The 83,151-nt window shown below is 72.4% G+C and carries 74 protein-coding genes, 2 tRNA genes and 1 pseudogene (2 of these 77 running past the window's edge); 40 read left to right on the top strand and 37 right to left on the bottom strand.

The features are described 5' to 3' along the window. The 3 genes from L7N97_RS23585 to L7N97_RS23575 all read right to left on the bottom strand — a co-directional run. A protein-coding gene (locus tag L7N97_RS23585) for a molybdopterin cofactor-binding domain-containing protein (protein ID WP_309242872.1) crosses the window boundary here: on the bottom strand, nt 1-931 show its beginning. The gene continues 1,325 nt to the left of window position 1, outside the view; 931 of the gene's 2,256 nt are visible here — the first part of the coding sequence; the start codon lies at nt 929-931; its stop codon lies off the left edge, out of view. A gap of 127 nt (nt 932-1,058) precedes the next feature. Further along, nucleotides 1,059-2,042, bottom strand: coding sequence for an FAD binding domain-containing protein (locus L7N97_RS23580; protein ID WP_237480691.1), 984 nt, complete (start codon nt 2,040-2,042; stop codon nt 1,059-1,061). Next, on the bottom strand, nt 2,039-2,731 hold the full coding sequence (locus L7N97_RS23575) for a 2Fe-2S iron-sulfur cluster-binding protein (protein ID WP_237480690.1): 693 nt from the start codon (nt 2,729-2,731) through the stop codon (nt 2,039-2,041). Before L7N97_RS23575 ends, L7N97_RS23580 begins: the two co-directional genes overlap by 4 nt. Nucleotides 2,732-2,948: 217 nt before the next feature. On the opposite strand from L7N97_RS23575, the gene upp reads away from it, so the two are divergent. Next, nucleotides 2,949-3,578 (top strand): uracil phosphoribosyltransferase, encoded by a 630-nt coding sequence (gene upp, locus L7N97_RS23570; protein WP_237480689.1) that lies wholly within the window; start codon nt 2,949-2,951, stop codon nt 3,576-3,578. A 2-nt stretch (nt 3,579-3,580) separates the two neighbouring features. After that, nucleotides 3,581-4,780 (top strand): winged helix-turn-helix domain-containing protein, encoded by a 1,200-nt coding sequence (locus L7N97_RS23565; protein WP_237480688.1) that lies wholly within the window; start codon nt 3,581-3,583, stop codon nt 4,778-4,780. Between the two features lie 614 nt (nt 4,781-5,394). Here L7N97_RS23565 and L7N97_RS23560 read toward each other — a convergent pair. Further along, a complete protein-coding gene (locus L7N97_RS23560) occupies nt 5,395-5,844 on the bottom strand; it encodes a nucleoside deaminase (RefSeq protein ID WP_237480687.1) in 450 nt (149 codons plus the stop codon). An 87-nt stretch (nt 5,845-5,931) separates the two neighbouring features. On the opposite strand from L7N97_RS23560, the gene L7N97_RS23555 reads away from it, so the two are divergent. The 3 genes from L7N97_RS23555 to L7N97_RS23545 all read left to right on the top strand — a co-directional run bounded on the left by L7N97_RS23555 (nt 5,932) and on the right by L7N97_RS23545 (nt 9,278). Continuing rightward, entirely contained in the window at nt 5,932-7,698 is a 1,767-nt protein-coding gene (locus L7N97_RS23555) for a pseudouridine synthase (protein ID WP_237480686.1), read from the top strand. Further along, the gene (gene rsmD / locus L7N97_RS23550; protein ID WP_237480685.1) at nt 7,695-8,258 is read left to right on the top strand and encodes a 16S rRNA (guanine(966)-N(2))-methyltransferase RsmD; all 564 of its coding nucleotides are present in this window, start codon (nt 7,695-7,697) and stop codon (nt 8,256-8,258) included. Before L7N97_RS23555 ends, rsmD begins: the two co-directional genes overlap by 4 nt. A 93-nt stretch (nt 8,259-8,351) precedes the next feature. Next, nucleotides 8,352-9,278, top strand: a complete 927-nt coding sequence (locus L7N97_RS23545; RefSeq protein ID WP_237480684.1) for a polyprenyl synthetase family protein — start codon at nt 8,352-8,354, stop codon at nt 9,276-9,278. Nucleotides 9,279-9,375: 97 nt separating this feature from the next. Here the strand turns inward: L7N97_RS23545 and L7N97_RS23540 are convergent, their stop codons facing one another. Continuing rightward, a complete protein-coding gene (locus L7N97_RS23540) occupies nt 9,376-9,750 on the bottom strand; it encodes a GIY-YIG nuclease family protein (protein ID WP_237480683.1) in 375 nt (124 codons plus the stop codon). Between the two features lies 1 nt (nt 9,751). After that, a complete protein-coding gene (locus tag L7N97_RS23535) occupies nt 9,752-11,227 on the bottom strand; it encodes a Do family serine endopeptidase (RefSeq protein ID WP_237480682.1) in 1,476 nt (491 codons plus the stop codon). A gap of 160 nt (nt 11,228-11,387) precedes the next feature. Between L7N97_RS23535 and L7N97_RS23530 the strand changes: the two genes are divergently transcribed. The 3 genes from L7N97_RS23530 to L7N97_RS23520 all read left to right on the top strand — a co-directional run bounded on the left by L7N97_RS23530 (nt 11,388) and on the right by L7N97_RS23520 (nt 15,613). Beyond that, on the top strand, nt 11,388-12,188 hold the full coding sequence (locus L7N97_RS23530; RefSeq protein ID WP_237480681.1) for an RNA methyltransferase: 801 nt from the start codon (nt 11,388-11,390) through the stop codon (nt 12,186-12,188). Nucleotides 12,189-12,591: 403 nt separating this feature from the next. Further along, complete coding sequence (locus tag L7N97_RS23525; RefSeq protein WP_237480680.1) at nt 12,592-14,613, top strand: AI-2E family transporter; 2,022 nt, start codon at nt 12,592-12,594, stop codon at nt 14,611-14,613. Nucleotides 14,614-14,818: 205 nt separating this feature from the next. After that, nucleotides 14,819-15,613 (top strand): endonuclease III domain-containing protein, encoded by a 795-nt coding sequence (locus L7N97_RS23520; RefSeq protein ID WP_237480679.1) that lies wholly within the window; start codon nt 14,819-14,821, stop codon nt 15,611-15,613. Here L7N97_RS23520 and L7N97_RS23515 read toward each other — a convergent pair. Further along, entirely contained in the window at nt 15,603-16,475 is an 873-nt protein-coding gene (locus L7N97_RS23515) for a lytic transglycosylase domain-containing protein (protein ID WP_237480678.1), read from the bottom strand. The two genes, L7N97_RS23520 and L7N97_RS23515, sit on opposite strands and share 11 nt — an antisense overlap. A 205-nt stretch (nt 16,476-16,680) precedes the next feature. Between L7N97_RS23515 and L7N97_RS23510 the strand changes: the two genes are divergently transcribed. Continuing rightward, on the top strand, nt 16,681-17,487 hold the full coding sequence (locus L7N97_RS23510) for an HAD-IIB family hydrolase (protein WP_237480677.1): 807 nt from the start codon (nt 16,681-16,683) through the stop codon (nt 17,485-17,487). Between the two features lie 20 nt (nt 17,488-17,507). Here the strand turns inward: L7N97_RS23510 and L7N97_RS23505 are convergent, their stop codons facing one another. Continuing rightward, nucleotides 17,508-18,992, bottom strand: a complete 1,485-nt coding sequence (locus tag L7N97_RS23505) for an FGGY-family carbohydrate kinase (RefSeq protein WP_237480676.1) — start codon at nt 18,990-18,992, stop codon at nt 17,508-17,510. A gap of 117 nt (nt 18,993-19,109) precedes the next feature. Between L7N97_RS23505 and L7N97_RS23500 the strand changes: the two genes are divergently transcribed. After that, nucleotides 19,110-20,057, top strand: coding sequence for a sugar-binding transcriptional regulator (locus tag L7N97_RS23500; protein WP_237480675.1), 948 nt, complete (start codon nt 19,110-19,112; stop codon nt 20,055-20,057). A gap of 14 nt (nt 20,058-20,071) precedes the next feature. Here the strand turns inward: L7N97_RS23500 and L7N97_RS23495 are convergent, their stop codons facing one another. From L7N97_RS23495 to L7N97_RS23445, 11 genes are all read right to left on the bottom strand, one after another. Next, the gene (locus tag L7N97_RS23495) at nt 20,072-21,604 is read right to left on the bottom strand and encodes a xylulokinase (RefSeq protein ID WP_237480674.1); all 1,533 of its coding nucleotides are present in this window, start codon (nt 21,602-21,604) and stop codon (nt 20,072-20,074) included. Next, the gene (locus L7N97_RS23490) at nt 21,601-23,076 is read right to left on the bottom strand and encodes an iron-containing alcohol dehydrogenase (protein ID WP_237480673.1); all 1,476 of its coding nucleotides are present in this window, start codon (nt 23,074-23,076) and stop codon (nt 21,601-21,603) included. Before L7N97_RS23490 ends, L7N97_RS23495 begins: the two co-directional genes overlap by 4 nt. Nucleotides 23,077-23,135: 59 nt before the next feature. Next, nucleotides 23,136-24,128, bottom strand: a complete 993-nt coding sequence (locus tag L7N97_RS23485; RefSeq protein WP_237480672.1) for an ABC transporter permease — start codon at nt 24,126-24,128, stop codon at nt 23,136-23,138. 57 nt (nt 24,129-24,185) lie between these two features. Next, entirely contained in the window at nt 24,186-25,673 is a 1,488-nt protein-coding gene (locus tag L7N97_RS23480) for a sugar ABC transporter ATP-binding protein (RefSeq protein ID WP_237480671.1), read from the bottom strand. 193 nt (nt 25,674-25,866) lie between these two features. Further along, nucleotides 25,867-26,853, bottom strand: coding sequence for a substrate-binding domain-containing protein (locus tag L7N97_RS23475; RefSeq protein ID WP_237480670.1), 987 nt, complete (start codon nt 26,851-26,853; stop codon nt 25,867-25,869). Between the two features lie 100 nt (nt 26,854-26,953). Continuing rightward, a complete protein-coding gene (locus L7N97_RS23470; RefSeq protein WP_237480669.1) occupies nt 26,954-27,640 on the bottom strand; it encodes a 2-oxo acid dehydrogenase subunit E2 in 687 nt (228 codons plus the stop codon). Between the two features lie 16 nt (nt 27,641-27,656). After that, nucleotides 27,657-28,526, bottom strand: a complete 870-nt coding sequence (locus tag L7N97_RS23465) for a class II fructose-bisphosphate aldolase (protein WP_237480668.1) — start codon at nt 28,524-28,526, stop codon at nt 27,657-27,659. A 60-nt stretch (nt 28,527-28,586) separates the two neighbouring features. Continuing rightward, nucleotides 28,587-30,260: a glycerol-3-phosphate dehydrogenase/oxidase gene (locus L7N97_RS23460; protein ID WP_237480667.1), complete on the bottom strand. Its 1,674-nt coding sequence runs from the start codon at nt 30,258-30,260 to the stop codon at nt 28,587-28,589. A gap of 158 nt (nt 30,261-30,418) precedes the next feature. Further along, a complete protein-coding gene (locus L7N97_RS23455) occupies nt 30,419-30,661 on the bottom strand; it encodes a biotin/lipoyl-containing protein (RefSeq protein WP_237480666.1) in 243 nt (80 codons plus the stop codon). Between the two features lie 25 nt (nt 30,662-30,686). After that, entirely contained in the window at nt 30,687-31,694 is a 1,008-nt protein-coding gene (locus tag L7N97_RS23450; RefSeq protein ID WP_237482372.1) for an alpha-ketoacid dehydrogenase subunit beta, read from the bottom strand. A 5-nt stretch (nt 31,695-31,699) separates the two neighbouring features. Next, complete coding sequence (locus L7N97_RS23445) at nt 31,700-32,692, bottom strand: thiamine pyrophosphate-dependent dehydrogenase E1 component subunit alpha (protein ID WP_237480665.1); 993 nt, start codon at nt 32,690-32,692, stop codon at nt 31,700-31,702. A 283-nt stretch (nt 32,693-32,975) separates the two neighbouring features. Here L7N97_RS23445 and L7N97_RS30605 point away from each other — a divergent pair, with 283 nt between their 5' ends. The 6 genes from L7N97_RS30605 (at nt 32,976) to L7N97_RS23410 (ending at nt 37,563) form a co-directional block, all read left to right on the top strand. Further along, complete coding sequence (locus L7N97_RS30605; protein ID WP_428981023.1) at nt 32,976-34,178, top strand: sensor histidine kinase; 1,203 nt, start codon at nt 32,976-32,978, stop codon at nt 34,176-34,178. Nucleotides 34,179-34,227: 49 nt separating this feature from the next. Continuing rightward, the gene (locus L7N97_RS23430) at nt 34,228-34,578 is read left to right on the top strand and encodes a hypothetical protein (RefSeq protein ID WP_237480664.1); all 351 of its coding nucleotides are present in this window, start codon (nt 34,228-34,230) and stop codon (nt 34,576-34,578) included. Further along, the gene (locus L7N97_RS23425; protein WP_237480663.1) at nt 34,575-36,071 is read left to right on the top strand and encodes a helix-turn-helix transcriptional regulator; all 1,497 of its coding nucleotides are present in this window, start codon (nt 34,575-34,577) and stop codon (nt 36,069-36,071) included. Before L7N97_RS23430 ends, L7N97_RS23425 begins: the two co-directional genes overlap by 4 nt. A gap of 121 nt (nt 36,072-36,192) precedes the next feature. Further along, nucleotides 36,193-36,360: a CsbD family protein gene (locus L7N97_RS23420; RefSeq protein WP_237480662.1), complete on the top strand. Its 168-nt coding sequence runs from the start codon at nt 36,193-36,195 to the stop codon at nt 36,358-36,360. Continuing rightward, nucleotides 36,357-36,722: a response regulator gene (locus L7N97_RS23415; RefSeq protein WP_237480661.1), complete on the top strand. Its 366-nt coding sequence runs from the start codon at nt 36,357-36,359 to the stop codon at nt 36,720-36,722. The genes L7N97_RS23420 and L7N97_RS23415 overlap by 4 nt, the downstream gene beginning before the upstream one ends. A gap of 4 nt (nt 36,723-36,726) precedes the next feature. Beyond that, entirely contained in the window at nt 36,727-37,563 is an 837-nt protein-coding gene (locus tag L7N97_RS23410; RefSeq protein WP_237480660.1) for a phosphate/phosphite/phosphonate ABC transporter substrate-binding protein, read from the top strand. A 16-nt stretch (nt 37,564-37,579) separates the two neighbouring features. Here L7N97_RS23410 and L7N97_RS23405 read toward each other — a convergent pair whose 3' ends face one another. Then, nucleotides 37,580-38,494 carry a LysR family transcriptional regulator gene (locus tag L7N97_RS23405; RefSeq protein WP_237480659.1) on the bottom strand — a complete coding sequence of 305 codons (915 nt, stop codon included), beginning with the start codon at nt 38,492-38,494 and terminating at the stop codon, nt 37,580-37,582. Nucleotides 38,495-38,620: 126 nt separating this feature from the next. Here L7N97_RS23405 and L7N97_RS23400 point away from each other — a divergent pair, with 126 nt between their 5' ends. Both L7N97_RS23400 and L7N97_RS23395 read left to right on the top strand, forming a co-directional pair. Next, the gene (locus L7N97_RS23400; protein ID WP_237480658.1) at nt 38,621-39,454 is read left to right on the top strand and encodes an aldo/keto reductase; all 834 of its coding nucleotides are present in this window, start codon (nt 38,621-38,623) and stop codon (nt 39,452-39,454) included. A gap of 187 nt (nt 39,455-39,641) precedes the next feature. Beyond that, nucleotides 39,642-41,198 (top strand): HAL/PAL/TAL family ammonia-lyase, encoded by a 1,557-nt coding sequence (locus L7N97_RS23395; RefSeq protein ID WP_237480657.1) that lies wholly within the window; start codon nt 39,642-39,644, stop codon nt 41,196-41,198. Between the two features lie 12 nt (nt 41,199-41,210). Here the strand turns inward: L7N97_RS23395 and L7N97_RS23390 are convergent, their stop codons facing one another. Then, nucleotides 41,211-42,089 (bottom strand): helix-turn-helix domain-containing protein, encoded by an 879-nt coding sequence (locus L7N97_RS23390; protein ID WP_237480656.1) that lies wholly within the window; start codon nt 42,087-42,089, stop codon nt 41,211-41,213. A 129-nt stretch (nt 42,090-42,218) separates the two neighbouring features. Here L7N97_RS23390 and L7N97_RS23385 point away from each other — a divergent pair, with 129 nt between their 5' ends. Then, the gene (locus L7N97_RS23385) at nt 42,219-43,184 is read left to right on the top strand and encodes a fatty acid desaturase (protein ID WP_237480655.1); all 966 of its coding nucleotides are present in this window, start codon (nt 42,219-42,221) and stop codon (nt 43,182-43,184) included. Here the strand turns inward: L7N97_RS23385 and L7N97_RS23380 are convergent. After that, entirely contained in the window at nt 43,164-44,522 is a 1,359-nt protein-coding gene (locus L7N97_RS23380) for a formimidoylglutamate deiminase (protein WP_237480654.1), read from the bottom strand. The two genes, L7N97_RS23385 and L7N97_RS23380, sit on opposite strands and share 21 nt — an antisense overlap. 126 nt (nt 44,523-44,648) lie before the next feature. Between L7N97_RS23380 and hutI the strand changes: the two genes are divergently transcribed. From hutI to L7N97_RS23345, 7 genes are all read left to right on the top strand, one after another. Next, nucleotides 44,649-45,863, top strand: a complete 1,215-nt coding sequence (hutI, locus tag L7N97_RS23375) for an imidazolonepropionase (RefSeq protein ID WP_237480653.1) — start codon at nt 44,649-44,651, stop codon at nt 45,861-45,863. Further along, nucleotides 45,860-47,404 (top strand): histidine ammonia-lyase, encoded by a 1,545-nt coding sequence (gene hutH, locus L7N97_RS23370; protein ID WP_237480652.1) that lies wholly within the window; start codon nt 45,860-45,862, stop codon nt 47,402-47,404. The genes hutI and hutH overlap by 4 nt, the downstream gene beginning before the upstream one ends. Then, on the top strand, nt 47,401-49,068 hold the full coding sequence (gene hutU, locus L7N97_RS23365) for a urocanate hydratase (RefSeq protein WP_237480651.1): 1,668 nt from the start codon (nt 47,401-47,403) through the stop codon (nt 49,066-49,068). Before hutH ends, hutU begins: the two co-directional genes overlap by 4 nt. 379 nt (nt 49,069-49,447) lie before the next feature. After that, the gene (locus L7N97_RS23360) at nt 49,448-51,016 is read left to right on the top strand and encodes an ABC transporter substrate-binding protein (RefSeq protein WP_237480650.1); all 1,569 of its coding nucleotides are present in this window, start codon (nt 49,448-49,450) and stop codon (nt 51,014-51,016) included. Nucleotides 51,017-51,080: 64 nt separating this feature from the next. Then, complete coding sequence (locus L7N97_RS23355) at nt 51,081-52,028, top strand: ABC transporter permease (RefSeq protein ID WP_237480649.1); 948 nt, start codon at nt 51,081-51,083, stop codon at nt 52,026-52,028. 12 nt (nt 52,029-52,040) lie between these two features. Continuing rightward, on the top strand, nt 52,041-52,874 hold the full coding sequence (locus L7N97_RS23350) for an ABC transporter permease (RefSeq protein ID WP_237480648.1): 834 nt from the start codon (nt 52,041-52,043) through the stop codon (nt 52,872-52,874). A 10-nt stretch (nt 52,875-52,884) separates the two neighbouring features. After that, the gene (locus L7N97_RS23345; protein WP_237480647.1) at nt 52,885-54,705 is read left to right on the top strand and encodes an ABC transporter ATP-binding protein; all 1,821 of its coding nucleotides are present in this window, start codon (nt 52,885-52,887) and stop codon (nt 54,703-54,705) included. Nucleotides 54,706-55,101: 396 nt separating this feature from the next. Here L7N97_RS23345 and L7N97_RS23340 read toward each other — a convergent pair whose 3' ends face one another. From L7N97_RS23340 to L7N97_RS23320, 5 genes are all read right to left on the bottom strand, one after another. Continuing rightward, entirely contained in the window at nt 55,102-55,419 is a 318-nt protein-coding gene (locus tag L7N97_RS23340) for a DUF2934 domain-containing protein (RefSeq protein ID WP_237480646.1), read from the bottom strand. A 343-nt stretch (nt 55,420-55,762) separates the two neighbouring features. Then, nucleotides 55,763-55,966, bottom strand: a complete 204-nt coding sequence (locus L7N97_RS23335) for a hypothetical protein (RefSeq protein WP_237480645.1) — start codon at nt 55,964-55,966, stop codon at nt 55,763-55,765. A 486-nt stretch (nt 55,967-56,452) separates the two neighbouring features. Next, nucleotides 56,453-57,901, bottom strand: coding sequence for a carnitine 3-dehydrogenase (locus tag L7N97_RS23330; protein ID WP_237480644.1), 1,449 nt, complete (start codon nt 57,899-57,901; stop codon nt 56,453-56,455). Beyond that, on the bottom strand, nt 57,898-58,791 hold the full coding sequence (locus tag L7N97_RS23325) for a beta-keto acid cleavage family enzyme (protein ID WP_237480643.1): 894 nt from the start codon (nt 58,789-58,791) through the stop codon (nt 57,898-57,900). The genes L7N97_RS23330 and L7N97_RS23325 overlap by 4 nt, the downstream gene beginning before the upstream one ends. Nucleotides 58,792-59,016: 225 nt before the next feature. Further along, entirely contained in the window at nt 59,017-59,514 is a 498-nt protein-coding gene (locus L7N97_RS23320; protein WP_237480642.1) for a hypothetical protein, read from the bottom strand. Nucleotides 59,515-59,672: 158 nt separating this feature from the next. Between L7N97_RS23320 and L7N97_RS23315 the strand changes: the two genes are divergently transcribed. From L7N97_RS23315 to L7N97_RS23295, 5 genes and pseudogenes are all read left to right on the top strand, one after another. Beyond that, a complete protein-coding gene (locus L7N97_RS23315) occupies nt 59,673-61,655 on the top strand; it encodes a CocE/NonD family hydrolase (RefSeq protein WP_237480641.1) in 1,983 nt (660 codons plus the stop codon). Between the two features lie 69 nt (nt 61,656-61,724). Then, nucleotides 61,725-63,761: an NADH:flavin oxidoreductase gene (locus L7N97_RS23310; protein ID WP_237480640.1), complete on the top strand. Its 2,037-nt coding sequence runs from the start codon at nt 61,725-61,727 to the stop codon at nt 63,759-63,761. A 195-nt stretch (nt 63,762-63,956) separates the two neighbouring features. Beyond that, nucleotides 63,957-64,688: pseudogene (locus tag L7N97_RS30675) on the top strand (DMT family transporter); the annotation flags it as partial. 381 nt (nt 64,689-65,069) lie between these two features. Next, a tRNA-Gln gene (locus L7N97_RS23300) sits at nt 65,070-65,144 on the top strand. A gap of 25 nt (nt 65,145-65,169) precedes the next feature. Next, complete coding sequence (locus L7N97_RS23295) at nt 65,170-65,361, top strand: hypothetical protein (protein WP_237480638.1); 192 nt, start codon at nt 65,170-65,172, stop codon at nt 65,359-65,361. 7 nt (nt 65,362-65,368) lie between these two features. Here L7N97_RS23295 and L7N97_RS23290 read toward each other — a convergent pair whose 3' ends face one another. Next, nucleotides 65,369-66,592: an MFS transporter gene (locus L7N97_RS23290; RefSeq protein ID WP_428981022.1), complete on the bottom strand. Its 1,224-nt coding sequence runs from the start codon at nt 66,590-66,592 to the stop codon at nt 65,369-65,371. A 278-nt stretch (nt 66,593-66,870) separates the two neighbouring features. Here L7N97_RS23290 and shc point away from each other — a divergent pair, with 278 nt between their 5' ends. The 3 genes from shc to L7N97_RS23275 all read left to right on the top strand — a co-directional run bounded on the left by shc (nt 66,871) and on the right by L7N97_RS23275 (nt 69,858). Next, nucleotides 66,871-68,844: a squalene--hopene cyclase gene (gene shc / locus L7N97_RS23285; protein WP_237480637.1), complete on the top strand. Its 1,974-nt coding sequence runs from the start codon at nt 66,871-66,873 to the stop codon at nt 68,842-68,844. Next, complete coding sequence (locus L7N97_RS23280) at nt 68,841-69,590, top strand: phosphorylase (RefSeq protein WP_237480636.1); 750 nt, start codon at nt 68,841-68,843, stop codon at nt 69,588-69,590. The genes shc and L7N97_RS23280 overlap by 4 nt, the downstream gene beginning before the upstream one ends. 100 nt (nt 69,591-69,690) lie before the next feature. Continuing rightward, nucleotides 69,691-69,858 carry a hypothetical protein gene (locus L7N97_RS23275; protein ID WP_237480635.1) on the top strand — a complete coding sequence of 56 codons (168 nt, stop codon included), beginning with the start codon at nt 69,691-69,693 and terminating at the stop codon, nt 69,856-69,858. Between the two features lie 4 nt (nt 69,859-69,862). On the opposite strand, the gene L7N97_RS23270 is transcribed toward L7N97_RS23275, so the two are convergent. Then, on the bottom strand, nt 69,863-70,075 hold the full coding sequence (locus L7N97_RS23270; protein WP_237480634.1) for a hypothetical protein: 213 nt from the start codon (nt 70,073-70,075) through the stop codon (nt 69,863-69,865). 169 nt (nt 70,076-70,244) lie between these two features. Here L7N97_RS23270 and L7N97_RS23265 point away from each other — a divergent pair, with 169 nt between their 5' ends. Next, nucleotides 70,245-70,421, top strand: a complete 177-nt coding sequence (locus L7N97_RS23265; RefSeq protein ID WP_237480633.1) for a hypothetical protein — start codon at nt 70,245-70,247, stop codon at nt 70,419-70,421. 39 nt (nt 70,422-70,460) lie between these two features. Here the strand turns inward: L7N97_RS23265 and L7N97_RS23260 are convergent, their stop codons facing one another. Beyond that, on the bottom strand, nt 70,461-71,867 hold the full coding sequence (locus tag L7N97_RS23260) for a glycoside hydrolase 5 family protein (protein WP_237480632.1): 1,407 nt from the start codon (nt 71,865-71,867) through the stop codon (nt 70,461-70,463). A 252-nt stretch (nt 71,868-72,119) separates the two neighbouring features. Between L7N97_RS23260 and L7N97_RS23255 the strand changes: the two genes are divergently transcribed. From L7N97_RS23255 to uppP, 4 genes are all read left to right on the top strand, one after another. Then, nucleotides 72,120-73,013, top strand: coding sequence for a polyprenyl synthetase family protein (locus tag L7N97_RS23255; RefSeq protein ID WP_237480631.1), 894 nt, complete (start codon nt 72,120-72,122; stop codon nt 73,011-73,013). Nucleotides 73,014-73,027: 14 nt separating this feature from the next. Then, nucleotides 73,028-73,780 (top strand): fatty acid desaturase, encoded by a 753-nt coding sequence (locus tag L7N97_RS23250; RefSeq protein ID WP_237480630.1) that lies wholly within the window; start codon nt 73,028-73,030, stop codon nt 73,778-73,780. 2 nt (nt 73,781-73,782) lie between these two features. Further along, nucleotides 73,783-74,259, top strand: coding sequence for a sterol desaturase family protein (locus tag L7N97_RS23245; RefSeq protein WP_237482369.1), 477 nt, complete (start codon nt 73,783-73,785; stop codon nt 74,257-74,259). Nucleotides 74,260-74,365: 106 nt separating this feature from the next. Beyond that, on the top strand, nt 74,366-75,238 hold the full coding sequence (gene uppP, locus L7N97_RS23240) for an undecaprenyl-diphosphatase UppP (protein WP_237480629.1): 873 nt from the start codon (nt 74,366-74,368) through the stop codon (nt 75,236-75,238). Here the strand turns inward: uppP and L7N97_RS23235 are convergent. Together L7N97_RS23235 and L7N97_RS23230 are read right to left on the bottom strand one after the other, a co-directional pair. Beyond that, nucleotides 75,208-76,971, bottom strand: coding sequence for a hypothetical protein (locus tag L7N97_RS23235; protein ID WP_237480628.1), 1,764 nt, complete (start codon nt 76,969-76,971; stop codon nt 75,208-75,210). The genes uppP and L7N97_RS23235 overlap by 31 nt on opposite strands. Before the next feature lie 67 nt (nt 76,972-77,038). Continuing rightward, entirely contained in the window at nt 77,039-78,775 is a 1,737-nt protein-coding gene (locus L7N97_RS23230) for an ATP-binding protein (RefSeq protein ID WP_237480627.1), read from the bottom strand. A gap of 690 nt (nt 78,776-79,465) precedes the next feature. Here L7N97_RS23230 and L7N97_RS23225 point away from each other — a divergent pair. After that, nucleotides 79,466-79,542 (top strand) — tRNA-Pro (locus tag L7N97_RS23225). Nucleotides 79,543-79,620: 78 nt separating this feature from the next. Here the strand turns inward: L7N97_RS23225 and L7N97_RS23220 are convergent. From L7N97_RS23220 to L7N97_RS23200, 5 genes are all read right to left on the bottom strand, one after another. After that, the gene (locus L7N97_RS23220) at nt 79,621-80,022 is read right to left on the bottom strand and encodes a DUF6538 domain-containing protein (RefSeq protein ID WP_237480626.1); all 402 of its coding nucleotides are present in this window, start codon (nt 80,020-80,022) and stop codon (nt 79,621-79,623) included. 303 nt (nt 80,023-80,325) lie between these two features. Beyond that, entirely contained in the window at nt 80,326-80,646 is a 321-nt protein-coding gene (locus L7N97_RS23215) for a hypothetical protein (RefSeq protein ID WP_237480625.1), read from the bottom strand. 101 nt (nt 80,647-80,747) lie between these two features. After that, nucleotides 80,748-81,559, bottom strand: a protein-coding gene (locus L7N97_RS23210; RefSeq protein WP_428980972.1) for an IS5 family transposase whose coding sequence is annotated in 2 segments (ribosomal slippage) — nt 80,748-81,127 and nt 81,127-81,559 — 813 coding nt in all. Because the reading frame shifts where the segments join, the coding sequence is not laid out codon by codon here. 55 nt (nt 81,560-81,614) lie between these two features. Next, nucleotides 81,615-82,952, bottom strand: a complete 1,338-nt coding sequence (locus L7N97_RS23205) for a DUF927 domain-containing protein (protein ID WP_237480624.1) — start codon at nt 82,950-82,952, stop codon at nt 81,615-81,617. 143 nt (nt 82,953-83,095) lie between these two features. Further along, nucleotides 83,096-83,151: the 3' end of a hypothetical protein gene (locus tag L7N97_RS23200; protein ID WP_237480623.1), read on the bottom strand. It continues 478 nt past the right edge of the window; only the last 56 of its 534 coding nucleotides appear in the window; its start codon lies beyond the right edge, outside the window; its stop codon occupies nt 83,096-83,098.

Raw genomic sequence — 83,151 nt, 5'->3', positions numbered from 1 at the left:
AGGAATCGTGGGACACCGAAACGAGCTTGCCGTCCGGCGTCGCGCCGAGGCGGATGCGCTGGATCGTGTCCGAGCGGTGGAAGGTCGAGTGGAACACCTGCTGGCGCGTCAAGGCCAGCTTCACCGGCCGGTCCGCGACCTTGGAGGCGAGCGCGGCCAGCACGGCGTCCGAGTGGGGCGTCAGCTTGGCGCCGAAGCCGCCGCCGACGTAGCGGCTGACGAGGCGGATGTTGTCCTTCGGCATGTCGAGCACGGAGGCCAGGATGGCCTGCCCGCGGTTCAGCATCTGGTTGGCGGTGAACAGGATGAGCTGTCCGCGGCGCCAGTAGGCCAGCGTCGCGTGCGGCTCCATCATGGCGTGGGTCTGCAGCGGCGTCGTGTACTGCACCTCGACCTTCACGGGCGCCGTCGCGTAGGCGGCCCCGGCGTCGCCCGACGACGTGTCCGGCGGCGTGGTGCCGCGGTCCTTCGGCTTGACCGCGCGGTCGAGATTGCCGCCCAGCACGGCGTTGACCGGGTCCGGCGCGTAGCCGACCTCCACCGCATAGGCGGCGGCGCGGGCCTGCTCGAAGGTGTCCGCCACCACGCAGGCGACGGCCTGCCCGTAGTGGGTGATCCTGTCGTCGACGAGCTCGGGGCTGACCTGCTGGCTCTCCTTCCCCTGCTTCGGCGCGTTGCGGTAGGTCAGCACCGCCACGACGCCGGGCATGCTCGAAGCCACCGCGGTGTCGAGCGAGGCGATGCGGCCCTTGGCGATGGCGGAAGGCACGAGGTAGCCGTAGGCGATGCCGGTCGGCTCCTTGTACTCGTAGGCGTAGGTGGCGGTGCCGGTGACCTTCGGCGGGCCGTCGACGCGGTCGAGCGGCTGGCCGACGACGCCGTCCTGGATCGTGTCGAGCGGTGTGACCCCGATGGGGTGCGTCATGTCGATCATGGGATGTCCCCTCAGGCCTCGACGCGCTCCTCGATCGGGCGAGACCGCCCGATCGGGGACAAAGCGCGGAGGCGGATTGCCTTGAGCATGATCTGATCGGAGGAGCGCGGGCGCCTTCCGCGGATCATGCTCGGGTGACGTCGGCCACGACGGACCGCAGGGTGCGGCGCGTCAGCGGGATCTTGAAGTCGTTGGAACCGAAGCCGCGGGCGCCCCGCAGCACCTCGTCGGCCGCCTCCTCTGCGGCGGCCGGGCCGGAGCCCTGCACCAGCGCGGCTTCCGCGGCCGGCACGCGCCAGGGCTTCAGCGCGAGCCCGCCGAAGGCCATGCGGGCCTGCCGGACCTTGCCGCCCGGATCGGCGTGGACGATCGCGGCGACCGACACCAGCGCAAAGGCGTAGGAGGCGCGGTCGCGGACCTTGCGGTAGATCTGCGTGCCGCCGACGGGCTTCGGCAGCGTCACGGCCGTGATCAGCTCGCCCGGCTTGAGCACGGTCTCGACCTCGGGGGTCGAGCCCGGCAGGCGGTGGAAGTCCTCGATCGGGATCGCGCGGGTGGCGCCGTCGGGCTGCAGCGTCTCCACGGTGGCGTCGAGCGCCCGCATGGCGACGCACATGTCGGACGGGTTCGTCGCGATGCACTTGTCCGACGCGCCGAGGATCGCATGGATTCGGTTGAAGCCGCCCAGCGCCGAGCAGCCCGAGCCGGGCTCGCGCTTGTTGCAGGGCTTCGTCACGTCGTAGAAGTAGTAGCAGCGCGTGCGCTGCAGCAGGTTGCCCGCCGTGGTGGCCTTGTTGCGCAGCTGGCCGGTGGCGCCGGACAGCAACGCGCGGCTCAGCACCGCGTAGTCGCGGCGCACGCGCATGTCGGCCGCGAGGTCGCTGTTGCGCACGGAAGCGCCGATGCGCAGGCCCCCGTCGGCCGTGCCCTCGATCTTGTCGAGGCCGAGGCGGTTGACGTCGACGACGTGGCTCGGCGTCTCGACCTCGAGCTTGGCGAGGTCGAGCAGGTTGGTGCCGCCGCCGATGAAGGTGGCGCCAGGCTTGGCGGCCACCGCCCGCGCGGCCTCGGCCGGCGTCACGGCCCGCTGGAACGTGAAGGCCTTCACAGCGCGATCTCCCCGTCCGGGCCGACGCCGCCGCCGTCCTTGATGGCCGCGACGATGTTGGGATAGGCGGCGCAGCGGCAGATGTTGCCGCTCATGCGCTCGCGGATCTCGGCGTCGGTCAGCCTGGCGTCGGCCGTGAGGTCGGCGGTGACGAAGGACGGCGCGCCGCGCTTGGCTTCCGCCAGCATGCCGGCCGAGGAGCAGATCTGGCCCGAGGTGCAGTAGCCACACTGGTAGCCGTCGTGGTGCACGAAGGCGGCCTGGATCGGGTGGAGGTCGTGCCCGCCCGCCGCGTTCGGGGTGGCGAAGCCCTCGATGGTCTTCACCTGGTCGCCCTCGTGCATGGCGGCGAGGGACAGGCAGGCGTTGATGCGGCGGCCGTCGACCAGCACCGTGCAGGCGCCGCACTGGCCGTGGTCGCAGCCCTTCTTCGACCCCGTGAGGCCGATGTGCTCGCGCAGCGCGTCGAGCAGCGTCGTGCGCGGATCGAGCTGCAGGGGATAGGCCCGTCCGTTGACCGACAGGGTGACGGGGATGCGGACCGTCAGGCCTGCATCGGCGGCGGCCGGTGCCGGGGCGGCTTCGGCCCGCGCCAGCTCCGGAGCGACGCTGCCCAGAACGGCGAGTGCCGCGGTGCCTTCCAGCAGCGTGCGGCGCGAGACCCGGAAGGGCCTGTGTTCTTCGTCCATGTGATCCTTCCCGCGTGACGGCGGAGGGGCCGGACCCTGCGTGACGGCAGGCCGGAACTTGCATTCAACGCGGCCGACACACCTGCGGGTTCGCCCCTGCGGCATATCACCTTGGAACCTGTCCAAGTTTTTACCCGGCCGGGCGGCGCCGGGCCCCGGTTCCGGCGCCCCGCGGCGCGTGTTAGGCGGAAACGAACCGAAACCGCGGGGCCGCGCCATGGACAACGTCACGATCGTCAACCACCCGCTGGTGCAGCACAAGCTGACGCTGATGCGCGACGCGGAGCGGTCCACCAAGGGGTTCCGGCAGCTGCTGAACGAGATCGGCATGCTGCTCTGCTACGAGGTGACGCGCGACCTGCCGGTCGAGATGGTCGAGATCCGCACGCCGCTGCAGCCCATGATGGCCCCGCGGATCTCGGGCAAGAAGCTCGTCTTCGCGCCCATCCTGCGGGCGGGCGTCGGCTTCCTCGACGGCATGCTGGACCTCGTGCCCTCGGCCCGCGTCGCCCACATCGGCCTCTACCGCGACCCCGAAACGCTGCAGGCCGTCGAATACTATTTCAAGGCGCCGGCCGACATCGATGACCGGCTGACCATCGTCATGGACCCGATGCTGGCCACCGCCAACTCCGCCATCGCGGCCATCGACCTCCTGAAGAAACGCGGCGCCCGCGAGCTGCGCTTCGTGTGCCTGCTGGCCGCGCCCGAGGGCGTGGCGAAGCTGCGCGCCGCGCATCCGGACGTGTCGATCTGGACCGCGGCGGTCGACGAGAAGCTGAACGACCACGGCTACATCGTGCCGGGCCTCGGCGACGCCGGCGACCGGATGTTCGGGACCAAATAGGCATGGACGGCCTGTCGGCGGCGGAAGCGCGGCGGGTCGCGCTCCACGCACAGGGCTTCGGCCGCGCGCGGCCGGTCCCAGGCGCTGTGACCGCGCGGGCGCTCGCCGCCACGATCGAGCGGCTCCACCTCCACCAGGTCGACAGCGTCAACGTGCTGGTGCGGGCGCATTACCTGCCGGCCTTCTCGCGTCTCGGCCCTTATGACCGCGGCCTGCTCGAAGAGGCGGCGTGGGGGGCGCGGCGCGGCCGAAAGCTGTTCGAGTATTGGGCGCACGAATGCTCGCTACTTCCCCTCGCCCTGCAGCCCCTCTTCCGCTGGCGCATGGCGCGGGCCGACCGCGGGATCGGCTGCTACGGTCGGCTCAGGCCCTACGCGGGCGAGCTGCGGCCTGCCGCGATGGCGGTGCTGGAGCGGATCCGCGCCGAGGGGCCGATGTCGGCCGGCGACTTCGAGGACGGCCGGGGCAAGGGCGGCTGGTGGGGCTGGGGCGAGACCAAGGGCGCGCTCGAATGGCTGTTCTGGGCCGGGCACCTCACCACGGCGACCCGTCGTTTAACCTTCGAGCGCGTCTACGACCTGCCCGAGCGCGTGCTGCCCGCGGCGGTGCTGGCCCTGCCGACGCCGGACGAGGGCGAGGCGCACAGGGCGCTCGTCGATCTCTCGGCGCGCGCGATGGGGGTCGCGAGCGCCGGCGACCTGCGCGACTATTTCCGCCTCCGCCCCGAGGAGGCGCGGACCGCGGTCGCGGAGCTGGTCGAGGCCGGCCGGCTGCGCGAGGTGGCGGTCGAGGGATGGAGCAAGCCCGGCTACCTCCACGCCGAAGCTCGGGTGCCGCGGCGCGTGTCGGCGCGGGCGCTGCTCGCGCCCTTCGACCCGCTCGTGTGGGAGCGGTCCCGCGCCGAGCGGCTGTTCGGCTTCCGCTACCGCATCGAGATCTACGTGCCGGCCGAGCTGCGCCAGCACGGATACTACGTGCTGCCCTTCCTCAGTGGCGATCGGCTGGTGGCGCGGGTCGACCTCAAGGCCGACCGCGCGGCGGGACGGCTGGTGGTGAAGGGCGTGCACTGGGAGGCGGGCCCGAGGCCGGAGAACGCTGAGGCGCTGCGGGCGGAGCTGGAAAGCATGGCAGGGTGGCTCGGCCTTCGATGCGACGGTCCCTCTGCAATCGACGTCCCCCGGGTCGGCAACGGAGATTTGTGATCTTTCCAGGACGATGCCTGAACCGGCGCGATCCAAAGATGATCGGTCGAAGAGCTGCAACGAGCGTGGCCGTGCCCCGATCAACAAGTCGACAGACCGAGCGTCGGAAAAAGGCCCCTCCCCTCCGAGGTTGCTGTGTGACAGCCGTCCGGTGCGTCGAAGCTCTGGGTGACCAAAGCATGTCGGCCTTGGGCTCCTCCTCTCGCTCGGCACTCCCGCCGCAGTCGAGCCGCCCTGCGGGACAACCCCTACAGTCGGTCGAGCAGCGTCGGGAGAGATGGCCCATGTGGACGGGCTAACATCGAAGGCCGCATCGCAGAGCGGTCTGATGCGGACGACGAATAGAGGGCCTCGTGTCTCCGTCCTCGAAGCTCCTGCCCGAAAACGCGCTCGGCGTGATCACATCCTGCGCGAAGCGCTCAACGGCAGGCAGGATGCCGTGAAAACCGAGAACCCTGGCGCTGGATGCCGCACGACTCGTCGCCTCGGTCGCGCGTGGACCAGCAGGCCCGACTCTGGCCGTGTCGGCCGTCGTCCTGGCGGCGCTCCTGCTGCTCGGGGCCGTGTCGGCCGAATATCGGATCGCGGCCGTGCTCGGCCAGTGGTGACGCGCCCTACCCCGCCCGGCGCGCCCTGAAGAACGCGCGCAGCATGTCGGCGGCCTCGGTCTCGCGGATGCCGCCGTAGACCTCGGGCGCGTGGTGGCAGGTCGGCCTGGCATAGAAGCGCACACCGTTGTCGACGGCGCCGCCCTTGAGATCCTCGGCCGCGTAGTAGAGGCGCCGGAGCCGCGCGAAGGAGACCGCCCCCGCGCACATCGTGCAGGGCTCCAGCGTGACGTAGAGGTCGCATCCGGTCAGCCGTTCCGAGCCCAGCGCGCGGGCGGCGGCCCGGATCGCGAGGACCTCCGCATGGGCCGTCGGGTCCCGGTCCTCCAGCGTCCGGTTGCCGGCCGCGGCCAGTACAGCGCCGTCGCGCACGATGACGGCGCCCACCGGCACCTCGCCGCGCGCCGCGGCGGCCCGGGCCTCCGCGAAGGCGATGTCGAAGGGGTCGGGGCGCATCGACTCGGGGATCCTGCCTCGTCGGCTCGCGCCGAAATCAGCCGCGCGGGCGTGGCCGAGGCGGGCCGGCCCTGCTATCACGCCCGGATGACCGACACCACCAAGCCGCCGAAACGGCCCGCAGGGCAGCGGCCGCGCCCCTCCGGCCGCGACGAGAGTCGCCGCCGCGACGACCGACACGACGACGCGCGCCGACCCGGCGACAAGCCGCGCGGCGGCGCGGCGCTGACCCGCGGCGCCGAGCCCGCCCCGCCCAAGGACGACGCCCGCATCGCCAAGGTGATGGCCCGCGCGGGCCTCTGCTCGCGCCGCGACGCCGAGGGCTGGATCGCGGCCGGGCGCGTGGCCGTCAACGGCGCGGTGATCGACAGCCCGGCCCTCAACGTGATGCCGGGCGACCGCATCACGGTGGACGGCGAGCCCCTGCCCGAGCGCGACCAGACGCGGCTCTACCTGTTCCACAAGCCGCGCGGCCTCGTCACCACGGCGCGCGACCCGGAAGGGCGGCCGACGATCTTCGACAACCTTCCGGACGGGCTGCCGCGCGTCGTGTCGGTCGGGCGGCTCGACATCAACACCGAAGGCCTGATGCTGCTGACCAACGACGGCGGCCTCGCGCGCGTGCTGGAGCTGCCCGCGACGGGCTGGCTCCGCCGCTACCGCGTGCGCGCCAACGGCGAGGTCGACCAGGCGCGGCTCGACGCGCTCAAGGCCGGCGTGACGATCGACGGCGTCGACTATGCCGGCATCGAGGCGACGCTCGACCGCGTGCAGGGCGCCAACGCCTGGCTCACCATGGGGCTGCGCGAGGGCAAGAACCGCGAGATCAAGCGCGTGCTCGAATCGCTCGGCCTCGCCGTGACGCGCCTCATCCGCGTGTCCTTCGGGCCGTTCCAGCTCGGCGAGCTCGTGGAAGGCGCGGTCGAGGCCGTGCCGCTGCGCGTGCTGCGCGAGCAGCTCGGCCCGGCGCTCGCGGCCCAGGCCGGCGTCGACCTCGACGCGCGCGAGGAAGCGCCCCGACGCGGATACCGCGCCGACGAGGGCGTGGCCCCGCCGCGGCCGGGCCGCTCGACCCCTGGCGCGCCCCGCCCGCACGTCGGCGCGCTCCGCGCCGCGCGCGAGGAGGAGGCCGGTGAGGGCCGCAAGCGCACGGAGCGGAGCGCCACGGCGGACCGCCGCGGCCGCACCGTGGCGGTGGAGCGCGTGGTGCCGGTCGCCAAGGGCGCCGCCCGCGGCGACAGCCGCAACGCCCGCCGCTTCGCGGCCGAGAAGGGCGACTACGTGGCGGGCCGGCAGAAGACCCGCGCCGAGGCCGACGGCGCCCGTCCGGCGCGCGGCGGCTTCGGCTTCAAGCCCCGCCGCGACAGCTTCGGCGAGGAAGCGGCCGAGCGGCCCCGTGGCCCCCGCGCCGGGCGCTTCGACCCGAAGGCGCGCGGCGAGCGGGACGGCTTCGCGCCGCGCGGCGAACGCCCCGCTGGCGAGCGGTCCGGCGCGGACAGCCGACCCCGCGGCACGGGCTTCGCCGCCCGGCCCCGCAATCCCCGCGCGGACGATCCGCGCCGGGCCGAGGGCGCGGACAAGCCCCGCGGCGAGCGGGGCGACAAGCCCTTCCGCGACGGCGCGAACCGGCGCGACGAGCGGCCGCGCGCGGCCCGGCCCGGCGGCTCCGGCGCCGAGGCACGATCCGGAAGGCCGTCGTCCGGCAAGCCCAACGGGCGCCCCGGCGGCTTCGGCTCGGAGCGGCCCGCGACGGGCCGCAACAAGCCGACCGGCCGCCCTTCCGGCGGCAAGCCCCGCGGCTCCGCGCCCGGCAGCGGCAAGCCTTCCGGTAAGCCGCCCCGCGGCCGGCCGTGAGGGTCGTCGGCGGGCGCTTCCGGGGCCGGGCGCTGCGGGCGCCCTCCGGCGACGCGACGCGCCCGACCTCGGACCGCCTGCGCGAAACGCTATTCGACGTGCTGGCGCACCGCTACGGCGACCCCGTGGCTGGGGCGCGGGTGATCGACCTCTTCGCCGGCACGGGCGCGCTCGGCCTCGAAGCCCTGTCGCGCGGCGCCGCCCACGCGCTCTTCGTCGAGGACGGGACGGAAGCCCGCGCCTTGATCCGCGACAACGTCGAGGCGCTCGGCGTCGCGGGCCTGTGCCGCATCTTCCGGCGCGACGCGACCCGGCTCGGCGACGTGCAGGCCGCGCCCTTCGAGCTCGCCTTCCTGGACCCGCCCTACGGTCGGGGCCTCGGCGAAGCCGCGCTCGCGTCGCTCGCGGCCGGGCGCTGGCTCGCGCCAGGCGCCCTGCTGGTGCTGGAGGAGGCGGCCGGCGCCGCCGTGGCCGTCCCGGCGGGGTTCGAGGCGGTGGAGCGGCGCGAAGCCGGCATCGCCCAGCTCCTGTTCCTGCGGACCGTCCCGGCTCAACCCTGATCGGGCGTCGCGCTTGACCCTCCGGCGGTGAGCGGCCAAAAGCCCGGCACCCTCGTGCGGCGCCGCTGGACGCCCCCCTCTCGGAGTGACCCTATGCCGACCGACGCGACTTCGGATTTCGACGGACGCCTGAGGTCGGTCGCCGACGCGGTCGAGATGACGCTGGACCGGCTCCTGTCGCCCGAGGCGCTGCCCGGCGAGGTGGTGCGGCCCGACCGGCTGCTCGACGCCATGCGCTATTCCACGCTCGGCGGCGGCAAGCGGCTGCGGCCCTTCCTGGTGGTCGAGACCGCGCGGCTGTTCGGCGTCGAGGGGGAAGGCCCGCTGCGGGCCGGCGCCGCGCTGGAGATGATCCACTGCTATTCGCTGGTCCACGACGACCTGCCGGCGATGGACGACGACGACCTGCGCCGCGGGCGCCCGACCGCCCATAAGGCCTACGACGAGGCCACCGCCATCCTGTCCGGCGACGCGCTCTTGACCTACGCCTTCGACGTGATGGCCGGTGAGGCGACCCACTCCGACCCGACGGTGCGCGCCGCGCTCGTGCTCGGCCTCGCCCGCGCGTCGGGCCTCGGGGGCATGGTGGGCGGCCAAGCGCTCGACCTCGAAGCCGAGCGCGCGACCGCCCCGCACGAGGCGCCGTTCGTGATGCGCATGCAGTCGATGAAGACCGGCGCGCTGCTGCTGTTCGGCGTCGAGGCGGGCGCCATCCTCGGACAGGCCTCGCCGGCGGAGCGGGACGCGCTGAAGCGCTACGGCGTGGCGCTCGGCGCCGCCTTCCAGGTGGCGGACGACATCCTCGACACGGAGTCCGACGCGGCGACTCTCGGCAAGGCCGCCGGCAAGGACGCCGACCGCAACAAGGCCACGCTGGTGGCCGCGCTCGGCCTCGACGCCGCCAAGCGCCGCCGCGACGCGCTGGCCGAGGAAGCCGTCGCCGCGCTGGACATCTTCCCCCGCGACCGCGCCGCCAACCTCGCCGAGGCGGCGCGCTTCACCGCGCAGCGGCGGAGCTGAAGCGGCGGTCCAGGGATAGCAGCGGTCCGGTCGTGCGTCCTTCGACACGGCCGCTGCGCGGCCGGCTCAGGATGAGGGGCGTCGAGGAGATCGGCCATCAAGGCGGTCGACCTCTCCCATCTCCCTCATCCAGAGCCGGGCCCGAAGGGCCCGTGTCGAAGGACGCACCACCGTCCCGCTTCTTCCCGCGCCGGACAGCGAACTCCCGCAGGGCGTCGAACTTCCCCGCCATGTAGGCCACCTTCTTGGCGCGGGACCATCCCTTGATCCGCCGCTCGGCTGCGACGGCGTCGTCAACCCGTTCGTAATGCTCCGAGTGAAGCAGCACCACCGGCCGCCGCGCCTGCGTGTAGCCGATGGTCAGCCCGTCCTGGTGTTCGCCGACCCGCTCCTCGACGCTCCGCCGCGTGATGCCGACGTAGAGACTGCCGTCCGAACACCGCAGGATGTAGACCGACGCCCCCTCGCCCACATCAGTTCACCGACAGCGCCACGTAGCGCACGTCGCCGCCGGCGTTGGACACGAGGAGCAGCGCGGTCTTCTTGCCCGCGTCCTTCACGGCCCTGATCTTGGCGGCCGCGTCGGCGGGGTCGTCGACGCCCACCTGGTTGACCTCGACCACGACGTCGCCGGCCTTGAGCTTGTCGGCCGCCGGCGAGCCCGGATCGACCGTCGTCACGGCGACGCCCTTCACCGTGTCCTTCACGCCGTAGCGCTTGCGGAAGGCCTCGTCGAGCGGCACGAAGCCGAGCCCGAAGGCTTGGCTCACGGCGGGCTTGGGCGGCTCCACCGCGGCGCCGACGGCGGCATTGGCCTTCACCGGCGCGTCGAGCCGCCCGAGCTTCACCGTCAGGTCCTGCGGCTTGCCGTCCCTGAGGATCGACACCGTGACGTCCTTGCCGACCGGTGCGGAGGCCACGAACTTCGGCAGGTCGCGCGACTCGTGCACGTCGTGTCCGTCGAAGCGCACGATCACGTCGCCCTTCTTCAGCCCCGCGGGGCCGGCCGGGCCGTTCTCGTCGATGCCGGCGATCAGCGCGCCGTGCGGGGCGCCGAGGCTCAGCGCCTCGGCGATGTCGTCCGTGACGGGCTGGATGCGGACGCCGAGCCAGCCGCGCCGCGCCTCGTGGAACTCGCGGAGCTGGTCGATGATCGGCAGCACGGTGTCGGAGGGAGTCGCGAAGCCGAGGCCGATCGAGCCGCCGGTCGGCGACAGGATCGCGGTGTTGATGCCGATCACCTCGCCCTTCATGTCGAAGAGCGGGCCGCCCGAGTTGCCCTTGTTGATGGCCGCGTCGGTCTGGATGTAGTTGTCGTATGGGCCGTTGTCGATGTTGCGGTTGCGCGCCGACACGATGCCGGCCGTCACCGTACCGCCGAGCCCGAAGGGGTTGCCGACCGCCATCACGGGGTCGCCGACCCGCATCTTGTCGCTGTCGCCGAACGGCACGGCGGGCAGCGGGTGCGCGGGCTTCACCTTCAGCACCGCCACATCGACCTTGCTGTCCTTGCCCACCACCTCGGCCTTGAGCTTGGTGCCGTCGGTGAGGATGACCGTGATGTCGTTGGCGCCCTCGATGACGTGGTTGTTGGTGATGACGATGCCGGCCGGGTCGACGATGAAGCCGGACCCCAGCGAGTTGGCGCGCCGGCCGCGGGGCGCGTCGTCGTCCCCGCCCTTGTCGCCCTTCTTCTGGAGCTGGCGCTTGAAGAAGTCCTGGAACAGGTCGTCGAGCGGCGTGCCGGGCGCGGGCTTGGGCGCGGCGCTCGCCTGCCTCTCCTCCGTGACCTGCGCGGCCGAGATGTTGACCACCGCGTCCGTGACCGAGGCGGCGAGGTCGGCGAGGGAGTCGGTCCCCTTGGCCCGGGCCGGAGCCGTAGCGAGCGCGGCGAGGGCCAGGGCCACCGCGCCGAGGCGCCCGGCCGGGGACGAGAGGGCGAAGGGCATGGGACGGCTTCCGCGACTTGAGGACTGGGGGCGCTCGGGCCGGATCATACAGGTCTGCCGGGGGGCGTCCATGCATGCGGCCCGCGTCACGTTGGGAGCGCCTTGACAGCGCCCGCCCCTTCGCGAAACGACGTCGGCCGGGGTTCGGAGGTTCGCGATCGTGGTGGGCGCTGGGACGGACGGCACGAAGACGCCGGGGCGGGGCGGGCCCGCCATCGTGCTGGTGAGGCCGCAACTCGCCGTCAACGTCGGCATGGCGGCCCGCGCCATGGCGAACTTCGGCCTGTCCGACCTGCGCCTCGTCGCGCCCAAGAACGGCTGGCCCCGCACGGACGAGCACAGGGATACGGCGGTGGCCGCCGCCGCCGGCGCGATCCACGTCCTCGACGGCGCCCGCGTCTTCCCCACGGTGGGCGAAGCCGTCGCCGACCTCACCGCCGTCTACGCCACGACGGCGCGCGAGCGCGGCCAGGGCAAGCCCGTGCTGGCGCCCGACGAGGCCATGGCGGCCTGGGCGGGCCCGGTCGCGGCGGGCGAGGCGCGCGGCCTCCTGTTCGGGCCCGAGCGCACCGGGCTCGACAACGACGAGGTGGCGCTGGCGGACGCCGTGGTGACCTTCCCGGTCGACCCCGCCTACGGGTCGCTGAACCTCGCCCAGGCGGTGCTGCTCGTCGGCTACGAGTGGCGCCGGCAGAGCGCCGAGGCCGGCGCGGCCGCCCTGCCCTTCGGCGCGGTCGAACGCTCGCCGCCGGCCACGCGCGACGCCGTCCTGTCGTTCTTCGACTATCTGGAAGGCGAGTTGGAGGCTGCCGGCTTCTTCCGGCCGGACGGCAAGCAGCCGGTGATGCGGCGCAACCTGCGCAACATCTTCCACCGGATCGGGATGAGCGAGCAGGACGTCCGAACGCTGCGCGGGGCCGTGGTGCGTCTCGTCGAGGGACCGCGCCGCCGCGGGGGCTGACCGTTGCTGGAAAGCAACACACCGCGAGGATCGACGCCCGGACGCGGATCCCGCCTTGCCATCCGTCAGGATCGGCATAAATTGTCGGACGTGGCGCTGAGGCGTCACGTGCCCTTCTTGGGCGTTTCCTCCCTAGACTTCGGGCCGCCCGCTGGGCGGTCTTTTTTTGTCCGCGCGGCCGTCGAAGCCGCGGGATTGAGCGAAGTCGTGTCTTTGTTGACGCTGCTTTGAGCACGTTGCACGCGGATCCGCAAGGGTTCCATGCAAAAAAGCATCACTCGTCTGCGTTTTCCTGCTGGTTTGAGGCCGCAGCGGCCCCGGCCGGGTCAGGATCTTACGACGCGATGACGCGTTGCGGCCTCGGAGCCAGACCGTTTCTCCGGCCTTCGAGCAGTACCGACGTATGAGTGAACCTGATTCGACGACGCGCGCGCCCGCCGCCGTGGCGCCCGCCGAGACCCCCGGCCTCAGCGGCCTCCTGTCGCTCGCGGTCGCGGTGGTGGTCATCGCGGCGCTGTATTTCGCCCGCGAAGTGCTGCTGCCCATCACCGTGGCGGTGATCCTGTCCTTCATGCTGGCGCCGCTGGTGTCGCGCTTCCAGCGCTGGCACCTGCCGCACGTCGCGGCCGTGCTGCTGGCCGTGCTGATCGCCATCGGGGTCGTGGCCGGCATCGCCGGCGTCATCGGCACCCAGGTGGCCGGCATCGCGGCCGACATCCCGCAATACCAGGCCACCATCAAGCGCAAGGTGTCGGCCGTCGAGACCATGACGACGGGACGCCTGCGCGGCCTGACGCAGCGGCTCGACGCTCAGATGGGCCGCACGCCGGCCGCGGCCAACGAGGAATCCGCCCAGGCCGCGTCCAACGCGCCTAAGGCGCAGCTCGTCCAGGTGGAGCCTCCGCCGACCTCCGCGATGGAGCTGGCCAAGACCGTGCTGGAGCCGGTGCTGAGCCCGCTCGCCACGCTGTTCATCGTGCTGATCGTGACGATCTTCGTGCTGATGCAGCGCGAGGACCTGCGCGACCGCATGATCCGCCTGTTCGGCTCGAATGACCTCCAGCGCACCACGGTGGCGCTCGACGACGCCGGACACCGCCTCGGCCGCTACTACCTGTCGCAGCTCGCCATCAACGCCTCCTTCGGCGTGGTGGCGACGGTCGGCCTCTACTTCATCGGCGTGCCGTCGGCGGCGCTGTGGGGCGTCACCTCCGCGGTGCTGCGCTTCGTGCCCTACATCGGGCCCGTGATCGCCGCGGTCCTGCCGGCCGCGCTGGCCGCCGCGGTCGACCCGGGCTGGACGCAGGTCATCGAGGTGATCGGGCTCTACCTCGTCGTGGAAACGATCACGGGCCAGTTCCTCGAGCCCATGATCTTCGGCCACCTCACCGGCCTGTCGCCCGCCGCGGTGGTCATCGCGGCCATCTTCTGGACTTGGCTGTGGGGGCCCGTCGGCCTGCTGCTGTCGACGCCGCTGACGCTCTGCCTCGTCGTGCTGGGCCGGCACGTGCAGCGCCTGGAGTTCTTCGACGTCATGCTGGGCGACCGCCCTGCCTTGACGCCGGTCGAGAACTTCTACCAGCGCATGCTCGCCGACGACCCGGACGAGACGCAGGCCCAGGCCGAAACGCTGCTCAAGGACCGCTCGCTCACGGCCTATTACGACGAGGTGGCGCTGAAGGGCCTCCAACTCGCCGCCAACGACGCGCTGCGCGGAGCCCTGCCGGCCGACAAGGTTCACAAGATCAACGACAACGTGAAGGCGCTGATCGGCGACCTCGCGTCCCACGAGGACCGCGACCCCCATCCCAAGGACAAGGCCGCCGCGCGGGCCGAGGCGACGATCGCCGAGCGCGAGGTGCCGACCCCCTCCGCCCCCAAGCCCGACGCGCCGGAGGGCGACGCCCTGGCTGCGAGCTGGCGGGGCGAGCATCCCGTGCTCTGCATCGCCGGCAAGGGGCCGCTTGATGAGGCCGCTTCGGCCATGCTGGCGCAGCTGCTCGGCAAGCACGGGCTCGGCGCGCGCGTCGAGGGCTACGGCGCGGCCTCGCGCCAGTCGATCGGCGCGCTCGACACGTCCGGCGTGGCGATGGTTTGCATCTCCTACCTCGAGATCTCGGGCAGCCCGTCGGGCCTGCACTACCTCGTGCGGCGCCTTCGCACCCGCCTGCCGCAGGCCCGGATCCTCGTCGGCCTGTGGCCGGCCGACGGCGGCGACTTCGACGACGAGCGCATCCGCAACGTCGTCGGCGCGGACCTCTACGCGTCCAACCTGAAGGACGCCGTGACGGCCTGCGTGAAGGCCGCGCACGAGGACTCCGGCACCGTGCCGCGGGAGAAGGCGGACGACACCGGCAAGGGCGGCGCCGGCAAGCACGAGGCCCCGGCCGAGCCCCAGAACGAGGGCCTCAAGCTCACCGCCTGACGAGGGAGCCTTCGCCGGCCTTGACGTTCGGCGATACTGGCCCATCTCTGCTGAGAGCCGAACGGGACGACGCGTCGACCACGGATGTACTGGCGGCCGTCGTCCCTGCACTGAGCTGAGCAGCGCCTCATTCTGCGTTGTATGATCTCTGGCCCGAGCTCCGGCTCGGGTCTGTGCTGAAGGCCGGAGGCCCGCCACGGATGTAATGGCGGGCCTCTTCTCGTTTCAGGATGGCACGGCGCGCTGTCCCGCGGGGCTGGCCGTCGTCGCGCCCTGCCCCACATCGCCCGGCATGCCCCAGGATCTCGTCCACGGCCTGACGCCGGCCCTTCCGCCCTGCGAGCCGGCGACCGGGACGCTTGCGCCCCCCGACCGCGTCGCGGCCGTGATGGCGCGGCTCGCCGCCGCGGACCCCGACCCGAAGGCGGGGCTCGGCCGCGGGGATCCCTACCAGCTTCTGGTGACGGTGCTGATGAGCGCGCAGTCGACCGGCCCGACCGTGGGGCGCGTAGCGCGCGAGCTCTTCGCGGTGGCGCCGACGCCCGAGGCCGTGCTGGCGCTCGGGCGCGAGCGTGTGGCCGAGATCATCAAGCCGGTGGGCCTGGCGCTCAACAAGTCGCGCCACATCGTGGCGCTGTCGCGCATGCTGATCGACGAGTTCGGCGGCGCGGTGCCGCGCAGCTCGGTGGAACTGCAGCGCTTCCCCGGCATCGGCCGCAAGACGGCGGACGTCACGGCCAACTTCGCCTTCGACGAGCCCGTGATCGGTGTCGACACGCACGTGTTCCGCGTGTCGAACCGCATCCCGCTGGCCCCCGGCCGAACCCCGGACGCGGTGGCGGACGGGCTGCTCGCGGCCGTGCCGGACCGCTACAAGGATGGCGCCCACGTGTGGCTGTTCCGGCACGGGCGCGACACCTGCACGGCCCGCCGCCCGGCCTGCGGGCGCTGCGCGGTGGCGGACCTGTGCGAGTGGCCCGGCAAGGAGGTCAGCTCCTGAGCGTCACGCAGGCCCCCTGCGCCGCCTGGATGCGCCGGCACAGGTCGTCGGCGGCTTGGCGCGTCGGCGCCGGCACCCGCACGCGGTAGAACGCGCGGGTCCCCCGCGTCCTGAGCCGCGTCCCGATCACCATCGGGCGGGCATCGCCGATCACGCCGGCGAGCTTCGCCCGCGCGCGGGCGAAGGCCGCCAGGGCCAAGCTCTTCGAGAAATTGCCCGCGAGCTGGACGCCCCAGGGCGCGAAGGGCGCCTCGATGGCCGCGATGGTGCCGGCGCGCCTCGGGGCGGTGCGCAGGGTCGAGGCGAGCTGAAGGCACGTCTGCGGCTCGACCGCGAGGTCGTGCGTCTCGTGCGCCTTGGCGTCGGCGGCCCAGTCCTCGGCGGAGCGGCCGGTGATGCGCTCGACGTAGTTCCGCGTCTCGGACGGCAGGCCGCCGCGGCCGGCGAGCCAGTCCGACACGCGCCGGGCGCCGGCGTTGTAGGCCGCCGCGGCGAGGCCGAGGTTGCCGAACTCGGCCGCGAGGTCGCTGAGCAGGTGGGCCGAGGCCGGCACGGCCTGTTCGGGATCGAAGGGGTCGGCGAGGCCGCGCTCGGCGGCCGTGCCGGGCATGAACTGGGCGATGCCCTGCGCTCCGGCGGGCGAGGTGGCCTCGGCGCGGAAGGCCGATTCCTGCCAGATCAGGCGCGTGAGGAAGCCGACGGGGAGGTGCCGGCCGTCCGCCGCGCTCGTGATCAGACGGCACATGGCCTCGGCGACGGTTTCGCCGCCGGCCGGCGTGGGGACGGCGAGGGACGGCGCGGACGCGAGCGGCGCGGCGGCGAGCGAGGCCGCGAGGGCGAGGCGGAGGATGCGGGGCCGCATGGGGTCGTGTCACGTCCGTCGGAGGATGGCGACGAGGAGCCGCCTCTTTATCCCGCTTTCGCGCGGCCTGGATAGATCCGCCCTGCCCGCATCGCGGCCGCTTGAAGCAGATGTTCGACCGTGCCACATTTGCGTCAGCCCGAACACGGGCCCGACGGGCCGCTCGCAATCGCGGAGGTCCGACGTAAGACCGGGGAGGAACGCCATGCGTCCGCTTGAGGACATGCCGGAGCACGAGGCCGCGCGGGTGCGTCTCGTCCTCACCGACATCGACGACACGATGACCCACGAGGGGCGCCTGCCGGCGGAAGCCTACCGGGCCGTCGAGGACCTCTCGAACGCGGGCTTCGTCGTGGCGCCGATCACCGGCCGGCCCGCCGGCTGGTGCGACCTCATCGCCCGGATCTGGCCCGTGGCCGGCATCGTGGGCGAGAACGGCGCGCTCTACTTCGCCTACGACCGGGCGGCACGGACCATGCGCCGCGCCTTCGCGGCCACGGAGGCCGAGCGGGCCGCCAACCGCGCGCGGCTCGAAGCCGTGAAGGAGCGCGTGCTCGCCGAGGTTCCCGGCTCGGCGGTGTCGGCCGACCAGGCCTACCGCGAGGCGGACCTCGCCATCGACTTCTGCGAGGACGTGGCGCCGCTCGGGCCCGAAGCCGTCGCGCGCATCAAGGCCATCTTCGAGGAGATGGGGGCCGTGGCCAAGGTGTCGTCGATCCACGTCAACGGCTGGTTCGGCCAGTACGACAAGCTGTCGATGACGCGGCGCTTCGCGCGCGACGTCGCCGGCCTCGACGTGGACCGCGACCGCGACCGCATCATCTTCGTGGGCGACAGCCCCAACGACGCGCCGATGTTCGGCTTCTTCCCCAACGCCTGCGGGGTGGCGGGCGTGCGCGACTTCGCGGGGCGCATCGACGCCGAGCCCGCCTACGTGACGCGGGGCGGCGGCGGCCGCGGCTTCGTCGAGATCGCCAAGCGCCTGCTCGCGGCGCGGGCCGGGGCGGCGTGAGCCCCCGGGCCGCGGCCCCCTCAGGCCGCGGAGCGGGATGCGGCTTCGAGCCGACGCCGCGCGGGGCTGTGCCACAGCGCCCGCGCCGAGGCGACCGTCTCGAGGTAGTGCGCGAAGCCGTCCTCGTAATGCGCGGTGCCCTGGCGCGGCTCGACGACATACTCGGAGCGCGTCCAGGCCTCGCGGTCGTAGGCGATGCCGGTCACGTCCATCGCCGCCATGGCGGCGCCGCGCGCCCCCACCTCGGGCCGGCGCGCGATGTGCAACGGCTGCTGGAGCACGTCGGCCACCATCTGCACCCACACCCGCGAGCCGACGCCGCCGCCGCAGACCGAAAGGCGCCCGTCGAGGCCCGCCGCTTCGATGCAGTGGCGCGCCGCATAGGCCACGGATTCGCAGACCGCCATGACCAGGTCCGCGCGCCCCGTGCCCATCGTCAACCCGACGAGCTGGCCGCGCGCCGAAACGTCGCAGAACGGCGCCCGCTCGCCCGTGGCGGCGAAATAGGGCAGCGCCGTCACGCCCCGAGCTCCGGGGCGGCTCTCGGCCAGCAGCGCTTCCAGCTCCGGCGGCTTGGCGCCGACCAGGGCCAGGACCCAGTCGAGCGAGGCCGTGCCCACCATGGCCGGCACGGCGCGCAGCCAGCGTCCCTCCTCGGGCATGCAGAGCGTCATGCCCATCGGCTCGCCCGTGGTGTCCACGGCATCCCGCAGCACCTGGCAGGCCAGGGTGGTGCCGAGCGTGATGAGGCCGTCGCCGAGCCGGTCGACGCCCGCCCCGATGGCGCAGGCCGGCAGGTCGAACGGGCCCGCATGGACGGGCAGGCCCACGGGCAGCCCCGTCAGCGCGGCGCCGGCGGCGTTGAGCGGATGGGCCCGGGCCGGCGAGGGCGCCACGGGGGCGAGCAGGCGCGCGTGGCGCTCCAGCCCGAGCAGGCGCAGGATCTCGGGGTCGTACTGGCGCGTGCGCGTGTCGAGGAAGGGCAGCGACGCGTCCGAGGCTTCGGTCACGCGGACGCCGGTGAGGCGCTGCAGGATGCCGTCCTTGAGGTAGCTCGCGGTGGCGGCCCGGTCGAGCGCGGCGGGATCGCCGTCGGCGAGGGCCGCCATCAGCGGGGCGTGGCTGCCGGCGAACATGGCGTTGCCGTTGCGCCGGAACACGGCCTCGTAGGTGCCGTCGTCCATCCAGCGCTGGAGATAGGGGTTGCCGCGCCCGTCGAGCCAGGAGACCGCGGGGCGGACGGGATGGCCGTCGGCGTCGAGCAGCCACAGGCCGTCGCTCTGCCCCGTGATGCCGACCGCGGTCGGCTCGCGGGCCGCCGCGGCGCGCACCTCGGCCACGACCGTCCCCACCGCGGCGACGACCTCCTCGAAATCCTGCTCGATCCGGTCGTGGCTGAGATGCCGCAGGGTGGGCCGGCGCGACGCCACCGCCAGGCTCTCACCCTCGGGCGAGAAAGCGGCCGCCTTGATCATCGACGTCCCGAGATCGACTCCGATCAGCATGGGTCTGCCTCCTCCCGATGATGTCACGTCTGCTGACGCATATTTTTATGGCTTGCACATTTGTATCAGCGAAAAAAAGCGATTGCAACGCAGGCATGGGTCGATAAAGGCGGACCGATGAACGACTTCGACACCAGCGGAAGCGATGTGGCCCGCGCCGCCTGGCTGTACTACCATGAGGAGTTGACGCAAGGCGACATCGCGCGGCTGCTCGGCGTCAGCCGCAGCACCGTCACGCGCCTGCTCCGGCGCGCCAAGGACGAGGGGCTGGTCAAGGTCACCCTCAACGTGACCTCCGGCATGTTCCGCGCCGAGCGCGACCTGGAGCGCGCCTACGGGCTCGACAGCGTGCGCATCGTGCCGGTGGCGGACGACGGCGCGATCCAGAAGCGCTGGCTCGGCCGCGCCGCGGCCGAGCTGCTGGCCGCCCTGGTGGTCGAGGACGCCGTGCTGGCCGTGAGCTGGGGCAGCACCATGCAGGCCATGGCGGACGCGCTGGTGGGCCAGAACACGGTGCCCGGGGTCCAGGTGGTGGCCATGGTGGGCGGCCTCCACAACGCCGAACTCGGCACCAACACCAACGAGATCGCGACGCAGGTCGGGCAGCGCTTCGGCGCGACCGTGCGCCCGCTGCTGGCCCCGGTCTACGTCCAAGACGAGGCGACGGCGGCCGGGCTCGCCAACGACCCCGGCATCCGGGAGTCCCTCGAGCTGGCGCGCAACGCGTCCACGGTGGTCTACAGCATGGGGGCGATGCACGACGAGGCCACGCTCTTCAAGATCGGCCACATCACCCCCGAGCAGAGGCGGTTCCTGGCGGACCGCCGGGCCGTGGGCGACATCGTGTGCCGCTGGATCGACCGGGACGGCCAGCCCGTCGAGCTCCCCCCGTCGATCAACCCGATCAGCATCTCGCTCGAAGACTTCAGGGCGATCCCGCGGCGGATGGCCGTGGCGGGGGGCGAGCTCAAGCGGGACGCGCTGCTGGCCAGCCTGCGCGGCGGCTTCGTCACCGCGCTGGTCAGCGACGAGAACACCGCGGCCTTCCTGCTCGACCGCCGCTGACCCCGCCGGAGGGGTCAGCCCCCGGCCGCGCCGCGGCTCTTCAACACCTCCTGGAGATGCGCGAAGCTGTCCCGCAGGCGCGGGTAGAGCCCGCGGTACACCTCGTAGAGGTCGCCGTAGAAGGACGCGGTCGGCGCGTGCGGACGATAGACCTCGCGCGTCCCGCTCATCGCCGCGGCGGCATCGGCGATGCTCGCGTGGAGGCCCGCGCCCACGGCGGCCAGCATGCCGGCACCGAGGCAGGTCGTCTCCGTCTCGCGCGTGACCTCCACCGGGCGCCCGAGCACGTCGGCGACGATCTGGCACCAGAGCGGGCTGCGCGAGCCCCCGCCCATCACGCGCAGGCGTTCGATCGGCACGCCCAGCGCCGCCTCGGCGCCGGTGGTCGACAGCCGCTGCTCCATCGCCAGGCCCTCCAGAAGGGCCCGATACATGTGGGAGCGCCCGTGATGCGCGGACAGGCCGAGGAAGACGCCGCGGGCGTCGCTGTCCCAATACGGCGACAGCGCGCCCGACAGGTAGGGCAGGACCAGCAGCCCGTCCGACCCGGCCGGCACCTTCTCGGCCGCGATCTCGAGGATGCGCTCGGCCGAGTCCTGGAGGCCGAAGGGCCGCACGTCCGCGTCCGAGAACTGGTCCACGAACCAGCTGACGTTGAAGGTGCCGCCGCCGATGAAGGTTTCGGGCATGTATGTGCCGGGCGCGGCCCCGCACATGGTGCGGAACTCGCGTCCCCAGCGATAGTCCGCGCTGAACGTGCCCGACACGATGCCGGTGCCGAGGTTGAGGTAGGCGGCGCCGGGCGCCGTGATGCCCGCGCCGAGGCCGGCCGCCTGCCCGTCGCCGATGCCGGCGATGACCGGCAGGCCCGGCGTCAGGCCCGCGGCCGTTGCCACGCCGTCCGCGAGGCGGCCGAGCTCGACGCCCGAGGGGGACAGCTCGGGCACCTGTTCGGCCGCGAGGCCGACACGTCGGAGCAGCTCCGCGTCGAGCGCGAAGGCGCGCATGTCGAGCAGGCCCATGGGGTCGGCGCTGCCGAAGGAGGTCCGCCATCGCCCGGTCATGCGGTGGACGAGGTAGGCCTGCACGTCGACGACCCGGCGCGTGCGCGCCATGGCGTCGGGCTCGTGCCGCTGGAGCCAGAGCAGCTTGTACCAGCTCGTCGCCGTGTTGGGTGGTTTGCCTGTGACCTCGTGGACCCGCGCGTCGCCGTGGGCCACGATCTCCGCCGTGGCCCGCGTGTCGAGCCACAGGATAGCCGGGCGCACGGCCTCGCCCTCCGCGTCGAGGCACGCGAAGGACTCGCGCTGGTGGGCGATCGACAGGGCGGCGATCCGGTTCCCGTCGACCTGCGCGGTCGCGCGGCGCAGCGCCTCGACGGTGGCGCGCCACCAGTCGGCCGGATCCTGCTCGCCCCAGCCGGGATGGGAGCTCGCGCGCGGGATCGACAGCCGCCCTTCCGCGACCGCGTGGCCGCCCATGTCCCACACCACCGCTTTCGCGGCGGTGGTGGAAACGTCGAGCCCGACGACGAGGTCGCGCGTCATGCGGCCCTCGCCCCGGCTTCGGCCGCCGCGCAGGCGCGCTCGACGCGGTCGAACACGGCCGTCACGCCCTCCTCGTCCCACCAGCCCGCGAAGGTGAGGAGGTCCGCCACCGTGAAGCGCTCGCGCATGAACTGGCAGTTCAGGGCGGCCCAGCGGATCAGCCGCTCGGACGGGGCGGGGTCGAGATCGCCGAAGCGCTTGGGGGCGCGGCCGTCGTGGAGGCATGACGCCACGGCATCGGCCTTGAGCACGACCGCGTCGCGGGCGTCGCGGATGGCGGGCCAGTCGGCGAAGAAGCGCTCCACGGCGGGGCGGTTGGCGTGCCACTTGGCGAGCTTCAGCCGGTAGTGGCCCCAGCACTGCCCGCCGAGGCGCCCGGTCCGGTCGAGCCCGGCGAAGGCGGTGCGGACGCGGTCCTCCCAGACTCCGGCGTCGCCGAACAGGCGCGCGGGATCGATCGGCTCCGCCTCCATGCGGGCGCAGAAGTGCTCCCAGGCCGCGGAGGCGATGACCGAGGCCACGCCGACCTGCGCGCCGTGGAGCCCCGTCGGCTCGCCCGTCTCGGCGCCGTGCATGTCGAGCATGTGGCTGACGAGGTGCTCCATCCCGGACAGCGACGCGCTGGTGCCGCCGACGCCGGTGACGATGCCGCGCATGGCGAGGCCGGAGGCGAGGCGCCGCAGCCCGTCGACCTCGGCCCGGCCGACGCCCACCGACCAGTCCCGGATGCCCGCGCCGCAGACGGCCAGCATCTCGACCAGCACGGGCGTGTAGGAGTCGTCCTGCCCGAGCCTGAAGGCCAGCAGCCAGTCGCCGGGCGCCACGAACATGGACAGCATCTCGCCGAGGCCAGCGGCGCTCAGCGCCGGCGGGGCGCCGGCGACCACGCGGCCGTCCGTCAGCACCTCGTCGGGCCAGCGCGTCAGCAGCGTACGTTTCACGCCCTTCTGCAGCACCACGGAGAAGTTGTCCGTGAAGCCGTCGACCGAGGCTGCGGTCTGCACCACCACGTGCACGGGCACGCCGTTGCGCAGGGCGGCGATCTTGGCGATGTCCGTGATGGTGCCGCCCCCGACCGACACGATGCAGTCGGCGCCGACGCAGAGCTCGGCCGCGCGGTCCTGCATCGCCTCGTCGGCGTGGAGGGCCGGCTGGCCGTCGTCGAGGGTAACGCGCTCCGCGGCGAAGCGCTCGCTCAGCCGCGCGAAGACGTCCGCCTTGAGGTCGCGGCCGTCGCGCCGGATCGTGACGGCGTCGGCGACGAGGCGAACGCGGGTGTCGCGCGCCGCGGGCCGCCCGGCCCGCGCGAGCTGCCGCTCGACCGCTGCGATCAGCCCGTCGACCGCGTCGTCGGCGATGGTCAGCCTGTCCATGCTGAGCGCGGTGAACTGCCCGCGCGGATCGTTGCGGGACAGCGCGTCGCGGATCCTGTCGAGGTCGTTCAGGTCCGACAGTTCGAGGTCGAGCGGCATGGGGGTACTCCTGGGACGACCCCGCGCGCGGGCGGGGCTACGCGGGTGGCGGGCGCGCGTCAGTGGCGCGAGCGCCGGTCCGTCAGGACGGCGAGGATGATCGCGCCGCCGATCACGACGGGCTGGAGGTTCGGCGACACGTTGAGCAGGCCCATGCCGTTGCGCAGCACGCCGATGGTGAGGAGGCCGATGAAGGTGCCGAGCATGGAGCCGGCGCCGCCGGCCAGGGAGGCGCCGCCGATGACCACGACCGCGATGACGCTGAGCAGGTCGTTGACGCCTGCGGTGGGCTGGGCCGAGTCGAGCCGCGAGCCGACGATCATTCCGGCCAGGGCGGCGAGGAAGCCCGCGATCGCGTAGGTGCCGACGCGGATGCGCTGAACGTCGAGGCCGGACAGGCGCGCCACTTCCTCGTTGCCGCCCACCGCGTAGAGGGCGCGGCCGCTCGGCCGGTAGCGCAGCCAGAAGGCGGTGATGAGATAGATGGTGACCAGGATCACAGCCTCGAAGGGCACGCCGAGGACGTTGATCGCGGTGATGTTCGTGTACCAGTCCGGGAAGGTCGTGATGGGGCTGCCGTCGGTGATGAACAGCGCGAAGCCCGAGCAGGCCGACATGGTGGCGAGCGTCGCCACGAAGGGCTGGATGCGGGCGTAGGTCGAGAGGGCGCCGTTGACGAAGCCGACGGCGGTGCCGAACAGCAGGCCAGCCACCACGGCCAGCGGGAAGGGCACGCCGCCGTAGCGGTACAGCCACGCGTTCACCATCAGGCTCGACGCCAGCACGGCGCCCACCGACAGGTCGATGCCGCCGGTGATGATCACCAGGGCGGCGCCCACCGCCATGATGCCGATGTCCGACACCTGGCTGAAGATGTTGACGATGTTGCGCGTCGTCAGGAAGTAGGGCGACAGGTACGACAGGACGACGATCACGACCACGAGGCCGATCAGCGGCCCCGGCACGAGGCGGACCAGGCCGAGGGCGCGCTCCTTGGCGCTCTCCTGCGCGCCGGCGTGGGCCGCGTCTGTCGCGTTGGTGGATTGGAGCACGTCGGACCTCCCGGGGCTTCGCTTGTTCGTTCTATCGTCGCGGCGGCGGGCGGCGGGTCATGCCGCGACCGCCAGCGACATGACACGCTCGGGCGTCGCTTCCTCGCGCGACAGGATCCCGCGCTGCCGCCCGCCGGACATGACCAACACGCGGTGGGCGAGGCCCAGCACCTCTTCCAGCTCCGAGGACACCACGATCACGGCCACGCCGGCCGCCGCCAGCCCGCGGATGATCTCGTAGATCGCCATCTTGGCGCCGACGTCGACGCCGCGCGTCGGCTCGTCGATGATGAAGACCTTGGGGTTCTCCACGAGCCACTTGGCGATCAGCACCTTCTGCTGGTTGCCGCCGGACATGCGGCCGACCGGCGAGGCCATGCGGCCGCGGATGTCGAAGCGGCGCTTCTGGTCCTGCGCGACCCGGTCGATGCCGGCGGCCGTGACCATGCCGCCGCGCCCGATCTTGCTTTCCCAGGGCAGCGCGATGTTCTCGCCCACGGCGCGCTCCAGCAGCAGGCCCTGCCCCTTGCGGTCCTCCGGCACCATGAAGATGCCGGCCTTGATGGCGCCCCTGGGGCTCTTGAAGCTCACCGGGCGGCCGTCGACGTGGATGCTGCCGCGGTCGAGCCGGTCGGCGCCCGAGATGGCGCGCACCACTTCGGTGCGGCCGGCGCCGATCAGGCCGGCGAAGCCGAGGATCTCGCCCTCGGCGACGTCGAAGGACACGTCGCGGAAGGCCTTGCCGCGGCTCGCGCCCTCGACCTTGAGCACCACGTGCTCGCCGCGCGGCGGCGGCGCGTGGTGCTCGAAGGTGAAGTCGCGCCCCACCATGGCGTTGATCATGTCCTGCTTGGCGGGCGCGTGGTCCCAGTCGGCCACCTTCTCGCCGTCGCGCAGGCAGGCGACGCGGTCGGACACCTCGCGCACCTCGTCGAGGCGGTGGGACACGTAGACGATGCCGGCCCCGCCGGCCTTGAGGGCGCGGATCTGCGCGAAGATGCGCTCGGCCTCGGCCTCGCCGAGCGAGGCCGTGGGCTCGTCGAAGATGATGTACCGGGGCTTCCGGATCACCGCCTTGGCGATCTCGATGCCCTGCTGGACCGCCATGGACAGGCCGCCGACGGTGCGCCGCGCGTCGACCCGGACGCCGAGGGCGTCGAGGGCCGCCTGCGATTCCCGCACCATCCGGGCGCGGTCGATGGTGAGGCCTCCGGTCGGCTGCCGGCCGAGGAACATGTTCTCCGCGACCGTGAGGCCCGGCAGCAGGCGGATCTCCTGGTGGATCAACGCCACGCCCTGGTGCAGCGCGTCAGAAGGCGAGGCGGGGCGGTAGGGCGCGCCGTCGAGCGTCATCTCGCCGCCCGAGGCCGCCACCACCCCGGCGATGATGGAGTTGGTGGTCGACTTGCCGGCGCCGTTCTCGCCGATGAGCCCGAGCACGCTGCCCGGCATGAGCGACAGGTCGACGGAGCGGAGCACGAGGCGGCCGCCGTAGCGCTTCTCGAGGCCTCGGCAGCGGAGGCCGGTCGGGTGCGGGTCGGCCATGGCGCCTCGATCTCCGATGTTTTGGTCTGAGCGTGGCGTCGGCGGTACCCCCGACGTCCCCGGCACGTTGGACGCTGTCGTCCCGGGTCGGGCCCGGGACGACAGCGGAGGGACCGGCGCCGTCACTCCACGCGCCGCAGCCCGGGAGGTCGAGCCAGGACCGATGCCCGAGCGGCGCTTTGCCGGCTCGGCGTCACTGCATGCTGTCGGCGGACGGGCCGTAATAGGTCGACGGCTTCTCGGTGCCGGCGTTGTCCTTGGTGATCAGCGTGGTGTCGATGTACTGCTCGGGCTTGATGTCCTTGCCGCCGCCGGTGATGACCGCCACCGCGTCGTCCACCGCCATCACGCCCATCTTGTAGGGGTTCTGGGCCATGGTGGCCTGCGTCAGGCCGGACTTCACGGCCGTGAACATGGTCGGGAAGCCGTCGATGCCGAAGTAGATCAGCCCGTCGCGGCCCGCCTGCTTGGCCGCCTTGGCGGCGCCCATCGCCATGGCGTCGGACTCGCCGAACACGGCGTCGAGCTTCGGGTTGGCGGTCAGGATGTTCTGGGTCGCCTTGTAGGCCTCGGTCTCGTCCCAGTTGGCGGTCTGCTCGGCCACGACGTGGATGTCGGGGTACTCCTTCAGGGCCTCCTTGCAGCCCTGCGAGCGCTGCAGCTCGGCGGTGGCGCCCAGCACGCCGCGCAGGATGGCGATGTTGCCCTTGCCGCCCATCTGCTTGAACGCCCAGGTGCACAGGTCGCGGGCGGCCTTCACGCTGTCGGTCGCGATGTAGGTGACGAGCTTGCCGGCGCCGGCCTCCGGCTTCTCGTCGACGGCCACCACCGGCACGTCGGCCTTGTTGGCGGCCTTGACGCCGGCCTGGGCGGCCGTCGAGTCCTGCGAGATGAAGATCAGCGCCTTGACGTTCTGCACCAGCAGGTCCTGGACCTGCTTGATCTGCAGGCTCGAATTGTTGCTGGCCGAGGCGATGCGGAGGTCGTAGCCCAGCTTGGCGGCCTCGGCCTTCATGCCCTCGACGGCGGCGACGTAGAACAGCGACTTCTGGTCGGCGACCGAGACGCCGATGGAGCCCTTGTCGGCCGCGAAGGCGGGCAGCGCCGCCGACAGGGCCAGCGCGCAGGCCGCGGTGCCGAGGGTGAGGCGGGACAGGCGGCGGTTGGCGTGCTTGCTCACGTTTCGTTTCCTCCGTGGATATGTTCTTCGGTGATGCGGTCTTCGGGTGCCCGGCCGGTCGGCCGGGTCCGTCGCCTCGGAGCGGGACAGGGCGGCCGCGTCAGGCCGCGCCGTCCCCCGCTTCGAGATCCTTCTTCAGCGCCTGCAGGAAGCCCGCCGCCGCGGCCCCGTCGACCGCGCGGTGGTCGCTCGTCAGGGTGAACTCGGCGACCGGCCGCCACGCGGGCTCGCCGCCGTTCCACACCTGGCGATGGACCGTGCTGCCGACCGCCAGGATCGCCACCTGCGGCGGGTTGATGATCGCCGTGAAGCGCGTCACGTCGAACATGCCGAGGTTCGACACCGTGAAGGTGCCGCCCGTCACGTCCGGGACCTTGAGGCCGCCCGTGCGCGTCTTGCCGATCAGCTCGCGCCGCCGCGCCCCGATCTCGGACAGCGACAGCTCCTGCGCGCCGTGGATGACCGGCACGATCAGGCCCTTGTCGTTGGCGACCGCGAGGCCGACGTTGACGTCGTCGTAGAACACGACGGCGTCGTCGCGGAAATGTGCGTTGAGCTTGGGATGGGCCTTGATGGCCCTGACGCAGCTCTGCACGATCACGTCCGTCAGCGTGACGCCCTCGCCCTTCAGCTGCGCCCTGCGCGCGTTGGCGGCGGTCATGTCGACCTCGGCCGTGAGGCCGAACATCGGCGCCGTCCAGGCCTGGCTCATGTATTTGGCCATGGTGCGCGCCGTCTTGGACAGCGGCACCGCGCGCCCTTCGTCGATCGGGGCCGTAGCGGTCATCGCGGGGGCGCTCCCGTCAGGCCGCGGCGCGGCGGGTGACCCCGCCGGCCCGGCCCGCGCAGCCGTACTGGCGCATCTTCTCGATCGTGGCCGGGATCATCTGCTTGCGGCCTTCCCGCATCGCGTCCTCGAGCTGGCGGTCGCCCTGCGCCCAGACGGATTCGAAGCCGCGGCGGAAGGCGTGGCGCAGGTCCGTGTCGGCGTTGAACTTGCACACGCCGGCCGCCTTGGCGCCCTGTACCTCCTCGTTCGACAGGCCGGAGGCGCCGTGCAGCACCAGCGGGATGCCGACCGCTTCCTTGATCTCGCGGGTGCGCTCGATGCTGATCGGCTCCTGCGGCCGGCCCGGCACGACGCCGTGGACGATGCCCACCGAGATCGCCAGCGTGTCGACGCCGGTCTCCTTCACGAAGCGGCGGGCCTCCTCGACGTCCGTGTAGTAGTCGGACCAGTCGACCTTCTCGTCGGCGTCCGGGATCTTGCCGAGCTCGGCCTCGACCGGGATGCCGAAGGAGTGGCAGATCTCGACGATGCGCTTGGTCGAGGCGATGTTCTCGTCGAGCGGCAGGTGGGCGCCGTCGTACATGATGGAGTTGAAGCCGAGCTTGATGGCCTCGTGGACCTCGTCCCAGCTGCCGTGGTCGAGGTGGAAGATCACCTCGGCGCCGGACTTCTCGGCGAGGCGCTTCGTCATCTCGAAGGAGCGCGCGACGCCCCAGTGCGGGATGATGGCGCGGCCGACCTGCAGGATCACCGGCGAATCGGCCTCCTCGGCGGCCATCAGCAGCGCCTCGCAGGTCTCCTCGTTGTGCATGTTGTAGGCGCCGACCGCGTATCCGCCCTGGCGCGCGGCCTCGATGGTGGCGTGGGGATCGAGCAGCTTCATCGGTTCTTCCTTCCCTCGTGTTCTCGCTGTGGTGGTCGCCGGGCGCGCCCGGCGGGTCTGTCAGGCGGCGTGCGCGGCCGGGGCCGGCTCGGGCTTGGCGAAGCGCTCGATGTAGCGCTTGTAGTCCGCCACCTCGCTGTCGCGGCGGTTCGCGCCCCAGCCGAGGTGCCTAGCCAGGATGTCGGCCGCGCGGTCGACCACGCCCGCGCCGTTGTCGGCGGTGTGGACGATCATGGTGCGCCGGAGCAGCACGTCGTGCAGCGTGCGGCAGAACTCGTTGTCCCAGGTGAAGACCACCTCGGCGCCGATGCAGGTGCTGTCGGGGCCGAGCGGCTCCAGCAGCGAGGGATCGTCGCGCCCCACCGCGAGCACGTCGCCGGCGCGGGAGCCGTAGATGCCCACCAGCCGCTCGACCACGGGGCGGGCGACGCCGCTCGTGGCGACGAGGTCGTCCGTGAACCTCGCCCAGTTCTGCACGCGGGCGCCCGGGAAGGGCATGCCGGTCGTCAGGCAGCGCGGCGGCTTGGCGCCGAGCTGCTTAAACACCTCGTCGGTCGCCTCCTCGGCGAGCGAGCGGTAGGTGGTCAGCTTGCCGCCGATCAGGGACAGGAGGCCGCGGTGCTCGGGCGCGTGGTCCTTGATGACGTGGGAGCGCGACACGTTCCACTCGGACTTGTCGGGCACGAAGGGCAGCGGGCGCACGCCGGCGTAGGTGTAGAGGATGTCGTCCTCCGTGAGCTTGGCTCCGGGCACCAGCCGGTTCACCTCGCCGAACAGGTATTCGACCTCGCTCCGGTCCGCCCGCGCCTCGGACGGGTCGCCGTCGTAGCGGGAATCGGTCGTGCCGATCATGATCTGGTCGCCCCAGGGGATGACCAGCACGAGGCGGCCGTCCTTGTGGGACTCGTAGTAGACGACGTCGGTCGGCGCGCCCGGGAAGGGCCGGACGATGAGGTGGCTGCCCTTGGTGCCGCCGATGAAGCGCTGGGTGATGCGCTCGTCGCTGGCCAGCACGGCGTCGACCCATGGCCCCGCCGCGTTGACGACCACGCGGGCCCCGAGCGCGTGCCGCTCGCCGGTGATGCGGTCCGTGTAGCGGATGCCCTTCACGGTCTGGCCGTCGCTGATCAGCCCGTCGACCTCCGCGTGGGTGTAGATCTTCACGCCGTCGGCGCGGGCCGCGAGCGCGACCTCGACGCAGAGCCGCTCCGACCACACGACCTGCCCGTCCATGAAGATGGCCGAGCCTTCGAGGCCGTCCTGGTTGATGCCGGGGCTGCGCTTGATCGTCTCCTCGCGCGACAGCACGAAGTGCGAGTTCGTCGACTTGTCGAAGGACAGCGCGTCATAGGCCAGCATGGCGGCGCGGATGGCCCATTTCGAGCGCTTGTTGTGCCGGTAGAAAGGCATCATGAGCGGCACGGGCTTGACGAGGTGGGGCGCCAGCCGGAACAGGCGCTCGCGCTCGCGCAGGGACTCGCGCACGAGGCGCACGTCGCCCTGCTCCAGGTAGCGCAGCCCCCCGTGCACCAGCCGGCCCGAATAGTTGGAGGTGCCGGAGCCGACGTCCTCGCGCTCCACCAGGGCGACGCGCAGGCCGCGGGCCGCCGCGTCGCGCGCCGTGCCGGTGCCGTTGATGCCGGCCCCGACCACGATCACGTCGAAGATCTCGTTGGGCGCGGGCGGCGTCGACCCGCCGAGATCTCCCGTGCGCCCTTCCGTCGTCGCTGGCATCCGCGTCCCTCCCCCTCCGTTCGGTCGGGCCGGCACCCCGGCCGGGGTGCCGCCTGCGGCCGTTCGCCGGCCGTCTCGATCGTCCCGCGGCGCGAGGGCGGCCCTCGCTCGCGCGCCGCGCGGGTTCGCCCCCTCCGGCCCGTGCGGCCGGGCCGGGGTCAGTCGTCGGATTCGATGATCGCGAGCGCCGTGCGGACCTTGGCCTCCTGGCTTTCCTCGACCAGGATCTCCCTGATCGTGCCGCTGGCCGGCGACTCCAGCTCCTGGGTCACCTTCTCGGTCTCGATCTCGGCGAGCACGTCGCCCTCGTTGACCTTGTCGCCGACCTTGATCTTCCAGGCCGTGACGGTGCCCTCGCTCATGCCCATGCCCCACTGAGGCAGCAACACTTCGACTTTCATGGTCGGACTCCGTTGAAAGGGGTGATCACAGATCGGTGGGGGCGTTGTTGCCGCAGATGGTGCGGGTCACCGCCACGATCTTGTCGGCGGTCGGGTAGAACCCCGCCTCGAGCGCGGGGCTGAAGGGGATCTGCATGTCCGGCGCGGTGACGCGCCGGATCGGCGCGCGCAGGGCGTCGAAGGCCTGCTCGGCCACGATGGCCGAGATCTCGGCCGCGGCCCCGCAGGTGCGGTGCGCCGGTTCGGCGATGACGAGGCGCCCCGTCTTGCGGACGGATTCGAGGATGGTCCTGGTGTCGAGCGGCACCAGCGTGCGCGGGTCGATCACCTCGGCCGAGATGCCCTGCTCGGCCAGCGCCTCGGCCGCCTTGACGGCCTGCGGCACCGAGCCGGAGATGCCCACGATGGTGACGTCCGTGCCCTCGCGGCGCACGCGCGCGACCCCGAAGGGGATGCGGTACTCGCTCTCGTCGACCTCTTCCTTCGAGCCCCACAGCGGCACGGATTCGAAGATCAGCACGGGGTCGTCGCTGTCGACGGCCTGGCGCAGCAGCCCCTTGGCGTCGGCGGCGGAGGCGGGCACCAGGACCTTGAGGCCCGGCACATTCATGAACATCGGATAGGGGCGGTCCGAATGGTGCGCGCCGGTGTTCAGCCCGTAGAACATGGCCGAGCGGAACACGATCGGGATCGAGCCCTGGCCGCCGAACATGTAGCGGTTCTTGGCCGCCTGGTTCACGAGCTGGTCCATCGCCATGTACAGGAACGACGAGTAGGACAGGTCGACGATGGGGCGCAGCCCCGTCATGGCGGCGCCGATCGAGGCGCCCACGATAGCCTCCTCGGAGATCGGCGTGTTGCGCACGCGGTTGCGGCCGAACTCCTGCACGAAGTCGCCCTTCTCGGCGCGGGACTTCGAGCCGCCGGTCGTGCCGTAGACGTTGGCCTCGACGTCCTCGCCGATCACGATTACGCGCTTGTCGGCCACCATGGCCTCGCGCTGCGCCGCGCCGATCGCGGCGATGTAGGTCATCACGGTCACTGCAGCGCCTCCGTCTCGTAGGCATCCGTGTAGAGGTGCTCGAAGGCGACCTTGGCGTCCGGATAGGGGCTCGCGTCGGAGAACTTCACGCAGTCGTCGACCTCGCGGGCGATGTCGGCCTCCATGGCGTCCATGGCGGCCGCGTCGGCGACGCCGCGGTCGATCAGCACGGCACGGAACAGCGCGATGGGGTCGCGGCTCGTCCAGCGCTCGCGCTCGTCGGCGTTGCGGTAGTCGACGTTGAGGCGCAGCCCCTCGGCGTGCTCGCGGAAGCGGTAGGTCATCACCTCGACCAGGGTCGGCCCCTCGCCGGCCCGCGCGCGGTCCACGGCGGCCTTCACGGCCTCGTAGACCGCCAGCACGTCCTGCCCGTCCTCGACGCAGACCCCCGGCATGCCGAAGCCCGCGGCGCGCTCCCAGATGCGTCCGCCCGTCACCGTGTGAGCGGGGGTCGACAGGGCGTAGTGGTTGTTCTCGCAGAGGAAGATGACGGGCAGCTTGTAGGCCGAGGCCAGGTTCATGGACTCGTAGAGCACGCCCTGGTTGGCGGCGCCGTCGCCGAAGAAGCACAGCCCCACGCGGCCGTCGCCGAGCACCTGGGCGGACAGCGCCGCGCCGACCGCGATCGGGATGGAGGAGCCGGTGATGCCGGACTCGCCGAGGCTGCCCACCGCGAAGTCGGCGAGGTGGAGCGAGCCGCCCTTGCCCTTGCACACGCCGGTGCCCTTGCCGACCAGCTCTGCCATCAGCGGGCCCAGCGCCGAGCCCTTGCCGATCGGGTGGCCGTGGCTGCGGTGGTTGCCGGTCATGTTGTCGTGCTTGTCGAGCGCCATGCAGGCGCCGACCACCTGGGCCTCCTGGCCGATGCTCGTGTGGATCGTGCCGGGGATCTGGCCCCGCTTCAGCATCTTGGATGCCCGCTCGTCGAACAGGCGGATGCGCAGCATGCGCCGCTGCATCTCAAGCATCACGTCGTTGGACAACGACATCCGCGTCCCTCCCCGTGTCGCGTTCCGCCGAGTCGGCTGACGCAAATAATTATGACTTGGTTTTTTGTATCAGACGGTCCGGAGCCTTGCAAGCCCGGACCGCCGCGCGCGGGGCGGCACCGGGCCGCGGGGATCCATACACGCCCCGATACAACTCGTGGGTTCGTCACTCGGTTCGACGAGCGGCAGGCAGCGGGGCCACACCCGGTCGAAACGGTCGCGCTTCCTTCATCGTTCGGAGCGACCTATCGTCGGGCGACCTCGACCTGGGTGGCTGCGGACCTTGCACGCGTTTCTCGACTTCCTGTCCCGCCGCGAGACGACGGTGTGGTCGCGCTACGGTCTCACCGGCGTGGTCGTGGGGCTCATCAGCCTGCTGCGGCTGTTCGTGCCGCTCAACACGGCGCCGTTCCTGCTCTACATGCCGGTGATCTTCATCTTCGGGGTGGCGTTCGGGCGCGGCCCGGGCCTCCTCGGCCTGGCGATCTCGGCGGGTTGCGCCACCTACTTCTTCTGGAGCACCCCTCCGGTCGGCGAGCTGTCGCTCGACCAAGCCCTGGCGGTCGCGCAATATCTCGTCATCGGCGCCGGCATGGTGCTGGTGTGCGACGCGCTGCGCGAGCTCATGCGCCAGAACGAGGCCGCGGCCGCCGCGGCGCGGGCCGCGCAGGCCGAGGCGGAGGCCGCCAAGGACGCCGCCGAGGCGGCCAACCGCGCCAAGAGCGCCTTTCTGGCCAACATGAGCCACGAGCTCCGCACGCCGCTGTCCGCCGTGATCGGCTACAGCGAGATGCTGCAGGAGGAGCTGGCGGAGGGGGACCGGCGCGACATGTTGCCCGACCTCGGCCGCATCGAATCCAACGCCCGCCACCTGCTCGGCCTCATCAACGACGTGCTCGACCTGTCCAAGATCGAGGCCAACCGCATGGACGTCTTCGCCGAGGAGGTCGACGTCGCCCGCCTCGCCGCGGAGGCGGCGGAAGCCGTGGGCGCGCTGGTGGCGGCCAAGCGCAACCGGCTCACCCTGGAGGTCGCACCCGGCATCGGCACGATGCGGACCGACGCCGTGAAGCTGCGCCAGTGCCTGCTCAACCTGCTCGGCAACGCGGCGAAGTTCACCGAGGACGGGACGGTCGCGCTCCGCGTCGCTCGCGAGGGCACGGACGCGCTCGCCTTCAGCGTGTCCGACACCGGCATCGGCATGAGCGAGGAGCAGATGGCGCGCCTGTTCCGGCGCTTCGCCCAGGCGGACGAGTCCACCACGCGCCGCTTCGGCGGCACGGGGCTCGGCCTCGCCCTCACCCGCGCCTTCGCGCACCTGCTCGGCGGCGACGTCGCGGTCGAGAGCACCCCCGGCCGGGGGTCGTGCTTCACCCTGCGCCTTCCCGCGGAGCTGCCCGGGCCCAGCGTGCTCGAGCCCGTCCCGGTTCCGGCCGCGGCGGTCGCGATCCCGCTGGACGCCGCGCTGTCGCCCGCGCAAACCTGATGCGGGCGCGCGTGCCGCCCTGAATCCACGCGCCGAGGAGAACATCCCCATGGTCCGCCGCCGAGCCGCCCGCCTCGCCGTCCTGGCCCCCCTGTGCGGTTCGGCGATGCTCGTCGCGGGGTCCGGCACCGCGCGGGCGGACGCCAACTGCATGGCTCGCCTCCTCGCCGACGTGCCCGCCCTCGAAGCCCCCGAGCAGGTGAAGTCGAAGTCGAGCGGCACCTTCGGCCCGCTGTCGGCCGTCAAGGTCGACAAGCGGACGGGCAAGATGTTCTACTGCTCCGTCAACACCTACTGCTACGATTCCAATGCGTTCCAGCTGACGACGCCCTGCCGCTTCAAGCTCGACAAGAGCTTCGGCTCGTCCCTGAACCCCTACTTCGTCTACTCGGCCCGATGAGGTCCACCGCCCACGGCGGCACGGCGCCGCCCCGGCGCACGGTGGACGAGCGCCACCTGCGCCAGATCGTCGGCGGGATGTCGGACGGAGTGATCCTGGTCGGCACGGACCAGTCGATCGCGTGGGCCAACGCGCCGGCGCTGGCCATGCACGGCGTCGACGACGTCGCCGGGCTCGGCTCCGACGTGGTCGACTACCGCCGGCGCTTCGAGCTGCGCTACCGCAACCGCCACAAGCTGCCCGACGGCCAGTACCCGCTGGAGCGGGTGATGGCCGGCGAGGCCTTCGACGAGGTGGTGGTGGAGGTGGCCCCGGCCGGCTCCAACGACGTGCGCTGGGTCCACCGCATCCGCAGCCTCGTGCTCAACGGCGACGACGGCGTGCCGAACTGCCTCGTGCTGCTGCTCCACGACGAGACGGAGCGCTACTGCGCTGAGGAGCGCTTCGAGAAGGCCTTCGCGGCCAACCCGGCCCCGGCCCTGATCCTGCGGCTCGACGACCTGCGGCACCTGCGCGTCAACCGCGGCTTCCTGGAGATGACGGGCTACCGCGACGAAGACGTGGTGGGGCGCTCGATCTACGAGGTCGACGTGCTGGAAGGGGCGAGCCGGCGCGAACTCGCGATCGAGCGGCTGCGGGAAGGCCGCACCGTGCCGCAGATGGAGGCCGTGCTGCAGCTCCCCGGCGGCGGCGAGAAATACGTGATCGTGGCGGGCCAGCCCATCGAGGTCGACGGCGTGGGCTGCATGCTGTTCACCTTCGCCGACCTCGACGGGCGCCGCCACGCCGAGGCGGCGCTGCGCCAGAGCGAGGAGCGCTTCGAGACGGCGTTCCGCCTGTCTCCCGTGCCGACCCTGGTGGCCACGCGCGACAACCACCGCGTCCTGCTGGTCAACGACGCCTTCGCGCGCGAGACGGGCTTCGGCCAGGCCGAGGTGCTGGGGCGCGACGCCGTCGACCTGCAGCTCTGGTCCGACCCCAAGGCGGGCGCCACGATCGAGCGGCTGCTGCGCGAGGGCGGCCGCGTGCGCGACCTCGACCTCCGGCTCCGCACGGCCGACGGCGGCGCGGTGGACTGCCTCGTCGCGGCCGAGGCCGTGGAGATCCACGGCCAGCGCTGCATGCTGGTGACGGCGCAGAACGTGTCGGAGCGCAAGCGCACCCACGTCGAGGTGGCGGCCGCCATCGAGGCCGTGTTCCGCGACACGTCCTGGCTGACCGACGCCGTGCTGGAGAAGCTCGCCCGCGCGCGGGCCCCGGAGGCGGCGGGCGCGGTGGAGCTCGGCGGCTTGCCGCCCCGCGCCCGGGAGGTGCTCGGCCTCGTGTGCCGCGGCGAGGGGGACGATGCCATCGCGGCGGAGCTCGGCGTGTCGCGCAACACCGTGCGCAACCACGTGGCGGCGCTGTTCCGCAAGACCGGCGTGCGCAGCCGCGCCGCGCTGATCGTGTGGGGGCGCGAGCGCGGCGTCGTCGCCGCGCCGCGCGTCCCCTGATGGTCCCGCACCATCCGGATTAGTGCCGTCGCATCACCCGCCATGATCGTCCGGAGGTGCGGATCGCGCGGGGGATGCCATATGGACGGTGCGGCCGGAGCCGCGCGCCGGGGACCCCGCCATGCCCAAAGATCGGATCGGACTCCTCGCCAGGGCCGCGCTCAAGCAGGCGCTGGGCGTGGTGACGGGCGACCGCCGGCTCGAAGGCGAGGGCGCCGCCGAGAAGGCAGCCGCGCAGGCGGGCCGCGGCGGCGGCCGGAGCCCGGCCGTGAAGAGGGATGCGAGATGAAGATCCTGCTTGTCGAGGACCACGAGGAGATCTGGGATTTCCTGTCCCGGCGGCTGAAGCGCCGCGGCCACGAGGTGGCGGTCGCCACCGACGGGCAGGAGGGCGTCGACAAGGCGAAGAGCGAGGCGCCCGACGTCATCCTGCTCGACATGAACCTGCCCGTGCTCGACGGCTGGTCGGCCGCCGGGCTGATCCGCGCCGACCCGGCCACCGCCAAGGTGCCGATCATCGCGCTGACCGCCCACGCCATGTCGGGCGACCGGGACAAGGCGATCGCGGCGGGCTGCACCGATTATTGCTCGAAGCCGGTCGACTTCTCCGACCTGCTCGCCAAGATCGACAAGCACGGGCCGAAGGGCTGACGCGGTGCCGACCGGCCCCCTCGGCTCGGGACCCCTCGCCGCCAACGCCCGCATGTATGCGGCGACGCCCGACGCGGCCGCAGCCTGGGCCGCGCTTTTCGCCCGCGTCGCGGCGCGCAGCGGCGTCGCGCTCGACCTCCTGGCGCATCCCCCGCCGGCCCCGATGGCGGCGCTGTGGGCGAGGCCCGACCTCGGTGCGGCCTTCATGTGCGGCCGGCCCTGGACCCGCGCCGAGCCCCGGCCGATCGCCCTCGTCGCGCCCGTGCCCTCGCCCGCGCGCTACGGCGGCCTGCCGCGCTACTGCACCGACATCGCGGTGCGGGCGGACGGCCCGTTCCGCACGCTCGCGGACACGTTCGGCGGGCGGATCGGCTACGCGATCGAGGAATCGCACTCCGGCTACAACGCCCTGCGCCACCACCTGCTGCCCCATCGCACGGCGTTGCGTCCGCGCCTCTACGCGGGCAGCGTCGGCCCGCTGCTGACGCCGCGCGGCGTGGTCGAGGCGCTGCTCGACGGGCGGATCGACGCCGGCCCGATCGACGGCTACAGCCTCGACCTGATGCGGCGCGACCCGGCCGACCCGTCGCACCGGCTGCGCGTCGTCGCCTCGACGGACTTCGCCCCGATCCCGATGCTGGTGGCCTCGCCGGGGGTGCCGGCCGCCGCGGTCGCGCGGCTGCGCGAGGCGTTCCTGGCCGTCGCGACGGACACGGAGGCGGCAGGCCTCCGCGAGCGGCTGCTGCTTTCGGGCTTCGCGCCCGTCGACCCCGCCGCCTACGACGTCTTGACGGCGTGGGATCGGGACGCGGTCGCGGCAGGATATTCGGAGCCGGGGTGAGCGGGCGTCCGCCCGGTCACGCTTCCCCGCGCTCGTTCAGCACCTCGACGCAGAAGTCCACGAAGGCCCGCACCTTGGCGGCCCGGTGGTGGCGGGACGGGAACAGGGCGTAGAGGGGGAAGAGCTCGTCCGACCAGTCGGTGAGGACGGGCGTGAGCCGCCCCGCGTCGATCGACCCGCGCGTGCCAAGGCGCAGGATCTGGGCGATGCCCGCGCCCGCCTCGCAGGCCCCGAGCATGGCACCGACGTCGGACACCACGAGCCGCGGCCGCACCTCGACGGCGACCACCTCCGCGCCGCGGCGGAACTCCCAGTCGAAGGCGCGGGCGTTGGCGGCGTCGTAGAAGCCGATGCAGTCGTGTTCGCCGACCTCGTCCGGGCGGCGCGGCACGCCCCTCGTTGCCAGGTAGCCCGGCGCCGCGACGGTGAGCACGCGCGTCTCGACGAGCTTGCGGGCGACGAGGGAGCCGACCGGCGGATCGCCGAACCGCAGCGCGAGGTCGAAGCCGTCCGCGACGAGGTCGCCGACGGCGTCGCGCATGACGAGCTCGACCCGCACCTCGGGATGGCGGGACAGGAAGGTCGCGACCTGGCCCGCGAGGACCACGCGCGAGAAGAACGGGTCGACGTTGACGCGGAGCCGGCCCCGCACCGCGCCGGCCGAGCCCGCCGCGGTCTGGGCGGCCTGCGCGATGCCGTCGAGGTGGGGGCCGACCTCGTCGTGGAAGCGCCGGCCCTCGTCGGTCAGGGTCAGCGTCCGCGTGGTGCGCTCCAGCAGCCGCACGCCGACCCGCGCTTCGAGCCGCGCCACCGCCCGGCCGACGCCGGACGACGACAGGCCGAGCGCCTCGGCGGCCCGGGACATGGAGCCGGCCTCGACGACGGCCATCAACACCGTCACGCCGGACAGGAGGCGGCCGTCGTAGGGCATGGCTGGTCCTGACTGAGAGTCCGGAGTGTGCGGACATTTCGGCGCTGGATGCAAGCCCGCCGGCACCGCATCTTCCCCCCGCGAGGCCGACGATCCGCGGCCTGACACCATCGAGGACACAGCGGCATGCAGACCATCACCATGCAGGGCGTCAGCATCCCGCGCCTCGGCTTCGGGACCTTCCGGATGCCGGGCGGCGACTGCCAGCCGGTGGTCGAGAGCGCGCTCGCGCTCGGCTACCGCCACATCGACACGGCCGCGATGTACGAGAACGAGGCCGCGGTCGGGGCCGCGATCGCCGCCGCGGCGCTCCCGCGCGAGGACGTCTTCGTGACCACCAAGGTGTGGCACGACGGGCTCGGCAGCCGCGACGCGATCCTGCGCGCCTTCGACGCCAGCCTCGCCAAGCTCGCGCTCGATCACGTCGACCTCTACATGGTGCACTGGCCGTCGAAGGACATGGACATGGGGGTCGTCCTGGAGACCCTGACGGAGCTGCGCGAGCGGGGCCGGACGCGGGCGATCGGCGTGTGCAACTTCAACATGCCGACGATGCGCCGGGCGATCGAGGACGTCGGGGCGCCGATCGCCGCGCTCCAGGTCGAGTACCACCCCTTCCTCGACCAGTCGGCGATGCTGGCCTACCTGCGCGGGCGCGGCATCCCGCTCACCGCCTACGCGCCGCTGGCGCAGGGCCGCGCCGCCGAGGACGCGACGCTGAAGCAGATCGGCGACAAGCACGGCGTCAGCGCCGCGCAGGCCGCGATCGCCTGGCTGCTGGACCAGGACGGGGTGATCGCCATCCCGAAAGCGCAGCGCGCGGAAAGCCAGCGCGCCAACCTCGCGGCGTTGGAGGTGCGCCTCGACGACGAGGACCGCGCCGCCATCGCGGCGCTGCCCAAGGACCAGCGCTTCGTCCGGCCGCCCTTCGCGCCGGACTGGGACGCGCGGACGCTCTGACGCCGGCGGTCGAACCATGTGACCGCGGCGAGCGCGGATGCGCGCCGCTGCTCGTGCCCCGCGACCCGACGGGAAAACGACAGCGTCTCCGTCGGCCGTGGTGGCGGCCGCCGCCTCCGGGTCGGGGCTGCGCCGACGCGGCCGAGGTTGTAGCGTACCACCGCGGGCGCACAGCGGAGGGGTCGGGGTGACGGTGCATGTTCTGGGCGACGCGCCCCTCGGCCTCGGCGCGATCGAGGCCGCCGCGCGGCCGGGCGTACGCTTGGTGCTGTCCGAGGCCGCCCGGTCTCGGGTCGCCGCGGCCCGCGCCGTGGTGGAGCGCTACGCCGCGGGCGACGAACCAGTCTACGGCCTCAACACCGGGCTCGGCGGCAACCTCGGCTACCGGCTGACGCCGCAGGAGGTCGAGGCCTTCCAGGTCCAGATGGTGCGGGGCCGCTCGATCGGGGTCGGCGAGCCCTTCCCCGAGCCGGTCGCCCGGCTCATGCTGCTGTGCCGGATCGTCGGCCTCGCGCGCGGCGGCTCCGGCCTCAGCCCCGCGGTGCTCGACCTCCTCGTCGCGATGTTCGACGCCGGCATCACGCCCGTCATCCCCGGCCGCGGCTCGATCGGCGCCGCCGACCTCGGGCTCTGCGCGCATATCGGCCTCGCCGCGATCGGGCGCGGCGAGGTCTTCGTCGGCGGCAGCCGCCGCCCGGCCGCCGAGGCCCTCGCGGCCGCCGGGCTCGCGCCGGCCCGCCTCGGCCCGAAGGACGGGCTCGCGATCCTCAACTCCAGCGCCGTGTGCTGCGGCCACGCCGTCGCGGTGCTGCGCGACTGGGCCGATCTCGCGCTCCTGTCGGCGGCCGTCGCGGCCCTGTCCTGCGAGGGCTACGCCGCCAACCCGCGGATCTTCGACGCCCGCCTCGCCGCCGCGCGGCCCGCGCGCGGGCAGGAGGGCGCCGCCGCCCTGTTCCGCGCGCTGCTCGACGGCAGCGCGCTGCACCTCCCCGGCGCGGCGCGCTCGATCCAGGACGCGCTGAGCTTCCGCACGCTCGCCCCGGTGGTCGGCGCCGCGCTCGCCGCCTTCGCGGCGGCGGCCGAGAGCGTCGAGACGGAGGTCAACGCGGCGGCCGACAACCCGCTGGTGCTGGCCGACGACGGGCTGATCCTGTCGACGGCCAACTTCCACACGCCGGGTATCGCGCTCGCCTTCGACGCGCTGGCGATCGCGGGCGCGCACCTCGCCACCGGCACCGCCTGGCGCGCCGCCAAGCTGCTCGACCCGCGCCTGAGCGGGCTGCCGCGCTACCTGTCGCCGGTCGGGGGCGCCTCGACGGGCTTCAACTCGCTCGGCAAGACGGCCGCCGCGCTCCACGCCGAGGTGCGGCTGCGCGCGGCGCCGGCGAGCCTCGACGCGCTCCCCGTGTCGGACGGCGTCGAGGACCACGCGCCGCAGACGCCGCTCACGGTGCGCAAGCTCGCCGAGCAGGTGGAGGCGCTGCGGATGCTGGTGGCGATCGAGGCCCTGGTGGCCGCGCAGGCGGTCGACCTCCGCGCGCCGCCGCACCTCGCCCCCGTGGCGCGGGTGCTGCACGGGGCGATCCGCGCCGCGGTGCCGCGCCTCGACGAGGACCGCGAGACGGGCCCGGACGTCGACCGGATCACGGCCCTGCTGCGCGGGCCGGACCTCGTCGGCGCCCTGCGGGGAGCGCTGGGCGAGGTCGCCGCGCAGACCTTCGACCTGCGGGGCGAGCCGGCCTGAGATCCCGGACGCTCACCGCACCTCGTCGGCCAGCCTGGCGATGACCTCCCCGACCGCGTGCGGCTGCACGGCCGCGCGGCGGATGAGATCGTCGAACCGGCGGGCGAACATGCGGATGTGGTCGGAGCCGTTCAGCACCAGGTAGGACTGGCCCAGGAACAGCACCGCGCGCTTCGAGCCGAACACCGTGAAGGGCGAGGCGTAGACCTCGCGCCCGTCGTAGAGGTAGAGCCGCAGGCTCGGGTAGGCGCCCTCGTAGATCGCCGCCATGTGGAGCAGCTGGTCGCGCCGCGCCCCGGCCTCCATGCCGTGCCACGTGTCCTGCCCGGCCGCGAGCGCCCACAGCGACTGCAGCGCGACGCAGACCTCCACGTCCTGGTCGGGCCGGCGCATGAAGTCGAGCCGCGCCCGCACGGCGTCGAGCCGCGCCGGCGCGGCGTCGCGGAAGGCCGCCGCATATTCGAGGCGGAGCGCCGCCTCGGTCTTCAGGAAGTCGGGCAGCGCCAGCGGCACCGTGCGGATGCGGTAGCCCTCGGCCTCGTTCAACCACGCCATGAAGCGGTCGTCCGCCGGCAGGTGGTCCGAGGGGGCGATCTGCAGCATGGCCTCGATGATCTCCGCGCCGACCTCCTCGCGCTGGCTGAGGCCCAGGAGCCAGTCGACCGACACGTGCGCGGCCCGGGCGATCGCCACCAGCGTCTCGGCGCGGGGCAGGCGCGGGTTCGCGTCCGTCATCAGCTGAGACAGGGTCGAGCGGTCGAGGCCGGCCAGTCGCGCGAAGGCGGCCGGGCTCGCCGCCGCCCGCGCCATGGCGACGTCCAGGCGGCGCCGGAAAAGCTCGACGGTGTCGTCCCGCGCTTGGGAGGCTGAGTTGGTGACGGGAGGCCGCATGCGATGGGATGGTCAACGGATGGTGATCGCGGAAAACATCTACCGACTTTGTAGACAAGTCCAGCGTTGTGCGCCGCGGCGGGCCGCCTAGCCTGGGAGTCCTCCCGACTTCCTCGACGGACAGCCTCAATGGAGCCTCAGGCCCGCCTTCCCCATCCGCAGCGCGCCCGCGGCGTCGAATGGCCGTCGGTCGCGCTCTGCGCCGGCGTCTACGGCGGGTTCGGCGCGCTGACGTGGTGGCATGCGAGCCTGCCGGCGCCGCTCGTCGCGCTCGGCCTCGCCGCGCTCCTGACCCTGCAGGCCTCGATGCAGCACGAGTTCATCCATGGCCACCCGACGCGCTGGCGCCGGCTCAACCGCGCGCTGGCGGCCGTGCCGCTGTCGCTGTGGCTGCCCTTCGAGTCCTACCGGCGGACCCATCTCGTCCACCACCGCGACGAGTCGCTGACGGACCCGTTCGACGACCCCGAATCCTGGTACTGGTCGGCCGAGGCCTGGGCGCGGCTCGGGCCCGCCGGACGGGGCATCGTGCGCTTCCAGACGACGCTGCTCGGGCGCCTCGCCCTCGGCCCCGCCTGGATCGTGGCGCGCTACCTCGCGGGCGAGGCGCGGGCGGTGGCGGCGGGGGCGCGCGGCGCGCGGCGCATCTGGCTCGGCCACGCCGCGGCCGCGGGGGGCGTCGCCGCCTGGGTGTTCGGCTTCTGCGGCCTGAGCCCCGCCTTCTACCTCCTCGCCGTCGTGTATCCGTCGACGTCGCTGCTGCTGCTCCGCTCCTTCGCCGAGCACCGCGCCGCAGAGGGCGTCGGCGAGCGCACCGCGATCGTGGAGAACGCGCCCGTGCTGGGCTTCCTGTTCCTCTACAACAACCTCCACGCGGCCCACCACGAGCGCCCGCTCGTGCCCTGGTACGCGCTGCCGCGCCTGTACCGGGCCGAGCGCGCCCGGCTGGTGGAAGCGAACCGCGGCCTCGTCTACGACGGCTACGGCGACGTGGCACGGCGCTTCCTGCTCGTGCCGCACGACGCGGCGCTGCACCCCGACCATCGGGAAGACGCGATCCCGGAGGTCGAGACCCTACGCCGCGCCGCCGGCTAGGCGCGCCATCGCGGCGGCGTAGCGCCGCCGCACCGCCGCCCGCGCGACGTGCCGCCCGCCCTCGACGCGTTTTTCTCCGCGCACCCACACGCAATCGACGAGCGCCCGGCCGGCGCCGAAGATCCAGGCGTCGAGCACCGTGCCGGGCCCGTGGCCGGCGAGCGCCGGGTGGTCCGCGTCGAGCGAGACGAGATCGGCCGGCGCGCCGACCGCGACGCCGGAGGCGCCCTGCCCCAGCGCCGCGCCCCCGCCCGCCAGCGCGGCGTCGAACAGGGCGGCTCCGGTCGAACCGCCCGGCGGCGCCAGGACGTTGCGGGCCCGGCGCGCCAGCCGCTGCGAATATTCGAGCTGGCGCAGCTCGCCCGCCGGGTCGATCGCCACGTTGGAGTCGGTGCCGACGCCGAAGCGCCCGCCCGCCGCGAGGAAGTGCGTGGCGTCGAAGGTGCCGTCGCCGAGGTCGGCCTCCGTCACCGGGCAGAGCCCCGCCACGGCGCCCGACCGCGCCATCGCGCCGGACTCGGCGTCGGTCATGTGCGTCGCGTGGACGAGGCACCAGCGCCCGTCGACCGGGGCGTGGTCGAGCAGCCATTCGACCGGCCGCGCACCGCGCTGCGCGACGCAGTCAGCCACCTCCTGCTCCTGCTCGGCGACGTGGATGTGCACCGGGCGGCCCTCCGCCAGCCCCGCCACGGCGCGGAGTTCGTCCGGCGAAGCCGCGCGCAGGCTGTGGGGGGCGACGCCGAGGTTCGCGCCGTCGAGGCCGCGGAGCGCGCGCCCGCTCGCCTCCAGCAGCCGCGCGTAGCCGTCGAGCGTCGAGGCGAAGCGCCGCTGTTCGGGGCCGGCCGGCGCGCCGTCGAAACCCGCGCGGGCGTAGAACACGGGCAGCAGCGTGAGCCCGATCCCGGTCTCGGCCGCCGCCGCGGCGATCCTTTGCGCCATCTCGGCGGGGTCGGCGTAGGGCCGCCCGTCCCGGTCGTGGTGCAGGTAGTGGAACTCGCCGACGCGGGTGAAGCCCGATTCCAGCATCTCGGCGTAGCCCTGCGCCGCCACGGCCTCGGCGTCCTCGGGCGTCATCGCCAGGGCGAAGCGGTACATGGTGTCCCGCCAGCTCCAGAAGCTGTCCGCGCCGGGACCGCGGGTCTCGGCCAGGCCCGCCATGCCGCGCTGGAACGCGTGGGAATGGATATTTGGCAGGCCCGGCACGCCGATGCGGTGCGTCTCCGCGCCCGGCACGCGGCCGGGCTCCAGCGCCGCGACGCGCCCGCCCTCGACCGCCACGCTGACGTCGCGCCGCCAGCCCGCGGGGGTCAGCAGGAGGTCGAAGTGGATCGCGGCCATGTCGGTCCTCGCCGGAATCGCGCCCGTCGCGCGCCCCGCAGCGTCCGACTTGACGGCGGGCTTGTCCACGCCGCTTGATGACGGGTGAGCCCGCCGCCGGCCCGCGGCGGGGAGCGTCGAGGTGCCATGGCCGCCACCCTCTTCCGCCGCGCCCGCCTCGCCACCCTGGCCGACCCCGCGGGCGGCCTCGGCCTCGTCGACGACGGCGCCGTGCTGGTCCGGGGCGGGCGCATCGCCTTCGCCGGGCCGGCCGCGGACCTGCCGGCCGACGCCGCCTCCGGCGCCGAGCCGGTGGACTGTGGCGGCCGCCTCGTCACCCCCGGCCTGATCGACTGCCACACCCACCTGGTCCACGGCGGCGAGCGCTCGAACGAGTTCGAGATGCGCCTCGCCGGCGCCGCCTACGAGGACATCGCCCGCGCGGGCGGCGGCATCGTGTCCTCGGTCCGGGCGACGCGGGCCGCCTCCGACGACAGTCTGTTGCAGGGGGCCCTCGCGCGGCTCGACCGGCTGATCGCCGAGGGCGTCACGACGGTCGAGGTGAAGTCCGGCTACGGGCTCGACCTTCCTACCGAGGCGCGCATGCTCCGCGCCGCGCGCCGGCTCGGCGCCGAGCGGGACGTCGCGGTGGTCACGAGCTTCCTCGGCGCCCACGCCCTGCCCCCGGAGGCGCGCGGCGACCGGGGCGCCTACGTCGACCGCGTCGCCGGGGAGATGCTGCCGGCGCTCCACGCCGAGGGGCTCGTCGACGCGGTGGACGGGTTCTGCGAGGGCATCGCCTTCTCGCCCGCCGAGATCGGCCGAGTGTTCGACGCGGCGCGGCGGCTCGGCCTGCCGGTGAAGCTGCACGCCGACCAGCTTTCCGACCTCGGCGGCGCGGCGCTCGCGGCGCGCCACCGCGCCCTGTCGGCCGACCACCTCGAACACTGCTCGGAGGCGGGCGCCGCCGCGCTGGCGGAGGCCGGCACAGTGGCGGTGCTGCTGCCCGGCGCCTGCTATTTCCTGCGCGAGGAGCGCCGCCCGCCCGTCGGCGCCTTTCGCCGCCACGGCACCCGCATGGCGGTGGCGACAGACTACAACCCCGGCACCTCGCCGCTCACCTCGCTGCTGATGGCCGCCAACATGGCGGCGACGCTGTTCCGGCTGACCGTCGCGGAAAGCCTGGCCGGCATCACGCGCGAGGCCGCCCGGGCGCTGGGTCTCCTCGGCGACCGCGGCACGCTCGTGGCCGGAAAGTGGGCCGACCTCGCGATCTGGGATGTCGAGCACCCGGCCGAGCTCCTGTGCCGCATGGGCTTCAACCCGCTCCACCGCCGGGTCCGGCGCGGGGTGCCGTCATGAGCCCGCCCCTGCTCCTCGCGCCGGGCGCCGTGCCGCTCGCGGCGTGGCGCGACGTGTATTTCGGCCGCGCCGCCGCGCTCGACCCCGCCTGCCGCCCCGCCGTCGAGCGCTCGGCCGCCGTGGTGGACGCCATCGTGGCCGAGGGCGAGCCCGTCTACGGCATCAACACCGGCTTCGGGAAGCTGTCGACGGTGCGGATCGCGGCGGGCGACCTCGCCGCGCTCCAGCGCAACATCGTGCTGTCCCACGCGGCGGGCGTCGGCGCGCCCCTGCCCGCGCCCGTGGTGCGGCTCGTCATGGCGCTGAAGGTGGCGAGCCTCGGCCAGGGCGCCTCGGGCCTGCGGTGGGACACGCTGGCGCTGCTCGACGCCTGCCTCGGGCGCGGCCTCGTGCCGGTGATCCCGTCGAAGGGCTCGGTCGGCGCCTCGGGCGACCTCGCGCCCCTGGCCCACATGACGGCGGCGCTGATGGGCGTCGGCGCCTTTCTGATCGACGGCCGCGCCGTCGAGGCCGGCGCCGCCCTGGCGGCGGCCGATCTCGCCCCCGCCTCGCTCGGCCCCAAGGAGGGGCTGGCGCTGCTCAACGGCACGCAGGTGTCGACCGCGCTGGCGCTGGCGGGGCTGTTCGAGGCCGAGCGGGCGTTCCGGGCGGCGCTCGTCACCGGCGCGCTGGCGACCGACGCGGCCCGCGGCTCCGACGGCCCGTTCGACCCGCGCATCCACGCCCTGCGCCGCCACCGGGGCCAGACCGAGGTGGCGGCGGCGCTTCGCGGCCTGATGGCCGGCTCGGCCATCCGGGACTCGCACCTCGTCGACGACCCCCGCGTGCAGGACCCCTATTGCCTGCGCTGCCAGCCGCAGGTGATGGGCGCCTGCCTGGACGTGCTGCGCGGCGCGGCCGCCACGCTGGAGACCGAGGCCAACGGCGTGTCCGACAACCCGCTCGTCTTCGTCGACACGGGCGAGGTAATCTCCGGCGGCAACTTCCATGCCGAGCCGGTCGCCTTCGCGGCCGACGCGATCGCGCTCGCGATCTGCGAGATCGGCTCGGTCGCGGAGCGGCGGGTCGCCATGCTGGTCGACCCGGCGCTGTCCGGCCTGCCGGCCTTCCTCACGCCGCGGCCGGGGCTGAACTCCGGCTTCATGATCCCGCAGGTGACGGCGGCCGCGCTGGTGTCGGAGAACAAGCAGCGCGCCCATCCGGCCAGCGTCGACTCCATCCCGACCTCGGCCAACCAGGAGGACCACGTGTCCATGGCGACGCACGGCGCGCGGCGCCTGCTCGGCATGGCCCGCAACGCCGCGGACGTGGTCGGCATCGAGTTGCTGGCCGCCGCACAGGGCTGCGACTTCCACGCCCCGCTCCGCTCCAGCGCCCCCCTGGAGCGCGCCCGCGCCCTCCTCCGCGCCCGCGTCCCCGCCCTCGCCGACGACCGACACTTCGCCCCCGACATGGCGGAGGCGGGCGCGCTCGTGTCGTCGGGCGCGCTGGCCGAGGCCGCGGGCTCCAACCTCCTGCCCAGCGTGGAGCCCGCGCCGTGACCCGCCTCGACAACCTAAGGCGCATCCGCGCGCCCCGCGGCCCGCACATCACCGCCCGCTCCTGGCTGACGGAGGCGCCGATGCGGATGCTGATGAACAACCTCGACGCCGAGGTGGCCGAGCGCCCCGGCGAGCTCGTGGTCTACGGCGGCATCGGCCGCGCGGCGCGCGACTGGGACAGCTTCGACCGCATCGTCGCGGCCCTGAAGCGGCTCGACGGCGACGAGACGCTGCTGGTGCAGTCCGGCAAGCCGGTCGGCGTGTTCCGCACTCACGCGGACGCGCCGCGCGTGCTCATCGCCAACTCGAACCTCGTGCCGCGATGGGCCACCTGGGAGCACTTCAACGAGCTCGACCGGCGCGGCCTCATGATGTACGGCCAGATGACGGCCGGCTCCTGGATCTACATCGGCAGCCAGGGCATCGTTCAGGGCACCTACGAGACCTTCGTCGAGATGGGGCGGCGCCACTACGGCGGCTCGCTCGCGGGCCGCTGGATCCTCACCGCGGGCCTGGGTGGCATGGGCGGCGCCCAGCCGCTCGCCGCCACCCTGGCGGGGGCCTCCTGCCTCGCGGTGGAGTGCCGGCCGAGCGCGATCGAGTTCCGCCTGCGCACCGGCTACGTCGACGTCGCGGCGCGCGACCTCGACGAGGCGCTCCTCATGCTGGAGCGCGCCAAGGCGGACGGGCGCCCGGTGTCGGTGGCGCTGCTCGGCAACGCCGCCGACGTCTTCGCCGAGATCTTCCGCCGCGGTGTGCGGCCCGACGCCGTCACCGACCAGACCTCGGCGCACGACCCCGTCAACGGCTACCTGCCGCAGGGCTGGACGCTCGCCGAATGGGAGGACCGGCGCGCCGCCGACCCCGCCGGCGTCGCCGCGGCGGCCAAGCGCTCCATGGCGGGCCACGTGCGCGCCATGCTGGACTTCCACCGCGCCGGCGTGCCCACCGTCGACTACGGCAACAACATCCGCCAGATGGCGCTGGAGGAGGGCGTCGCGGACGCCTTCGCGTTCCCGGGCTTCGTGCCCGCCTACCTCCGCCCGCTGTTCTGCCGCGGCGTCGGTCCCTTCCGTTGGTGCGCGCTGTCGGGCGACCCCGAGGACATCTTCCGCACCGACGCGAAGGTGAAGGAGCTGATGCCGGGCGACGCGCACCTCCACCACTGGCTCGACATGGCGGGCAAGCGCATCCGCTTCCAGGGCCTGCCGGCGCGCATCTGCTGGGTCGGCCTCGGCGACCGGCACCGGCTCGGCCTCGCCTTCAACGCCATGGTGGCGAGCGGCGAGCTGGGGGCACCGGTGGTGATCGGCCGCGACCACCTCGACTCGGGGAGCGTCGCCTCCCCCAACCGCGAGACGGAGGGGCTGCGCGACGGCTCGGACGCCGTGTCGGACTGGCCGCTCCTCAACGCGCTGCTCAACTGCGCGTCCGGCGCCACCTGGGTGTCGCTGCACCACGGCGGCGGCGTCGGCATGGGCTTCTCGCAGCACGCCGGCATGGTGGTGGTGGCCGACGGCACCCCGGAAGCCGCGGCGCGCATCGGCCGCGTGCTGTGGAACGACCCCGCGAGCGGCGTGATGCGCCACGCCGACGCGGGCTACGCCGACGCGCTCGACTGCGCGCGCCGGCACGGCCTCGACCTGCCGGGCCTTCCGGGCTGAGGGTGCGCCTCACGGCTCATCGCGCGTCTTCCCTGCGCCGCCGCATGATGCCGCGAAGTCCATCGCCCCGCTCCACTGGCGGCCCTCTCCGGGGCACTTGGTAGAAACTCATTGACGGACGCGCAGCGGACCGCCGACACTCTCCCCGGCGGCTCGATTCGTCCTCGTCCCCGAGCATCGCGAGATGCCCGACAAGCTTCGGCCGAAGCGTCGTCGACGGCGGTTTCGCGAGGACGCAGCAGCGGGCGCCACAGGACGTGACCGGACTACGGGCCGATACTGGTCTGCTCGCCAGTTCGGGCACGGAGATTGCACAACGAGGTCACTGATTGCGTTGTCCTTCGGTTCTTCCCATCGCCATCCCGAGAAGAAAGTGCCCATGAAAGCTGCAGATCCGTCGTCGTCAGGTCCGTCGAGCCTCATCATCGACCGTCGGACGCTGTTGGCGGGCGCCAGCGCGCTCGGGTTGTCCTTCGGGCCGCTCGGCGGCCTCGCTCGGGCCGCGGACGCGCCCAAGAAGGGCGGCACGCTGCGCCTCGGCATGGAGGGCGGCAGCGCCTCCGACAGCTTCGACCCCCGCACCTTCGCGGACTCAGTTGCCATCAACTACGGCTACCAGGTCTACAACGGCATGGTGGAGATCGGCGACGACGGCGAGGCCGTGGGCGAGCTCCTCGAGTCCTGGGACACCAAACCCGGCGCGACCGAGTGGGTGTTCAACGTCCGCAAGGGCATCACCTTCCACTCCGGCAAGACGCTCGACGCTGACGACATCGTTTATTCCATCAACCTGCACCGCGGCGACACCAAGTCGGCCGCCAAAGACCTGCTCAGCGCCATCACGGACGTGAAGAAGCTCGGCCCTAACCAGGTCGGCATCACGCTCTCGACCGGCAATGCGGACCTGCCCTACAACCTGTCCGACTACCACGTGCTCGTGGTGCCGAACAACTTCACGGATTGGGCCCACCCCGACGGCACGGGCGCCTACAAGCTCGAGCACTTCGAGCCGGGCGTGCAGGTGGTGACCAAGAACACCGGCCATTACTGGAAGCCGAACCGCGCCTGGTACGACGGCGTCGAGCTGCGCTACATCCCAGACGCCTCTGCCCGCTCGCAGGCGCTGATCTCGGGGCAGGTCGACGCGGTGAACAGGCTCGACCCCAAGACGGTCGGCTTCGTGATGAAATCGCCGAAGGTCAACGTGGTGCAGACCAAGGGCACGGGCAACCGCTTCGCCTTCGTGGCGCTCTGCGACGACCCGGGCTACACCAGCAACGACGCCCGCATGGCGCTGAAATACGGCATCGACCGGCAGAAGATCATCGACACGGTGTTCAAGGGCTATGCCCAGGTCGGCAACGACACCACGATCAGCCCGGCGAACCGCTACTACGCCCAGAACGACCCGCCCCACACCTACGACCCCGACCGCGCCGCCTCGCTCTACAAGAAGGCGGGCAGCCCCAAGTTCAGGCTGCAGGTGTCCGAGGGCGCCTTCTCGGGCGCGACCGACGCCGGCGTGCTCTACCAGGAGGCCCTGAAGAAGGCCGGCATCGACCTCGAAGTCGTGCGCGTGTCGGGCGACGGCTACTGGAGCAACGTGTGGCTCAAGGCGCCGTTCTGCGCCGTCTACTGGGGCGGCCGGCCGACGGTCGACCTGCAGCTGTCGCAGACCTTCATCTCCACCGCCAACTGGAACGACACGCACTGGCGCGACCCGAAGTTCGACAAGATCGTCACCGAGGCGCGCGTCGAACTCGACGACGCCAAGCGCAAGCAGATGTACGCCGAAGCGCAGCACCTGATCGCCGACAACGCCGGCATGGTGTGCTTCGCGGTCGGCGACTACCTCGACGGCTATTCCAAGAAGGTCATGGGGGCGAAGCCGCACCCGCGCTACGACCTGTGCGACGAGCGCGTCGCCGAGAAGACCTGGTTCTCCTGAACCGGGCCCTCGCGGCCGGGCCCTCCGCCCGGCCGCTTCCGCCGCGCCGAGGAAGGGTCCCGCCGTGCTCCGTCTGATCCTGTCGCGCATCGGCCTCGGGCTCGCGACGCTGCTCGCCGTCTCGGTCGTGGTCTTCGTGCTCACGCAGATCCTGCCGGGCGACGTCGCCTCGGCCGTGCTGGGCCAGTCGGCGACGCCGGAAACTCTCGCCAACTACCGCCACGAGCTCGGGCTCGACCGGCCCGCGGTGATCCGCTACTTCGTGTGGCTGTTCGGCGTCCTGCACGGCAACTTCGGCGTCGCGCTGACGAACGGCCAGACCATCGTCGACGTGCTCGGCCCGCGCTTCAAGAACACGCTGTTCCTCGCCGGCTACGCGGCCCTGCTGGCCCTGCCGCTCGCGATCGGCTTCGGCATCCTGTCGGCCATCCGCGAGGGGCGTATCACCGACCGCCTCGCCAACATCGTGGCGCTGCTGGCCATCTCCATGCCGGAGTTCTTCGTCGGCTACGTGCTGATTCTGAACTTCGCGGTCAACCACGAATGGTTCCCGTCGCTGGCCACGGTGGACTCGTCCATGCCGTTCTGGGCCCGCGTGTGGACCGTGACGCTGCCGGCGATCACCCTCACCTTCCTGGTCACGGCCCACATGCTGCGCATGACGCGCAACTCGGTCCTGTCGACCATGTCGACCGCCTACGTCGAGATGGCCTTCCTGAAGGGCCTCAGCCGCGCCCGCGTGGTGACGCGCCACGCCCTGCCCAACGCCGCCTCGCCGGTGATCTCGGTGATCGCGCTGAACCTCGCCTACCTCGTGGTGGGCGTCGTGGTGGTCGAGAACGTGTTCACCTACCCCGGCGTCGGCCAGTACATGATCGACGCCGTGACCAAGCGCGACGTGCCGGTGATCGAGGCCTGCGGCATCGTCTTCGCCGGCGTGTTCATCTCGCTCAACACCGCCGCCGACGTCATGGCCATCGCGCTCAACCCGCGCCTGCGCCACCCCCGCTGAGGACCGCCACGGATGACCATCTTCGGCCACAAGGCGCCCCTGACCGCGATCGCCGGCCTGCTGATCATCGTGCTCAACATCGCCGTCGCGGTGGCGGGGCCCTGGCTGGCGCCCTACGGCGAGACGCAGGTCGTCGGGAGCGGGTGGGACCCGGCCTCCGCGGCCGCGTGGTTCGGCACGGACCAGATCGGCCGCGACATGCTCACCCGCCTGATCTACGGCGCCCGCATGACGATCGGCATCGCCTTCGTCACGACGCTCCTCTCGTTCGCGATCGGCATCACGCTCGGGCTGGTCGCGGCCGTGACGGGCCGTTGGGTCGACACGCTGATCTCGCGCGCGGTCGACGTGGTCCTGTCGATCCCGCTGCTGATCTGGGCGCTGATGATCCTCAACGTGCTCGGCCAGTCGCTGTTCTCGCTGGTCATCACCATCGGCTGCCTCGACTCCACCCGCGTGTTCCGCCTCGCCCGCGCGCTGGGGCTGAACCTCGTGTCGCTCGACTTCGTGGAAGTCGCGCGCATGCGCGGCGAGGGCCTGTGGTGGGTGGTGAGCCGCGAGATCCTGCCCAACGCCGCCGCGCCCTTGATGAGCGAGTTCGGCCTGCGCTTCTGCTTCAACTTCCTGTTCATCGCGGCGCTGAGCTTCCTCGGCCTCGGCGTGCCGCTGCCCTACGCCGACTGGGGCGGCATGGTGAAGGACAACGTGGGCGGCATCTCCTTCGGCCTGCCCGCCGCGCTCTATCCGGCCGCCGCCATCGCGCTGCTGACGGTGGGCATCAACCTCGTGGTCGACTGGTTCCTGTCGATCGACGCGCGCCCGTCCGGCGCCCAGGCCGAGATGTAGGGAGGCTGCGATGCCCGACGACCAGATCCTCCGGCTGGAGAAGCTCCGGGTCGAGACCATCACGGGCCGGCTGCTGGTCGACGACGTCGACGTCGAGCTGAAGCGCGGCGAGATCCTGGGGCTGATCGGCGAGTCGGGCGCCGGCAAGTCCACCATCGGCCTCGCCTCCATGGCCTACGCCCGCGCCGGCATGCGCATCACCGGCGGCAGCGTCACCCTGGCCGGCACGGAGCTGCGCGCCTCGACGGCGCTCTACCGCCGCCACGTGCGGGGCAAGAGCATCGCCTACATCGCCCAGAGCGCCGCCGCCTCCTTCAACCCCGGCATGACGCTGATGGACCAGGTGTGCGAGGCGCCGGTGATCCACGGCGTGATGGCCCGCGCCGAGGCGGAGGTCTACGCCAAGAAGCTGTTCCACACCCTGCAGCTGCCGAACCCCGACACGATCGGCGACCGCTACCCGCACCAGGTGTCGGGCGGCCAGCTCCAGCGCGTCATGGCCGCCATGGCGATGAGCTGCCGCCCCGACGTGATCGTGCTCGACGAGCCCACCACCGCGCTCGATGTGACGACGCAGATCGAGGTGCTGGCACTCCTGCGCGACCTCATCTCGGAGTTCGGCACAGCGGGCCTCTACATCACGCACGACCTCGCCGTGGTGGCCCAGATCGCCCACCGCATCATGGTGCTGCGCCACGGCAAGATGGTGGAATGCGGCGACACGGTGCAGATCCTGGAGCAGCCGCGCACCGAATACTGCCGCGCGCTGGTCAACGAGCGGCGCGAAGCCGAGCACCTGACGCTGTCGGTGCCCGACAAGGCCGCGCGGCCGATCCTGCGCGTGCGCGACGTCACGGCGGGCTACGGCGGGCAGGTGAAGGGCGCGCGCCCCGTGGTGAAGGGCGCCTCCTTCGACCTCGCGCGCGGCGAGACGCTGGCGGTGGTGGGCGAGTCGGGCTCGGGAAAGAGCACGGTGGCGCGCATCGTCACCGGGCTGCTGCCGCGCTGGAGCGGCGAGATCGAGCTCGAGGGCAAGAGCCTGCCGGCCGCGCTCGGGAGCCGCCCGAGCGACATCCTGCGCCGCCTGCAGATGGTGCACCAGATGCCCGACACGGCGCTGAACCCGCGCCAGACGCTGGCGCAGATCATCGGGCGGCCGGTGGCGCTGTTCTTCGGCAAGGGCCGCGCGGAGGTGCGGGCGCGGGTGCTGGAACTCCTGCGCCTCGTCGGCCTGCCGGAGGAGTTCGCGGACCGCAAGCCGGGCCAGCTGTCGGGCGGCCAGAAGCAGCGCGTCTGCATCGCCCGCGCGCTCGCGGCCGAGCCCGAGGTGATCATCTGCGACGAGCCGACCTCGGCGCTCGACCCGCTGGTGGCCGAGGAGGTGCTGAAGCTGCTGAAGGGCCTGCAGGACCGGCTAGGCCTCGCCTACGTGTTCATCACCCACGACCTCGGCACGGTGCGGCGCATCGCGCACCGCACGGCCGTGATGCTGAAGGGCGAGATCATCGCGCAGGGGCCGACGGAGGAGATCTTCTCCCCGCCCTACCACCCCTACACCGAGAAGCTGATACTGTCGGTGCCGGAGATGCACACGACCTGGCTCGACGAGATCCTGGCGAAGCGCGGCGGCGCCGCCGGCCTGATCGCGGGCGCGGCCGAGCGCCCGGCCGAGCCGGCTCTGGCGGCGCGTGCGGCGGCCGGGGATGCCGGTGCCGTGGCCGAGACGGAGCGGCTCGCCGCGCGCGAGGTGCTGGCCGAGGGGCGCGGCGCGGCCGGGCTGGACGCGCTGCAGACCGAGGTGCGCAACCTCAAGGGTATGCTGGAGACCTGAGGCCGGAGCGCGATCCCGGCGCAGCTGGCGACGCAGCGCCTGGACGGAGGCCGACGCGTTCAGGGGTGCGCGCCATCTCCGCGAGAGGCCGTACCTGTGCCGATCGGCGGCGCCTCTCGCCCGACGGCATCGGCGTCACGGCGCGAGGCCATCAGCCACTCCGTCCAGCGCCGGCATCGGGCGTCCATCTCCGCGACGGCGCCCGCCGGCGTCGCGTGGACGTGGACGACGGGCGTTCGGCGTGGGGTCGCCGCCGGAGCGGCGCCGAACGAGCTTCCGATGTCGTCCATGGATCCCTCCCGTTCCATCGCGACGGTCGCTCCGTCGCTCGCCCGTTCATCGCCGCGCGATCCGGCTCTTTTCTCGGACTGCCCCCTGAGCCGTGTCCGTTTCCCCTCAGACGTCGACGATGGGGGTGGGCCACCGCCGCGGTTTCGACTTCACGTCGATGAGCGGCCTGGAGATCTCGCCATCGATCCCGGAAGTCGCATCGGCGGGTTCGGCCGGCGGCGCGGCCTCGTCCGGGCCGGACAGGACGGCCGCACCGTCGCCGTCCAGGCCGGCGAGTGTCGTGGCTCCCGCTCCGTCGCCCTCGGCAGCGCACTCGGCCTCTGCGCGGCGCCAGTGCTCCTCGTGGCTCCCGTGCACGCACCCGCCCTCTTCCCAGAGCTGGTAAGCCCGAGCTCGGACAGCGTTCTGGTCGATCGTGGCCATGGGGTTCCTCCGCGCATCTCGGCTCGGGATCGGGCGCCGCGGGATGCGCGCCCCCTGGCCGGTCAGGTGTCGAGCGTCACGGTGCCGGCCGTGTGGTGCGAGCTGGCGTGCGAGCGGATCTTCTCGATCCGCTTGGCGACCTGCTCGGCTGTGAAGCTCGATGGAGCATCGCCGGACCGGGATCCGTCTGGGCGCAGCTGGAAGCGTGGGTCATCGCGGTCGGGTCGACGTCGTCGGCAGGTTTGCGCTGCAGCCCTCGGTGCTGGAGCATGGCTTTCTCCATGGAACGACATGCTTGCGGGCGGCGCGCGTGATCGCCGCGCCGCTCAGCGGAGCGCCATGGTCACAGCAGGACCTGCTGACGGCGCTGGTTCCACGATGCCTCTGGCATCGCGGCGGGAGGCTGCTGTCGCTCGCCGGTCGCCCTGGCCTCCGCCGCCCGGGCCCTCAGCCGGTCCGCAGCCTGGACGGTGGTGACGTCCCCGCGGTGGGGGGCGATGCCGCGACGCTCCCAGGCGGGGATGTCCTGGATGATGTGATTTCGCATGGTGAGATCGTCCCTCTTCTATCAAATCATCGAGCAACGAAGCGGTGATCTCAGCTCAGGTAAACCCTGTAATTCGGCATAAATGTGTCGCCAGAACGTTAGGCGTAGGAAGAATTGACGACCCCAATCTATATCGCATGTTATCGAACGTCGAAAGGCGGGGGGATCGGATACGGGAAACATCACCTTCATACTCAAGGTCAGGCATGGACTGCCGGATGAGTTCTGCCGATCACAAAAAGTCTGACAAATACCAGAAGCCGGGGTCGCATCGGATCCGACTCTGGTTCCACGATGTGGTGCGATGTCCGCATCGCATGCGCGAGAGATGCTTGGCGGCCCCGGCGTGTGTACGGCGAGGGGTCACAGCGCCGGATGGGCGCAAGGGAGCCGCGCCGCGCGCGTCCATCGAACGCGACCGTGAACCGGTGAGGTCGATGTGACCGCGGTGCCGACCCTGACGCTGCTGGCCGGCTCCGCCCCGGCCTATCGCGCTCCCACGCTCCGCCCCGCCGGCTCCGGCCATGCCAGACCGGCGTGGTCGCGGGCCAGCACCGCCATCGCGTCCCGCACCGCTCCCTCGGCCGCGACGCTGCGCCGGGCCTCGGTGTCGACGTGGAGCAGCATCTGCTCGGCGCTCGCCAGCTCCGCCCCGTCCGCCGCGCGGCGCAGGCGGTGGAAGACGTGCAGCCGCTTGCCGTCGGCGCCGAGCACCTGCGTGTCGACGGTCAGAGCCTCGCCCTGCCGCGCCTCGCCGCGGTGCATGATGTGCGTCTCGACCGTGTAGAAGCTTCGCCGGCCCGCGAGGTAGGCGGCATCGACGCCGATCCGCAGCAGCAGCGCGTCCGTGGCCTCGCCGAAGCACTGCAGGTATCGATGCTCCGTCATGTGGCCGTTGTAGTCGATCCAGTCCGGCAGCACGGCGCCGGTCCAGGTCTGCCGGGGCGTGCCCGCCGCCCCCCTGCCCCGCAGCGCCCGCTCGTGCGAGGCCACCACGGCGCCCGCGGCGTAGTCCTGCCCGCGTAGGCCGCTCAGCACCGCGACGAGGCAGTCGTCGCGCCGCCGCTCCAGCTCGCGGATCGACACGCCCGCGGCCTGGTCGTCGGACTGCGCGGCGACGCGGTCGACGAGCGCGTCGGTCAGCTCGGGCGCGACGAGTTTGGTCCAGGGCAGCTTCAGCGCCGGGCCGAACTGCGCGAGGAAGTGGCGCATCCCCGCCTCCCCGCCCGCGAGGCGGTAGATCAGAAAGGTGCCCATGAAGCTCCAGCGTAGGCCCGCGCCGTAGCGGATCGCGTCGTCGATCTCCTCCGTGGTCGCGATCCCGTCCTCGACGAGCCACAGCGCCTCGCGCCACAGGGCTTCGAGCAGCCGGTCGGCCACGAAGCCATCGACCTCCTTGCGCACGCGCAGCACCCTCATGCCGACGCTCTCGTAGAGCGCAGCGGCGCGGTCCTGCGCCGCCGGCGCGGTGCGCTCGCCGCCGCAAACCTCGACGAGCGGCAGCAGGTAGACGGGGTTGAACGGGTGGCCGACGACGAGCCGCTCAGGGTGCGCCATGCCGGCGGCGAGCCGCGTCGGCAGCAGCCCCGAGGTCGAGGAGGCGATCACCACCTCCGGCGCCGCGGCGGCGTCGATCTCGCCGAGCACCCGGACCTTGAGCGGCTCGACCTCCGGCAGGCTCTCGACGACGAAGCTCGCGCCCGCGACCGCGTCGGCCACCGAGGCCGCGATGCGCAGGGTTCCCTCCGCCAAGGCCAGGCCGGGCATCAGCCGCGCGCGCGCCCGGCGGGCGTTGCCCAGCACGGCGTCGAGCTTGCGGGCGAGTTCCGGGTCGGGGTCGAAGACCGCGCAGTCGTGCCCGTCGAGCAGGAAGCGCGCCGCCCAGCCGGCGCCGATGACGCCGCCGCCGACGAGGCCGATGCTTTCCTTCGTCATGCCGGGCTCCGCAGCTTCAGCTTCTCGCGCACAGCGGCCGGTCCCATCACGCTCCCGCCCATGGCGGTGAGGATCGTCGCGGCGCGCTCCACCAGCGCGCCGTTGGTGGCGAGCACGCCCCGGTCGAGCCACAGGTTGTCTTCCAGCCCGACGCGGACGTTGCCGCCCGCGATCGCCGCCATGGCGACGTAGGGCAGCTGCCGCCGCCCGATCGAGAAGGCGCTCCACACGGCGCCCGGCGGCAGGCGATGCACCAGCGACATCAACGTCAGGGGGTCGTCCGGCGCGCCGTAGGGGATGCCGAGGCAGAGCTGCACCATGGCCGGCCCGTCGATGAGGCCTTCCCTGACGAGGTCGTTGACGAAGACGAGGTGGCCCGAATCGAACACTTCCAGCTCGGGCCGCACGCCCAAGCTCTTCACCTGCTGCGCCATGGTGCGGAGCGTCGCCGGCGTGTTGGTCATCACGTAGTCGCCGAGCGCGAAGTTCATCGTGCCGCAGTCGAGCGTGCAGATCTCGGGGCGCAGCTCGGCCACGTGGGCGAGGCGCTCGGTCGGGCCCGCCATGTCGGTGCCCGCGGGATCGAGCGGCAGCGGGTGCTCGCCCGCCCCGAACACGACGTCGCCGCCCATGCCGGCGGTGAGGTTGAGGATCACGTCGGTGCCGGAATCGCGCACGCGCTCCACGACCTCGCGGTAGAGCGGCAGGGCGCGGGACGCGCGCCCGGTCTCGGGGTCGCGCACGTGGACGTGAGCGATGGCGGCGCCGGCCCGCGCGGCCTCGACGCAGGCCGCGGCGATCTGCTTCGGTGAGACGGGCACGTGCGGGCTGCGCCCCGCCGTGTCGCCCGCCCCCGTGACCGCGCAGGTGATGAAGACGGATGGGTTCATGCGGGGGCGTCGCTCCGGAAGCCGATGCGCGAGGATCACGCGCCACCCGCGGTTCAGCTCGACGGCTTGCGACACCCCTCTGTTCTCGATGCGACGCGGGGAGCTGTTCGGACGCCGTCGCGTGGCGACGGCGGCGAGTCCGGGGTGGCGGCCGGGGCATCGGGACGCGGCATCATGGTCGCGGGACAGGATGCCGAAGCGGCCGCGCAGGACGCGCTTCTCCGCTCAGTCGCAGTCGACATCCCGGAGCAGGACGCCCAGCCCCTTGTCGAAGCGCGTGGTCGATGCCACGAGGCGCCCCCACCGGAGTTGAAAGGTCCCCATGCCGGGATGGTCGGCCAGACCCTTCACCATGTCGTCCCTGATCTGACGCTCGGCGGCCTCCGCCATCGGTGCGGCCAGCGCCGCCGCGACGGTGGTGAACATCTCCTGATCCTTGGCCGACACCGGTGCCATCACGCCCGCGTCCACTTCGTCGACGACGTTGTTCTGTTGGATGATGCGGAAGCCGACGCCCCCCTGGAGGACGTTGCCGCTCCGGGGCACTGTCAGGAACACCATGTCGCCCTGCGTCCCGGTGAGGATCGGGGCAGGCAAACCGTCGGATGCCAACGCGGAGTGCAGCGCGGGCATGAAGGTTTCGAGCGCCTCGCCCGTGCTGCCGCTATGGCAACCCGCCGCGGCGACTCCGGGCATCAGAACCGCCACGACGGAAACGAGCATCGCCCTCATCGCGTTTCCCACCCTCGGTCGACTGGCGCAGTGTCGACCGGGCGTCAGAGGCCGTCAAGGCTCCGGCCGCGCGTCGGTCTCCCATACTTTGACGGGGGCCGCGAAGACAGCGATCCTGCGGAACGGCGCGCAGCGGTCGAGGAGGCGACGTGGACGAGCGTTACGAGGTCGAGATCACCGAGAACCTGTGGATCCCGCTCGCAGACGGGACGCGGCTCGCCGCGCGCATGTGGCGTCCCCGCGCCGCCGGCCCCGTGCCGGCCGTGCTCGAATACATCCCCTACCGCAAGCGCGACGGCACTCGCGGGCGCGACGACCCGATGCACGGCTTCTTCGCCGCCGCGGGCTACGCGGCGCTGCGCGTCGACATGCGCGGCTCGGGCGACTCCGACGGGCTGCTCGACGACGAATACCTCGCGCAGGAGCAGGACGACGCGCTGGAGGTGATCGCCTGGATCGCGGATCAGCCCTGGTGCTCGGGCGCGGTCGGCATGATGGGCAAGAGCTGGGGCGGCTTCAACGCGCTGCAGGTGGCGGCGCGGCGCCCGCCGGCCCTCGCGGCCATCGTCACGGTCTGCTCCACGGACGACCGCTTCGGCGACGACATCCATTACAAGGGCGGCTGCCTGCTCAACGACAATCTGTGGTGGGGCTCGATCATGCTGGCCTACCAGGGCCGGCCGCCTGACCCCGAGATCCGCGCCGACTGGCGCGAGCGCTGGATCGAGCGGCTCGACGCCATGCCGTTCTGGCCCGCCCTGTGGCTCGCCCACCAGACGCGCGACGGCTATTGGCGCCACGGCTCGGTCTGCGAGGATTGGGGAGCGATCCGGTGTCCCGTGCTGGCGGTGGGCGGCTGGACCGACGCCTACACGGACGCGGTACCGCGGCTGCTCGCCAACCTCGACGTGCCGCGCCTCGGCATCGTCGGTCCCTGGGCGCACGTCTACCCGCAGGACGGGAGCCCCGGCCCGGCGATCGACTTCCTCGGCGAGTGCACCCGCTGGTGGGACCACTGGCTGAAGGGCCGCGACACCGGCGCCATGGCCGAGCCTCGGCTGCGCGCCTTCGTCGAGGACTGGCAGGAGCCCTCGGCGACGCGCCGGCTCTCGGAAGGCCGCTTCGTGGGCGTCGAGACCGAGGCGGAACAGCTGCGGTTCGGGCTCGCGCCGGGTCGCCTCACCGCGGGCGCGGGCGAGCCCGCCCGGCTCGCGGTGAAGTCGCCGCCCTGGACCGGCACGGGCGGGGGCGAGTGGATGGGCACCGGCGTGGCGGGCGAGCGGCCGACCGATCAGCGACTCGACGACGGGCTGTCGCTCTGCTTCGACACGGAGCCGCTCCCCGAGCCGGTCGAGATCCTCGGCAACCCGTCCGTCGAATTCGTGCTCGCGTCGGACCGGCCGCAGGCGCAGCTCGCGGTGCGGCTTTGCGATGTCGCGCCGGACGGCTCGTCGCTGCGCGTCTCCTACGCGGTGCTCAACCTCGCGCACCGCGACGGCTCCGCCGATCCCCGGCCGATGGTGCCCGGCGCGCCCGTCCGCGTCTCCATCGCCCTCAAGATGTGCGGCCACCGCGTGCCGGCCGGCCACCGCCTGCGCCTCGCCGTCTCGACCGCCTGCTGGCCGCTGGTCTGGCCTGCGCGCGACGACGCGACCCTGACGATCGAGACCGGCGACAGCCGGCTCACGCTGCCGACGGCCGCCGGCGCCCGCGACGCGCGTTTTGAGCCGCCGCGCCACGGCCCCGCCGCGCCCGCCACCGTGCTGGCCGGGGGCCGGGCGGCGCGGCGCGTGACCTTCGACGTCCAGGACGGGACGGCCGCCTACGTGATCGAGGCCGAGGGCGGCCTCTTCGGGGAGGGCACGCTCCGCTTCGACGACATCGGCACGGAGCTGTCGCACGATCTCACACGCACCCTGACGGTCGGCCGCGACCCGCTCAGCGCCGAAACCCGCATCGTCCAGCGCTACGCCATGGGGCGCGAGGGCTGGCGCGTGCGGATCGAGACCGAGGCGGCGATGCGCGGCGACGCGGAATGCTTCACCATCGAGGGCGAGCTGCGCGCCTACGAGGGCGACGCGCTCGTCCGCACCCGCACGTGGCGCGAGCGCATCCCGCGGCGCGATCTGTGAGCCGCACCACCGCTCGTCCCCGCGCAGGCGTGCACGCGGGCGACGACCGCTGACGAGGAAGGCTCATCCATGTCCGCCGATCCCCTGCTCCAGCCCTTCCGGCTCAAGCACCTCGCCCTGCGCAACCGCCTGCTGTCCACCGCGCACGAGCCCGCCTACACCGAGGACGGGATGCCGAAGGACCGCTACCGGCTCTACCATTCCGAGAAGGCGCGCGGCGGCATCGCGCTCACCGTGATCGGCGGCTCGGCCGTGGTGGCGCCGGACAGCCCGCAGGCCTTCGGCAACATCCTGCTCTACCGCGACGAGGTGGTGCGCTGGCTTTCCGAGCTGGCCGACGACGTCCACGGCCACGGCGCCGCCGTGATGATCCAGATCACGCACCTCGGCCGCCGCACGACATGGGCCAAGGCCGACTGGCTGCCCGTGCTGGCGCCGTCCGGCGTCCGCGAGCCCGCCCACCGCGCGTCCCCGAAGGCCATGGAGGACTGGGACATCGCCCGCGTGGTGGCCGACTACGCCGACGCGGCCGAGCGCGCGAAGGCGGCCGGCCTCGACGGCATCGAGGTCGAAGCCTACGGCCACCTCGTCGACCAGTTCTGGTCGCCGCTCACCAACCACCGCGACGACCGCTACGGCGGGAGCCTCGACAACCGCCTGCGCTTCGGCCTGGAGGTGCTCGCCGCCATCCGCGAGCGCGTAGGGCCGGACTTCGTCGTCGGCGTGCGCGCCGTGGCGGACGAGGACCAGGAGGGCGGCCTCACCCGCGAGGAGGGCCTCGGCATCGCGGGGCGGCTCACGGCCTCGGGGCTGATCGACTTCGTCAACGTCATCCGCGGCCACATCGACACCGAGGAGGGGCTGAGCCACGTCATCCCCAACATGGGCGCGCGGTCGGCGCCGCACCTCGACTTCGCCGGCGAGGTCCGGGCGGCGACGCGCCTGCCGACCTTCCACGCCGCCCGCATCCAGGACGTCGCGACGGCGCGCCACGCGATTCGGAGCGGCAAGCTCGACATGGTGGGCATGACGCGCGCCCACCTCGCCGACCCGCACATCGCCCGCAAGATCGCGGAGGGGCGCGAGGGCGCGATCCGCCCCTGCGTCGGCATGGGCTACTGCATCGACTCGATCTATTCCGGCCAGGCGGTCTGCATCCACAACGCCGCCACGGGGCGCGAGGGCTCCGTGCCCCACGTCGTGCCGCGGTCGGCCGGCCCGCGCCGGCGCATCGTGGTGGTGGGCGCGGGGCCGGGCGGGCTGGAAGCCGCGCGGGTCGCGGGCGAGCGCGGCCACGCGGTGACCGTGCTCGAAGCCGCGGCGCAGCCCGGCGGGCAGGTGCGCCTCGCCGCCGCGCTGAAGCGCCGCCGCGAGATCCTCGGCATCGTCGACTGGCGCATGAGCGAATGCGAGCGCCACGGCGTCGCCTTTCGCTTCGACACCTACGCCGAGGCCGCGGACGTGCTCGCCGAGGAGCCGGACGTCGTGGTGGTGGCGACGGGCGGGCTGCCCGACACCGGCTTCCTCGGCGACGGGGCGGCGCTGGCCACCTCGGGCTGGGACCTGCTGTCCGGCGCCGTGCGGCCCGCCGCCTCGGTGATCGTCTACGACGGCGACGGCGCCCATCCCGGCATGACCGCGGCGGAGTTCGTGGCCGGCAGCGGCGCGGCCCTGGAGGTGGTGACGCCCGAGCGCACGCTCGCGCCCGACATCGGCGGCACGAGCTACCCGGCCTACTTCCGCGCGCTCAGCGAGGCCGGCGCCGCGGTGACGCTGAACCTGCGCCTGAAGGGCCTGGAGCGGCGCGGCAACCGCGTCGTGGCGCGGTTCTTCGACGACTACGGCCGGCGCTGGGTGGAGAAGGAGGCCGACCAGGTCGTGGTCGAGCACGGCACGGCGCCGCTCGACGAGCTGTATTTCGCGCTGAAGCCTGGCTCGGCCAACCTCGGCGAGGTCGATCACGCGGCGCTGCTTGCCGGCCGGCCCCAGAGCGTGGCGCGCAACCCGGAGGGGCGCTACCGGCTGTTCCGCGTCGGCGACGCCGTGGCGGGCCGCAACATCCACGCGGCGATCTACGACGCGATGCGCTTGATGAAGGACCTGTGATAGCGTCGGGCCTCGCTCCGCCGCCCATCTCCGCGCGGCCGGGGTGAACCGGGAAGGTCGGCCATGGCGGACGGGCGGGGCGCCGGCATCGCGTTGGTGCTGGTCGCGGGGCTGATCTACAGCACGGCGGGCCTGTTCACCCACGCGCTGCCGCTCGATCCCTGGACCATCCTGGCCTAGCGCGCCGTCTTCGGCACGGGCTTCATGCTGGCCTGGATGGGGGTCGAGAACGGCCGGGACGTCCTCGGCGCCTTCGCGGTGCCGCCGGGCGCGCTGGTCCTCACGGTGCCGACGGCGCTGTCGAGCGTCTGCTACCTCTTCGCCCTGAAGCTCACCACGGTCGCCGACGTCATGGTGGTCTACGCCACCATGCCCTTCGTCACCGCCCTCGTGGCCCGGGTCTGGCTGGGGGAAGTGCCGGACCGCCGCCTGATGGTCGCGGGCGGGGTGGCGCTCGCCGGCGTCGCCCTCATGGTGGCGGGCAGCGCCGGGCACGGCTCCCGCCTCGCCGGCATGGCCTTCGCGCTCGGCATGAACGTCGGCGTGGCGGTGATCCTGGTCCATGCCCGCCGGGGCGCGCGCGCCGGCAACGCCGTCTATACGCTCGGCACGGCGCTGAGCGCCGCGGTCGGCTTCGCGCTGGCGCCGCGGGTGGCGGTGAGCGGGCCGGAGCTCGCCCTCCTGGCGGCCTTCGGCGTGCTGACGATCGGCCTCGCCATGGCGCTCTACATGGCCGGCGCCCGCCGCATCCCCGCCGCCGAGGTCGGCCTGATCAGCATGCTCGACGTCGCGTCCGGCCCCGGGCTCGTGTGGCTGATCTTCGGCGAGGACCCCGGCCTGCCGACGGTGGCGGGCGGCGCCGTGGTAGTGTCCGCGCTGCTGTGGCACCTCGCGCCCGACGTGACGCGCCTGCTCCGCCCGGCCTGACCGCATCCGCGCCGGCTCGGTCGGCGTGGGGAATGTCGCGCGCGGACAGGGATCGACCCAGTCTCGTGCACGGGCGTCCTCGCCCCTCGAACACCGACACCACTTCCGGAGAGGCGGCCCAGCTGCGACTGGCCCGCTCCATCGAACCCGAACGCGTCGCTGCAGCAAAGCGTTGCCAGAAGGGTAAAACCCGCCGAGGGCTGCGCCCATGGCAGAACGGCTCGCGCCCATGTCATTACCACCCACGCCTTGGCGAAGGCAAAGCTAACACCCTGTAAGGGTTGTGATTCCACGCTCTGCTCGGTCCTAAACGAACGCTTGCTTACGCGGCTACCGCTCCGTATACCTACATCGAAGAGACCATGGGTCCCTTGGTCCAGTTGGGGCGTAGCCAAGTGGTAAGGCAGCGGATTTTGATTCCGCCATTCGGAGGTTCGAACCCTCCCGCCCCAGCCAAATCCGTAAGCGAATGGAGCCGCGCATGCGGCGCTCCCGAATCCCCCTCCTGGCCGCCTCGGCCCTCGGCCTGGCCTCCGCCCTCGGCGGCTGCGCGACGGGTCCGAACTATGTCACGCCCGACCGGCCGCCGCCGGTGGCGCTCAGCCGCACCAACGGCCAGCCCCGCTGGTGGCCCTGCATGATCGGCGACGCGCTCTGCAAGCCGCAGCTTTGACGGCAGGTCAGCGCTTCTCGCTGACGTTCGGCAGGAACCAGGTGAGCAGGCCCAGCACCGGCAGGAACGAGCAGATCCGGTAGACGGCGACGATGCCGAACTGGTCTGCGAAGAGGCCCAGCACCGCGGCGCCGAGCCCCGCCATGCCGAAGGCGAAGCCGAAGAACAGGCCCGAGATCATGCCCACCTTGGTCGGCATCATCTCCTGCGCGAAGACCAGGATGGCCGAGAAGGCCGAGGCCAGAACCACGCCGATCACCACGGACAGCACCGTGGTCCAGGTGAGGTCGGCGTAGGGGAGCAGCAGCGTGAAGGGCAGCACGCCCAGGATCGAGCACCAGATCACCGGCTTGCGGCCGATCCGGTCGCCGATGGGCCCGCCGACGGCCGTGCCGACCGCCACCGCGCCGAGGAAGATGAACAGGTGCACCAGCGCGTCCTGCTTGCTCAGGCCGAACTTGCTGATGAGGTAGAAGGTGTAGTAACTCGTCAGGCTCGACAGGTAGATGTACTTCGAGAAGACGAGCAGCATCAGCACGAAGACGGCGATCAGCACCTTGCGGCGGGGCAGGCCCTCGACGCTCGACGTCACGGCCTTCCGGCGCACCGCGCCGAGGTGCGCCGCGTACCAGCGGCTCATGCCGGTGAGAACGAAGATCGCCGCCAGCGCCACGAGCGCGAACCACGCGATGGAGCGCTGGCCGTCCGGTACTACAACGAAGGCGGCGAGCAGCGGGCCGAGCGCCGTGCCGCCGTTGCCGCCGACCTGGAACACCGACTGCGCGAAGCCGTAGCGCCCGCCGGACGCGAGCCGCGCCACGCGCGACGCCTCGGGGTGGAAGATCGAAGAGCCCACCCCGACCATGCCGGCCGCGAGCAGGATCAGGCCGAAGTTCGGCGCCGAGGCGAGCACCACCAGCCCGGCCATCGTCACGCACATGCCGAGCGGCAGCGAATAGGGCTTCGGGTTGCGGTCGGTGTAGGCGCCGACGAAGGGCTGCAGGAGCGACGCCGTGAGCTGGAACGTCAGCGTGATGAGGCCGATCTGGCCGAAGCTCAGGGCGAACTCCGACTTCAGCACCGGGTAGACGGCGGGGATCAGGCTCTGGAGCAGGTCGTTCATGCAGTGCGACGCGCCGGCCGCGCCGAGCACCGCCATCACGGGGCGCACCCTGGATGCCGTCGCCGGGCCGGACCCGGCCAGTGCCGGGTTTCCCACTCTGTCGTCCATGGCGCCCTCCCCGAAGGACGACACGGCGTCGTCCGACGATTCAGACGGGCGTTGTAGCGCCCCGGACCGCCGGTGAGCCAGCGCCGAAACTGCATGCACGGCAGCCATGCCGTCCTGCACGCATGGCGCGCGGGGCCGGGACGGCGCGTTGTCACCCACAGGACACGTGGGCCGCCCATCGGACTCGCGGCCCGCGTTTCGGCTTGTCGGTCCGAATCCGGCGTGGAATGCCTTTCCGACGCATTCTCGCGAGAACCGAAGCCGAGTTCCAGCCGTTCATGCCGCTTGCCGCCGTAGCCGTCCACGAGCCTGCCGTCCCGGCTTCGGTCATCGACGACCTCGACCTCGCCATAGACCGCGCCGCCGAGGCGCTCCGCCGCGAGCAGCGCGGGGACGGGCACTTCGCCTTCGACCTCGAGGCGGACGCCACCATCCCGGCCGAATACGTCATGCTGCGGCACTTCCTCGGCGAGGGGCACGACGCGATCGAGAACAAGATCGGCGCCTACCTGCGCCGCACCCAGGAAGCGCACGGCGGATGGCCGCTGCTGCGCGGCGGCGCCCTCAACGTGTCGGCCAGCGTCAAGGCCTACGCGGCGCTGCGCATGATCGGCGACGGTGCGGACGCGCCCCACATGCTGCGCGCGCGGGACGCCATCCTGGCGGCGGGCGGCGCGGCGCAGTCCAACGTCTTCACCCGCACGACCCTCGCGCTGTTCGGGATGGTGCCGTGGCGCGCGGTCCCGGCCATGCCGATCGAGATCATGAACGCGCCCTCGTGGTTCCCGTTCCACATCTATCGGATCTCGTACTGGGCGCGCGACACGCTCGTGCCGCTGCTGGTGCTGATGGCGCTGAAGCCCCGCGGCGCGAACCCGCGCGGCGTCGACATCCCGGAGCTCTTCGTCACGCCGCCGGAGCGCGTCCGCATCTGGCCCAAGGGCAACAACCAGGTCGGCGGCTGGGGCGTCATCTTCGGCGCGCTCGACAAGGTGCTGCAGGCGGCGGAGCCCTACTTCCCGCGCGGCACGCGCCAGAGCGCCATCGACAAGGCCGTGGCCTTCGTGCGGGCGCGGCTCAACGGCGAGGACGGGCTCGGCGCCATCTATCCCGCCATGGCCAACACGGTGATGATGTTCCGCGTGCTGGGCGTGCCGGACGACCATCCCGACGCCGTGCTGGCCCGCGCCGCCGTGGACAAGCTCCTCGCCGTCAAGGGCGAGGAAGCCTTCTGCCAACCCGCGCTGTCGCCCGTGTGGGACACGGCGCTCTCGGCCCACGCGCTGATCGAGGCCGGCGGCGGCCACGCCGCGGCGGCCGACCGCGGCCTCGCCTGGCTGAAGCCGCTGCAGGTGCTCGACGTGAAGGGCGACTGGGCCGAGCGGCGGCCCGACGTTCGCCCCGGCGGATGGGCCTTTCAGTACCGCAACGACCACTACCCCGACCTCGACGACACCGCCGTCGTCGTGATGGCGATGGACCGCGCGCGGTCGCAGTCGGGCGAGGCCGGCTTCGACGAGTCGATCGCCCGCGCCCGCGAGTGGGTCGTGGGCCTGCAGTCGAAGAACGGCGGCTGGGCCGCCTTCGACGCCGACAACACCTCCACCTACCTGAACTACATCCCCTTCGCGGACCACGGCGCCCTGCTCGACCCGCCGACCTCGGACGTGACGGCGCGCGTCGTGTCCATGCTGGCGCAGCTCGGCGAGACGCCGGCGGACAGCCCGGCGATGAAGCGCGGCATCGACTTCCTCCTGGCCGAGCAGCACCCCGAGGGTGGCTGGTATGGGCGCTGGGGCTTCAACTACGTCTACGGCACCTGGTCGGTGCTCTGCGCGCTGAACGCCGCCGGCGTCCCCGCCGAGGCCGCGCCGGTGCGGCGCGCCGTGGCGTGGCTCCTGAAGATCCAGAACACCGACGGCGGCTGGGGCGAGGACGACAAGGGCTACGAGCTCGACTACAAGGGCTACAGCCCCGCGCCCAGCACCGCGTCGCAGACCGCCTGGGCGGTGATCGCCCTGATGGCGGCCGGCGAGGTCGACCACCCCGCGGTCGAGCGCGGCGTCGCCTACCTGCGCGCCACGCAGATGCCGGACGGGTTCTGGCCCGAGGAGCTGTTCACCGGCACCGGCTTCCCGCGCGTCTTCTACCTCCGCTACCTCGGCTACCCGAAGTTCTTCCCGCTGTGGGCGATGGCGCGCTACCGCAATCTCAAGCACTCGAACTCGCGCACCGTCATGGTGGGCATGTGATCGGCCAGCCGCCGGCGATCCTCGTCACGGGGCTGCGCGCCGAGGCGCGCATCGCCTCCGGCACGGGCGTGGTCGCCCTGGCGGGGGGCGGCGACGCCGCGCGCCTGGCCTCGATGGTCGAGGCGGCGCTCCGGCGCGGCGCGCGCGCGGTGGTGTCCTTCGGCATCGCGGGCGGCCTCGAGCCCGGCCTCGCGCCCGGCACCGTGCTGATCGCGCGCGGCGTCCACGACGGGGCGGAGCGCCTGACGGCGGACGTGGACTGGTGCGACCGGCTGGCGGCCCTGCTGCCGGGCGCCCGGCGCGCGGACCTCGCCGGCGTGGACGTGCCCGCGGCCGGTGCCGGCGACAAGGCCGCGCTGCGCGGCCGCACGGGCGCCGCGGCGGTCGACATGGAATCCCACGTCGCCGCGCGCCTCGCCGCGCTGCACGGCGTGCCCTTCGCGGCGCTGCGCGTCGTGGCCGACCCCGCCGAGCGGTCGCTGCCGCCGGCGGCGCTGGTGGGCATGCGGCCGGACGGCACCGCGGACCTCGGCGCCGTGCTGCGCTCGCTCGCCGGGCGGCCGCGACAGCTTCCCGCGCTGCTCCGCACGGGGCTCGACGCGCGCGCGGCCTTCGCGGCGCTGCGGGCGAGCCGCGCCGCCCTGGCGCCGCTCTTCGAAGCCGGCGCGCAGAGCCAGGACGTCGCGGTCCAGCGGCCCGATCCCGCGCGGGCGGGCCCCGAGGCCGCGGAGCCCGGCGCCGCCTGAAGAGCGGACGAGCCCGGCTGTCCGCCGCCCCTTGCCTCCGCGCCGCCCCGGCCGCACTGTCGGAGACCGGGGCTGATCCCGGCATCGCGAGGACGCGTCGATGAGAGACTTGGCCGCCCTCATAGGGCTCGGCTGGTTCTGGCTCACCTTCTACGGCACCGGCCCGCTCACCAGTTGGACCGAGGTGGCGGTCGGAGGTCTGGCGCTCGCGGTCGGATGCTTCGTGTCCGCGATCTGGGGCGTCAGGATCGCGGCGCGGCGCCGCTGATCCTTCAGCCCCGGTCCGCCGGCGCCCGCAGGGAGCGCTGGGCCTCGTCGATGGCGCGGGCCACGTCCTCGGACCGGCCGGCGACGCGCTGCTCGAAGCCGCCCACGAGGTAGACCGTCGTCACGTCGGGCGTCTGGGTGTGGACGCCGGCGACCTGCTCCGGGTTGATCCAGGTCGCGGCGTCGGTGGCATGCGGGGTTTGGAACTTCAGCAGCATCGGACAGCCTCGCGGTGGTCGGGATCGTGCAGGCGCAGATAAGGCGTGCGGCCCCTGAAGCAACGGTGCGGATCGAACGGCGCGGAAGCGCGGCTGCCCAACATCCGCCACGGAGCGGGCCGAGCCTCCCCGTATGCCGCCGGAGAGGACGGCGGGACGGGAGGTTCACATGGCGCAGGTTCATGACACGACGGCGTCGAGGCACATCACTCGGCGCGCGCCCAACATCCACAGCGAAGCCGTCCAGGAGGCCAAGCGCCTGGAGAAGCTGCAGTCCCACGGCTCGTCGCACGGCGGGGCCGGCTCGCCCCAAAGGCCCGCGCCCGGCAAGGACGCCGCGAACTGACGCCCCCGTCCGGAGGCGGGGCGCGCCTCCGGCCCGGCCTCAGTCCCCGCACCGCGTGATCGCCACGGCGATGTCGGCCGCGAAGGGGGGAAGCGCGAAGGCGCCCTCGTCGTGCCGCTGTTCCGTCGCGCCGGTCGCGCGTCCGGACGCCGTGTCCCAAGCGGTCACGCGATAGCGTCCGGCCGCGAGATCCGGGACCGACACGGACAGGTCGAGCGGCGGCCCGTCGCGCCGCACCATGCCGCGCGCGTCGAGGCGGTCGCGCGCCAGCAGGTAGACCACGGCCTGGTCGGCGGAGGCGCAGGCGAAGCGCGCCACGGCGTCCTCCGCGGCCGGGCGGCCATCCGCATGCGTCACGGCGATCTCCGGCCCGACGCTGCGCCGGTCGAACCGCGACCACGCGATCAGGGGCAGGAAGGCCGAGAGTCCGGCCTGCGCGCGCCGCATGCCGGGCGTGAGCACGTGCGGCTTGCGGTTCGGCCATCGCATGCCGCCGCCGGCGCCGCCCGCCGCCAGATGCGCCCACTGCATGTGGCGGAAATACTCGTCGTCGAAGTCCTCCGGGATCTTGCGGTGCTTGTCCTTGAAGGCGTGGATCGGGCCGTGCTCGCTGTCGAAGAACGGCCGCCGGTCCGTGACCTCCAGCGTCGCCTCGCGCACGATGCGGCCCATGCCGGCCGCGGCGTCCACCGTGTTGCGGGGATCGTCGATCGTGCCCTGCTCGTAGACGTGGATCGTCGCGGCATCGAGCGCAGGGTGGCGGAAGATGGCGCCCTCCATGGCGAGGTGGGGACGCCACACGAACTCGGGGCCGAAGATCGACACCGTCTGCGGATGAGCGCGGCCGTGCAGCCGCATCTCCTCGGCGCGGAGGTGGCCGCCGACGTCGCCGATGAACTCCTCGAAGGCGTCGGCCGAGTCGCCGCCCTGCGCCGGGTGGATCTCGTTCCAGACGTCCCAGGCGAAGAGCGCGCCCGAGCCGCCCCAGCGCGCGGTGGCGAAGGACAGCCTCGCCTTGATGGCGGCCCGCATGGCGGGGTCGGTCAGCGCCTGCGACGGGTGCGGGAGCGGCCCGCCCCGCGCGCCGGCGTAGGGATGGTGGCGGAAGTGCAGCCACATCCAGAACGTGTCGTAGGGCGTCAGCAGGATCCGCAGCCCGTGGTTCTCGCAGAGAGCGAAGAGGTCGTCCCACATCTGCACCATGTTGGGCGCGAAGGTGCCGGCCGGGCGCTCCAGGTAGCGGTGGCGCACCTGGGCGTATTCCATCATCAGCCGCAGCACTGTGACGCCGTGCGCCTTCAGCATGGCGAGGTGTCGGTCGACGGCCGCGACGTCGCGCCGGCGGAACAGCGGGTCGAGCTCGACCCAGCTGATCGCGTCGTTCTGGCCGACCGGGTGCCAGTCGGCGCTGCCCTCCTCGACGAAATAGGGGGCTCCGGGAGCCACGCCGATCCAGGACAGGGGTGCGGCGTCGGCCGCGCGCAAAGAGCGCGGCGGGGAAGGAACTGTCGGTGCTATCTTTTCGCTCCGAGGCGTCGGAATATGGTGCGCTGGGCTTGCAGGGCCCGTGCTGAAGAAAGCGCTTCACCCGGCCGCGCGTCGCGACACATCGAGGCGGGCGGAGGGGGAGCGCTTCCGGCGGCGGGGCCCGGCGCAGGCCCGGGGTCTTCCCTCGGAAAGGCAGGTTCGGCGCCGCGCATGCAAGTCCTTTATGCACAACCGACCCTGGTCGAGGATCTCCGCTCCGCCGTCAACGCGCGGCTCGATGCCCTGGTGCCGGTGGGGCACCGCGGCCCGCAGCGGGTCAACGAGGCGGTGCGCTACGCGCTGCTGGCGCCCGGCAAGCGCATCCGCCCGCTGCTGACGCTGCTGGCGGCGGTCGACTTCGGCGCCGCCGTGGCGGACGCGCTCGACGTCGCCTGCGCGACCGAGATGGTGCACACGGCCTCGCTGGTGCTCGACGACCTGCCCTCGATGGACGATGCCCGTCTGCGCCGCGGCCAGCCCACCGTGCACGTGCGCTACGGCGAGAGCACCGCGATCCTGGCCGCCGTGGCGCTGCTGAACCAGGCCTTCGCCACGGTGACGCGCGCCGGGCGCCTGCCCTGCGAGACGCGTCTGGCGCTGGTCGAGCGCCTGTCCGCCGCCATCGGCTTCGACGGCCTCGTCACCGGCCAGGAGAACGACCTGCAGGACCGGGGCTCCACCGCCACCGTGGCGCGGCTCGAATCGCTGAACCACCAGAAGACCAGCGTGCTGTTCGAGGCCGCGCTGGAGATCGGCGCCCGCGTGGCCGGCGCCGCCGACCGGTCCATCGACGAGCTGCGGCAGGTCGCGGCCCACCTCGGCCTCGCCTACCAGATCGCCGACGACCTGTTCGACGTGTCGGTCGCGGCGGGCCCGCAGTCGAAGGACCTGCTCAAGGACGCCGGCAAGCCCACGGTGGTGTCGCTGCTGGGCGCCGAGCGCGCGCGCGAGCGCTTCGGCCACCACCTCGCCGAGGCGCTGAAGCTGCTGCCGGCCCGCGGGGCTGGCGGCACGCCGTTGAGGGACTACATCGTGGTCACCTTCGCCCAGACGCGCCTCTGCTGAGCAGGATCTCCACCATGTCCGCCACTGCCGCACCGGTCCGCGCCGCGGACCGCTTTTCCCGTCAGGCCGCCGTCGGGCTCTCGCTCGCCGCGGCCGTCACCGGCGGCTGGCTCGCCCTGCACGTGCTCGACGTCTTCGTGCTGCCCTGGCACATCGCGCTCGCGCTCGCGCCCCTGCTGGTGGCGCTGCAATGCTGGCTGTCGGTGGGGCTGTTCATCATCGCCCACGACGCCATGCACGGCTCGCTGGCGCCGTTCCGCCCCAAGGTGAACCGCGCCGTCGGCCGCACCGTGCTGATGCTCTACGCCGGCATCTGGTACGACGCCCTCGTGGCGCGCCATTTCGCCCACCACCGCGCGCCGGGCACCGACGAGGACCCGGACTTCGCCGGCGACGGCCACGTGCCCTTCCTGCGCTGGTTCGGGCGGTTCTTCGCCGAATACCTGTCGGTCGGGCAGGTGGCGCGGCTCGTGGCCGGCTCGGCGGTCTACACCTTCCTGCTCGGGGTCCCCATGGAGCGGCTGCTGCTGTTCTGGGCCCTGCCCGCGATCCTGTCGGCGTTCCAGCTCTTCTACTTCGGAACCTACCTGCCCCACCGGGCCGAGGAGGCGGAGGAGTTCGGCGACGAGCACCGCGCCCGCTCGAACGACTTCTCCTGGACCATGTCGCTGCTGACCTGCTTTCACTTCGGCTACCACCACGAGCACCACGACAACCCGTCCGTCCCGTGGTGGCGGCTTCCGGCCATGCGCGGAGCCGCGCGTTGACCGTGTCCGACGCCGCCGTCCCGCTGCTCATCGTTCTCGCCACCGTGGCGGGCACCGAGTTCGCCGCCGTGGTGATCCACCGCTACGTCATGCACGGCTTCGGCTGGGGCTGGCACCGGTCGCACCACGAGGCGCACGACGACCTCCTGGAGGAGAACGACCTTTACGCCGTCTTCTTCGCCGGCTTCGCGGTCGCGCTGATGGTCGCCGGCCACTGGGTGGCGCCGCTGTTCTGGATCTCGATCGGCCTCGTCGTCTACGGCGTGCTGTATTTCATGGTGCACGACGGGCTGGTGCACCAGCGTTGGCCGTTCCGCCACGTGCCGCGCCGCGGCTACCTCAAGCGCCTCTACCAGGCCCACAAGATGCACCACGCCGTCGAGGGCCGCGACGGCACGGTGTCGTTCGGCTTCCTCTACGCGCCGCCGCTCGAGAAGCTGCGCGAGGACCTGCGCCGCAACGGCACGCTGCGCCGCTGACGGCACCGGGATCTCCGAACCGTTAAAGCCATCCTCAGCATTGTCATGATCTTCTGCGAATCGTCGGGCTCGCGCCCGGCGCGAGCGTGAAGCGTCGAGGGCGGACATGGCGGGCGGCTGCACTGAAGGGATCGACACGGGGTTCGTGTCGCTGGGCTACGCCAAGGTCGCGTTCCTCGGGGTGGTCCAGGGCCTCACCGAGCTGATGCCGATCTCGTCCACGGCGCATATGCGGATCGTCCCGGCGCTGCTGGGCTGGCAGGACCCCGGCTCGGCCTTCTCGGCCGCCATGCAGCTCGCCGCGCTGGCGGCCGTGATCTCATACTTCTGGCGCGACGTGTCGGGCATCGGCGGTGGCGCGGTGCGGGCCGTCCTGTCCGGCCGCTTCGGCGCCTGGGACGTGCGCTTCGTGATCTGGGTCGCGCTCGCCACGGTGCCGATCGCGATCGCCGGCCTGCTCCTGTCGTCGCGGCTCAACGCCTGCGGCTCGGCGCTGCGCGGGCTGCAGGTCGTGGGCGTGTCCTGCATCGTCATGGCGGTGCTGCTCGCCATAGCAGAGCTCTACTGCCGCCACCGCCGGGCGCTCGGCGAGATGACGCTGCTCGACGCCATGGTGGTCGGCATCGCGCAGGTCGGCGCCCTGATCCCCGGCGTGTCGCGCTCGGGCTCGACGCTGACGGGCGCGCTGTTCCTCGACCTCAAGCGCGAGGAGGCGGCGCGCTTCTCCTTCCTGCTCGGCATCCCCGCCATCGCGCTCGCGGGCCTGAAGGAACTCTACGAGCTCCACAAGGCCCACCTCGACGCGCAGGGCTGGTCGGTGCTGGCCGTGGGCCTCCTGGTCGGCTCGGTGTCGGCCTTCGTCGCCATCGCGCTGCTGCTGAAGATCCTGGAGCGCTTCTCGACCTGGCCCTTCGTGGTCTACCGCGCCGCCATCGGCACCATCATCATCTACGGCGCCTCCTCGGGCTGGCTGGCCTGAACGGAAGGCGAGACGGTCGCCGAGCCGATGAGGCACAGGCGCCCGCCGTCGACGAGCCCGTATGCGGTGAGGCGGGCGCCGACGGGCGCGACCGCGTAGCCCCGCCAGGCGCCGCGCGCCGCGCCCGGCACCGCGCCCGAGGCGAGACCCTCCAGCCGGCCCGCGGCGTCGGCCAGCAGCACGCGGCGCACGATCCGCCGCCGCGGGCCCTCCGACGCCGACCCGGACACCCGCACACCCTCGATGCCGAGCCTCGGATCGGCGACGGCCGACAGAACCGCCCCGGCGCAGGCCTCGCCCGGGCGCCCTCGCTCCGCCACCGGCCGCCCGACCCCGGCCGCGTCGGCGGTGCCGTAGATCGACAGCCCGTCCGCCTTCAGGGTCGGCAGCAGGCGCTGCACGTCCTCGTCGGACCACGCGGCCCGCGAGGTCGCGTCGTGGTCGTCGAGCCCGAGCAGGAGGGCGTCGGCGCTCTCGTTCTGGCTGAAGCTCTGCACGGCGAGCTGGGCCTTGGCGGGGTTCTGCTGCTCCGCCACGGCGGAGCAGAGCGCGACGGCGACGAGCGCGGCCGCGGCCTGGGCGGCGAGGCCGGCCGGCACCGCGGCGCGCCCGAGGCGGAGGCGCCAGGCCGGCGGGTCAATCCACCAATAGGTGAGCTGGGCGGCCCAGAACGCGACGCTGCCCGTGACGTAGCGGCTCGACAGCGCCTGGCTGACGCCGAACATGAGCCGCCCCGAGGCCGTGACGGCCGCCGTGGCGCAGACGAACAGCATGACACCGACCATCGCCAAGGATACGGGGTGGGCCGCGCGGCCCTGGCGCAGGACGCGCAGCGCGGCGAAGCCGGTCGCGGCGAGGCCGAGCAGGCCCAGCGGCCCCGCCCCGCCCTGCATGTTCGAGGCGACGACGCTGCCGAGGTAGGTCGCGATGTAGGCGAGGAACTCGAGCGGCTGGCGCAGGCCGTCTGCCAGCTTGCCGTGGTGCGCCACGGGCTCGTAGCCGCGGAGGTAGACGGCCGTGACGAGCAGGGCCCAGCCCGCGCAGGCGAGGACGACCCGCGGCCGCATCCGCGCCGCCAGCGCCAGCACCACGACGACGTAGCCGGCCAGGAGCCCGTTCGCCATGGTGAAGCTCGTCGCCAGCACGGCGGCGAGGCTGGCCGGCAGCGCGGCCCCGGCGGCCCCGCTCATCCGCTCGCGCCGCACCGCCGCGGCGAACAGCACGAAGCTCAGCGTCGCCCCGGCGAAGACGGCGACGAACTGGAGCTGGAAGCCCGACGAGAAGTTCTCGGCCTGCCGCAGGCTGAACATCAGCGCCAGGACGGCGGCCGCCACGGCCCAGCGGCCGGCGCGCATCGGCGTGGCGGGCGAGCGCCGGGCGCGGCCCAGCACGGCGGCGAACAGGCCGGCGTGGAGCAGCTGGACCGCGAAGATGGCCGCGAGGCTGAGGTATCCGCCGCCGCGGAACAGCAGGTCGTCGGCGAAGAAGACGAGGCGCGGCAGCAGGATCCGGTGCTCGTTGTGCTGCGCGAAGAGCACCTCGGCGGCGCTCATCTCGCCCTCGTGCCAGGCGCGGAGCAGTTCCACCGTGGCCCATTCGTCGAACCAGGGCAGCGGCGACCAGAGCGGCACGATCGCGCGCAGCGTGTCCGCCACGATGGATCCCGCGAAGGCGAGCGCCGCCACGGTCAGCGCGCCCCAGAACAGGCGGTGGAGGGCCGTCGGGGCGTTCATGCGTCCATCGTGAGGGCGGGCCGGGTGCGGGCGACCATGCACAAAATCGCGGCCGGACGCGACCGCTTCAGCCGGCCGCCTGCAGCCCCGGACGCGCGGCGCCCGCGGGGCGGAGCGCCGCGTCGAGCCGGGCGAGTTCGAGCGGCTTCGTCGTCACAGCGTCCATGCCGGCGGCGAGGCAGCGGTCGTGGTCCTCGCGGAACGCGTGGGCCGTGAGCGCCACGATGCGGACGGCCGGGCGGTCCTCGGCCGCCTCGGCCTGCCGGATGCGCCGCGTCACCTCCAGCCCGTCGAGCACGGGCATCGACACGTCCATCACGATGGCGTCGAAGGACGGGATCTCGTCCCGCATGGCCGCGGTGGCGAGCGCCAGGGCCGAGCCGCCGTCGGACGCGTGGACCACCTGGGCGCCGAGCCGGCCGAGGAAGTTCATCGCCACCAGCGTGTTGATCTCGTTGTCCTCCGCCAGCAGCACGCGCAGGCCGCGCCGGCCCGGGCGCGGGGACGGCGCCGGGCGGGCCGGGCGCCGCGCCTCGGCCGGGGCAGCGCCGGCGAGGCGGGACGCCAGCGAGGCGGCGCGAACGGGCTTGACGAGCCACCCCTCGTAGCCGGCGACGAGCTTCTGCCCGAAGGCGCGCCGCTCGTAGGGCGAGAACAGGAGGAAGGACCGCTTCACGCCGGCGGACCGCGCCGCCTCGGCGAGGCGCTCCGCGGCCGCTTCGCCGAGGCCGCAGTCGACGACCAGCACGTCCGGGACATTGCCGCCGGACAGCCAGGCGAGGGCGCGCTCGACGCGGTCGGCCAGGGCCACGTTGGCGCCGTAGCGGTCGAGCGTGTCGGCGAGGTAGGGCGCCTGGAACGGCGACGCGGCGGCGATCAGCACCGTCTGGCCGCGCATGTCCGGCGCGGGCGACGAGCCCACTGCGGGGCGGGTGTCGAGGCCCACGGCGAAGGCGAACACCGAGCCGCCGCCGCTGCGGTCCTCGAGCGCGAGGTGCCCCCCCATCAGCGCCACGATGCGCCGCGAGATGGCGAGGCCGAGCCCCGTGCCGCCGTGACGGCGCGTGGTGGTGCCGTCGGCCTGCTCGAACTCGTGGAAGATGGCCTCGCGCCGGTCGGCCGGCACGCCGGGCCCGGTGTCCGACACGGCGAAGCGCACGCGGCCCTCGCCCGCGGGCTCCACCGTGAGCCCGACGCCGCCCTTGGCGGTGAACTTCACCGCATTGCCGGCGAGGTTGGTGAGCACCTGACGCAGCCGGACGGGATCGCCCACCGCGACCCGCGGCAGGTCCGCCGACACGAAGGCCGCGATCTCCAGGCCCCTGTCCTGCGCGCGGGGCGCCAGGAGCTCGACGACGCCCTCGACCAGGGTGGCGAGATCGAAGGGCTCGGCGGCGATCTCCAGCTTGCCCGCCTCAATGCGGGAGAAGTCGAGGATCTCGTCGATCAGGGTCGCGAGGGCCGAGCCCGACGTCCGCACCGCCTCCACGTAGGCGAGCTGTTCGCGGGTGAGCGGCGTGTCGGCGAGGAGGTCGGCGATGCCGAGGATGCCGTTCAGCGGCGTCCTCACCTCGTGGCTGACGGTGGCGAGGAAGCGCGACTTGGCCTCGCTGGCCGCCTCGGCGCGGCGGCGGGCCTCCAGCGCCTCCTCCATGCTTGCCCTCGCCGCGGGTCCGGCGGCGGCCGCAGCGGCTCGGCCCGCGGGCGCCCCGTTCAGCCGGCGGCCGAGGCGCAGGCGGTCCGCGACGGCGAGGCTCGCCAGCGCGAGCGATCCGCCCGCCAACAGCCATGACCCGTCGAGCATCGTCCTCTCCCGCCGGCCGCCCGTCGGCCGTGCAAGCACCCTGCCCGCGCCGCGTTCACGGGCCGTGGTGCCGATGCCGGCGAAACGCGTTCATTCGCGTTAACGTCTCAGCCGTCCCGCGGAGCGCCGCCACCGTCCGCTGGAGAGGGTTCTGCAATGGAATAAAGCTGCTAGGAATTTCTACGTTCTGTCGTCGAATCACCCACTCGCTGCCGGGGTGCAGATTGCGCGCCCTGCCGCTCGCGGTGGCTGGGCGACCTCGTTTGGGCTGGGTGGGAGACCGCTGCCCCGAGCGGCACGCCCACGCGATTTTGGGCTGTCAGAGTAACCCGGGTCGCCGCGTGAGTCGGCAGGATGCAGCCGGAAAGGCGAGGCCGTGTCGACGTGCGCGCAATCCCGCACTTGGATGCGGTCCAGCCGCCCAGACGCACGGGCTTGATCGAGACCCTCCTCGATCCGCTTGCGGATGCCCTCCCTCACCGCATGCGGGGTGCTGAACCGTCCGTCGTCAACGGCCATGCACGCCCGGCCTTTGACGGTCGGAACGCAAACGGGGGTCTCGTTGCGAGGAGATCAGGCGTCGTCGTCGAGCAGGAGCCCGATCCGGATAAATCCGTCTCCCGGGCTTGCGGTGGAGATTCCATGCCGCTATACCGTGCTCACCGAACGGCGCTGCCGGATCGGCCGGGTCGGAGTGTAGCGCAGCCTGGTAGCGCACCTCGTTCGGGACGAGGGGGTCGTAGGTTCGAATCCTATCACTCCGACCAACAAATCAGCGATTTACCAGTGTCGCTTTCAAGCAGCCGCACAGCTATCCGCACCGAAACGGTCGTGCAAGGCCAGCCTCAGCGCTCGGTCGATCCTGATACAAGCCACACAATCGATCGATCGTGCGGCAGCGCGTGCCCGACGTGCTCAGCTTCGCGGCGCGCGGTCCTCCGGTAAACGTCGCCGGAGAGGGCCACAATCTTCTCGTGAGTGAGAGGAAGGGGACCCTTGCGGATGCCGTCCACGAGCGCGGCGGTGCCGCTCGCCATCCGCACCTTGGCTTCCGTAGGGTCGGCGGTGCGAAGCGACAGCTTCACCTCTGCCGCGAGTTTGGCTGTGAGAGTGATGACCGGCTTTGAGCCAACGGCCGGCAGTTCTATGACGAAGGCGCGGCCTTTGGCCTTCGCCAGCACGTCGGCAGGAATGCACTTTCGGAGTTGAACAAAGGCCGAGTCGTCGCGGCGGACGGGGCTCGCCATTCGAAGGCTCATCGGAGAGCCCATGTGACGAGTTTAAGTACCAGCCGGCGGTCGCAAATCCAACAAACTCAGCACTTCAACGGCTTGGCGCCATTTGGTGCCCTGGAGAGGAACGGGCACTTCGTTCCTCGCAGCAAGCAAAAACAGACACTTAGGCCAGCACCTGACAGGTGGTTTGTATCACCTTGCTGTAGCAGCGTCACCCCCGCTGTAGGGGCGTCGGGGAGGTGAGGCGGTCGACGTGCAAGCAGCGCTGTTGCGCCGCGAGCAGATCGAAGCTGATTCGGTCGACCGCCCCGAGCCTCAGAGCTTAGATGCGAGCAGGCACACCCACCGGCCCCGCCCGGCCCGGGGAAAGCCAAGAGCCGCCATCTGACGATGTCGCTTCCCGTCTAGCCCCGGAAGGGCCGTGCCTTTCTCAACCAAGACATCGAGGATCGCGCCGGCGCTCGGCTTCGAGGGGGCGAGCGCCTCAAAGCGGTCCGGGAGCACGGCCACGATCCAATGCCCATCCTGCTCACGTCGGAAGCCCCAGGCGAAGTCGGTCAGGTCGGCCGGCAGAGCTTCGCCCTTGGCCAGAGCCGGGAAGCGACCGGAACTGACCGCTTCGTGCAACTCACGCACGAGGTCATCCGTCTGTTCCTGAACCGAAAAGATGGATCGGCGGGCGGCCCGGTACACGTTGTGGACACAGCGGTGGGCGTGCTCAGAGTCCGTCCGGGAAGTCAGGCTGCGCAACCTATGCGACGTAGCAGCATCATGACGGACGCAGCGTAGAGGAAGGCCTTTGCGGATGCGATTGTGGCCTCCGGATCCTTCCAGAGGCGTCGATTGCGGCTGATCCAGGCGAAGAAGCGCTCAACCACCCATCGCCGGGGGTGAACCACGAAGCCGACCTGCCCGGGTGGTTTGCGGACGATCTCGACGGCGATGAGCGTGGCGCTGTCCGGCTTGTCGCCGGCGTAGCCCGCGTCGGCGAAGGCCTTGGCGATGAAAGGATATGAACGGCGTGACTGCTTGAGCACCGGCACGGCCCCGTCGCGGTCCTGCACGTCGGCCGGCTGCGGGTCGAGCACCAGGGCGCGGCCGTCCGTGTCGACCAGGGCCGGCGCTTGCGACCCTTCACCTTCTTGCCCGCGTCGTAGCCCCGCGGACCGCCGCTCTCCGTGGTCTTCACGCTCTGGCTGTCGAGCACGGCCGCGGTGGGCGAAGCCTCTCGCCCGGCCCGCTCGCGATCCAGCATGACGAGATGGTGGTTGATGCCGGCGAACAGGCCCTCATCGCGCCACGCGCTGAAGTAGCCGTACACCGTGCTCTTCGGGGGCAGGTCCTTCGGCAACAGGCGCCAGGGAACGCCGCCCCGCAGCACATAGAAAATGCCGTTCACAATCTCCCGCAACGACCACAGCCGGGGCCGTCCGAGCGGGTTGCCGGGCGGCAACAGCGGTTCGATGACGGCCCATTCGGCGTCGGTCAGATCGGTTGAGTAGCGGAGTTCGGAGCGGCTATGCTGCTCGCGGGTGGCCGGGGTCCACATGGCGGTTCCAGATCAGGTTTCAGCACCCTCCTGGAATCATCTCAGCCCCGGCCACTCAACCCCACGTGCCCTTATCGGACGGACACTCAGGCGTGAATGGCGCCACCTGCCACTGCGCAGCCAGAGTCGCACCGGCCATGACGATGCCGAACTTGCGGGCCAAGCGACGTTCCCACGCCTGCGTATCCGCCCCTACTGCCGCGATGAACTCCTCGACGATTTGGGTGATCTCCGGCCCAAGCGAAGCCCGCTCGGCCGTCAACCGACGAAGGTAGCGCCCGCGGGCGAGGCCGTAGTGCGCTGCGAGCGTCGCTTCCACGAGCCCCGCCAGCCGTGCTCCTTCGCGACCGCGCTCCTCGTTTTCCCCCTCGATCAAGTCAAAAATTCCCCCGCGGCTGGTATCGGGGATCTTGATGTCGACGTGCCGGACCTGCTCGCCCGCGACGCGACGCGCGCCCGGCTCTTCGAGCGGCTTTTCGCCGGACGACAGACCGAAAACGCGCCACGTCAAGTTCGGCAGGTCGTGCTTGCGGCCGACCCGTTCCGAACGAATCGTCCCTCGACCACTTGGGACCATGAAGGCGAGGGTACGGATGCTCTCGCGCCTTTTCTCGACCGACCCGTTGGCGCGGCTCTCCTCGTCGAAGACGACGGCTCCGTCGTTGCGCGCGAAGCAAAGTTCTTCAGCGCCGCGCAGGGTGATGCCGTAGGTCGCGAGATCAGATGAACGGGCACGGCCAGCTTGGGAGTGCAAGCAGCGCGCAACGAGCGTCTTGCCGCCGCTGGAGTACCCGAAGAAGTTGAACACCGCGCCTTCGTCCTCCCCGAGCGGATCGAGCAGCGGGCCAGCGAAACCGATGCCGAGACCGAACGTCAGGAAGCTGGATGCACTGCATGGCTCGCGCATCCCCTCTCGCCATCCCTCAAAGGAGCCCGATCGCAGGCCGATACCCGGGTCGGCGGCCGGCGTGCCGACAAACTGCAAGCGCCCCGATGCCGGTCCATAGGTCCGGCTCGGGGTGACAAAGGATGGCCCATGCCAACCCCCGCGTCGTGTAGTCTCCCGCGTATCAGGAGCTTCCGTCGTGAGGCTCGCCTGCACCAGCTCGGTCGCCGTTTTGCGATCGTTCGGCAGCAACGCACCGGCGTCGAGAAGCTGCCGGACGATCTCGTGGGGCGTGGCGCTCAGCGACCGCGGAAACGTGATCGTGCCGATGTCACCGTCCAGTTTCGCGAAGCGAAGTTCAAGCGCATAGACATCCAGATCGAGGTCGTGGATGAGGGCGCTCACGTCAACACGAGGTAAGGTCGCCGTCCTCGCTTCCCGAACCGATCTGGCCGCCCGACGATCAATTCTGCGAAGCATCGCCTCGCTAATGGGCATCGTCACCATAGCTATTCTCCGTTTTGGGTGAGCGGTGAGCAGATGAGGCCAAGTGCTCACTGCTCACCGAGGTGCATGTCATGTCGCGGTCATGGGTAGGGGCCCCTGTGCAGTTCACACACTTCCCATGCAGAGGGGCGCCCACACCTGATTTACGGGGTTGAACCTGGACGCACATTGCGAGGTCGATGAACCGGTCGGATGACGA

Source organism: Lichenibacterium dinghuense (genome assembly GCF_021730615.1).
GTDB lineage: Bacteria > Pseudomonadota > Alphaproteobacteria > Rhizobiales > Beijerinckiaceae > Lichenihabitans > Lichenihabitans dinghuensis.
Note: the sequence above shows the minus strand (reverse complement) of the source record. Positions and strands in the feature narration are given on the sequence as shown.

Excerpts from the sequence above, each read along its gene's own strand:
- L7N97_RS23575 (WP_237480690.1), bottom strand. The coding sequence starts at position 2,731 with ATGGACGAAGAACACAGGCCCTTCCGGGTCTCGCGCCGCACGCTGCTG.
- upp (WP_237480689.1), top strand. The coding sequence starts at position 2,949 with ATGGACAACGTCACGATCGTCAACCACCCGCTGGTGCAGCACAAGCTG.
- L7N97_RS23565 (WP_237480688.1), top strand. The coding sequence starts at position 3,581 with ATGGACGGCCTGTCGGCGGCGGAAGCGCGGCGGGTCGCGCTCCACGCA.
- L7N97_RS23560 (WP_237480687.1), bottom strand. The coding sequence starts at position 5,844 with ATGCGCCCCGACCCCTTCGACATCGCCTTCGCGGAGGCCCGGGCCGCC.
- L7N97_RS23555 (WP_237480686.1), top strand. The coding sequence starts at position 5,932 with ATGACCGACACCACCAAGCCGCCGAAACGGCCCGCAGGGCAGCGGCCG.
- L7N97_RS23545 (WP_237480684.1), top strand. The coding sequence starts at position 8,352 with ATGCCGACCGACGCGACTTCGGATTTCGACGGACGCCTGAGGTCGGTC.
- L7N97_RS23535 (WP_237480682.1), bottom strand. The coding sequence starts at position 11,227 with ATGCCCTTCGCCCTCTCGTCCCCGGCCGGGCGCCTCGGCGCGGTGGCC.
- L7N97_RS23525 (WP_237480680.1), top strand. The coding sequence starts at position 12,592 with ATGAGTGAACCTGATTCGACGACGCGCGCGCCCGCCGCCGTGGCGCCC.
- L7N97_RS23520 (WP_237480679.1), top strand. The coding sequence starts at position 14,819 with ATGGCGGGCCTCTTCTCGTTTCAGGATGGCACGGCGCGCTGTCCCGCG.
- L7N97_RS23515 (WP_237480678.1), bottom strand. The coding sequence starts at position 16,475 with ATGCGGCCCCGCATCCTCCGCCTCGCCCTCGCGGCCTCGCTCGCCGCC.
- L7N97_RS23510 (WP_237480677.1), top strand. The coding sequence starts at position 16,681 with ATGCGTCCGCTTGAGGACATGCCGGAGCACGAGGCCGCGCGGGTGCGT.
- L7N97_RS23505 (WP_237480676.1), bottom strand. The coding sequence starts at position 18,992 with ATGCTGATCGGAGTCGATCTCGGGACGTCGATGATCAAGGCGGCCGCT.
- L7N97_RS23500 (WP_237480675.1), top strand. The coding sequence starts at position 19,110 with ATGAACGACTTCGACACCAGCGGAAGCGATGTGGCCCGCGCCGCCTGG.
- L7N97_RS23495 (WP_237480674.1), bottom strand. The coding sequence starts at position 21,604 with ATGACGCGCGACCTCGTCGTCGGGCTCGACGTTTCCACCACCGCCGCG.
- L7N97_RS23490 (WP_237480673.1), bottom strand. The coding sequence starts at position 23,076 with ATGCCGCTCGACCTCGAACTGTCGGACCTGAACGACCTCGACAGGATC.
- L7N97_RS23480 (WP_237480671.1), bottom strand. The coding sequence starts at position 25,673 with ATGGCCGACCCGCACCCGACCGGCCTCCGCTGCCGAGGCCTCGAGAAG.
- L7N97_RS23470 (WP_237480669.1), bottom strand. The coding sequence starts at position 27,640 with ATGACCGCTACGGCCCCGATCGACGAAGGGCGCGCGGTGCCGCTGTCC.
- L7N97_RS23465 (WP_237480668.1), bottom strand. The coding sequence starts at position 28,526 with ATGAAGCTGCTCGATCCCCACGCCACCATCGAGGCCGCGCGCCAGGGC.
- L7N97_RS23460 (WP_237480667.1), bottom strand. The coding sequence starts at position 30,260 with ATGCCAGCGACGACGGAAGGGCGCACGGGAGATCTCGGCGGGTCGACG.
- L7N97_RS23455 (WP_237480666.1), bottom strand. The coding sequence starts at position 30,661 with ATGAAAGTCGAAGTGTTGCTGCCTCAGTGGGGCATGGGCATGAGCGAG.
- L7N97_RS23450 (WP_237482372.1), bottom strand. The coding sequence starts at position 31,694 with ATGACCTACATCGCCGCGATCGGCGCGGCGCAGCGCGAGGCCATGGTG.
- L7N97_RS23445 (WP_237480665.1), bottom strand. The coding sequence starts at position 32,692 with ATGTCGTTGTCCAACGACGTGATGCTTGAGATGCAGCGGCGCATGCTG.
- L7N97_RS23430 (WP_237480664.1), top strand. The coding sequence starts at position 34,228 with ATGGTCCGCCGCCGAGCCGCCCGCCTCGCCGTCCTGGCCCCCCTGTGC.
- L7N97_RS23425 (WP_237480663.1), top strand. The coding sequence starts at position 34,575 with ATGAGGTCCACCGCCCACGGCGGCACGGCGCCGCCCCGGCGCACGGTG.
- L7N97_RS23420 (WP_237480662.1), top strand. The coding sequence starts at position 36,193 with ATGCCCAAAGATCGGATCGGACTCCTCGCCAGGGCCGCGCTCAAGCAG.
- L7N97_RS23415 (WP_237480661.1), top strand. The coding sequence starts at position 36,357 with ATGAAGATCCTGCTTGTCGAGGACCACGAGGAGATCTGGGATTTCCTG.
- L7N97_RS23405 (WP_237480659.1), bottom strand. The coding sequence starts at position 38,494 with ATGCCCTACGACGGCCGCCTCCTGTCCGGCGTGACGGTGTTGATGGCC.
- L7N97_RS23400 (WP_237480658.1), top strand. The coding sequence starts at position 38,621 with ATGCAGACCATCACCATGCAGGGCGTCAGCATCCCGCGCCTCGGCTTC.
- L7N97_RS23390 (WP_237480656.1), bottom strand. The coding sequence starts at position 42,089 with ATGCGGCCTCCCGTCACCAACTCAGCCTCCCAAGCGCGGGACGACACC.
- L7N97_RS23385 (WP_237480655.1), top strand. The coding sequence starts at position 42,219 with ATGGAGCCTCAGGCCCGCCTTCCCCATCCGCAGCGCGCCCGCGGCGTC.
- L7N97_RS23380 (WP_237480654.1), bottom strand. The coding sequence starts at position 44,522 with ATGGCCGCGATCCACTTCGACCTCCTGCTGACCCCCGCGGGCTGGCGG.
- hutI (WP_237480653.1), top strand. The coding sequence starts at position 44,649 with ATGGCCGCCACCCTCTTCCGCCGCGCCCGCCTCGCCACCCTGGCCGAC.
- hutH (WP_237480652.1), top strand. The coding sequence starts at position 45,860 with ATGAGCCCGCCCCTGCTCCTCGCGCCGGGCGCCGTGCCGCTCGCGGCG.
- L7N97_RS23360 (WP_237480650.1), top strand. The coding sequence starts at position 49,448 with ATGAAAGCTGCAGATCCGTCGTCGTCAGGTCCGTCGAGCCTCATCATC.
- L7N97_RS23350 (WP_237480648.1), top strand. The coding sequence starts at position 52,041 with ATGACCATCTTCGGCCACAAGGCGCCCCTGACCGCGATCGCCGGCCTG.
- L7N97_RS23345 (WP_237480647.1), top strand. The coding sequence starts at position 52,885 with ATGCCCGACGACCAGATCCTCCGGCTGGAGAAGCTCCGGGTCGAGACC.
- L7N97_RS23340 (WP_237480646.1), bottom strand. The coding sequence starts at position 55,419 with ATGGCCACGATCGACCAGAACGCTGTCCGAGCTCGGGCTTACCAGCTC.
- L7N97_RS23335 (WP_237480645.1), bottom strand. The coding sequence starts at position 55,966 with ATGCGAAATCACATCATCCAGGACATCCCCGCCTGGGAGCGTCGCGGC.
- L7N97_RS23330 (WP_237480644.1), bottom strand. The coding sequence starts at position 57,901 with ATGACGAAGGAAAGCATCGGCCTCGTCGGCGGCGGCGTCATCGGCGCC.
- L7N97_RS23325 (WP_237480643.1), bottom strand. The coding sequence starts at position 58,791 with ATGAACCCATCCGTCTTCATCACCTGCGCGGTCACGGGGGCGGGCGAC.
- L7N97_RS23320 (WP_237480642.1), bottom strand. The coding sequence starts at position 59,514 with ATGCTCGTTTCCGTCGTGGCGGTTCTGATGCCCGGAGTCGCCGCGGCG.
- L7N97_RS23310 (WP_237480640.1), top strand. The coding sequence starts at position 61,725 with ATGTCCGCCGATCCCCTGCTCCAGCCCTTCCGGCTCAAGCACCTCGCC.
- L7N97_RS23295 (WP_237480638.1), top strand. The coding sequence starts at position 65,170 with ATGCGGCGCTCCCGAATCCCCCTCCTGGCCGCCTCGGCCCTCGGCCTG.
- L7N97_RS23290 (WP_428981022.1), bottom strand. The coding sequence starts at position 66,592 with ATGGACGACAGAGTGGGAAACCCGGCACTGGCCGGGTCCGGCCCGGCG.
- shc (WP_237480637.1), top strand. The coding sequence starts at position 66,871 with ATGCCGCTTGCCGCCGTAGCCGTCCACGAGCCTGCCGTCCCGGCTTCG.
- L7N97_RS23275 (WP_237480635.1), top strand. The coding sequence starts at position 69,691 with ATGAGAGACTTGGCCGCCCTCATAGGGCTCGGCTGGTTCTGGCTCACC.
- L7N97_RS23270 (WP_237480634.1), bottom strand. The coding sequence starts at position 70,075 with ATGCTGCTGAAGTTCCAAACCCCGCATGCCACCGACGCCGCGACCTGG.
- L7N97_RS23265 (WP_237480633.1), top strand. The coding sequence starts at position 70,245 with ATGGCGCAGGTTCATGACACGACGGCGTCGAGGCACATCACTCGGCGC.
- L7N97_RS23255 (WP_237480631.1), top strand. The coding sequence starts at position 72,120 with ATGCAAGTCCTTTATGCACAACCGACCCTGGTCGAGGATCTCCGCTCC.
- L7N97_RS23250 (WP_237480630.1), top strand. The coding sequence starts at position 73,028 with ATGTCCGCCACTGCCGCACCGGTCCGCGCCGCGGACCGCTTTTCCCGT.
- uppP (WP_237480629.1), top strand. The coding sequence starts at position 74,366 with ATGGCGGGCGGCTGCACTGAAGGGATCGACACGGGGTTCGTGTCGCTG.
- L7N97_RS23235 (WP_237480628.1), bottom strand. The coding sequence starts at position 76,971 with ATGAACGCCCCGACGGCCCTCCACCGCCTGTTCTGGGGCGCGCTGACC.
- L7N97_RS23230 (WP_237480627.1), bottom strand. The coding sequence starts at position 78,775 with ATGCTCGACGGGTCATGGCTGTTGGCGGGCGGATCGCTCGCGCTGGCG.
- L7N97_RS23220 (WP_237480626.1), bottom strand. The coding sequence starts at position 80,022 with ATGGCGAGCCCCGTCCGCCGCGACGACTCGGCCTTTGTTCAACTCCGA.
- L7N97_RS23205 (WP_237480624.1), bottom strand. The coding sequence starts at position 82,952 with ATGGTGACGATGCCCATTAGCGAGGCGATGCTTCGCAGAATTGATCGT.